We start from the raw sequence: 111,011 nt of genomic DNA on the forward strand, positions 1-111,011 counted from the left end.
CGGCGCGCCGACGACGCGTTTCGGCGCCCGGACGGGCGGCTGGCGCTGGCGGGCGGACCGGGAGGAGGCGCGGGCGCCCGCGGCGGGGCAGGTGGTCTTCGCCGGCCCCCTGTCGGGCTGGGGCGAGGTGGTCATCGTCGATCTGGGGCCGGGATGGCAGGCGGTGATCGCCGGCATGGAGACGCTTTCCGTGGCGACCGGCGCCCGGGTGACGGACGGCCAGGCCCTCGGCCGGACGGGGCAGGACGGCGAGGTCTGGTTCCAGTTGCGACGCGACGAGCGCGCCATCGACCCGGCGCCCTGGCTGGACTGAGCGCGCCTGCGCCGCGAATCCGCTTCCCAAGGGGCGATGACGCTGATTTTATCGGCGGTTCCCGGAGCGGCCACGATTTGGTCGCGCGCCGGATTCCAAACTGCCGCCCACCCGGCCGCCTCCCCGGCCTGCTGAAGAAGAAGACGAATGCGCAAGCTGCTGATGATCGGCGCCGCCGCCGCCACCGTGATCGGCCTGGGGGCCGCCACCGCCGCCGGACAGACGCCGCGCAACGAGGCCTTCCGCATGATCGGGCTCTTCGGCGACGTGCTGGGCATCGTCGAGCAGGCCTATGTGGTGCCGGTCGACGACAAGAAGCTGATCGAGGCGGCGCTGCAGGGCATGATGGGGGCGCTTGATCCGCACTCGAACTATCTGCCGCCGGACGGCTACGGCGAGCTGCGCGAGCGCACCGAGGGGCAATATTCGGGCGTGGGCCTGACCATCTCGTCCGAGGGCGGACTGGTGAAGATCATCTCGCCCATGGACGGCGGTCCGGCCGCCCGCGCAGGCGTCAACGCCGGGGACGTCATCTCGGCCATCGACGGCCAGAGCGCCTCCGGCCTGACGGTCAGCCAGGTCTCCGACAAGCTGCGTGGCGCGGTGGGCACCTCGGTGAAGGTCACCTTCCTGCGCGACGGCGAGGAGCCGCGTGAAGTCACCCTGACCCGCGAGGTGATCCGCATCGAGTCCGTCACGGGCCGGATCGAGGGCGAATTCGGCTATCTGCGCATCTCGACCTTCAACGAGAACACCGGCCGTGAGCTGACCGACACCATCAACCGGCTGAAGCGCGAGAACCCGGCCATCAAGGGCTATGTCCTCGACCTGCGCAATAACGGCGGCGGGCTGCTCGACGCCGCCATCGCGGTCTCCGACACCTTCCTGGAACGCGGCGAGATCGTCAGCCAGCGGGGGCGCAAGCCGGACCAGATCCAGCGCTACACCGCCCGTCCGGGCGACCTGACCGGCGGCCTGCCGCTGGTGGTTCTGGTCAACTACGGTTCGGCCTCGGCCTCGGAGATCGTCGCCGGCGCCCTGAAGGATCACCAGCGCGCGACGATCGTGGGCCTGACCAGCTTCGGCAAGGGATCGGTGCAAACCGTGATCCCGCTCCGCGGCGGCGCCGACGGCGCCCTGTCGATCACGACGGCGCGCTACTACACCCCGTCCGGCGCCTCGATCCAGAAGATCGGCATCGAGCCGGATCTCGAAGTGGCCCGCTCGGAAGCCGAGGCGCGGATCGTGTCCCGCTCCAGCTTCATCTATTCCGAAGCCGCCTACGCCACGGCGCTGGACGCCTCCATCGGCGCCGAGCGCAAGGGCGCTCACGTGCCGCACGAGGCGCCGGGCGAGTCCTACGACAAGGACAAGGACTATCAGCTTGAGCGCGCCTTCGACGTCCTGCGCGCCGGCGGCGTGCTGTCCCGGCTCGCCGCCGCCCCGGAGGGCATCGTGATCAGCCGTCCCGGCACGGTCCTGGCGGACAATGGATCGACGGAAACCCCTGCCGAATAAGCGTTTGCATGGCTAACGCGCCGTTAGGATTTCTTAACCGCCGCCCGGCAATGTGAGCCTCGAAGGGGTCCGTTCGGATCCCACCCTCGAGCGCGCTCATCGTCCATGTTCGCCAAGCGTCAGTCCGCCCTCGCCGCCGCCGCCGGAGCCCCGCCGGTGAAGGCGCCCCTGCGTGATCGCCTTGCCCCTGTCGGGCGGTTCCTGAAGAAGCCGCCGGTCGCCGTGGCGGGCGCCGGCCTGTTGCTCCTGGGCGCAGCCGCCCTGTTCGTCACCGTCCTGGGCGATCCCCGCGCGGGCGCCCCGTCGGCGCGCGCCGACCTGCATCGTCAGCCGGAGGCCCCCGCCCGGGCCCCGTCAGGCATGGAGGCCTTCTCCATGGGGGCCTATCAGGACCTGACCGGTGACGGGACCGGAGACCCCGCCCTGATGGGCCAGGCCTTGATCACCCTGCCGGACGGCGCCACCGTCTCGGGCGACGGCGCGCCGGTCACCGCGCCGGTGATCCCCGCCCAGCCCCTGATCGCCGCCCCGATCGCCGCCCTGCACCAGCCCGGCCCGGACGGCCAGCTGCCGCGCATCGCGCCGGACGGCCGCGTTCCGGCCCAGGCCTACGCCCGCCCCTTCCGCTCGAACGGCAAGCCGCGCGTGTCGGTGATCGTCGGCGGCCTCGGCCTGAACGCCGTGACCACCCGCGCCGCCATCGAACGCCTTCCCCCGGACGTGACGCTGAGCTTCGTCCCCTACGCCGAGGGCCTGCAGGGCTGGATCGACGCCGCCCGGGCCCAGGGCCATGAGGTGATGATCGAGATGCCGATGGAGCCCACCGGCTATCCGGCCAACGATCCCGGCCCCTACACCCTGCTGGCCTCCGCCGACGCGTCCGAGATCACCGCGCGGATGAACTGGCTGCTCAGCCGGGCCACCGGCTACTTCGCCGTGACCAACTACCTCGGCGACCGCTTCCAGACCTCGGACGAGGGCATGAACGCCTTTATGGGCATGCTGCGGTCGCGTGGCGTGGCCTTCATCGATGACGGCTCCATGAGCCGCAGGCCGGGCGCCTGGGCGCGCGCCAGCGCCAACCGCGTCATCGACGAGGAACAGTCTCCCGCCGCCATCGTCGGCCAGTTGAACGCACTGGAAGCCCTCGCCAAGGCCCGCGGTTCGGCCATGGGCGCCGGGTTCAGCTACCCGGTCACCGTCGAGGCCGTCGCCCGCTGGACCGCTGGTCTGGACGCCCGCGGGCTGCAACTGGCGCCGGCGAGCGCGATGGCGGCAAGGCCGGGGCGGTAGCTGGCGAAGTGATTAGTGGCTAGTGGCTGGCCACCGTCTGCGGAGCCGCACGGGCCGCGCCGCCCTTCCGCCGCCGACGAAGTCGCCTCACTAGCCACTAACCACTAGCCACCAGTCACCCCTCCCATGACCGACCTCTCCCGCTACCGTCCCAACGTCGGCGTCGTGCTGTTCCATCCGGACGGGCGCGTCTGGTACGGGCGGCGCGCCGGAACCCCGGGACCGCATAACTGGCAGTTCCCGCAGGGCGGCATCGACGACGGCGAGGACGCGCTGGCCGCCGCCCGCCGCGAACTGGCCGAGGAGACCGGCGTCACCTCCGCCGAGTTGATCGGCGAGATCAGCCAGTGGGTGGCCTATGACTTCCCCGAGGGCTACGGCGGGTCGAAACAGGCGCGGGGCTGGGCCGGGCAGAAGCAGAAATGGTTCGCCTTCCGCTTCACCGGGGCGGAGTCCGAGATCGACCTCGAACAGCATGAGGAGATCGAGTTCGACGCCTGGCGCTGGGGCCGTCTGGACGAGGCCCCCGACCTGATCGTGCCCTTCAAGCGCGAGTCGTATCAGGCCGTGGTGTCGACGTTCAGCGCGTTGCTGATCTGACGGACGCCCCGGTGGCTCAAGCGGCTGCGCAGTCCTGCCGGACGACCCGCTTCGTTGAGGCCGGGAACTTGCCCAGCTTGTTCGCCGGGCGGATCGGGCGGGGCATGAAGCCGCCGCCGCAGTTGGGACAGACGTCCTTCAGCACCGTGTCCACGCAGTCGGCGCAGAAGGTGCATTCGAAGGTGCAGATGCGGGCGTCGGGGCTGTCCGGCGGCAGGTCGCGGTCACAGCATTCGCAGCCGGGGCGGAGTTCGAGCATGGGAGCCTCCTTTTCGGCCCTCTTGCACCCGGCTCCGCCCGGCCGCAACGTCAGTGCGCCTCGCCGCCCGGAGCCAGGCGGAACAGCACCAGACCCGACACCACCAGCACCGCCGCCAGAATTCGCAGCGGGTTGATCTGCTCGCCCAGCAGGACGACGCCGACGATGAAGGCGCCGACCGCGCCGATGCCGGTCCACATGACGTAGGCCGTGCCCATGGGCAGGGTCTTCATCGAGAAGGACAGCAGGGCGAAGCTGACGCCCATGAAACCGAGCGTGGCGATACTGGGCCACAGACGGGTGAAGCCGTGCGACTGCTTCATGAAGTAGGCCCAGACGATCTCGAGAACGCCGGCGATGAGAAGTGAAATCCAGGCCATCGGAATACGGCCCTCCTTGCAAAGGGCCGGGCCGTCCCGGACTTGGTCCACGCCCGAAGGGCGCGGAGCGAGGACGTGGCCTCGTCTTGCAGGGGCTATCTAGGGCGCCCGGCCCGGGGGTCAAGGGTGGCGATCAGCCGCCGGGTGCTCGCAGAGTGACAATGACGATCTCCGGCGGGGCCCGGAACCGCACCGGCAGGATCGAGACACCGACCCCTCCGGTCACGAACAGCTTGCGCCCGCCCTCATCATACAGGCCGCAAGGCCAACGCTCTGACCCGGGAGACGCGTGCACCAGACGACCAAAGACCGGCAGGTTGACCTGACCGCAATGGGTATGACCCGCCAACGTCAGGGCCACACTGGATGGCGTATCGGCAAAGGGATCGGGCCAGTGGGTGATGAGCACCGTGGGCGCACCATCCGTCACCTGTCGCAACGTCCCCCCGACGAGCGGCGGCTCGCGGCTGGAATACATGTCCGCCAACCCGCCGATCCAGAAGGCGCCGCCGGGCCGCTCCACACGGACCGCATCGTTCTCCAGAAGCCGAACCCGACCTCGAGCCATGGCATCGGCGACGGCCGCATCGTCGTACCAGCTGTCGTGGTTGCCCAGCACACCCCAGCTTCCCAACGGGCTGCGCAGATCGCGGAACGCCTCAACGCCGTGCAGAATTTCGGACCGTTCAGCCAGCGGTCGCGTGGCTGCCGGTTCATGTCCGCCGACATAGTCCCCCAGCAGGAAGACGACGTCGGGATGCTCGGCGTTCATCCGCTCGACGAGACGGTGGATACGCTTCACGTCGGTATGCGGCGCGGCCACATGGGTGTCTGAGATGATCCCGATCCGGAGCGGCTCTCCCCGCCAGGCCGGGCTTTCGACGGTGACATGGCGGACCGTCAGGGTGGCGGGCTCGATCAGAAAGCCCCACACCCCGCACGCCCACCCGAGGGCGGCGACGGCGGCGAGGCTCCAGCCAAGAAAAATCCGGCGGCTGCGCAGCAACCGCCGGATCAGAAGAAGGCAGACGATCGGACCGAGGATCACCCCGATCCACACCAGAACCAGAACACCGTCCGGTCCGGTCATCGTCAGATCAGGCCGAGGCCACTTCCGCGGCCTGTTCAGCCAGGATGGTGAGGCCGGCCGGGGTCACGTCGGCGAAACCGCCGTGAACCTCGAACTGACGACGCGACGAACCGTCGATGATGGTCACCACGCCTTCGCGCAGGGCCGTCATGAAGGGCGCGTGGTGGGCCAGGACGCCGAAGTCGCCCTCGACGCCCGGCGCGTCCACCTGGTCCACGAGGCCCGAGAAGACCTCGCGTTCCGGCGAGACGAGAGAGAAGTTCAGCTTGTCGGCCATGTCGATCAGGCTTCCGCGGCCATCTTCTCGGCCTTGGCGACGGCCTCCTCGATCGGGCCGACCATGTAGAAGGCGGCTTCCGGGAGGTGGTCGTATTCACCGGCCACGATGCCCTTGAACGAGCGGATGGTGTCTTCCAGCGAGACGAACTTGCCCGGCGAGTTGGTGAACTGCTCGGCGACGAAGAACGGCTGCGACAGGAAGCGGCTGATCTTGCGGGCGCGGGCCACGATCAGCTTGTCCTCTTCGGACAGCTCATCCATGCCCAGGATGGCGATGATGTCCTTCAGCGCCTTGTATTGCTGCAGGACTTCCTGGACCGAACGGGCGACGTTGTAGTGCTCTTCGCCGATGACCAGCGGGTCCATGATCCGCGAGGTCGAGTCCAGCGGGTCCACGGCCGGGAAGATGGCCTGGGCGGCGATGTCACGCGACAGAACGGTCTTGGCGTCCAGGTGGGCGAACGAAGCGGCCGGGGCCGGGTCGGTCAGGTCGTCCGCCGGAACGTAGATGGCCTGGATCGAGGTGATCGAGCCCTTCTTGGTCGAGGTGATGCGCTCCTGCAGGTTGCCCATCTCGGTGGCCAGGGTCGGCTGATAGCCCACCGCCGACGGGATGCGGCCCAGCAGGGCGGACATTTCCGAACCGGCCTGGGTGAAGCGGAAGATGTTGTCGACGAACAGCAGCACGTCCTTGCCTTCCTCGTCGCGGAAGTACTCGGCCTGGGCCAGGCCGGTCAGGGCGACGCGGGCGCGGGCGCCGGGCGGCTCGTTCATCTGGCCGTAAACCAGGGCGCACTTGGAGCCTTCGGTCGAGCCGTTGTTCTTGGTCGGGTCCACGTTCACGTTGGACTCGATCATCTCGTGGTACAGGTCGTTGCCCTCGCGGGTGCGTTCACCCACGCCGGCCAGAACCGAGTAACCGCCGTACGCCTTGGCGATGTTGTTGATCAGTTCCTGCATGGTCACGGTCTTGCCGACGCCGGCGCCGCCGAACAGGCCGGTCTTGCCGCCCTTGGTGTAGGGGCACATCAGGTCGATGACCTTGATGCCCGTGACCAGGATTTCCGACGACGTCGACTGCTCTTCGAACGAGGGCGCGTCGCGGTGGATCGGACGGTACATGTCGGTCTTGATCGGACCCTGCTCGTCGATCGGCTGGCCGACCACGTTCATGATGCGGCCGAGGGTGCCCGGGCCGACCGGCGCGAGGATCGAGGTGCCGGTGTCGGTGACGGGCTGACCGCGGGTCAGGCCCTCGGTGGTGTCCATGGCGATGGTGCGGACCATGTTCTCGCCGAGGTGCTGGGCGACTTCCAGAACCAGGGTGAAGGGCTCGCCCGTCTTCTGGTCGGTGTTCCGGGTTTCCAGAGCCGACAGGATGGCCGGCAGGTGGCCGTCGAACTCAACGTCGACGACGGCGCCGATGACCTGGGCGATGCGGCCGGCGCCGGCGGCTGCGACAGCCTTCGGAGCAACGGTTTTCTTCGCGGCGGCGGGAGCCTTGGGGGCGGCCGGCTTCTTGGCGGCGGGTTTCTTCGGGGCGGCGGTGTCGGTCATCGGTTCGTTCCGTTCGGAAGGTCTTGTCTGGGCGTGGATCGGATCAGAGCGCTTCAGCGCCGGCGATGATCTCGATCAGTTCGGTGGTGATCTGGGCCTGGCGCTTGCGGTTGTACTGCAGGGTCAGGCTGTTGATCAGGTCACCGGCGTTGCGGGTGGCGTTGTCCATGGCGCCCATCTGGGCCCCGAAGAAGCTGGCCTGGTTCTCGTACAGGGCGGCCAGCACCTGGGTCGTGATGTTGCGCGGCAGGAGCGTCTCGAGGATTTCCTCCTCGGAGGGCTCGTACTCGTACACGGCGCCGTTCAGGTCGATCGGGGCGGCGTCGCCGTCCACCACGGCCGGGATCAGCTGACGCGGGGTCGGGACCTGCGAGATCACCGACTGGAAGCGGCTGTAGAACAGCGTCACCACGTCGGCGTTGCCGCTTTCGAACTCCTCGGCGATCAGGGCGGCGATCGGTTCGGCCGCGGCCATGCCGATGACCTTGTGCTCGCTCAGTTCGAAGGTGCGGATCAGCTTGTCGCCGTACAGGCGGGTCAGGCCGTCACGAACCTTGCGGCCAACGGCGATGATCCGGACATCCTTGCCGTTGGCGATCAGGCTGTTGATCCGCTCGCGCGCGGCGCGGATGACGTTCGAGTTGAAGCCGCCCGCCAGGCCCTTGTCGCCGGTGGCGACGACGACCAGGTGCTTCTGGTCGGCGCCGGTGCCGGCCAGCAGCTTCGGAGCGCTGTCGCCCGAGACGCCGGCCGCCAGGTTGGCGATGACCGCGGCCATCTTCTTCGCATAGGGACGGGCGCTTTCGGCCTGATCCTGGGCGCGCTTCAGCTTGGCCGCGGCGACCATGTTCAGGGCTTTCGTGATCTTCTGCGTGGACTTCACGCTGTCGATCCGATTGCGCATTTCCTTGAGGCTGGCCATCGGGCGCTACTCTTTCAGCTTCCGGGGGTCAGACTTAGGCGAAGGTCTTGGTGAAGGCTTCCAGAACGCCCTTCAGCTCGGCTTCGAGCTCGGCGGTCAGATCCTTCTTGGTGCGGATGCCTTCCAGCAGGCCCGGGTTCGACGACTTGATGCGGGCCAGCAGCTCGCTCTCGAAGCGGCCGATGTCCGACACGGCGACACCGTCGAGGTAGCCGCGGGTGCCGGCGTAGATCGACACGACCTGCTCTTCCATGGTCAGCGGCGAGTACTGCGGCTGCTTCAGCAGCTCGGTCAGACGGGCGCCGCGGGCCAGCAGCTTCTGGGTCGAGGCGTCCAGGTCCGAGCCGAACTTCGCGAAGGCGGCCATTTCACGGTACTGGGCCAGCTCGCCCTTGATGGTGCCGGCGACCTTCTTCATCGCCTTGGTCTGGGCCGACGAACCCACGCGCGACACCGAGATGCCGACGTTCACGGCCGGACGGATGCCCTGGTAGAACAGGTCCGATTCCAGGAAGATCTGGCCGTCGGTGATCGAGATCACGTTGGTCGGGATGTAGGCCGACACGTCGTTGGCCTGGGTTTCGATCAGCGGCAGGGCGGTCAGCGAGCCCGAGCCGTAGTCGCCGTTCAGCTTGGCCGAACGCTCCAGCAGGCGCGAGTGCAGGTAGAAGACGTCGCCCGGGTAGGCTTCACGGCCCGGCGGACGGCGCAGCAGCAGCGACATCTGGCGGTAGGCCACAGCCTGCTTCGACAGGTCGTCATAGACGATCAGGCCGTGCATGCCGTTGTCGCGGAAATACTCGCCCATGGCGGTGCCGGCGAACGGGGCCAGGAACTGCAGCGGGGCCGGCTCCGACGCGGTCGAGGCGACCACGATGGTGTATTCCAGAGCGCCCGACTCCTCGAGGGTCTTCACGATCTGGGCGACGGTCGAACGCTTCTGACCGATGGCGACGTAGATGCAGTACAGCTTGGCGGACTCGTCGTCCGTGGCGTTGACCGACTTCTGGTTCAGAATGGTATCGATGGCGACGGCGGTCTTGCCGACCTGACGGTCACCGATGATCAGCTCGCGCTGGCCGCGGCCGACGGGGATCAGGGTGTCGATCGCCTTCAGGCCGGTCTGCATCGGCTCGTGCACCGACTTGCGCGGGATGATGCCCGGAGCCTTCACGTCCACGCGGCGGCGCTCGGTGGCGACGATCGGGCCCTTGCCGTCGATCGGCTCGCCCAGCGGGTTCACGACGCGGCCCAGCAGACCCTTGCCGACCGGCACGTCCACGATTTCGCCCAGACGGCGGACTTCATCGCCTTCCGCGATGGCGGTGTCCGCGCCGAAGATCACGGCGCCGACGTTGTCGCGCTCGAGGTTCAGGGCCATGCCCTTCACGCCGGCCTTCGGGAACTCCAGCATTTCGCCGGCCTGAACGTTGTCCAGGCCGTGGATGCGGGCCACGCCGTCGCCGATCGACAGCACCTGGCCGACGTCGGAAACGTCGGCTTCAACGCCGAAGTTGGCGATCTGCGACTTGAGGATGGCCGAGATTTCGGCGGCGCGGATGTCCATTTGGATCTCTCTGTCTTCGTCTCTTTGTGCGCTGGTTGAGGGCGCCGTCGTTGGTCAGGCGCGCTTGAGCGCGAATTTCATCTGGTCGAGCTTGGTCTTCAGCGAGGCGTCGAAGAGCTTCGAGCCCACCTTGACCTTCAGGCCGCCCAGGATCGCCGGGTCGACACGGGTCGTCAGTTCCGGATCCTTGCCCAGCGTGGTGCGGAGCGTGGTCTGGATGGTCTTGAGCTGGGCGGCCGTCAGCGCCTGGGCCGACACCACCTCGGCGGCGACCAGGCCGGTCTTCTTCGCGTACAGCGCCTCGAAGGCGGCGATCACGGAGGTCAGGTCGCGGGCGCGGCCGTTCTGGGCCAGCAGACCCAGGAAGTTCTGCGTCACCGCGCTGAATTTCGCCTTGGCGGCGACGGCGACCAGGCCCTTGACCTGATCATCGGCGGCCAGCAGCGGCGAGGTCGCCAGACGGCGCAGGTCCGCGCTTTCCAGCCAGGCGGCGCGCAGGGACTTCAGGTCCGCGCGAACAGCGTCCAGGACGCCTTTTTCCTCTGCCAGGTCGAACAGCGCTTGTGCATAGCGCTCGCCGACTTCCGTCGTTCTGAAATCGTCAGCCACTTATAAGGTCCACGCGGGTTAGCGTTCGGGTCGTGGCCGACAGCGCGCCCGCGCCGACCAAAGGCTTGAAATGCTTCGAGAAAGCACTTTGGGGACGCGTTCAGTAACGCGCCCTCCGGCTCAGCCGGGCGCCTGATAGCACCCCTGCCCTTCCGTCGCAACCGGGACAGGCCGCCACATTGGGCCGCATTGCCGCACCCGCAACCGCGTCGGTACACAGGCATTTCACCGCCAAGCTCACAAGGATGATACACCCCCGATGTTCGACTTTTCCGTCTTCCTCACCGACCCGACCGTCTGGGCGGCGCTGATCACCCTGGTGGTGATGGAGGTGGTGCTGGGCATCGACAACCTCATCTTCATCTCCATCCTGTCGAACAAGCTGCCGCCCGAACATCGCCAGCGGACCCGCCGGATCGGCATCGGCCTGGCCCTGATCATGCGTCTCGGGCTTCTGGCGACCATCGGCTGGATCGTCGGCCTGACCGCGCCGGTTTTCGATCTCGGCATCCAGGGCGCGGTGAACAGCCACGGCGAGACCAGCTTCGACACCGCCTTCAGCTGGCGCGACCTGATCCTGATCGCCGGCGGCCTGTTCCTGATCTGGAAGGCCACCAAGGAAATCCACCACGCCACGGACACCACGCCCTCCCACGACCTTCTGGAGAAGGACAAGAAGGACGTCGTCATCAACAACGTCGGCGCGGCGATCTTCCAGATCATCCTTCTGGACATGGTCTTCTCGATCGACTCGATCCTGACCGCCGTCGGCATGACCGACCACGTCGTGGTCATGATGATCGCCGTCGTCGTGGCCGTCCTGACCATGCTTCTGGCCGCCGACCCCCTGGCCGACTTCATCGACAAGAACCCGACCGTGGTCATGCTGGCCCTCGGCTTCCTGCTCATGATCGGCGCCGTGCTGATCGCCGACGGCTTCGGGGTCCACGTGCCCAAAGGCTACATCTATGCAGCGATGGCGTTCTCGGCGATGGTGGAGGGACTGAACATGCTGTCCCGACGCTCGGCCGCGCGTAAGGCCGCCGCCGAACAGGCCCGTCAGGACCAGCTCAACAAGGCCGAGACGGCTGAACCCGGAGTGTGATCATGCGGCGGCTGCTTCTCTTCACAGCCGCCCTCATCCTCGCCTCCCCGGCGCTGGCGCAGACTTCAGCGCCGGCGCCGGCCGCCCGGGCCGCCTCCGGCGCGCCGGCCGTTCCTGTGTACGGCTTCGAGGTGGTGCGCACCTATCCGCATGACCCGCACGCCTTCACCCAGGGCCTCATCTGGCGCGACGGCATTCTCTACGAAAGCACCGGCCGGTCGCCTTCGACCGTCCGCAAGGTGCGCCTGGAGGACGGCGAGGTGCTGCGCCGCCGGGTGCTCGACCCGCAGATTTTCGGCGAAGGCCTGACGGCGCTCAATGGACAACTGTTCAGCCTGACCTGGACCGATGGCCGGGGTTACATCTGGAACCCTGAAGACCTGCGACTGACCGGGGAGTTCGCCTACGACGGCGAGGGCTGGGGCCTGACCACCGATGGCCGCCGCCTGATCCTGTCCGACGGCGCCCCCCACCTGCGATTTCTGGACGGCGCCGACCTGGCGGAAACGGGTCAGGTGCCTGTCACGCTGGACGGGCGACCCGTCGGTCAGCTGAACGAGCTGGAATGGATCGACGGCGAGGTCTGGGCCAACATCTGGCAGACCGACTTCATCGTCCGGATCGACCCGACCAACGGGCATGTGGTCGGCATCGTCGACCTGACCGGCGTGTTGCCGGACCGGACAGGCCTCAACCCGCTCGACGACGTCCTGAACGGCATCGCCTGGGACCCCGAGGGTCGACGGCTGTTCGTCACCGGCAAGAACTGGCCGAGCCTGTTCGAGATCCGGCTGACGGGGCCACGCTGATCCCGCTGCGCAGGCCCGGCGCATTCTTGTTGGGCCGCGGTCAAAAGGCTCCGCCTTTTCGACCCGACGCGGCCCGGCGCTTCGCGCGCCGCCAATCCACAAAGGCGCTCAAGCAGCGGGCGACCGCGTCGCGGGCGTTAGCGCTCTACAAGAAAGAATACGGGTCCACGTCCACGTTCAGCCGAACCGAACCCGGCACCTTCACCCGACTGAGCCAGACCCGCAGGAAGCCCTGCAGGTCCACATCCCGATCCGCCCGGACCAGCAGACGTTTGCGGCGGCGGCCGCGCACCAGCGCAAGGGGGGCGTCGGCCGGGCCGTAGACCTCCAGCCGCTCCGCGTTGGGGATGGCTTCCGCGAGGTCGCGAGCGACCTTCTCGACCGCCTGCGGGTTCTCGCTGGACAGGATGAGGGCCGCCAGTCGCCCGTAGGGCGGCAGGGCGGCCGCCTCCCGCTCGGCCATCTCGGCGTCGACGAAGGCGTCGCGGTCGCCGGCCGCCAGCGCCGTCAGCACGGGATGCTCGGGCGTCCAGGTCTGCAGCAGGGCCCGCCCCGGCCTGTCGGCCCGTCCGGCGCGCCCTGTCGCCTGCATCAGCAGTTGGAAGGTCCGCTCGGCGGCCCGCAGGTCGCCCCCCCGCAGCCCGAGGTCGGCGTCCACCACCCCGACCAGCGTCAGCCGGGGGAAGTTGTGCCCCTTGGCCGCCGCCTGGGTCGCGACAAGGATATCGATCTCGCCGTCGGCCATCGACTGGATCAGCGCGCGGGCGGACTTGCCGTCCGGAACGGTGTCCGAGCTGAAGACGGCCGTCCGGGCCTGGGGGAAGAGCTGGCGCACCTCCTCCTCCACCCGCTCCACGCCGGGGCCGACCGCGACCAGGCTGTCCTCAGCCCCGCACGATGGACAGGCCTTGGGCTTGGCCATGGAGAAACCGGTCAAGTGGCAGACCAGCCGGCCGGTATAGCGATGCTCGACCAGCCAGCTGTCCGTGTCCGGCGCCGTCAGACGATGGCCGCAGGCCCGACACAGGACGACCGGCGCATAGCCCCGCCGGTTCAGGAACAGCAGGGTTTGCTCGCCCTTCGCCAGCGTCTCTCCGATGGCCTCCCGCAGCGGCAGGGACAGCCAGGTCTGGGGGTCGGGCGGTGCGGCGCGCAGGTCCAGCAGTTGCACGTCGGGCAGCACCGCCGCCCCGTGGCGGGCGCCCAGCTTCAGCCAGCGATACCGGCCCTGATGGGCGTTCCACAGGGTCTCCAGCGAGGGCGTGGCCGAGGCCAGCACCACGGTCGCCTTCTCGATGCGGGCGCGGGCCACGGCGAGGTCGCGGCCGTGATAGACCAGCCCCTCCTCCTGCTTGAACGAGCCGTCGTGCTCCTCGTCGACCACGATCAGGCGCAGGTTGACGTAGGGCAGGAACAGGGCCGAGCGGGCGCCGACGACGATGTTGCAGCGACCGGCCTGCACCGCCTCCCACACCTGACGACGACGAGGCGGGGCGACGCCGGAGTGCCATTCGGCGGGGGCGGCGCCGAAGCGGGCGGTGATCCGCTCGATCAGGGCCTGGGTCAGGGCGATTTCCGGCAACAGGATCAGGACCTGCGCTGTCGGATCCGCCCTCAGTGCGCGGGCGGCGGCCTCCAGATAGGCCTCGGTCTTGCCCGAACCGGTCACACCGTCCAGCAGCATCGGAACGAAGCCGCCTGAGCCGACTGCCCCGGCGACGGCCTCGGCGGCCGCGGCCTGGTCGGGATTGAGGTCGGCGGGAGCGAAGTCCGGGTCCGGCGGATCGAAGGCGGCGACGGCCTCGATCTCGACGCTCTCCAGCACCCCCTCGTCCAGCAGTCCCTTCACCACCCCGGACGACACCCCGGCGGCCCGGGCCAGATCGGGGCCCGGCATGGACTTGCCGCCCAGCGCCTCCAGCACCGCCGCGCGGGCGGCGGTCGGGCGGACGGGCCGACGGTCGTCGACCCGACGAACGCGGCGTTCCGGTCGGGGACGCGGCGCGCGCAGGCCCTTGAGGGCGGCCGAGGCCATCTCGCCCGGCGCGCTCAGCGTCCAGCGAGCGGCCCATTCGACAAAATCGACGGTGCGTTCCGGCAGACGGGGATCGTCCAGCACGTGATCCACCGCCTTCAGGCGGCGGTTCGAACCGGTCGTCTCCCGGGCCTCGGAGACGATACCCCGGATCAGCCGCGGCCCCAGCGGCACGGCGACCTGATCGCCACGCGCCACCTCAAGACCTTCGGGGACCTCGTAGTCGAAGGCCTCGGGCACAGGCAGGGGAATGAGGACGGAAGCCACCTTCATTGAAGGATCAAGTCTCGCAAATTTCGCACGACGCCGCTAAAGAGCCCGCCCATGAAACTCTTCCTCGACACCGCCGACGTCGCCGTCATCAAGGACCTGCTGCCGACCGGCATGGTCGACGGCGTGACCACCAATCCCACGCTGATCGCTAAGTCCGGGCGCAACATCGCCGAGGTCATCGCTGAAATCTGCGCCCTGGTCGAGGGCCCGATTTCCGCCGAGGCCGTCGCGACCGACTATGAGACCATGGTCAAGGAAGGCGACAAGCTCGCCGCCATCGCCCCGAACGTGGTGGTGAAGCTGCCCCTGACCTGGGACGGCCTGCGCGCCGCGCGCAATTTCTCGGACAAGGGGATCAGGACCAACGTCACCCTGTGCTTCTCGGCCGCCCAGGCCATGCTGGCCGCCAAGGCTGGCGCGACCTTCATCTCCCCGTTCGTCGGCCGTCTGGAAGACCACGGCGCGGATGGGATCGGCCTGCTGGAAGAGATCCGCACCCTGTACGACATCCATGGCTTCGAAACCGAGGTCCTGGCCGCCAGCCTGCGCAATCCGGGTCACGTCTCGGCCGCCGCCCTCGCCGGCGCCGACGCCGCCACCCTGCCGGCCGACACTTTCAAGGCGCTGGTCAAACACCCGTTAACCGACAAGGGGCTTGATGCCTTCCTGGCGGACTGGGGCAAGACCGGTCAGTCCATTCTGTAGTTTGACGCCTCGGGGAGAGGTTCGTGAGCGTTTCGCCTGACCTCTTTTCGAAGCAAGACGAGCTTCACTGGCCGGACGTCCGCGTCTGGCTTCAGGCGCATCCCGAGCTGTTGACGGACGACCGGGCCCTGCTGGAAGAGCTCGGCCTGAAAACGACCGGGCGCAATGTCGTGGAATTCGGCAAGGCGGCCCTGACCCGGCTGGAAGAGGCCGTCGAGCGTGAGGCCGACGCCCGCAAGCGGATCGAGGCCATCGCCCGCGCCAATTTCGCCGCGCAGACGCAGACCCATGTCGCGGCGCTGGACCTGATGGAGTCCCGTAACCCTTCGGATCTCGCGCGCCGCCTCGACGCCGTGGCCCAGGGGCGGTTCGGCCTGAGCGGAGCCGCCATCGCCCTGGAGAAACCGGGCGGCGTGCCGTTCGGCTGGAAGGCCCTGGACGCCGGCCGCGTCGACGGCCTGCTGGGCGAGCACGGCCTGACCTGGCTCGGACCGAATTTTGACGGCCTCAACCTGTTCGGCGCCGCCGATGACGAGGTGAGGTCTGTCGCCCTGATCCGCATGGCTCCGCACTTCCCCGGCGACGACACCCCTGGGCGCCACGCCATCTGCGCCTTCGGCTCACCGGATGAGGATGGCTTCACCCCCACCATGGGCTGCGAGCTGGTGGCCTTCATCGCCCGGGTGGTCGAGCGCACGGCCGAGCGATGGCCCATCCTGAACTGACGGCGGACGAGGCCCACGCCGCCTGGCTCGAGCATCTGGCGCATGAGCGGCGGCTGTCGCCCCGGACGCTGGAAGCCTATGGCCATATCGGCAGGCTCTACCTGGCCTTTCTCGAGCGCCATCGTGGCGAGACGCAGCGACTGGCGGACCTGGGCCGGATCACGGCGGCAGAGGTCCGCGCCCATCTGGCCGAGCGCCGCTCGGGTGATCATCCCCTGAACGCCCGCTCGATCAGCCAGACCCTTTCGGCCATCCGGGCCTTTCACAGCTTTCTCGACCGACGGCTGGACACGCCCGCACCGCAACTGGCCCTCGTGCGCGGACCGAAGGTGAAGCCCACCCTGCCCCGCCCGGTCAGCGAGGATCAGGCGCGGGGCCTGCTTGAAGAGACGGAAGCCGATCCGGATGTGGAGCCGTGGGAGGCCGCGCGGGACCGGGCCGTCCTGACCCTGCTGTACGGTTGCGGCCTGCGGATTTCCGAGGGCTTGTCCCTGACACGGGCGGACGCTCCCCTGCCCGAGGTCCTGCGGATCACCGGCAAGGGGGGCAAGACGCGGATGGCGCCGGTCCTGCCGATCGTGCGCGAGGCGGTGGACGCCTACCTCGCCCTGCTGCCCCATCCGCCGGGGTCGGACGACGCCCTGTTCCGCGCCAGGCGCGGCGGGCCGCTGGGACCGCGGCAGGTCCAGGCGGCCATGCAGCGTCTGCGAGGCCGGCTCGGCCTCCCGGCCAGCGCCACGCCTCACGCCCTGCGCCACAGCTTCGCCACCCATCTGCTGGGCGCGGGCGCCGATCTGCGCTCGATCCAGCAGTTGCTCGGCCACGCCAGCCTGTCGACGACCCAGAAATACACCGCCGTCGATGCCGCCCATCTGCTCGACGCCTATGCGGCGGCGCATCCGAGAGCCTGAGCGAACACCGACTCGTCAGAGCCGGAGATCGGCGTAGAGTGTTCCGAAAAGATGGGGGACACGCCTTGCCCTTATGTCGCTCGCCGGGTCCGGATCGCCGCCTGCTTCTCACCGGACTGGCCGCTGTCGCCTTGAGCAGGCCGGGCGAGGCCCCGGCCAGGACGACTGACGACCCACCCGCCATTTCCCTGCTGGCCAACCTCTTCACCCGGGTGGCCGCATCCATCGCCATCAACAACCAGGGCCCGTTCAACTTCATCATCGATACGGGCGCCGGGCGGACCTCGATCGCCGACACTCTGGCCCGACGGCTTGGCCTGCCCGTGATGGAGCCCGTCCTCGTTCACGGCATCACGACCGCCACCCGGACCGACAGCGTTCAGGTGAACCGCATGCTCCTCAGCGGCCTCGGCTTCCGCGACCTGCGTTGCCCGGTGCTGCCGGCGGATCAACTGGGCGCCGACGGCTTGCTGGGGCTGGACGTCCTCGGGCGCTACCGGCTGGGCTTCAACATCGAGACGCGTTCCGCGACCTTGAGCGATCGCAGCGCCCGCGTCCTCATGGGCGGCGCGGAGATGAATACCGGAACACGGCTGCAGCGCGGCGGCGTGCGGTCGGTTCGGGGGCGGTTCGGCCAACTGCTTCTGACGCGGACGCAGGTCGACGGCGTGGAGACCGCGGCCTTCATCGACAGCGGCGCGCAATATTCGATCGGCAATGAGGCGTTGCGGCGGGCCATCGCCGCGCGGCGTCCGGGCGGGCCGGGGCGCCGGGTCCTTCTCTACGGCGTCACCGGCCAGAGTTTGCCGGCGGATATCGCGCGTGTCGGCGACATCCTGCTGGGCCGGTCGCGGCTGGGATCGACCCCGCTGCTCTTCGCAGACCTGCATTGTTTCCGGACGCTGGACCTCGCCGACCAGCCCGCGCTTCTCGTGGGCGCGGACCTGCTCGGCCGGTTCCGGCGGGTGACGCTGGACTTCCCTGCAAGCACCATCGCCTTCGAGGGTCTGCGCCGTCAGACCACACGGACCCTCGAAGACGAGTTGGGCCCCTGATCAGGCCTGCATCGTCCAGCCATCAACCCCCATGGCCGCCTGTTTGACGGCCTCCGACCGGGTCGGGTGGGCATGGCAGGTGCGGGCGATGTCTTCCGACGACGCGCCGAAGGCCATGGCGATACAGGCCTCGCCGATCAGTTCACCGGCCTGCGGACCATAGATGTGGACGCCCAGGACCTTGTCGGTCTTCGTGTCGGCCAGAACCTTCACGAAGCCCTCGGTCTCGTGATTGATCTTGGCGCGGCTGTTGGCGGTGAAGGGGAATTTGCCCTTCCTGAAGTCGACGCCCGCGGCCTTGAGCTGCTCCTCGGTCTTGCCGACCCAGGCCACTTCCGGGCCGGTGTAGATGACGCTGGGGACCAGGTCATAGTCGACGTGACCCGCCTTGCCCGCGATATATTCGATCACGGCGACAGCCTCTTCCTCGGCCTTGTGCGCCAGCATCGGCCCGGTGGTGACGTCGCCGATCACCCAGATGCCGTCCTTGCCCGTCTTCAGATGGTCGTTGGCGAGGAAGCCGCGCTTGTCGGTTTCGATCCCGACGGTCTCCAGACCGAGGCCCGCCGTGTACGGACGGCGGCCGATGGCCACCAGCACGACGTCGCCCTTCAGGGTCTCGGCGGCGCCGCCGGCGGCCGGCTCCAGCGTCAGTTCGACGCCGTCCTTGCCGGTCTTCGCGGCGGTGACCTTGGTGCCCATCCTGAAGGTCATGCCCTGTTTGGTCAGGCCGCGCTGGAAGGCGGTCGCGACCTCGGCGTCCATGCCGGCGCCGACCTTGTCGAGGAACTCCACCACCGTGACCTGGGCGCCCAGACGGCGCCAGACCGAGCCCAGCTCAAGACCGATGACGCCCGCACCGACCACGATCAGGTGTTTCGGGATCGCCGGCAGCGACAGGGCGCCGGTCGAGTCGATCACCTTGCCTTCGACGAACTCCACGCCCGGCAGCGGGGTGGGCTCCGAACCCGTGGCGATGACGATGTCCCTGGCGGTCAGCTGGGTGACGGTTCCGTCGGCGGCGGTGACTTCCACGGCGCCCGGGCCGGTGATCCGGCCCTTGCCCTTGATCCAGTCCGCCTTGTTCTTCTTGAACAGGAACTCGATGCCCTTGGTCAGTTGACCGACGCTGTCGGCCTTCTGCTTCATCATCTGGGGCAGGTTCACCCTGGCCTCGCCGACCTCGATCCCGAGGGTGGCGAACTCCTTGCCGGCGACCTCGAACAGCTCCGAGGCGTGGAGCAGGGCCTTGGAAGGCATGCAGCCGACGTTCAGGCAGGTGCCGCCAAGGGTGTCCCGCATTTCGACACAGGCGACCTTCAGACCCAGCTGGCCGGCGCGGATCGCGGCGTTATAGCCGCCCGGCCCGCCCCCGATGATGACGACGTCATATGCGGTGCTGGGGGAAGCGGCTTCAGCCATGGGGTCTCTCTGTTGTTTTTCTGGCGCGGGGGAGGCGCGCGGAACCTAGCGGCAAGACCGCGAGGGTCAACCGTCCACAGCCATATGGTGACGATCCATGCGGATCAGAAGGACAGCTGTCCCGGGATCCGGTGCTTGCGCTGGCGTCTCGCCACGACGATCACGAGAACGCCGAGCAGGAAGAGGCCGCCGAGGATCAGCCACAGCGGCTCCACCGGCAGCCCTCCGGCGTCGGCGGCCATGGTGGTCGGAGCGGATGAACGCGCCGCCGCATCGGGGCCCGCATTACGATCCATCGCCAGACGCAGGACCGCATCGGCGATAAAACCGACGAAATAGGCGATCGAGGCCCGCGGATTGCCCGCACCGAGCATCAGGGCCGCGACCAGGTACAGCCCGACCGCCCCGGCCCACAGGACCCAGGCCGGGATGAAGCCGAACAGATCCCCCCCCGCGACGCTCTCGACCTCCATCCGCATGGCGCCCGGATCCGGCGCCCCTCCGTCGATCAGCGGCGACAGCAGGGGCCAGGCCAGCCAGCCGACATAGGCGAGGATGGCGAGGGCGACGAGAAAGCGCAGAACCTTCATGACCGATCTCCGGAAGCGGCGTTAACCACCCTACACCCGGGACATCGAACGTCGATAGTCGTCCCGACGCGGCCGGCCTGTCAGGCGCTCTGGCGTTCCGGCTCTGCGAGAGGCTGCGGAAGGGTGATGGACACCTCCGCCCCGCCGCCCGGAACATCGTCGATGGACAGGACGCCGCCGGATTGCCGGGCGAAGGCATAGGCCTGCGACAGGCCCAGTCCGGCCGCCCCCTCGCGGGTGGTGAAGAAGGGCTCGACCGCGCGGGCGGCCAGATCGCGATCCATCCCCGGCCCGGTGTCCCGGACGCTCAACCGCAGGCCGCCCTCCATCAGGGCCTCCAGCCGGACAGCGACCGAGCCCTTCGCGCCCACGGCCTCAACCGCATTCTGCGTGAGGGCGCGCACAGCGCCCTCAAAGGCGACGGGGTCGATCCGGGCCGGAGCCTCGGAGGACGGCCCCTCGATCATCAGGTCGACCTCCGGGCCGGCCAGGGCGCGCAGACGGGTCTCCAGGCCGCGCAACAGCACCCCGGCGTCCAGCGTCTGGAAGACCGGCGCATCGTCGCCCTGCGAGAATGCGGTCAGACGCCGGGTCAGCAACTCGCCCCGCTGGCCGGCGGCCAGGGCGGCCTGACCGAGACGGCGGACGCGGGCGGGATCGTCCGCCTGCCGCAGCATCATGTCGAGCGCGCCGGTCATGACGCCCAGCAGGGCGTTGAAGTCATGAGCCAGGCCACCGGTCAGTCGCCCGACGCTTTCCATGCGGCGACCGCCCTGCAGCTCGATCTCGGCGTCCTCCAGCGCCTTGCGGGCCTGGGCCCGGGCGACCTCGGCGTCCTCGCGGGCGGCGGCGGCGGCGGCGAGGGCGTCCTCGGCCTGACGACGGGCGCTCTCGGCCTCGTCGCGCAGGGCCGCGACCTCCTCATCCGAGATCGCCGGCTCGGCAGTTTCGACTTCGGCCTCGGCGACCGGCTCGAGCGTCGGCGCGAAGGCGAGAGCTTCGACCGGAGCTTCGATCACGGACTCCAGGACGATTTCCTCGAGCGTCGGTTCGGCGCGTTCACCGGCCAGAAGCAGGGCGTCGACCTGCCCGTCGGCGTCGGTCAGCGGCAGCATGGACCAGCGAATGCCCTCAGGCGCCCCGTTTCGGGACGTGAAGGCCTCGGCCTCCCCCGCAGGCGCGGACAGGGCCGAACGCAGGGCCTGACGCCCCTCGACCCGCTCGTCTTCCGCCAGGAAGAGATCGGCGAAATCCCCTTCAGCGCTGTCCCGCCCCAGGACCAGCAGGGCCGTGCGGTTCACTTCGCGAACCACCCCATTGGCCGCGACCACGACAAGGGCGCTGGAGGCGGCGTCGAAGACGCGGCGGGTCAGATCGCTTTCCAGCACCACCGTCTGCGGCTCCAGGGCCTCCGGCGTCTGCAGTCCCTCGGTCTCGACGATCGCCGCGGTCGAGCCGGTGATCTGGCCCAGTTCGTTCTCGATCGGCATGGCGGTGACCGAGACCAGCATCTTCTTGCGGGTCGCCGGATTGGCCATCAGATGATGGAATCCCTTCACCGTCTGGCCCCGCAGGGCGCGGGCGCTGGGCAGCAGGTCCGGCGGCACGGGCCGACCGTCAGGGAAGGTGATGCCCCAGGTGGCGGAGTGGAAACGCAAGCCGATCAGCTCGGCGTCGCGACGCCCGAGGAGCTGGTGCGCGGCACGGTTGGCGAAGACGAACTTGCCCTGCCGGTCCGTCTCGACCAGCGCGACCGGGATGGCGTTTAGCGTTTCAAAGAGGCGCTTCTGGGAATCCTCGGCCACCCGCTGGACGAGATCCAACTGCCCGGAGGCATCCACATGCTGGCCGCGATTCCGGATCGCGAACCAGACGGCGACCAGTCCGATCAGCCATCCGGCGACCGCAACCGCGCCAAGCACCCACATCCAGCTGATCTGGCCTTCGAGAAACATTCGACCCGACTGTCCCGTTCTGGCGCCCATGCGCCCGTTCGGGAGACACCTTGCAAACGGCGAACCGCATCGGCCGCCTTTCGCCCCCAAGGCGACCTAACCGGCCCGGCTCGAACGGTCCAGCTTGGCGGTTAACCTTTCCCCGGAAATGAAAGAGGCCGGGCGTCGCCGCCCGGCCTCCGGTTCATCCGTTCCGCCGGCTATCAGAGCTTGAAGCGCACGCCCACGAAAACGTTGTAGCCGAACTTCTCGTACTCGTAGGTCCGCTCGCGCGAGCCGTAGTAGCGGACGCCGGCCGAGTTGGTCAGGTTCTTGGCCTCGCCGAACAGCTCCACGCCGTTGCCGAAGTCGTAGCTGGCGGTGAAGTCCAGTTGCTCCCGACCTTCGACGTAGAGATCGAGGTCCGCCGTGTCGGCGTTGATCTCTTCCAGATAGTCGCTGCGCTTGGTGTAGGACAGGCGGGCCGAGAAGCCGTCCATCTCGTAGAAGAGCGCGGCGTTGTAGTTGGTGTCCGACTGGCCCGGCAGGGCGAAGGTGTCGCGACCGCCGTACGACTGGGCCGTCTTGATCTCGGCGTCCGTGACCGTGAAGTTCGCGAACACGCCGAAGCCCGACATCCAGCCCGGCAGGAAGCCGAACTTCTGCTGCCAGTTCAGCTCCAGGCCCATCAGGTGGCCGTCAGGCGCGTTGATCGGGGTCTCGAAGTCGGCGTCGAAGGTCGAACCGCCGATGGTGACCGTGTCCTCGTACTTGAGGATGTACCGGTAGTCGGTCAGGTCCTTGTAGAAGGCGTTGGCCGAGACCACGCCCAGCGAGGCGAAGTAGTATTCCAGGCCGACGTCGACATTGTTCGACAGGGTCGGCTCGAGGTCCGGGTTGCCGATTTCATACGAGATGTTCGTGCCGTCCGTCTCCTCGATGCGGCGCGGGACGATCTGGCTGAACTCCGGGCGGGAGATCGAGCGCGTCAGGGCGAAGCGGCCGATCAGATTGTCCGAGAAGCTGTGGCGAACGGTCAGGTTCGGGAAGAACTGGGTGTCGTCCCGGTTGACCGAAGCCGTCGAGATCGCGCTGTCGATCACGGTCGGAGCCGAACCGTCGAAGTCGCTCTGCTCGACACGCAGACCGACGATGACGTTGGTCGCGCCGATGTCGAAGCGGGCCTGGCCGTAGCCGGCGAGGATGTCCTCGCGGGCTTCGTAGTCGGCCGTCAGCGAGTCGGGCATGCGGCGCGGCGAAGCGGCGCGGGCGGCCGCCAGATAGGCGTCGACCAGGGCGTTGTCGTACTGGGTGCCCAGGATGTAGCCGAAGTTCCGGCCCTGCTGGTCGCCCCACAGCGAGGCCAGGGTTCCCGGATTGGCCGAGGCGTCGCGGTTCCGCTGGCGCTCTTCGTCCGCGGTCACATCGCGGGTGCTGAACTTCAGGCCGAACTTCCAGTCGACGGCGACGCCGCCGAACTGGCTCGGAATCTCCAGGTTGGTGCGGAAGGCGACGTCTTCCTGCTGGGTGGTGTTCGAGCGGAAGGTGTTTTCGCGGAACGAGAAGTTCGACGGGGTGGCGAAGAAGCCGGTCGCCGTGTCACCGAAGATCGGATTGCCCGGGGCGTAGAAATAGCTCGGGGCGTAGTGGTTGGCGGTGTCGTAGCTCAGCGTGGTCGAGCTCGAGCGGTACACCAGCTCGTTGCGGTTCGGGTAGGTCTGCTCGCTGTCCGCCCACGACAGGTCGGCGTCCCAGGTCATGCCGTTGTCGAACGTGTGTTCGGCGCCGGCGACCAGGGTGATGATCTCGTTGTTCTGGGTGCGGTGCCGCAGGCTGCGGTAGATGCGGGCGCCGGTCCAGGTCCCCGTGGTGTCGGTCGCGCCGGCCTGCAGCGTGCCGTCCGCATAGGCGAGGATCAGGGTGTTGCGGTACTCATCGTCCTCGAAGTCGGCGTAGGAGCCCCGGACGAACAGGCGGGTCTGGTCCGACGGGCGCCATTCCAGGGCGGTGGTCAGCGCCTGGCGGGTCCGTTGGGTTTCATACTGTTTGAACAGGGTCTCCTCGAGCGCGAAGACGTCACTGCCGCCCTGCTCCTCGATCACCCAGGCGTTCTCGACGTTCTCGGGGCGGCGGTTGGTTTCCGAGTAGCTCAGCGACACCAGGGCGCCGAAGGTTTCGTTCGGCCCGAACACGTTCGAGACGGTGAGGCCGGCGCGGGTGTCCGAGCCGCCGTAGTCGTTGTAGCTGCCGCCGGCGTATCCGTTCAGGACCAGACGACGACGGTCGAACGGCGAGCGGGTGCGGATGTTGACGGCGCCGGCGATCGAATCGGCGTCCTGGCTCGGCAGCAGGGTCTTGGAGACCTCGATGTTCGAGACGATGTCGCTCGGCAGGGTGTCCAGGTCGACCGCGCGGGTGCCCGGATCGACGGCCGGAACCGTCACGCCGTCCACCGACACCGCGGTGAAGGCCGACGGGGCGCCGCGCACGTTGATGTAGCGGCCCTCGCCCTGGTCGCGCTGGATCGCGATGCCGGCAACGCGTTGCAGCGACTCGGCGACGTTCGGGTCCGGGTAGCGGCCGATGGCGTCGGCCGAGAGGACGTTGATCGTGCCGTCGGCGTTGCGTTGCTGGTTCAGCGAACGGGCGACGCCGTCCGTGATCACGCCGGTGACGATGACGTCCTCCAGGTTGCTGGCGTCGACGACGCCGAGCGTGACGGACAGGCTGACCGCCTCGCCGCCCGTGGCGGAGACCGTCTGGGCGACGGTCGGGAAGCCGATGTAGCGCACGTCGAAGGTCGTCTGCCCTTCCGGCACGGTCAGGATGAACTGGCCGTTGGCGTCCGACACGGCCCGGGCGCCCGATCCGCGCACGATGATCTCGGCGCCGGCGAGGGGCGCGCCCTCTGCGTTGATGACGCGACCATAGACGGTCGGCGCGGCGGCCACGGCGGCGGCGACGTCGTCCGCGGCCAGGGCCGGGTTGGCGGCGGCGAACGTCAGGACGCTCGCGCTCATGAGCAGGTGCAGCTTCATTTCGATGATCCCCATCCCCGGCGACGTTTCGCCTTGGGCTTGGGAGCCGCGCATAGCGCCGTGCGACAACGGCAAAGCGACGAAACAGCGACGCTGGCTTTTCGATTTTGGGACGTGCGCGTGACGATCCGTCACCTCACTGATGGAGTGTCGCATCACTGACGCGACACCGTCACCCAACCTTGCTTGACGGTTCCCCGGAACGCGTGATCTGGCGCGCGCGGCCCGTCCCACCCTGGAGCGCAATATGACCGTCCGGACCCTGCTGCTGACCGTCGCGGCGACAGCCCTGCTGACCGCCTGCGCCACGCGCGAGGTCGACTACCAGGGCGAGGGCGAGGGCTTTGTCGGGCAGGGCGCGCCGGTTCATGCCGTGCTTGAGACGCCTTCCGTCGGCACCGCCGGAGAGGATGCGGCCGACGATCCCGCCGTCTGGGCTTCAACACGGGAGGTCACCGTCAACGGCCGGCAGGTCGAGGGGTGGGTCGCGGGCACGGACAAGAAGGCCGGCCTCTACATCTACGGCCTCGAGGGCCAAATCCTGCAGTTCCTGCCCGAAGGCCTCCTGAACAACGTCGACGTCGTTGAGGGTCTGGTCATCGGCGACCGGCCGATGGTGGTGCTCGGGGCCAGCGACCGGACACCCGGCAAGACCGGGATCGCCCTGTACGTTTTCGACCCCGCCGGAACCGGCGACAACGGCGTGCGTCCGTGGGGAACCATCGCCACCGACGTGGTCGAGCCCTACGGCTTCTGCTTCGCCCGCCGCGGCGGCGAGACCCACGCCATTCTGGTCGGCCACGAGGGCGAGCTGCGTCAGTTCGTGTTGTCCGTTGACGGCGCGGGACAGCCTTCGGCCCGTCTGGTGCGTCGCGCCGAAATCGGCTCGATCTCGGAAGGTTGCGCGTCCGACGAGGCGACCGACGCCCTCTATATCGCCGAGGAGAACGTCGGGCTCTGGCGCTACAGCCTCGACCCTTCGACGGGCGCAGCGCGGACTCTTGTCCAGCCTGTCGCTCCGGGGGTGCTGGTTGCGGATGCGGAAGGCCTGACGATCCTGGAGGATGGCGACGCCCGCTATCTGATCGGCTCCAGCCAGGGCGACTCGACCTTCCCGGTCTGGCGCATTGATGGTGCAGCGCCGGAGTACAAGGGCCGCTTTGTCGTCACGGATGGAAACGGCGTGGACGGCGTCACCGGCACCGACGGGCTGGACGCCCTGGGCGGTCGGATCAGCGGACGCTTCCCGGAAGGCGTGGTCGTCATTCAGGATGACGTGAACGACATCGGCACGCAGAACTTCAAATACGTGGACTGGCGCGATATCCGCGCGGCCTTGGGCCTCTGACCTCAGCCCGTCCGGCGCCGCCTCAGGGTCACCACAGCCACCCCGGCCGGGATCAGGTTGTAAGCCACGCCCGGCAGCCAGGGGGCAAACCCGAGCAGGGGCGTGGCGGCGATCAGGGCCGACAGCAGCCCCGTGCCCGTGGCGATCGCCCAGGTCGTGGTCCACTGCCGGGTCTTGCGACGCGCGACAGGGTCCCCGTCCCGCAGGGCGCGGGCGGCCTGGGCGTACAGGGCCGTATTGAGCCCCGCCAGACAGGCAAAGGCGATTCCGTAGATCACATAGGTCCAGCGCAGGTCGGAGAGGCTGGACATCAGCCGTCCCCCCGGAAGGGCCCCGGCCGAGATGTAGTGGGTCGCGGTCTCCGCCAGCAGGCGTAGCGGGAAGACGAAGACCAGCACCGCGAACACCACCGCCAGGCTCAGGGCGGTGGTCCAGCCGTTGCGGATCGGACTGATGCTGGACCAGGTCCGGTGCGCCAGCCAGAACAGGACGATAAGGCCGAACCCGAAGGCGAAGGCCGGGATCCGGGCCAGGGCGAAAGCCAGATCGTCAAAGGAGCGAAGGGGCTCGGCGCCGCCGATGATCAGCAGCGAGACGGCGAAGGCGAAGGCGGCGTCGACGAACGCGTCCAGTCGCTGGGACTCCGGAGCCCGAAACGATTTTCCGCCTGCCGATCCGTCCATCCCGCCCCCCGGGGTTCGTCTCAGCCGCCGCTGGGATAGGGGCTGGTGACGCCTGAGGAAATCATACCCGGCAGGGCTTCCGCCAGCCCCATCAGGATGAACTGGATGGCCAGGGCGCACAGGATCAGCCCCAGCACCCGCACCACGACCGCCAGCCCCACCTCGCCCAGCACCCGACTGATCGGTCCGGTCAGGGCGAAGCTGACGAAGGAGACGATGCAGGCGGCGGCGATGGCGACCATCGAGGCGATGGTCCCGGCCGGACCGATCTTCTCGGCTTCGCCCGCCTGGATGATGATGGCCGAGATCGCGCCCGGGCCGATCATCAGGGGAATGGCGAACGGCACCACCAGACGCTGGAAGCGCCGGCGGGCATAGCCCCGGACATCCGCCAGGTCGCTGGCCGCGTCCTTGTCGACGAAGCTGGAGATGAAATCACCCCGCGCCATCTCCAGGCCCAGCAACAGCAGCAGGATGCCGCCGGCGATCCGGAAGGCGGCCATCGAGATGCCGAAGAACTGCAGCACGGCCAGGCCGGTGAAGAAGATCGCCACCAGGAACAGGGCCGCGAACACGCACACCCACCACGACACCGCGATCCGCTGGCGCATGGACGCCCCGGCGGTGGCGGCGGCGAAGATGGGCAGGTTTCCGATCGGATCCAGCAGGGCGAACAGGATCACGAACAGGTTGACCCCCAGTTCCACCGCGTCCATGACCTGCCCTCGCCCCGCAATTCAGTTGACCGCCATAAGGGCCGAGGCGCGCGCGCGCGTCCACCCCCGGCGGACAGGAGATCGACGAATGACGCCCGTGCTCACCGACCCGCGCCTGATCGTCGGACTGGATTTGCCCTCGCTGGATGCGGCCCGCGCCATGGTTGAGCGACTGGGCGCGACGGTGACCGCCTACAAGATCGGCCTGACCCTGCTGGCCCGTCCCGGCGGGGTTGCCTTCGCCCACGACCTGAAGGCGGCCGGCAAGATGGTCTTCCAGGACTGGAAGCTGCACGACATCGGCGCCCAGGTCGAAGGCGCGGCCCGGGCGGTGGCGGAAGGCGGCTGCGACCTGCTGACGGTGCATGCCGAGCCGCAGGTGATGGCCGGCGCGGTCCGGGGCCGCGACGCGGCCGGATCGGGGACCAGACTGCTGGCCGTGACGGTGATGACCAGCCTGTCCGACGCCGACCTGACCGACATCGGCTACGGCTACACCGCCGCCCAGCTGGTCGAGCGACGGGTGCGGCAGGCGCTGGAGTGCGGCGTGGACGGCGTGGTCTCCAGCCCGCTGGAAGCCGCCCGGGTGCGAGAGATCGCGCGGGAAGCGGGTCGTCCGGACTTCCTGATCGTCACCCCCGGCGTCCGCCCCGAAGGCGCGGACAAGGGGGACCAGCAGCGCGTGGCCACCCCACGCGCGGCGCTGGAGGCGGGCGCGACCCATCTGGTCGTCGCCCGTCCGATCATTGGGGCGGAAAACCCGCTGCTGGCGGCCTCGGCGATCGTCGAATCGATCGACGGCGTCGCGCTCTAGGGATCAGCCCCGCTCGCCGGGCTCCTGGCGGTATTCCTGACGCGGCGGCGTGCGACGACGCGGCGGTTCGGGACGGCGGGCGCGCGGAGCCGGAGGCGCGACATGCCGCGGCGGTTCATAGCGCGGCGGTTCGGGCAGATAGACCGGCGGATAGGGCGCCGGCGGACGGTCATCATCGCAGCGGCAGTCGCGACGGCCCTCGTACCGATGGCCGTCCTCGCGGATGTAGCCCTCTTCCCGGGCGCTGTACGCGCTGTAGCTCTCGCGCACCTCATACCGGCTTTCGGCATAGCCCTCGTAGCGGTCGCGACGCTCGCTGTAGCCGTAGCGGCCGCCCCGGTCGTAGCCGGCGTCATCCTGGCGATAGCCGCACCGCGACGGCCGATAGTCGTCTCGTCCCATGCCGGTGACCACATAGCCGAAGGGCGCCGACGGGCAGGCCGGTTGCGACAACACCCGGTCGTCATAGACCGCCGGGCCTCCCGCGTAATAGGCGCCCGCGTCCCCGCCGTATCCGCCGCCCACATAGACGACGCCTCCGCCCGCATAGCCGCCACGGGAGCCCCCGACGTCATACGCGCGGGCGTTCAGATAGCCCCGCGCCGACGCGCCGGCGGACGCATGGGCCTGGGCCGACGCGTTGACGTTCACATTGATGTTGGTGTTTCCGCCGCCGTGGGGCGGCACGGGCGGACGGGGTCCATGGCCGCCTCCCTGACAGCAGGGCGCGGGCGGTGGCTGATGCCCCCCGCCACCGCGACGATCTCCGGCGTCGGCGGGCGAGGCGGCGAGGATCAGCAGGGCGGCGCCGGCCGCGGCGGTCAGGATACGCATCTCACGGACTCCGTTTCAGGAGCCGTTATGGCGCGCGCTTCACAGCCCTGGCCCCGCCTTGCACCGAACGGGGGAGCGGCCGTGGCCCGTTTCGCCTGACAGGGTGGAAATTAACCCTGACCGGTTTCAGCGGTCATACAGATAGACGTCGGGCCCGCGGTCATGCCGATAGCGGGGGGCGTCGACATAGCCCTGCCGCCCCGGCCGGGCGCGATCGTCATTGTAGCCCCACTCGTCACGGTAGCCCTGGTAGGGCCGGGTCGCGGAACCGTAGGCCGGGGCCCGATATCGACCGTAGTCGTAGCTCCGCCCGTAAACGTGCCCGTACCCATGGCCGTATCCCGCGCCCCGACCGGGGACGTAGACATGCGGCGGAGGACTGTAGCCGTCGGCCGAGCGCCCTGTTTCGACGTAGGACCGGGTCTCAACCTCGGAGAGGGGCGTCCCGCCGACCGGGCGTCCCCAGCTGTCGAGATAGAGCGGCTGCCCCCACGACGGCGCGTAGGTCTGGGCGGAGGCGGCGCCGGCAAGCGCAAGAAGGAACAGGCCCCCGAGGGGCGCGACAAGACGGATCATGGGCGGGTCTCCTGAACGTCAGGGTTAACGCCGTTGGCCCGTCGTCGTTGCGATCTCAGAAATCGACCGCGATGCCCTTTTTCTCCCAGTCGCCGAAGCGGGTCGGCTCCGGCCCGCGCGGCCCGCCGTGCTCGACCGCCATCTCGGCCGCCTCCGCCGCAGCGCGACGATCCGCCGCCTCCAGGAGGGCGCGACGGGCGATGTCGTTCAGCGGCCGGTCGGGGGTGGCGTGCGGCACGTCCGCATTGAACGCAGGGGCCGCGTCGGACGGCGCCCCCGGGGCGACTTCGGGTTGTGGGGTGGGATGATCGGTCACAGCATCCTCGCCTTGAGCCAATGCGTTGCAATTCGCAAATTGGGGACGCGGATTTGTCACCGCCACCTTGCCGCGCTGGATTTCAATGAACCACCTCAAGACCTTCGTTCTGCTGGCCGCCCTGACCGCCCTGTTCATGGGGATCGGCTACCTGATCGGCGGCGCGACCGGCATGCTGATCGCGCTGGTGTTCGCCGGCGGCATGAACCTGTTCAGCTACTGGAACGCCGACAAGATCGTTCTGAAGATGTACCGCGCCCAGCCGGTGGACGAGAGCCATCCGAATGCGGTGGTGCGCACCTATGTCGCCGACACCCTGCAGATGGCGCGCGATGCGGGCATGCCGCGACCGATGATCGCCATCATCCCCAACGATCAGCCCAACGCCTTCGCCACCGGCCGCAATCCGCAGAACGCCGCCGTCTGCGCTACCACCGGCCTGCTGGACATGCTGACCCGCGAGGAGATCCGGGGCGTGATGGCGCATGAACTGGCGCATGTGAAAAACCGCGACACCCTGACCATGACGGTCACGGCCACGATCGCCGGCGCGATCGCCGCCCTCGCCAATTTCGCGCTGTTCTTCGGCGGCGGGGACGACCGCGAGCGCCCGGGCGGCATCATCGGGACCTTGGCCCTGATGATTCTGGCTCCGATGGCCGCCGGTCTGGTGCAGATGGCCATCAGCCGCTCGCGCGAATACGAGGCCGACCGGGTCGGCGCCGAGATCGCCGGCGATCCCGACGCCCTGGCCTCGGCCCTGCAGAAGATCGAGGCCTACGCCCATCGCATCCACAATCCGACGGCCGAGCGCAATCCGGCCTCGGGCCAGCTGTTCATCATCAATCCGCTGGCGGGCAAGGGCGCCGACAACCTGTTCTCGACCCACCCGGCCACCGGCAACCGCGTCCGCGCCCTGATGGATCTGGCGGTGAAGATGGGGCGACGCCCGGCCCCGCGCCCGGTCGCGACGGATGTCTCGCCGCAGCGCCCCGCGACCACCTCCGTTCCCGTCTCCGGCGGCACGGTCCGCAAGGGCCCCTGGAGCTAGATCAACTCGCGGCGGCCAGGGCCCCGAGCACACCCTTGCCGTAGCGCTCCAGCTTGGACTGGCCGACGCCCGGGATGTGTTCCAGGGCGTGCAGGTCCCCCGGCTCCGCCAGGGCGATCTCCAGCAGGGTCTTGTCCTGGAAGATGACATAGGGCGGCACCCGCTGCTCGGCCGCCCGCTCACGCCGCCAATTGCGCAGCACCTCGAAGCGGGCGCGGACGTCGGCGTCCATGCTCTCCAGCGCGGCGTTGCGGCCATTTCTGACCCGCTCCCGCGGAGCCGACACCCGGGCCGGGGTCAGCCGGACCTCGATCACCCGCTCGCCCCGGTAAACGGCGCGCACCGCCTCCGGATCGCCCAGCCGGACCAGAGGCTTGCCCTCATTGGGGTCCTCGACCAGCAGCCCCTCGAACATCAGGTGATCAATCACGTCGCGCAGGGTGTGGGCGGCCATGTCCGCACCGATGCCCCAGGTGGACAGGGCGGTCTCCCAGGGCTGGACGTCCTTCGTCCTGCCCAGCAGGTGATCGACGATCCGGGTCTTGCCGAAGCGCTCGCCCAGTCGCTGCACCGCGGCCAGCGCCTTCTGGGCCGGGACCGTGGCGTCGAACAGGGCGGGCGGGTCGCCGCAGATGTCGCAGACGCCGCAGCGGTCGGCGGTGGTCTCCCCGAAATAGCGACGCACGGTCTGGGGGCGGCAGGTCGCGCCGTCCAGCATGGCGAACAGCTGGCGGACCTTGCGGGTCTGGACCTGCTTGACCTCCTCGGCCATCGAGCGGCCGTCGAGACGACGCAGGCTCCAGGTGATGTCGGACGGGCCGTAGAGGGTGATGCCCTCGGCCGGTTCGCCGTCGCGCCCGCCCCGGCCGATCTCCTGCCAGTAGGCCTCCAGCGAGCCGGGCGGATCGGCATGGATGACGAACCGGACGTCCGCCTTGTCGACCCCCATGCCGAAGGCGATGGTCGCCACCATCACCGCCCCGTCCTCGGCCAGAAAGCGCTCCAGCCGCCTGTCACGCTCCCGGGCGTCCATCCCGGCGTGATAGGCGATGGCGTTGGTCCCCGCGTCGCGAAGGGCCTGCGCCACCCGCTCGCAGCCGTCGCGGCTGCCGCAATAGACCACGCCCGACTTGCCTCGCCGTTCCCGCACCAGCGCGATTACCGCCGCGTCGGTCTTGGCGCGTGAGCCGTTCTCCTTGCGGATGGCCGACAGTTGCAGGTTCGGGCGGGCGAAGCTGTCGACCAGGACCCTGGCGCCCTCCAGCCTCAGGGAGCGGACGATGTCTTCCCGCGTCCGGGCGTCGGCCGTGGCGGTCACCGCGATCCGGGGCACGCCGGGGAAGAGCTCCGCCAGCCGGCCCAATGTCCGATAGTCCGGCCGGAAGTCATGTCCCCATTGCGAGACACAGTGAGCCTCATCAATGGCGATCAGGCTCAGGGGCAGCTCATGCAGCCGGTCGATCAGATGGGGCTGGGCCAGTCCCTCCGGCGAGACATAGAGCAGGTCCAGTTCGCCCGCCCGGGCTGCGCGCCAGATGGCCGAGCGGTCGTCCATCGACACGCCGGAATCCAGTCTCGCCGCCGAGACACCCTGCTGCTTCAAGGCTTCGACCTGATCCGTCATCAGGGCGATCAGGGGGGACACCACCAGCCCCAGCCCCGGCCGCAGGATCGCGGGCACCTGATAGCAGACCGACTTGCCGCCCCCGGTCGGCAGCACCGCCAGAACGTCGCGGCCCTCCAGCACCTCGGCGACGACCTCCGCCTGCAGGCCCCGGAAGTCCGCGTGGCCCCAGACGCGCTCCAGCGTGGCGCGCGCGTCGGCCAGGGTCGGAGCGGAAGCTGAGTCGGGGAGCATGGGCGGGTTGTGCCCCATCCGTTCCGGGGTGTCACCGGCAGACCGGGTCAGCCAGAGCCGGATCGGTTGAGATGGAATCGCTTCGCGATCCATCGATGCCGTAAATCAGGCTCCAGAGTTATGCCGGAACGAAATCCGGGTTCGGATGCAATCGCATCCGAAGCGATTTCGCTCTAGAGGAGCGGAATGACGACCCTCCTCCATGGCCGCCCTCCGGCGGTGTTCGATCCGCCCGGCGCCGCCACCCAGACCTCGCCCCTGATCCCGGGCGCGACAGCGCTTGAGAGCGTGGCCGAAGGCTCGGCCGACGACATCATGATCTACGCCCCGCCCGGCGTGCTGGAGCGGCGCTACACCCTGGCCCTCGCCCTGAAGGCGTTGAAGCCCGGCGGACGGCTGGACGTCATGGCCCCCAAGGACAAGGGCGGCTCGCGCCTGAAGAAGGAACTGGAGGCCTTCGGCGCCGAGGTCGGCGAGAGCGCCAAGGCCCACCACCGCCGCTGCGTGGTGATCAAGGGCGACGGTCTGACCGGTCTGGACGCCGCCATTGAGGCGGGCGCGCCGCGTCTTGTGCCCGGCCTTGAAGCCTGGTCCCAGCCCGGCGTTTTCGCCTGGGACCGCATCGACCCGGGCTCGGCCCTGCTGGCCCAGACCCTGCCGCCGCTGAAGGGCGCGGGCGCCGATCTGGGTTGTGGCTACGGCGCCCTGGCGACAGTGGCCCTGCGCTCGCCCGCCGTCACGAGCCTGCGCCTCTACGATCTCGACCGCCGCGCCGTGGAGATGGCCCGCAGGAACGTCGAGGACGCCCGCGTCAGCGTCGAACAGGCCGACGTCCGCACCCTGCCGACCGAGGGCGATCTGGACTTCATCGTCACCAATCCGCCCTTCCATGACGGCGGCGCCGAGGACAGGCGGTTGGGCCAGACCTTCATCCGTCAGGCCGCCGGAATGCTGAAGAAGGGCGGGACCCTGTGGCTGGTCGCCAACCGGCACCTGCCTTACGAGGCCGAGCTGAACGAGGCGTTCAAGCGCGTGCGGATGGTCGCCGACACCGGCGGCTACAAGGTGTTCGAGGCCGTGAAGTGAAACCCGCCAAGGTCCCGACCAGCCGCGTGGACAAGCTTCTGGGCTCGCTGGGCTACGGCTCGCGGGCCGAGATGGCGCGCATGGGCAAGGCGGGCGGCATCGTGCTGGACGGTGTGGACATCACCGATGTTTCAAAACGCATCCCTGTGACGCCCGACCTGCCGACCCGCATGGAAATCGACGGCGAACCGCTGGATCCGCCGCAGGGCGTCGTCATCCTCCTGCACAAGCCGCTGGGCATGACCTGCTCGCACAAGGAGGACGGCGCCCTGGTCTACGACGTCCTGCCCGACCGCTGGCGTCGCCGCGACCCGGCCATCTCGACCATCGGGCGGCTGGACAAGGACACCTCCGGCCTGCTGCTGATGACCGACGACGGCGACCTGCTGCACCGGGTCATCAGCCCGAAGAAACACGTCGCAAAGGTCTATCGGGCGCAGCTGGCCCGTCCGCTGAACGGCTCCGAGACCGCCCTGTTCGCCTCGGGCGAGCTGATGCTGGAAGGCGATGACAAGCCGCTGAAACCCGCCGGGCTGGAAATCCTGACGCCTACCGAGGCGCGGGTGTCGGTCACCGAAGGCCGCTACCACATGGTCCGGCGGATGTTCGCCGCCGTCGGCAACCACGTCGAGGCCCTGCACCGCGAGCGGTTGGGCGGCCTGGCCCTGCCCGACGATCTGCCCGCCGGAAAGTGGCGTCTGCTGACCCCGAGCGAGATCGACGCCATCTTCGCCTGACGAAAGCCCCGCCTTGACCCCGCCCCGCCGGAGGCGCACCTCGCCGTCATGACCCGGGCCAAGATTTGCGGACTGACGACGCCTGAGACCCTCGACGCGGCCCTGACCGGCGGCGCGGCCTTCGTCGGCGCCGTCGTGTTTCCGAAAAGCCCCCGCCACATTGAGCCCCTGCACGCCGCCACCCTGTTCGAGCGGGCGCGCGGCAGGGCAAGGATCGTGGCCGTCACCGTCGATGCCGACGACGCCCTTCTGACCGAAATCGCCCTGATCCTGAAGCCGGACCTGATCCAGCTGCACGGAACGGAGACGCCGGAGCGCGCGGCGCAGGTCCGCACCCTGACCGGGGCCGGGATCATTCGCGCCCTGTCGGTCCGCATCCCGGCCGACATCGACGCCGCCTCGGCGTGGCAACCGGTCGTGGACCACCTGATGTTCGACGCCAGACCGCCCGAGGGCTCCGCCCTGCCCGGCGGGGTGGGCGCATCCTTTGACTGGAGCCTGATGAGGGGACGCGCCTTCGACCGGCCGTGGTTCCTCGCCGGGGGACTGGATCCCGCCAACGTCGCCGAAGCGGTCCGCGTGACCGGCGCTCCCCTCGTGGACGTGTCCTCTGGCGTGGAAAGCGCGCCCGGTGTTAAGGACCCTGCCCTGATCGGCGCCTTCCTGACCGCCCTTCCGACCGATTGATCGCCGCCGAGACCTGCCGTGACCGCCATTCTGCCCAACAGCTACGCCTTTCCCGATGCGGAGGGCCGGTTCGGCCCCTACGGCGGACGGTTCGTGGCCGAAACCCTGATGCCGCTCATCCACGAGCTGAACGACGCCTATGACGCCGCCAAGGCCGATCCGGCGTTCCAGGCCGAGCTGGACGGCTTCCTGACCGACTATGTCGGCCGTCCCAGCCCGATGTATCTCGCCGAGCGCCTGACCGCCCATCACGGCGGCGCCGACATCTGGTTCAAGCGCGACGAGCTGAACCACACCGGCGCCCACAAGGTGAACAACTGCATGGGGCAGATCCTTCTGGCCATGCGCATGGGCAAGACCCGGATCATCGCCGAGACCGGCGCGGGCCAGCACGGCGTGGCCACCGCCACCGTCTGCGCCCGCTTCGGCCTGAAATGCATCGTCTACATGGGCGCCACCGACGTGGAGCGTCAGGCGCCGAACGTCTTCCGCATGAAGCTGCTGGGCGCCGAGGTGGTGCCGGTGACCTCGGGTCGCGGCACGCTGAAGGACGCCATGAACGAGGCGATGCGGGACTGGGTGACCAATGTGGAGGACACCTACTACCTGATCGGCACCGCCGCCGGCCCGCACCCCTACCCGGCCATGGTGCGGGACTTCCAGTCGGTGATCGGCCGCGAGGCGCGGGCCTCCATGCTCGCCCGCAAGGAAAAACTGCCGGACGCCTGCGTCGCGGCCATCGGCGGCGGTTCGAACGCCATCGGCCTGTTTTATCCCTTCATCGGCGACGCCGGCGTGCGTCTGATCGGCGTCGAGGCCGCCGGCCGCGGGCTGGACGGTCCGGATCACGCCGCCTCCATCCAGGGCGGCCGTCCCGGCGTGCTGCACGGCAACCGCACCTACCTGCTGCAGGACGAGGACGGCCAGATCCTGGAAGGCCACTCGATCTCGGCGGGCCTCGACTATCCCGGCATCGGCCCCGAGCACGCCTGGCTGAAGGACATCGGCCGCGCCGAATACCGCGCCGCCACCGACGCCGAGGCGCTGGAAGCCTTCCAGCTGTGCTCGAAGCTGGAGGGGATCATCCCGGCGCTGGAGCCCAGCCACGCCCTCGCCCGCGTCGGCGAGATCGCGAAAGAGGTGGGCAAGGGCGGCGATGTCGTGCTGAATATGTGCGGGCGGGGCGACAAGGACATCTTCGCCGTGGCGAAGTATCTGGGCGTGGAGCTCTAGGACACCATGAAGACCCTCATTCTGGCCGCTGCGGCGACCCTGATCGCGGCCCCGGCGCTGGCGCAGACCGCAACGCCCGCACCGCTGAACGTCGAGATTCCGGAAATCGCCTCCGTCAGCGCGGACCCGACCTGCGGCGGCAACGCCGCTCTGGCGCAGCAGGCCTTCTGCGTGACCACGACCCAGGCCGCCATCAACGGGGTCGTCGACAGCTTCACCGCCGATTTCACCCGCCAGGGCTGGATCGCGGCCGGCGGAGGCGACAATCGCGTGGTCTATGTGCGGCGTCGTGAAGGCGGCGGTTGCGACGGCTTCCAGATGCTCGCCTTCGCGGACGAGAGCCGCGTCGCGGCGCCGGGCGCCCCGGCCTGGCTGGCCTTCGCCAGCATTCCGGGCAATGTGTGCGCCGGCGCCGGAACACCCGATCAGGCCCAATGAGCCGACCGGCCCGGGCCCTCCTCCTGACCACGACAGTGCAATGACCACCTCCCGTATCGACGCCCGTTTCGCCGCCCTCAGGGCGGAGGGCCGGGCCGGCTTCGTCGCCTATGTCATGGCCGGCGACCCCTCGCGCGACGAGTCCCTGGAAATCCTGCGCGGCCTGCCGGCGGCAGGCGCGGACATCATCGAGCTGGGCTTCCCCTTCTCGGACCCCATGGCCGAGGGCCCGCCGATCCAGCGGGCCGCCCTGCGCGGCCTGAAGGCCGGCCTGACCCTCAGGGGCACGCTTGAGCTGGCGAAGGCCTTCCGGGACGGCGACGCCGACACCCCGGTGATCCTCATGGGCTATCTCAATCCGCTGGAGAGCTACGGCTACGAGGCCTTCGCCCGCGACGCGGCGGCCAGCGGCGTGGACGGGGTGATCATCGTCGATTGCCCGCCCGAAGAGGCCGACCCGCTCACGGACGCCCTCGACGCTCAGCAGGTGTCCCTGATCCGCCTCGCCACGCCGACCTCGGACGACGCCCGCCTCCGGATCATCGCCGAACGCACCTCAGGCTTCGTCTACTACGTCTCCGTCGCCGGCGTGACCGGGGTCAAGGAGGCCCAGGCCGGGTCGGTCGCGCCGGCCGTCGAGCGGGTGCGCAAGGCCTCCGGACTCCCCGTCGCGGTCGGCTTCGGCATCAAGACGCCCGAACGGGCCGCCGAGGTCGCCCGGGTGTCCGATGCCGTCGTCGCCGGTTCGGTTCTGGTGGACGAAGTCGCGGCCGCCCTCGCGGCGAACGAACCCGCCGCCCCGCGCGTTCTGGCGAAGGTGCGCAGCCTCGCCGACGCCGTGAAGGGTGCGCGCGTGAAAGAAACCGTCTAAAGCGCCCCGAATGGTCGACAAGAACAAACCTCAGCAGGAGAAGCGCGGCGGCTGGCTGTCCCGCTTCGCCCCCGGCGTCCGCAAGATCGTCAGCCGTCGGGACACGCCCGACAACCTCTGGGTCAAGGACCCGGACAGCGGCGAGATGCTCTACCGCTCGGACCTCGAGAACGCCCTTTGGGTGACGCCTTCCGGCCGTCACATGCGCATCGACGCGCCGACGCGCCTGCGCTTCACCTTCGACGGCGGGCAGTACGAGTCCATCGACACGCCGGACGTGCCCGAGGATCCGCTCAAATTCTCTGACGGCAAACCCTACAAGGATCGCCTGAACGCCGCGCGCAAGGCCGCCGGCCGCAAGGACACCATGGCGATCGGTTTTGGTGAGATCGACGGAACCGAAGCCGTCGCCATCGTCCAGGACTTCACCTTCATGGGCGGATCGCTGGGCATGGCCGCCGGCGAGGCCTTCATCGCCGCCGCCCGCGCCGCTGTCGCGCGCGGCGTTCCGCTGGTCTGCTTCACCGCCGCCGGCGGCGCCCGCATGCAGGAAGGCGCTCTCAGCCTGATGCAGATGGCCCGCACCACCCTGGCCATCCAGGAACTGAAGGCCGCCCAACTGCCCTTCGTCGTGGTCCTGACCGATCCGACCACCGGCGGCGTCACCGCCAGCTACGCCATGCTGGGCGACGTCCATCTGGCCGAGCCGGGCGCCCTGATCGGCTTCGCCGGTCCCCGCGTCATCGAGGCGACGATCCGCGAAAAGCTGCCGCCGGGCTTCCAGCGCGCCGAATACCTCCAGGAGAAGGGCATGGTCGACAAGGTCGTCGCCCGGGGGGACCTGCCCGAGGTCCTGGGTCAGATCCTGTCGATGCTGATGGGCGGGAAGCGCCGGGCCGCGTAAAAGGCGAAATCGGTCGATTTGGACGCGATCCAGCTTGGCCCGGATTGCGCTCAGGCATAGTTGGTCATGGACCCGATCTCCGAACGTCTTCGCGCCCGCCATCCGCAGCGCATCGACCTGTCGCTCGGCCGGATGAGGACCCTGTGCGCGGCGCTGGGCGATCCGCAGGATCGCCTGCCGCCGGTGATCCACGTCGCCGGCACAAACGGCAAGGGCTCGACCGTCGCCCTGCTGCGCGCCATCGCCGAGGCGGCCGGCCTGAAGGTCCACGTCTACACCTCGCCCCATCTGGTCCGCTTCAATGAGCGTATCCGGCTGGCGGGCGAACTGATCAGCGACGCGGCCCTGAGCGCCATCCTTGATCGGATCGAGGCCGTGTCCGGCGAGGCCACGGTGTTCGAAAGCACCACCGCCGCGGCCTTCCTGGCCATGAGCGAGACCCCGGCAGACCTGGCCATCATCGAGGTCGGGCTGGGCGGCGTACTGGACGCCACCAACGTCATCGAGCGCCCGCTCCTCAGCCTGATCACCCCGGTCGATCTGGATCATGCCGAGTTTCTCGGCACGTCCCTGCCCGGAATCGCCCGGGAGAAGGCCGGCATCCTCAAGCCCGGCGCACGCGGACTGATCGCCCGCCAGGCCCATGAGGCCATGGACGCCATAGAGCTCGCCGCCCGGACCGTCGGCGCGCCCCTGACGGTGATGGGCATCGACTTCGACGCCTGGGGAGAACGGGGCGGCCTCGCCTGGCAGGATCAGGAGCGCTTCCTCGACCTGCCCGCGCCGGCCCTGACGGGCGTGCACCAGATCGACAACGCCGGACTCGCCGTCGCCGCCGCCCTGGAACTGGACCTGCCCGAGACGGCGATCGCGGACGGGTTGCGCGCGGTGCGCTGGCCGGCGCGGATGCAACGTCTGACCGCCGGCCCCTTCGCCGAGGCGGCGAAGGCCGCCGATGCTGAAATCTGGCTGGACGGCGGGCACAACCCGCACGCCGCCCGTGCGCTCGCATCCACCCTCGCGTGCCGCCAAGCCGCCGCGCCCCGACCCACGGCCCTCATCGTCGGCATGCTGGGCAACAAGGACGCCGGCGGCTTCTTCGAGGCCCTCCGCGCCTCCGGGGCGACCGTCTTCACCGTCGGCTTCGAGGGGGCGGCCGCCGAACCGGAGGCGCTCGCGGCGGTGGCCAGGGGCCACGGACTCGCCGCGACGCCGTCCGGCACGGTTCAACAGGCCCTGTCGCAGGCGCTCAGGCTCGGCGCCGGCCGGGTGGTCATCTGCGGGTCGCTCTATCTGGCCGGCGAAGTCCTCGGCGCCAGTCCGGAAACCTGGCCGACCTGATCCAGACAGCACAACGCCCGCCCGGAGACCGGACGGGCGTCGGCATGTCAGGCGCCGGTGCGGCGAATCAGCCTTCGGCCTTCACCCCGGCTTCGGCCAGCCATTCGACGATCTTGCCCTTGGGCATGGCGCCGACCTTCATCGACGCCATCTGGCCGTCCTTGAACAGCATCAGGGTCGGGATGCCCTTCACCCCGAGCTTCGACGGGACCATCGGGCTGTCGTCGATATTGACCTTGGCGATGGTGACCTGACCGTTCAGTTCGTCGGCGATCTGCTCCAGCGCCGGACCGATCTGCTTGCAGGGCCCGCACCACTCGGCCCAGAAATCGACGAGGACCGGACGGGACGCCTTCAGGACGTCGGTTTCGAAGCTGTCGTCGGTGACCTTCACAGTGGCCATGGATTGTCTCCTGACGGCCCCGCGCGGGGCCGTGTGTGCAGATGTTCAGCCACTCACCCTAGGGTGATTCCGGCCCGTTGCAGCCGATGTGGGAAGCCCAGACCCGCAAATCAACGGATCAACGCCGTTGCGATCATGGCGTCCGGGACCGGCATCAGCGCCGGGCCGTCGGTCCACACCAGCGCCGCCTCGACCGGCCGCTCCGGATAGAGTTGCCTCAGGATCGAGACATAGACCGCCAGCTGCAGCACATAGGCCGGATCGGCCTCCTCGATCCGGGCGGGGGCCGGCCGGTTGGTCTTGTAGTCGATAACCAGGACCCGTTCCGGCGTCACCACCAGACGGTCCATCCGTCCCGAAACCGCGGTCAGCCCAACCTGTCCGGTCAGGGCGACTTCCGGCCGCGACCCGGGGCCGAACACCGGAGCGAAACGCGCGTCCTCCAGCACCCCAAGGGCCGAGGCGATCATCTCATCCCGTTGGGCGTCGGTGAGGTCCCGTTCACGGGACAGCAGGCGGCGGGCGACCTGTGGCCGGTCCGCCGGGGGCACGTCCGGCAGCCGTTCGAACAGACGGTGGATCAGGTCTCCCCGCCGGAACCGTCCCAGACCGCCGGTCCCGGCAGCCAGCGGCGACGGGGCCGGAATGCGGAGCACCTCATCCATCTTCGACGGGGACGATATCCGCGCCGCGGCGTCCGGCGGCGGCGACAGCCGGCTCCAGGACGGGGCGACGACCGGCGCGCCCGCCGAGGCCCCCAAGGGCGGCAGAATAGCGGGGTCCGCGCCGTAGCGACGAATCCCGTCCACCGTCCTGACCTCCGCCTCGAGCGTCTCGAAGGTCCGGTTCAGAACCTCCCACCAGCTTCCCTCCTCAAAGCCGGCCCTGGCCCTGGCGGAGCCCTTTCCGAGGATGACGATACGATCGCGCGCCCGGGTCAGGGCGACATAGAGCAGGCGGAGCGTCTCCGCGTCGGCGCGCGCCTGCCGGGCCTCCCGCGCCGCGCGCGACGCCTCGCAATCCTCTTTCGAACTGCCCGGACACATCAGCCAGGCCTCCGACCCGTCATCGAGCGCCACCGGCATCAGGGACGGGCCCTGTGCCTTCGCCCGGCTCGTGGTGTCCGGCAGGATGACCACCGGCGCCTCGAGCCCCTTGGCGCCGTGGACCGTCATCACCCGCACCTCGCCGCGCGGCCCTTCCAGTTCCCGCTTCACCTCGACATCGGCCGCCTCCAGCCGGGCCAGGCAGGTCTCCAGATCAATCGCCCCCCTCCCCTCGGCCGCCAACACCTGGTTGAGGGTCTCGTCGATCGCCTCCTCCGCCTCCCGACCGAGCCGGCGCAGGATCCGCGCCCGGCCGGACAGGCCGGTGTCGTCGACCCGGTTCAGGACCGAGGTGAAGAAGGCGAAGGGATCCAGATCGCGCACCGACAGGGCGAAGGCCAGCATGTCCCGCGCCCGGGACCATTCCGGACGTTCCCCTGCCCGGTCGTTCAGTTCCCGCCACAGCCGGCGCCGGTCCGGCCTGGCTCCGGCCAGGGCGAACAGCCCGTCCTCATCCACATCGCACAGCGGGCTGCGCAAAAGGCTGGCCAACGAGAGGTCGTCATCCGGATAGAGGGCGAAGCGGGCCAGGGCGATCAGGTCGTCGAACACGATGTGGGAAGACAGCTTCAGCCGGTCCGCCCCGGCCACCGGCGCGCCGATGGACTTCAGGGCGCGGATGATCTCCTCGAAGGTGGCGTCGCGACGCCGGACGAGGATCAGGAAGTCGCCATAGCCCGCCGGACGCAGCTCGCCGCTGCGGCGATCATGCACGGTCGCCCCCGTCTCGACCTGTCGCCGGATGTGCGCGGCCAGATCGGCCGCCAGCCGCTTCCGGGCCGAGGCGACCGGCTCCTGGTCCACCGGCGCGTCCCAGGCCTCACGTTCAGGCCCCTTGCGCTCCTCATGCAGGGGCCACAGATCGACGCCGCCCGCCTGCCCGGCGCGCATGGCGAGGTGTTCGGGAACGGCCGCAAGGCCCTCCCCGACCAGCGCCGCCGCCTTCTCGGGACCGGCGAAGACCGCGTCGACGAAGGCCAGCACCTCCGGCGTTGAGCGGAAGGATTTGGCCAGCTCCACCCCTTGGAACCGGCCGTTGGCGCCCCGGACCCGTTCATCGTAGCGCTGGGCCTCCTGACGGAGGCGTTCGGGCCGGGCTCCCTGGAAGGAGTAGATCGACTGCTTCTCGTCTCCGACCGCGAAGATGGTCCGGTCGAGACGCTCGCCGGACGCCGGTTCCGGCGTGAAGCGACGACCGCTGTCCCCGGAGAAGAAGTTCTCGGTCAGGGCCTTGAGAATGTCCCACTGCTGGGGCGCCGTGTCCTGGGCTTCATCGACCAGCACATGTTCGATGCCGCCATCCAGCTTGTAGAGCACCCAGGCCGCCGACGCGCGGCGGGTCAGAAGCTCCACCGTCCGGGCCACAAGGTCCCCGAAATCCAGCGCGCCCGTCGCGGCCTTCGCCCGGTCGTAAAGCGCCGCATGGGCCTGGGCCAGGGTCAGGACGTGGATCGTATCGCGCACGACCCTCAGACGGCGCACCTGGTCCAGCGTGGCGACATATTTCATCTGCAGATCGGCCAGCCAGCCCCCGGCGGCCGGCGGCGCCTTGGAGGTCGCCATGACCTTGCGCGGCTCGCCCCCGGTCAGAAACACATCGGCGATGCCGGCGAAGGTCCAGCCCGCCGCCCGCATCCGGTCGGCGCATTTCTGGTCGTTGGTCCCGCCCGTCGCCATGGCCGAGGCCGTCTCCAGCCACTCGGACCGGTCGAGGAACCGCATGAACTCGTCTTCAAGCGCATCCGTCGACTGGCCCGGAGCGGCCCCGACCACCGCATCGGGGCCGGGCGCCCGGCCCTCCGACACCCGCGCGATATAGTCGACCAGCTTGTCCCGATCCGCCTCGATCATCGCCAGAAGGGACTGGAAGGCGCCCCAGTCCAGTTCGACCGCGAAATGGCTGTAGGCCTGCCCGATCGGACCGTCAGCGTCGGCGAGGGCGGCGCGGGCCAGGTCCTCGCGGGCGGCGTGGGACAGGGCCAGGGCCGCCTGATCCTCCAGGACGGTGAAGCCCGGCGTCACCCCCGCCTCGATCGGGAAGCGGCGCAGCAGCTTCTCGCAGAAGGCATGAAGGGTCTGGATCTTCAGCCCGCCGGGCGTCTCCAGCGCCTTGGCGAACAACCTACGGGCTTCCGACAACTCCGGCCCCGACAGGGTCGCCGGGTCACGGCCATCCAGATCGGCCAGCGACTGGGCCAGACCCGCATCGTCCATCACCGCCCACTCGCCCAGCCGATCGAACAGCCGCGCCTGCATCTCGGCGGCGGCGGCCTTGGTGTAGGTGACGCACAGGATCTCCCCCGGCTGCACCTCGCGCAGCAGCAGCCGCGCCACCCGGTCGACGAGGGTCGAGGTCTTGCCGGAACCGGCGTTGGCGGTGACGAAGACCGACTGGCCGGGATCGGCCGCCCGGATCTGGGCCGGGTCCGGAAGAATACGGGCGCTCATTCCGCCTCTCCCCCGGCGTCATCCCCGCCGACGACGTGCCACTCCCACACCCGGGCGAGGTGATCGTAGTTGCCGCCGAAATTGCCCATGTACTGGGGCGCGACCCAGCTGAGATAGGGGGTCTCCTGCTCGTCGAAGCGGGCGATCCTCGCGGTCAGTCCCGCCAGCGCCGCCCCGGACAGGGCCAGGGCCTCCGCGCCCTCGCCACGCACCGCCTTGGCTCCCGCCTGCTTGCGGCCGACCACCCGCACATAGGTCAGTTCCTCGGGCTCGACCGGACCGGAGTCCTTCAGACCGGCCTCGGCCAGTATGGCGCCGGTCAGGGTGAGCTGGGGCGAGAAGCCGGTCTGTACCTGTTTGGGGCTCGGAACGGAGCCGGTCTTGAAGTCCAGCACCGCCGCGCCGGTGGCCGACAGTTCGATGCGGTCCGCCTTGGCGGTCAGGCGGAAGGGCCCGGCGGGGCCCGGGATCAGCATTTCGACCCGTTCCTCGACCCGGATTTCGACGCCCCGGGCGCGACGTTCCGCTTCGAACCCGGCCAGCCATACTGCGGCGTTTCGGGCCAGCGGCGCTTCCCGGGCCATGGCCGCATCCTCGAAGCCCGCGGCCGTCAGCTCCTCCAGCAACAGGGCTTCCAGCTGGTCGGCGCAGTCGTCCGGCAGGACATCCGGCCAGGAGAGGGTGAGCCGCTCGACCGCCTTGTGCACCGCGTTTCCGCGGGCAATGGCCTCCGCCGACTGCCCCGGCCGATCCATTTGTCTCAGGTTCAGGATATATCGGGCGTAGACCGCGTAGGGATCCCGCACCCACCGCTCGACGCCCGTAACGGGCAGCTCGCGCGGCCGCCGCTCCACCGGCGGGCGGGGCGCGGGTCGGGGCGCATAGGCCGGGCGCGGGCTGTCCGGCGCATCCAGCGCCCGGGCCTGCTCGAGCGCCTGCGAGGGACGGGCGATCGAGACCGGCGTCGCCTCCGCGTGCGCACCGCGGGTCAGCATCTCCAGCCGCCACAGCCAGCGTGACTTCACCGCCGGCTGGCCGCCCCGGCGTTCGCAATGGACGAGGATCGCCTCTTCGGCGCCCGCCGCCTGGATGAAGTCCTGCGCCGTCTGACCCAGACGTCGCTCCGGCGGCGGCAGGCCCAGGGTCGCCCGCATCGGCCGGGACAGGAAGGGATCGGTCGGCGCCGCATTGGGCCAGACGCCCTCTTCCAGACCCGCCAGAATCATCCGGTCGGCCCGGACCAGCCGGGCCTCGATGGCGCCCAGGATGCGCAGGCGCGGCTGGTTGGCCCCGCCCGTCCGCACCGTCTCATCGGCCAGCAGACTGTGCACCAGTTCGGCGAACTCCGGCCGCTTCACCGGCCCGAGCGACGGCCCGCCCTCGATCAGCCCCGCGATCAGGGCGGCGGCGGCCTCGCCGTCCGGCCCCGCCCAGGCGTCCTGCCCCGCCAAGGCCTCGATCAGCGCCGCCAGGGCCCTCGCCGCGAGATCCGGCGTCGCCGCCGCGGCGAACACGGTCGAGGCCCCGGCCGACAGGGCTTCCAATCGATCCAGCAGGGCGCGTGCGCCCGCAAGACGGGCCTGCACGGCCTCGGCGACCCTGCGGCCATCCTCCCGCGGCTCGCCTGCGGCGAGCAACGCCCGTCTGGCGCGTCCCCAGTCCCTGAGCCGTGGCCCGCGCAGGGCGTACCGCTCCAGGGCGTTGACCGCCTGACCGAAGTCCAGCGGATCCAGCGGCAGCCGCACCTGGGGATGTTTCAGCAGGCCCAGCAGGGTGTGGGGGTCCAGGGGATCCGCCATGAACCGCGCCGCCAGATCGACCAGCCGACCGGCCGGCATCCGGGCCAGCGGCTGGCCCGAGGAGACGTCAGCCGTCACGCCCCAGCGGCCCAGACGGGCGGCCACCCGCCTCGAGAGGTCCAGGTCCGGCGTCACCAGCGCACAGGTCCGGCCCGGCGTCTCCAGCGTCTCCCGCATCATCAGGGCGATGGCCGCCGCCGCGTCCTCCTCGGCCCGCGCGGTGACCACCGACAGTCCGCGCAGCCCCTCCGCGATCGGGTCGGCCGACTGCCGGCCGGCCGCCTCGGCCCGCAGGCCGCGGATCAGGTTGCGCCAGTCGTCGGTGGCGTCCGCAGGCCGCAGGGCCTCGTTCAGCAGGCGCTGCCGCGCCCGTCCCCTCGACTCGACCGCGCCGTCGACCGCCGGCCTGAACCAGGGCCGCACCGCCTCACGCGCAACCCGCCCGTCCAGCAGGCGCCACAGCGCGTTCTGCGGGTGCTGTTCGTTGTCCCGGAGCCGGGACCAAACGGCGGGGTCCAGATCCAGGTCAAGACCGGGCAGGACCACGCAGCCCCGGGGCGCGTGGGCGACCGCGTTCAGGACATCGGCCGCCGCGGGCGCCGATCCGGTCGAGCCGGCGGCGATCACGGGCTGTTCGGGCGGCCGCTCCCGCCATCGGGTCGCCAGCAAACGCAGCAGCTTCGCCCGCCGCCAGGCCGGATCCACCAGCCCGAGGGCCTCCAGTCGCCGCGGCCATGTCTCGATAGCGAGACCGAGGAATCGCGCCGACTCCTGCCAGTGCTCGGCCAGGTCGCCCTCTACGAGACCGGCGACGCGGCCGATGTCCTCCACCTCCTCCAGGTGGCAGGAATCGAGGAAGCCCCCGAGCGCATCGGCCATCTCCAGCGCCCGCAACGGGGACAGGTCCGGGCGGAACTGCTCGGTGATCATCCGCGCCATCTCGAAACGGCGGGTCAGGGGGGCGATCGCCGGAGGCAGGTCGAGACCGAGGTCGCCGGGCGCGAAGGGCGGCTCATCCTCCTCCAGATCCCCCAGCGGCCGGACCTGCGGCAACAGCACGGGGCGCCCGCCCGCCTGTTTCGTCAGCGCCGAGGTGAAGGCCCGCGCGGCCCGCCGGTTGGGCAGCAGGATGACGGCGTCGGACAGGGTTTCCGGGGGGCGATCGCCCAGCCAGTCCAGCACCCCTGCGGCCAGATCCTCAAGGAACGGCCGCCAGGCTTCCACCGCATACCAGCGCGGCTCCGCTCCGGTGAAGGGGTCGAAGCGCTCCATCAACGCGCGGGGTCCGCCCCGGCCAGCCTCGCCTCGGCCTCGGCCCGCGCCTGGGGGTCACCGACGTGCATCCAGTCGCCCTCCATCACCACCCCGTACAGCCGCCCCGCCGCGGCGGACCGTCGCCAGAACTGGCTCAACGAGAACGGACCGTCCGGTCCATCGGAGACATAGTCCGGCTTGCAGATGTGCACCCCCATATAGGCGAAGGGCGCCGACGGAGCCTCGCCGCGGAAGGTCAGTCGTCCGTCCTCACCGAGGAAGAAGTCACCGTCGCCCTCGAACCCGACGGAGCCTTCGCGCGTCGCGAGAAGAAGCGCGGCATCCATGATTGACGGATTCCACAGCCGGGCGAGTTGATTCAGGGCGTCGCCGCGATCAACCCAGACGCTGTCGATATTGGCCACGAACACGGCGTCGTCACCCAACAGGGGCGCAGCCTTCTTCAGCCCGCCGCCTGTCTCCAGCAGGGTTTCCCGCTCGTCCGAGATGACAATCGCCGGCCCCCGTCCCCGGGCGGCCAGATGGGATTCCAGCCGGTCGGCGAACCAGTGCACGTTGACGACGGCCGTCTCCACGCCCGTATCGGCCAGACGGTCCAGCACATGGTCGATCAGGGCCCGTCCGCCGACCTCGACCAGCGCCTTGGGCCGGTCATTGGTCAGGGGCCGCATCCGGGTGCCCAGCCCCGCGGCCAGCACCATCGCGGTCTTCGGCGCGTCGGTCATTTGCGGCTGGACTCCGGCACATGGGCGTCGAACCAGTCCGCGACCGTCTCGAGGCCCGGCGACTTCAGATTGGCGTTCAGGTGCGCCCACATGCGCGGCATGAAGGCGCGGTAGCGCGGCTTGCCGTCGCGCACGATCAACCGGGCGAAGACGCCCAGGATGCGCGCCTCGTTCAGCGCCGCCAGACCGGCGTAGTCGCGCATGAACTCGGACCGGTCCACCTGCGGGCGGAGGCTGAAATAGTGGTCCAGCGCCTTCGCTTCCAGCGCGGACGAAACATCCCGGCGGGCGTCCTGGAGCAGGGAGTGCAGATCCCAGGACGGGTGGGCTCGCACCGCGTCCTGGAAATCGATCATCCCGACCATGGCCGCGCCGGTCCTGCCCGGCAACCGGATGAGATTTTCGGCGTGATAGTCGCGGTGCGCCATGACGCTGGCCCCCGCCGCGCCCCGCTCGACCACCGGCCGCCACGCCTCGCGCCAGGCGGCGATCGCCGCGGCGTCGAAGGCCAGGGCCGGGTCCAGCTTCGGCATCCATTCGACGAACAGATCGGCCCCGCCCTGCAGCGCCGTCTCGTCGTAGACCAGCAGGGGCCAGTCGCCCGCCGCGCCCGTCAACTGCTCCGGGGTCCCCGCGTCATGCAGAACCGCCAGCGCCTCGACGGCGGCCAGATACAGCGGCTCCTCCGCCTCCCCGGCCTCGATCACCCGCGCGAACAGGGCGTCGCCGAAGTCCTCCAGCACCGCCAGACCGGCGGGCGCATCGACCGCGACGATATCCGGCGCGGACAGGCCCAGGCCCTTCAGATGCGCCGCCACGGCGGCGAAGGCTTCAATCCGGCCGGCCGACAGGCGCGCGGTCGCGTTCCAGCCGGACGCCAGCCGCTGCTCGGGCGTCCATGACGGTTCCGCCGGCGGGCTCTCGGCCGAGGCCGCCTGATCCATCAGCATCAGGGATCGGCCGTCCGGGGTGGTCAGCCGCTCGTAGCGACGCGTCGACGCGTCTCCGGGCAGGGGCGCGCGCCTGGCCTCCGCCAGACCCGCTGCCGCGAGGAACGCCAGACGCCGGGCTTCACGATCAGACATGCAGGTCCTTCAGCTTCCCGTTCCAGGCCCCGGCGCCGGACAGTTTCGCCTGCCGTCCTTCGCCCTGTTCGGACAAGGTCACAACCAGACGATCCGGCCCCAGCCAGGCGCCGGGATCATCCCCCAGCCGCTCCGGCCATTCGATGACCGCGCAGCCCTCGTCCAGCGCCTCGTCCAGCCCGATCTCCGCCGCCTCGTCGGGACGGGTCAGGCGATAGAGGTCGAAATGAGCCACCGGCGGTTCGCTGTCGTAGAACTGCACAAGGGTGAAGGTCGGCGACGGCACATCCTCGTCGGGCGTGGTCAGGGCGCGGATCAGGGCCCGCGCCAGGGTCGACTTGCCCATGCCCAGCGGCCCGTAAAGCAGCACGGACTCGCCGGCCGCAAGCCGCGGGGCGATCGCCGCTCCCAGCCGTCCGGTGGCGTCCGCGTCGGTGAGGATCAGGGTCAGCTCAGGCAAAATCGGCATCCGGCTGGCTCGGCAGGACCCGTTCGGTGAAGGCCTTGAGCGCATAGGTCGCCTTGGCCGCGTCGATGTCCAGCCGCGACGGGGGGATCGGCTTGCCCACCTTCATCTGGAAGGCCGTCCGCCGTTTGTTCAGCAGTTCATGGAACAGGGTGATGTCCCTCAACTCCCGGGAAAACCGGTCGAACCAGTGGAACAGGCGCGAATAGGGACCGGCGACATGGATCGGCACTACCGGCGCCTCATATTTTCGGGCCAGGGAGGCGGCGGTCGGCGCCCACTCCGGATCGGTGACCGAGCCGTCCTTCGCGATCCGCGCCAGACGGCCCGCCGGGAACATGACCACGCAGCGCTCGGCCTCGAACGCCTCCTTCGCCGCCTGCAGGGTCGCCCGGGTCTTCTCGCGGGTGCGCTTGTCGTGAACCCACTCCACGGGAATGACCACCTCGCCCAGCCGCGGCGACACCCTCAGGGCGTCGGCGTTGGCGAAGAAGACGGCGTCCGGTCGCCGCGCCTTGATCGCATCGAAGACGGCGATCCCGTCGGCGATCCCGGTCGGATGGTTGGCCACCACGATACACCGCCCCGTCGCCGGTATCCGGTCGCCGTTCAGCACCGAGATCTTCAGATCCAGCAGGTCGCTCATATAGGCCAGCGCCCCCGCGCCGGAGAGCGGCTTCACCGCATCCGCCATCCGCACAGCCTGCCGATAGTTGAGCAGCCGATACAGCAGGGGCCGGGCCAGCGGCCAGACAGGCGACCGGGTCAGACGCGGAGCGCGCTCGGCGATCAGCACGTCGCAGATGTGCGGCGGGCGTGAAACAGACGGGGTCTCGGCGGCGATCATGCGACGCCGGTTGTCGCCGCTCCCGCGCAGGACGGCAAGCGGCTTGGCGCGCCCATCGCACGCCTTTGTGAGTACAGGCGGCGGCGCTTTCGCCCGCCCGCCCCCGGTGCTACGCCAACCGGCGAAGACAAAGGAACCTGCCCATGCGTCACCGCTCCCTGCTTTCCTGCGCCGTCGCCGCCATCGCGCTGGCGACCGCCGTTCCCGCCCTGGCCGAGGCGCCCGCCGCCGCCCCGGCGCCGGCGGCGACCCAAAACCGGCAGGCCTTCGACTACACCGCCATGATTTCGGCCAACCGGCTGGGCGATCCCCAGGTGTCGCCGGACGGCCGCTGGGTCGTCTATTCGGTGACCACCACGGACGTGGCCGCCAACCGCCGCGCGGGGGCCCTGTTCATCCAGGACCTGCGGACCCCCGGGGAGGGCCGCCGTCTGGCCATCAATGAAGGCGGCGCCAACACCGCCCGCTGGGGCTCGGACGGCAAGCTGTACTTCCTGTCGGGTCGCTCGGGCTCCAGCCAGGTCTGGCGCGCCGAGGCCGACGGAACCGCCCCGGTTCAGGTGACCGCCCTGCCGCTGGACGTGAACGCCTACCGCCTCAGCCCCGACGCCTCGAAGGTCGCGGTGTCGCTGGCGGTCTTCCCGGACTGCGCCGATCTGGCCTGCACCGTGGATCGCAACAAGGCCGTGGCCGACGATCCCTCGACCGGCCAGGTCTATGACCGGATGTTCGTGCGGCACTGGGACACCTGGAACGACGGGACGCAGAACCATCTGTTCGTGCTGAACACCGACGGATCGGGCCAGCCGGTCCACGTGACCCGCGGCTTCGACGGCGACACCCCCTCCAAGCCGTTCGGCGACGAGAGCGAATTCACCTTCACCCCGGACAGCCAGGGCATCGTCTTCTCGGCCCGCGAAGCCGGCAGGTCCGAGCCGTGGAGCACCAATTTCGATCTCTATCAGGTCGCGATCTCGGCCCCCGGCGAATTGACCAACCTGACCGACGCCAATGACGCCTGGGACACTGGTCCGGTCTATTCGCCGGACGGCAGGACCCTCGCTTACCGCGCGATGGCCCGCCCGGGCTTCGAGGCCGACAAATACGCCATCTTCCTGCGTGATGTGGCCACCGGCCAAACCCGGCAGGTTGCGGCCGACTGGGATCGTTCGGCGGACTCCCTGCAGTGGTCGCGCGACGGCCGCACCCTCTATGTCACGGCCGGCGATGTCGGCCAGACCCGCCTGTTCGGCATCGACCTCCGCCGCGGCTCGGTCACGCCGATCACCGGCGACGGCCACGTCTCGGCCTTCCAGCAGACCCCCTCGGGCTTCGTCTTCGCCCAGGACAGCCTGACCCGTCCGAGCGAGCTGTTCGTGAAGACCTTCCGCGGCCGCGAAATGCCCGCGCGGATCACCAATGTGAACCCGCAACTGGACAACCTGGCCTTCGGCGAGGCCGAGCAGTTCACCTTCGCCGGCTGGAACAACGAGACGGTCCACGGCTACGTCATCAAGCCCGCCAACTACGTCGAGGGGCGGAAGTATCCGGTCGCCTTCCTGATCCACGGCGGTCCGCAGGGCTCGTTCGGCAACAGCTGGTCCTACCGCTGGAACCCCGGGACCTACGCCGGCGCCGGCTACGCCGTCGTCATGATCGATTTCCACGGCTCGACCGGTTACGGCCAGGCCTTCACCGACTCGATCAGCCAGCACTGGGGCGACCGCCCGTTCGAGGACCTGCAGAAGGGCTGGGCCGCCGCCCAGTCGAAATACAGCTTCCTGGACGGCGACAACGCCTGCGCCCTCGGCGCCTCCTACGGCGGCTATATGATCAACTGGATCGCGGGCAACTGGCCGGGCGAGTTCAAATGCCTGGTCAACCACGACGGCGTCTTCGACATCCGCGGCATGGGTTACGGCACCGAGGAGCTGTGGTTCACCGAATGGGAGTACGGCGGCACCCAGTACGAAAATCCGCAGGGCTACGAGCAGTTCAACCCGGTGAACCACGTCGCCAACTGGCGGGACCCGATGCTGGTCGTTCAGGGCGACCTCGACTACCGCATTCCCACCGCCCAGGGTCTGTCGACCTTCACGGCCCTGCAGCGTCGCGGCATCGACAGCCGCCTGCTGTTCTTCCCGAACGAGAACCACTGGGTGCTCAAGCCCGCCAACAGCGTGCAGTGGCACAACGAGGTGTTCGGCTGGCTGGACAAGTACCTGAAGCCGACGAACTGATCGCGGCCCCGGGCCAAAGAGAAAGGGCGCTCCCGCCGGGAGCGCCCTTTTTTCGTACCGCGCCCCTTTGGTCAGCGGGCGCGGGCGTTCGCCGATCGGCTCATCAGGCGGGCATGCTCCGTCGCCGTAATGCAGCGCGGGGTCGACCAGGTCGGGTCGGTCGGGCGCAGGGCCTGCACCTCCCGGGCCGTGATGAAGACCGGCGCGGCGCCATGCTCGCGAGTGAAGGCGCGGCGGGTGGCGGCGTCGGTGGCGCAGACCATGACCGGACGGGCCGGGGCGGCTTGCTGCTCGGTCTCCGCCGCGGCGACCGGAAGGGCCGACAGGGCGGAAGCGGCGACCGCGAGGGCCGCAAGGGCGCGAATTGCACGCATGGGATTTCCTCCAGAACGCCTGAAATGCTCAGGACTCGGAGCGATTAATGCGCGAACGGCGTCTTTTGTAAATGTTATATGACGTTTCAGAGTATGAAATTTTACATTCGCCGGCCGGCCGCCGTCTGAGCCTTTCGGGCCGTTCGCGCGTTCAGGAAGCTCCACGGAGCCCTGGTGCGTGCACAACCCGCTGAAAAACAACCCGATCTGGCAGAAGCTTCGCGATCTGGACCTGCGATCCGCCGGCCGTCGCCTTCGCCGCCAGGCCGAACACGCCCGGGTTGCGATCCTCAATTGGCGTCCGGGCCGCAGGACCCGGATCGCGGCCGGCGTGGCGGCGGGCGTGACGTTCGCCGTGGTGCTCTTCCTCGCCCTGTTCGACTGGAACCTGCTGCGCGGACCGATCGGCCGGTGGGCGTCCGCCCGCTACGATCGCCAGATCGAGCTGAACGGCGACCTGGACGTCAGGCTGATCAGCTGGACCCCCTCCGTGCACATCCGGGACCTGCGGATCGGCGGGCCGTCCTGGGCGCGGGACCGCGACACCCTGCGGGTGGCCGACTTCCAGGGCTCCGTCCGGCTCCTGCCCCTGCTGATCGGCCGGATCGAGGCGCCGCTGGTCTCGATCACTCGCCCCGAGGTCGTCCTGATCGCCACCGATGACGGCCGGCGCAGCTGGCAGCTCAATCCGGACAAACCCGACGACGGCAAGGGGATGAACCTGCCCCCGATCAACCGGTTGATCATCCGCGACGGGACCGTCTCCCTGGACGAGCGGCGCCGTGGAATCCGGATGGAGGCCACCGTGTCCGCCCGCGAAGGGTCGGACGGCGATGCGGGCTTCCGCCTCGACGGGCGTGGCACGATCAACGACACCCCCCTGACCCTGACCGTCGCCGGCGGCCCCTTCATCAATATCCGCCGGGATCGCCCCTACGGCTTCCGCGCGAGCCTTACGGGGGTCGGGTCCCGGCTCGAGGCGCGTGGTTCGATCACCCGTCCGTTCGATTTGGGACAGTTTCAGGCCACCCTGAGCCTGGAGGGCCGCGACCTGGCCGATCTCTATCTGTTGACCGGCATCGCCCTGCCGAACACGCCGCCGTACCGGCTTTCGGGCGCCCTGACGCGCGACGAGGCGAAATTCAGCTTCACCGGCTTCAACGGGCGGGTCGGCTCGTCCGACCTGTCGGGCGATCTGACGGTGGACAAGCCCGGCGACCGTCGCCGGGTGGATGCGGTGCTGCATTCCAATCTGCTGGACATCGACGACCTGGCGACGGTCCTCGGCGGCGCCCCCACCGTCACCCCGGCCGGGAACACCGTCGTGACGTCCGGCCGCCCCGGCCGTCTCCTGCCGGACGCGCCCCTGGCGGTCGACCGGCTCCGGTCCATGGACGGAACGCTGAAATACACCGCCGCCCGGGTGAAGCGGAACGAGCTCGACATCCGCAAGGTCGAGCTGGGCGCCGGTCTGAACGGCGCAGTCCTGGATCTCGACCCGGTCGCCTTCACCTTCAACCGGGGCGAACTGCGGGGGACCGCGCGGATCAATGCAACCCGCGATACGCCGTACAGCACGGTCGACTTCCGCCTGCGCGGTTATCCGCTGGAGTCGATCATTCCGGCGCGAGGCGGCGGCCCGACGGTGACCGGCAGCGCCCTGGGCCGCGCCCGTCTGGAAGGGCCCGGCGCCTCGATCCACGACTTCGCCGCCGCCTCGAAGGGGCAGATCACCGTCGTGGTGCCCCAGGGCCGCATGCGGTCCGCCTTCGCGGAGCTGCTCGGCATCAATGCGACGGCGGGGCTGTTCCGCCTTCTGGGCGGCGACGACTCCTCGGTCCCCATCCGCTGCGGAGTCGCGGACTTCCGGGTCGCGGGCGGGACGGCCACGGCCGAGACCTTCGTCATTGACACCGAGCCCGTGCTGGCCCGGGGCGCCGGCGTCATCGACCTGGACGCCGAGACGATGAACCTGCGCATCGACGGCGAGACCAAGGAGGCCCGGCTGGTCCGGTTGTGGTCGCCGATCGTGGTGCAGGGTCCGCTGACCGCCCCCCGGGTCGGGGTCGATACCGGTTCGGTCATCGGCCAGACCGGGCTGGCCGGCCTCCTGGGCGCCGTGGTCAATCCGCTCGTCGCCCTCCTGCCCTTCGTCGACCCGGGCCTGGCGGAGGACGCCAACTGCGGGGCCCTGATCGCTTCCGCCCGCTAGAAGGCCGGCCGACTGGTCCACGGCGGGCGATCGTGCGTATGTGGGATATGACCCGACGCGGCCTCCTCGCCCCCGCTCTCGGCGCCCTCGTCGCCGCCTGTTCCCCGCTGGGGCTGCTCAACAGCCTGGGCCCCCGGGACGGAGGCGTCCGGCGGGTGGCGCGAGACCTCGCCTATGGTTCGCTCCCCCGCCAGACGCTCGACATCTGGGCGCCGACCGGGGCGACCGATCGCCCCTGGCCGGTTCTGGTCTTCTTCTACGGAGGCGGCTGGTCGGACGGGGACAAGGCGCTTTACGGCTGGGCCGCCCAGGCCCTGGCGGCGCGCGGCTTCCTGGTGGTCGTCCCCGACTACCGACTGGTCCCCGATGTGCATTTCCCCGCCTTCATCCAGGACGGCGCCGAGGCGACGGCCTTCACCGGGCGGATCGCCGCGCAGTACGGCGGGGATCCGGCCCGGCTGGGTGTTCTGGGCCACTCCGCCGGCGCCCACCTCGCCCTGATGATCGCCCTGGACCGGCGCTACATGTCCGCCGCCGAGGCCCCGGGCCTGATCCGCGCCGCCGCGGGCCTCGCAGGTCCCTACGACTTCCTTCCACTCGACGTCCCGGCCTCGATCAACGCCTTCGGCCGCGCCCCGGACCTGACCCTGACACAGCCGGTCAGCTTCGTGCGACCCGACGCCCCGCCCCTGTGGCTGGGCCACGGGACCGCCGACACCGTGGTTCACGCCGAGGACACCACCATCCTGTGCGAGCGGATGCGCGCGGTCGGCGGGCGGTGCGAGGCGAAGCTCTATCCCGACCTTTCGCACGAGGACCTGATCGCGACCTTCTCCCCCCTGTTCCGCCGCAAGGCCCCGGTGCTGGACGACGTGGTCGCCTTCTTCCAGCGCACGCTCGGCTGACCGTCACACGCCGTAACCGGTGTTCAGCGGGGCCGTCTCGCCAACGTCACGGTCTTCCGTTAAGGGAGGCCATGACAAATACGATGACAGCACAGGCGGCGCTGGACCGCCTCGAAACCCTCTACGCACAATCCGTCGCCAATCTCCGCGACGCGGTGAAGACCTTCCTCGCCACCGGCGAACGTCCCGACATCGACGAACGGAACAACGGCCTCTTCGCCTATCCCGAACTCCGGGTCAGCTGGTTCGGCGACCGCCCCCAGGGCCTGCCGATCCGCGCCTGGGCCCGCCTGTCGCGCCCTGGCGTCTATTCGACCACCGTCACCCGGCCGGAACTCTACCGCTCCTATCTGCAGGAGCAGCTGACCCTGCTCGAGCAGGACTACGGCGCCACCTTCGACGTCGGCCCGTCCGAGCAGGAGATCCCCTTCCCCTACGTGCTGGACGGCTCGGACGTGGTGCTGGACGCCACCATGACGGCGGCCATCGCCCGCTACTTCCCGACCACCGACCTGGCCCACATCGGCGACGAAATCTCGGACGGTCTGTGGGACGCCGAGGACGAGTTCCCGCTGGCCCAGTTCGACGGTCTGCGCACCGACTTCTCGCTGGCCCGCCTGCGCCACTACACCGGCACCCCGGTCGAGGACGTCCAGAACTACATCCTCTTCACCAACTACAACCGCTACGTCGACGAGTTCGTCCGCTGGGCGCTGGAGCAGATCAAGGATCCGAACAGCATCTACGAGACCTTCTCGACCTCGGGCGGGGTGGTGGTCACGCGGGATACGCCGAATCCCGAGGCCGTCGTCGCCGACGCCGCGTGGAAGAAGCACCAGATGCCCGCCTACCACCTGACCGCGCCGGGCTGGAACGGGATCACCCTGGTCAACATCGGCGTCGGCCCGTCCAACGCCAAGACCATCTGCGACCACTTGGCGGTCACCCGCCCCCACGCCTGGATGATGATCGGCCACTGCGGCGGCCTGCGTCCGTCCCAGACCATCGGCGACTATGTCCTGGCCCACGCCTATCTGCGCGAGGACCACGTTCTGGACGCCGTCCTGCCGCCGGACATCCCCATCCCCTCGATCGCCGAGGTCCAGCGCGCCCTCTATGACGCCGCCAAGATCGTCTCGGGCGCGCCCGGCGAGGAAGTGAAGCGTCGCCTGCGCACCGGCACCGTCGTCACCACCGACGACCGGAACTGGGAGCTGCGCTATTCCAAATCGGCCCTGCGCTTCAACCAGAGCCGCGCCGTCGCCATCGACATGGAAAGCGCCACCATCGCCGCCCAGGGCTACCGCTTCCGCGTGCCCTACGGGACCCTGCTGTGTGTCTCGGACAAGCCGCTGCACGGCGAGATCAAGCTGCCGGGTCAGGCCAACCGCTTTTATGAGGGCTCCATCTCGGAACACCTCCAGATCGGCATCCAGGCCGTCGACCTGCTGCGCGCGGAGGGCAACCGCCTGCACTCCCGCAAGCTCCGCGCCTTCGACGAGCCGCCCTTCCGGTAAGGGCCGGCCGCTACTTCCTCAGCCGTTCCGCGTTGGCCACCGCCGCCGCGTGGATCGGCTGCAGGGCGTCGGTCTGAAGCTTCAGCATCGCCGCGCCCATGGCCCAGCCCTGCTCCAGGGTCCGGGTCCAGGCGTCGGCGGCCCAGGCGCTGTGGGCGGCCACCATCTCCGTCGGGGTCTGTGAGCGCAGCACCGCCTCCAGGGCCCGGCCCGCGGCCGCGGTTTCCCGCGCGGCGACCGACTGGGCCGTCTGGGCCAGCACCGCCGCGCCGTTCAGCCCGATCCGGGCCGATTTCGTCATGGCGTCCAGCTTTTCGGACCCCATCAGGGTCAGTTCGGCCAGATCCGCCTTCGCCGGATCGGCCACGGCCTCGGCCATGATGGTCAGCCGCCGGGCGATCACATCGCCCGAGGCTTCCAGAAGTTCCTGTCCGGCGCGGGCGGCCCGCGCGGCCTCGTCGATGGGGCTCATGCCGTGACGGTGCGCCCGGTCCCGCCTTACGGCAAGACCTCCGCCGAAAAGTCGGCGACGTCCTGTAGCAATCCCGGCACAGCCGCATCGATGATGGTCCGGCCGTGCTCGGGGCTGGCCAGGGCCGGGTCCGAGCCGATCCGGCCGTCCGGGAAGCGGGCGCGATAGTCCAGCGCATCACGGATCGGCCCGACCGGCGCGATCTTCGGCGCATAGTCCGCCGTCTTGATGCGGTCCGGATAGGCGGCCTGGGTCACCGCGATCTCCGACGGGGTGGCGTGCATCCCGTGCCCGACCGGGAACAGGCGGTTGCACAGGGGGGTCACCCCGGGCAGGTCCCACCAGTTGCGCAGCTTCAGCACGAAGGGCGGACGCTCCTCGACAAACGACCACTCGGCGTAGATTTCGGCGAAGGTCGCCTCGATGGTCGCGACATTCCCGCCGTGGCCGTTCAGGAAATAGATGCGCTCGAAGCCGTGGCGGCTCAGCGAGTTCACCCAGTCGGTGATCGCCGCCATGAAGGTCGACGGGCGCAGGGAGATGGTCCCGGCGAAGGCCAGATGGTGCTGGGCCATGCCGATGTTGAAGGTCGGGGCGACCACCAGCTGCTCATCCGTCGCCTCGGCGGCGTGGGCGATGATCTCGGGGCAAAGCCAGTCGGTGCCCAGCAGACCCGTCGGCCCATGCTGCTCGTTCGAGCCGATCGGCACGACCACCGTCTTCACGGACTTCAGCCGGGCGTCGATCTCGGGCCAGGACGACAGGTGCATCAACATGGGGCGGTACTCGCAATCGGGAACCCGGCCGGTCTACACCCTTATCGTCCGTGCGGGGAAGGTCAGGGGGCGAAAGCCCGGATGAACCGCCGCGCCGTCTCCCGCGCCCGCGCCTGGATGTCGAACGCCGGATGGGGCACGCCCAGGACCCCGCGCAGATGACCATGTCCCAGCGTCATGCCGGCGAACATCTCGGCCGCCGCGTGGGGATCGGGAACCGACAGGGTCTTCGCGGCGTCCTGCTCCGCCAGCCAGACGGCCAGACGCCTCAGCCCCTCGGCCGGCCCCGCGTCATAGATGGCCCGGGCGATGTCAGGAGTATGCGGGGACATCAGGGCGACTCCCCGCATCGAGGCCCGGCCGTCGCCGCCGCAAATCTTTTCCAGCAGGCCGGCGGCCATGGCCGTCAGGACCGTCTCCGGATCGCCTCCGGACCGCAGGGGCGCGCTGATCGCGTCCGACCGCCGGGCCGCCAGCGCCCGTCCGATCTCGGTCTTGGACGGGAAGCGGTTGTACAGCGTCTGGCGCGAGACCCCCGCCTGCCGGGCGATCGCCTCCATCGACACGGCCGCGCCCTTCTCGGAGAAAAGCGCCAGCGCCGCCTCCAGGATGGCCTCGGTCTTGGCCGCATCCACCTGTCCGGGAACGCGGGGCATCAGTGGGCGTCCGAGGCCACGGGCGGCGCGCCCGGCTGCGGCTTCACCGGCTTGGCCAGCAGGGTGACGAAGGCGGCGAAGGCGCAGCCGATCGCCAGCATGGCGAAGGCGTCGCCGAAGGCCAGGGTGGTCGCCTGCCGCTGCAGCATGCCAAACACCGCCTTCATCGCCGACCCCGCCGGATCGATCGAGCCGGCGAACCGCTCCTGCATGCCCGCCAGCAGCCCCTGCATGGCGCCGTTGGTGTTCTGGATGTTCTGCGTCAGCTCGCTCATGTGCAGGGCGGTGTTGCTGGTCAGGGAGGTGTTCAGCAGGGCCAGGCCCACCGCGCCGCCCACGTTACGGAACAGGTTCACCAGCCCCGAGGCGTTCTTCACCATGTGCGGCGGAAGGGTCGACATGGTCACCTGCTGCGAGGCGATCATGGCGATCATCACACCGACGCCGCGCAGGGCCTGGACGCCCGCGAACTCCCAGAAGCCCCACTCGCTGGTCACCGCATGGGCGTCCCACATGCCCCAGGCGCACATCATGAACCCGCCGAACATCAGGATGCGCGGATCAACCAGCCGCACCAGTCGCCCGGCGAAGGGACCGGTGGCGAACATCGCCAGACCCGAGACGACCATGGTCGTGCCCACCTCGGCCGCCGAATAGCCCCGCACCCGGCCCAGGAAGAGCGGCAGCAGGAACGTCCCGCCGAACAGGGCCAGGCCGACGGTGAAGGTCATCACCACGCCGACGAAGAAGTTGCGATTGGCGAAGGCCCGCAGCTCCACGATGGGATTGTAGTAGGTCAGGGTGCGCCAGACGAAGGCGGGCCCGGTCACGGCGGTGACCACGGTCAGCAGCAGGATCTCCTCGTCCGCGAACCAGTCGTTCTTGGCGCCCTCCTCCAGCACGAACTGCAGGCTCATCAGGAAGGTCGCCATCAGGGCCAGACCCAGCCAGTCGAACCCCTTCGCCAGCGACGGGTCGCCCTTGTCGAAATTGGCGTAGCGGCTGACCAGGAACAGCACCAGCAGACCCGGCGGCACATTGATGAAGAACAGCCAGCGCCAGCTGAGCTGCTCGGTGAGGTGCCCGCCCAGGGTCGGGCCGATGGTCGGCGCCAGGGTCACGATCAGGCCCATGATCACGCTGGCGGTCACGCGCTGCGCCGGCGGGAAGGCGGTGAAGGCCACGGCGAAGACGGTCGGGATCATCGCCCCGCCGACAAAACCCTGGATGGCCCGGAAGAAGATCATCTGCTCGACCGAGGCGGACAGGCCGACGGCGACGCTCATGACCAGAAAGCCGGCGCAGGACAGCAGGAAGACCTTCTGCGTCCCCCACAGCCGCGACAGATAGCCCGACAGGGGAATCATCACGACCTCGGGGATCAGATAGGCGGTCTGGATCCAGCTGATCTCGTCCGCGGAGGCGCCCACCCCCGCCTGGATCTGCGGCAGGGAGGAGGCAACGATCTGGATGTCGAGAATGGCCATGAACTGGCCGATCACCATCCCGGCGAAACCGAGCAGGAGGATCGTCCAGTTGACCTGGGGCTCGGCGGGCGCGGAGGCCGCATCCTGCGCGACGGACTGGGACGTCATGGTTCAACCTTCCCCGTTCGGGGCGAAGTTCAGCGCGCGGCGGTCTGGACCGGGGCGGCGGCGGATTCGGCGAAGGTCTGTCCGCCCTCGCTCTTCAGATCGACCTTCACCTCGACCGACAGGCCGGGACGCAGGACCGCGCCCTCGCGGCGATCCACACGGATGCGGACCGGGACGCGCTGGGTGATCTTGGTGAAGTTGCCGGTGGCGTTCTCAACGGGGATCAGGGCGAACTCCGAACCGGTGGCCGGAGCGAAGCTGTCGATGTGGCCGACCAGGGGCTCGCCTTTGAAGGCGTCCGCCTTGATCTCGACCGCCTGTCCCAGCCGCATCCGGTCCAGCTGGGTCTCCTTGAAATTGGCCACCACATAGGTGTCGCCCAGCGGCACGATCGACAGGATCACCCCGCCCGGCCGCACATACTGGCCCACGCGCACGCCGCGGGCGCCGACCACGCCCGACACCGGCGCGCGGATGACGGTGCGGTCCAGCGCGATCCGGGCCTGATCGACAAGGGCGCGGGCCTGGGCGACCGAGGCGACCGACTGCTCCCGGCTCGAGCCGAGAACGCCGGCGGTGCGCTGCTCGGCGGCCAGGGCGGCCTGGGCCTCGGCGACCGAGGCCTGGGCCGTGCGGGCGCTGGCGCGCTCCGTCTCGATCCGCTGCTGGGAAACCCACCCCTGCTCGGCCAACTGGCTGTAGCGGCTGACCTGCTGACGGGCCAGGTCCGCCTGGGCCTGCGCCTGCGCCACCGAGGCGGCGCGGCTGGCGATCATCGCCTGTTCCTGCAGGGCGCGGGCGTCGACATTGCCCACCGCCGCTTCAAGGGCCGCCAGATTGGCCTCGGCCTGGGCCAGCCGGGCCTTGGCGTCGGCGTCGTCCAGACGGATCAGGACCTGCCCGGCCTCGACACGCTGGTTGTCGGCCACCAGCACCTCGACCACATAGCCCTCGACCTGGGGGCTGAGCGAGGTCGTGTCGGCCTGGACGAAGGCGTTGTCGGTGGCTTCCCACCGCTGCTTGCCCTGCCACCAGACGACCCCGCCGACGACGAGGCCAAGGGCGACGACGCCCGCGATGATCAGGGGAAGTCGTTTCTTGACGGCGGGATTGACGGCCATGTCGGAACTCATGCGGGGGGGAGGGTGCGTTAAAGCGTCGCGCATAAATGGACAGTCATGTCCAGAAATCAACTCCCTTGTTTCGGCGCCGCAACACGTCATGTTTCGCGACGTAAGGACTGAGGTTTCCGTGTCACTCCCCGCCTCCGCAGACATCGTGATCATCGGCGCCGGCGCCGCGGGTCTGGCCGCCGCCCGGACCCTTGCAGGCCGCCCCCTGACTGTGGTCGTGCCGGAGGCCCGGGACCGGATCGGCGGACGCGCCTGGACGCTGCCGTTCGAGGGCCAGGGTCTCGACATGGGCTGCGGCTGGCTGCATTCGGCGGACGAGAACCCGCTGGCCGCGAGGGTCGAGCCTGCGGGCCTGACCCTCGACCGCACCCCGCCGCCCTGGCAGAGCCAGGCCTTCAATCACGAGACCAGCGACGCCGAGATCGCCGGATTCCGCGCCGCCTTCGACGCCTTCGACCAGCGCATCGCCGAGGCCGCCGCGCACGGGCAAGAGGGCCCGGCCTCGACCCTGATGGAGCCCGGCGGCCGCTGGAACGGACGCATGGACGCCATCTCCGGGGCCCTGAACGGCGCGCGCTTCGCCGAGGTCTCCATCCTCGACTACGACGCCTATCGCGACACGGGGGTGAACTGGCGCGTGCGCGAGGGATACGGACGGCTGATCGAGACCCTGGGACGTCCCGTCCCGGTCGTCACCGACTGTCCGGTGCGCAGGATTGATCACACCGGCCCGGCGCTGAAGCTGACGACGGATCGGGGCGGCATCGAGGCCCGGACAGTGATCGTCACCGTCCCCACCGACCTGATCGCGCGGGAAACGCTGACGTTCGACCCGCCCCTGCCCGCCCTTGTGGAGGCCGCCGCTCATGTGCCGCTCGGTCTGGCCTCCAAGCTGCACATGAGCGTGACGGGGGCCGATGACTTCCCCCCCGACAGCCAGCTCTGGGGCCGTACCGACACGGCCGACACCGGCGGCTACCACCTTCGACCGTTCGGGCGTTCGATGATCGAGGGCTACTACGGCGGCGACCTGGCCCGGGGGCTGGAGGCCGAGGGCCAGGAGGGCTTCCACGCCTTCGCCGTCGATGAACTGGTCCATCTGCTGGGATCGGACATGCGCAAGCGGCTGTCGCCCGTGGTCGCGACCCTGTGGGGCGCCGATCCCTGGTCCCGGGGCGCCTATTCCCACGCCCTGCCCGGCCATGCGGGCGACCGGAAAACGCTCAAGGTCCCGGTCGAGAACCGCATCTTCCTGGCGGGCGAGGCCACGGCCGAGGCCTTCTACGGCACCGCCCACGGCGCCTGGATGGAGGGCGAACGCGCGGCGCGGGAGGCGCTGGCGGCGCTGGGACTTGATCCCGGCCCCGCGCCCGGCGACGTAGAGGAATGAAGCCGCCCGCGCGCAAGCGTCCGAAGACCCCCGCCCCCAAACGTCCCGCCGTCATGACCGGCGCGGCCATCCCGGTGCTGCGCTGGCCCCCGGACGAGGATCGGGTCGAGACCATCTTCGAGCGCTTGGCGGCCTTCATGCCGGACCCGAAGACCGAGCTGAACTACACCAACCCCTTCACCTTCGTGGTCGCCGTCGCCCTCTCGGCCCAGGCCACCGACGTCGGCGTCAACAAGGCCACCGACACGCTGTTCAAGGTCGCCGACACGCCGGAGAAGATGCTGGCCCTGGGCGAAGAGGGGCTGATCCCCTTCATCAACTCCATCGGCCTGTATCGCGGCAAGGCGAAGAACGTCATCGCGCTGAGCCGCATCGTGCTGGAGAAACACGGCGGCGAGATCCCGCTGAACCGCGAGGACCTGCAGGCCCTGCCCGGCGTGGGCCGCAAGACCGCCAGCGTCGTCCTGAATGAGATGGGTGTCGAACCCGCCATCGCGGTCGACACCCACGTCTTCCGCGTCTCCCACCGGCTGGGGCTGGCCAATGCGGGAACGCCCGACAAGGTCGAGGCCCAGCTTCACCGGATCGTCCCGGAAGACTGGCTGCCCAAGGCGCACCATTGGCTGATCCTGCACGGCCGCTACACCTGCACGGCGCGGCGGCCCAAATGCAGCGCCTGCGTGATCAGTGACCTTTGCCCGTCCCGGGCCGGCCTGCTGGCGCTCGGCGAGGCCGCCTGAGGGCGTGATCAGGCGTCCGCCGTCTCGTCCCCGGCGCCGCCCTCTTCCGACCGCAGGCCCGGGTCGGTCATCAGCCGGGCCGCCAGGGTGTCCAGGACCTTCAGGGCCGTGACCAGTTCGTCGTCCGGAACCCCGTCGAAGACCCGGTTGCGCATCGCCGCCGCCAGACCGTCGAACGCGGCCAGCGCCGTCACTCCCTTCTCCTGCATCACCACCAGACGCGACCGGCCGTCCCCGATCAGGCGACGACGGCAGACCAGTCCCGCATCCTCAAGCCAGTCCACCAGACGGGTCACGCTGGCGCCGGTGATCTTCATCCGGTCGGCGATCTCGGTCAGCGTGAGCCCCCGCCGGGCGTCCGCCAGCACATAGAGCAGGCTCATGGGCGCGCCCGCATGCCCCGCGCCCCGATAGGCCTCGGCCGACCGTTGCTGCCAGCGCCGCGCAGCCTGCGAGACGCTGTTAACAACTTTCAATTGCAGGGAATATCTTGAGGTCGGCACGGCTCTCCTGGGGGGCGGGAAGCGTAACAATAGAGTGGAACGCCGCCGCCGTAGCACAGGTCGGATTCCGACGTTACCGGATGCCCGTGTTGGGAGAAAAATGCAGGTTTCGCCATAATATATAGCGCGCTAAGCAAACGGGCGCCTGCCGTAAAGCATTTGTTGTCACGGTCAGTGCAGTTCGCGTCTCCCAGTCCTTCACATATCGAGAACCGCCATGAAGACCCTTCTTCGCGGGCGTTCGGTCGACAACTCGGCCGAACTCTCGGAACTGCGCGCCATGCTGGCCGCCGTTCACAGATCGCAGGCCGTCATCGAATTCGAGCTCGACGGCACGGTCCGTACAGCCAACCCCAACTTCCTTGCCGTGGTCGGCTATGAGCTGGACGAAATCCGCGGGCGCCACCACAGCCTGTTCATGGATCCGGCCGAGGCCGCCGGCCCGGAATACAAGGCCTTCTGGCGGCGGCTGAACGCCGGGGAGTTCATCGCCGACAAATTCACCCGTTACGGCAAGGGCGGCGCCCGGGCCGTGATCGAGGCGTCCTACAACCCGATTCTCGACGCCTCCGGAAAGCCCTACAAGGTGGTCAAATTCGCCACCGACGTGACCGCCGCCGAGCTGGAGAGGGAACGTCGCGCCGAGGCGGACCGCCATGAAGCCGAGGTTCAGGCCCGCGTGGTCGAGGACACGGGCCGCGGCCTGGCCGCCGTGGCCGCCGGCGACCTGTCCTATCGCATCACCAGCGACTTCCCGGGCCGCTACGGCCCCCTGCGCGAGAATTTCAACGGCGCGATGACCGCCATGGACGAGGCGATGGGAGTCATCCGCAGCAACGCCGGCTCCATGCAGTCCGGCGCCGGCGAGATCAGCAGCGCGGCCGAGGAGCTCTCGCGCCGCACCGAACGTCAGGCCGCCTCGCTGGAGGAGACCGCCGCCGCCCTGGACGAAATCACGGCGACCGTGAAAAAGACCGCCGAGAACGCCCAGTCGGCCGACACCGTCGTCGGCCATGCCCGGGACCAGGCCCGCAACGGCGGCGACGTCGTCCAGCGCGCCGTCACGGCCATGGGCGAGATCGAACGGTCGTCGGACCAGATCGGCCAGATCATCGGCGTCATCGACGAGATCGCCTTCCAGACCAACCTGCTGGCCCTGAACGCCGGGGTCGAGGCGGCCCGCGCCGGCGAAGCGGGACGCGGCTTCGCGGTCGTCGCCTCCGAGGTGCGCGCCCTGGCCCAGCGGTCGGCGGACTCGGCCAAGGAGATCAAGACCCTCATCTCGGCCTCCGGCGCCCAGGTGAAGGACGGCGTGGTCCTGGTCCGCCAGTCCGGCGAGGCCCTGACCGGCATCGTCAGCCGCATCGGCGAGATCAGCGAACTGATGAGCGAGATCCGCGCCTCCACCCAGGAACAGGCCTCCGGCCTGGCCCAGGTCAACACCGCGGTGAACGATATGGACCAGGTCACCCAGCAGAACGCCGCCATGGTGGAGGAATCGACCGCCGCCAGCCTGAACCTCAACCGCGAATCCGCGACCCTGGCCGAACTGGTCGGACGCTTCCGGGTCAGCGAGGCCGGCCGCCGGCCCAGTCCCGTGCGCGCCGTCGAGGCCCGGATCGAGACCTATGCCGCCCCCTCCGCGCCTCCGGCTCGCCAGCGCATGGTCGCCGGGGGCGGGGCCCGCGCCGCCGTGGTCACGGACGGATGGGAGGAGTTCTGATGACGGCGGACCTCGCCAACGGCGCGACGCGGGAGCTGGTCGGCTTCCGCGTCGGCGACCAGGCCTTCTGCATCGACATTATTTCGGTGCTGGAGATCCGGGGCTGGACGCCGGTCACCCCCCTGCCCGAGGCGCCCTCGTGGATGACCGGCGTGGTCAATCTGCGCGGCACCGTCCTGCCGATCATCGACCTGGCGGCCCGGCTCGGCCTGCCGACCTCCGAGCCGTCGGCCCGGCACGCCATCATGGTGGCGCGCTGCGGCGGGCGCACCGTCGGCCTGCTGGTCGAGGCGGTGTCGGAGATCATGCAGATGAACGACGCCGTTCTTCAGCAAACCCCCGAGATGGGCCAGGGCGACGCCGCCGGCCTGATCGCCGGCATCTTCGCCGTCGACGGCGGCATGATCAGCCTGCTGGAGCTGGACAACCTGCTCCCGCCCCTGCGCGAAGCCGCCTGATCAGCGGTCCAGCAAGGCCCGGACGGCGTCGGCGAAATTCCGCCCGCCGTCCGGCGCCGATCCCAGATAGAAGTCCGGCTCGATCAGTTCGGCCTCCATCAGACGCCAGCCGCCGTCCGGCGCCCGCGCCATGTCGATCCGCGCATAGAGCAGGTCCTCCCCGATCGCCTCCAGCGTCGCCCCGGCGAGCGCCAGCGCCCCCTCCGGCGGCTCAGGCAGGGCCGTATACCGGCCGCCGAACTGCACCTGGATGCGGAAGTCGCCGTCCACCGGCCGCTTGTTGACCACGTGGCTCAGCCGGCCGCCGAAGAACAGCAGGCTGGTCTCCCCCTCGGTCTCGATCGACGGCAGATAGGGCTGGATCATCGCCGGTCCTTCGGGCGCACCGTCCAGGACCTCGCCCCGCGCCAGCCGCAGCGTCTTCCACGCCCCGCCCGAGACGCGCGGCTTGACCACCACCACCTCCGCGCCGAAGCGATCAAAGGCGGCGTCGACGTCAGCCTGGCTCACCCCGTCGACCCAGATCGTGTCCGGAACGGCCACGCCCCTGTCGGCCAGGCGGCCCAGATAGCGCTTGTCCGAGTTCCAGCCGATCACCGACGCCGGATTCTGCATCCGGACCCCCGCCGCCTCCCAGGTCCGGCAGGCCTGGATCCACCGTTGATGGTCGCGGTGATAGCCCCAGACGATCACCGGCAGGACCAGCGGATAATCGGTCAGGCGCGACGCGTCCGCGACATGGTCGGTCCACGGCGTCGGCTCGACGGTGATGTCCGCCGCCGCCAGCGCCGTCGACAGGCGTTCCAGCACGCCCGGCCACTGACCGGCGTAGGAGGGATCGGCGGGATCGGGGGTGAGGACGGCGATACGGGTCATGCACTGGTGATAGCCGGGCCGTCGAAAGGGGTGAAGAGTGCTGGTGCGTCGGGAGTGGTGAAGGCCTCAGCGGGGCTGTGAGCAGGCCTCAGCGCCGACAGGTGTCATGCGTCATCCACTCACGAGTCACTAGCACTCTTCACCCTCAACCGATATTGCCCCGCCCATGACCCAGACCGCTCCCCAATACGACGTCATCGCCGTCGGCAACGCCATCGTCGATGTCCTGGCCCCCTGCGAGCCCGCCTTCCTCGAGGCCCAGGGCCTGATCGCCGGTTCGATGCAGCTGGTCGACGCCGGCCAGAGCGCCGCCCTCTACGCCGCCATGGCTCCCGGCGTCGAAGCCTCGGGCGGTTCGGCGGGCAACACCGTCGCGGGCGTCGGCGGGTTCGGCGGCCGCGCGGCCTATATCGGCAAGGTGGCCGACGATCAGCTCGGCGGCGTCTTCGCCCACGACATCCGCGCCGTCGGCGTTCACTTCGACACCCCGGTCCTGACGGACGGCGCCGCCTCGGGCCACGCCACCGGCGTCTGCATGATCAACGTCACCCCGGACGGCCAGCGCACCATGTGCACCTTCCTGGGCGCCGCCAACCAGCTGACCGTCGCCGACATCGACGCCGACCTGATCGGCGCCTCGGCCATCGTCTATCTGGAAGGCTATCTGTTCGACCCGGCCCCGGCCCGCGCCGCCTTCGAGGCCGCCGCCGCCGCCGCCCACGCGGCCGGTCGCAAGGTCGCCATCACCCTGTCGGACAGCTTCGTCGTCCACCGCTGGCGCGCCGAGCTCCTGGCCTTCATCGAGGCCTCGGCCGACATCGTCCTGGCCAATGAGGCCGAACTGGCCGCCCTGTTCGAAACCGAAGACTTCGACGCCGCCGCCGCGCGTCTGGCGGAAAGGGTTGAGGTCGCCGCCGTCACCCGCGGCGCCGAAGGCTCGGTCGTCATCTCGGGCGACCAGCGCGTCGCGGTCGCCGCCTTCCCGGTCGACAAGGTCATCGACACCACCGGCGCCGGCGACCAGTACGCCGCCGGCCTGCTGCTGGGCCTGGCCCGCGGCCTGTCGCTGGAGGACGCCGGCAAGCTCGGCTCCCTGGCCGCCTCCGAAGTCATCGCCCACTGGGGCCCGCGCCCGATGGTGTCGCTGAAGACTCTGGCGGAAGAGGCGGGACTGGTTCTGGGCTGACGGGGGCTGGTTCGTGACTGGTGGTTGGTGATTGGTGGTTCGATGCGTCCTCGTTCAGAGGTCGTCCTGGAGCCGCTCGTTCAACGGCCATCCACCAACCACTAATCACCAATCACTTCCCGGCACGCCGCCGGCCGCCTCTAGCTCCGGCGAATGGTCACATACAGCGCCCCGTCCCCGCCGTGATGGCGGGCGGCGGGCGCAAACCCGGACACCACCGTCCGCAGTCCCGGCGCGGCCAGCCATTCGTGCACCGAGGCGCGGATGATGCCCGTGCCGCCGCGACGGCCCTGCCCGGTCACCACCAGCACCGAGCGATAGCCCCGCGCCTGCGCGCCGAGCAGGAAGGCCGTCAGGGCGTCCTGGGCCTGGAAGCGACCGTACCCGTGCAGATCGATCTTCGCCTCGATCGGATCGCGCTCGCGCGACAGGCGGCGCTTGCGGCGCGGCTCCAGCTCTTCCGGCGCGCCTCGACTGCGGGATGACGGCGGGGGCGAGGGCTCTGCGAAAACGGGGACGCCGGCCGGACGCGGCCGGGCGGGCTTCGGCGGGGTCCTGCCCGTCCCTCTGGGCGGGAGGACGGCGCTTGCGTCACCCTCGGCCACGCCCGGCGTGACGCGGAGCGCCTTCTTCGCGACCTTCTCCTTCACCGAGCTCGTGACGCGGGCCCAGATGCGGCGGTCGTCGGGACTGAGATCGTCCCCCCGGCTCATGAGGCGCCGTCGAGGTCCTCGTCCGGAGCCGTCTCCTGCGGACCGGGGGTCCAGGCGAGAAGGTCGCCGGGCTGGCAATTCAGCTCGCGGCACAGGGCGTCCAGGGTCGAAAACCGCACCGCCCGCGCCTTGCCGGTCTTCAGGATCGACAGATTGGCCAGGGTCACGCCCACGCGGTCGGCCAGCTCGGTCAGCGACATGCGCCGTTCGACGAGAATACGATCAAGCTGGACGCGAATGGCCATGGAAACTCTCTACCCGGCGCGCGCCGGGTCGAAAAGGCGGAGCCTTTTGGACGCGCGCCAACATTAAATGGTCAGCTCGGATTCACGGCGCAGGCGCGCGCCCTCGCGGAACACTTCCGCCAGGACGAAGACGACCAGAACCGAAAAGGCCGGGGTCACCAGATCGAACAGGCTCGGCGGCTCCAGTTCCCCGCGCACCAGCCGCGACACCAGATACTGGCCGGCCCAGGCGCCGCCGGTGACCACGGTCAGGGTCACGCCGATCTGCTTCAGGCGGCTCACATTGGCGGGCTGGAAGGGGTCGCCGATCTGCAGGGCGCGCACCATCGCGCGCAGGTGATGCAGGATCAGGGAGAAACCGCCCAGATAGGCGGTGATCGCGCCGACGGCGAACAGGATGTAGACGCGCGGGACCGGCACGCTGATTCCGCCGGAATCGGTGGCCACGGTCACGCCGTTGACGCCCAGCGGCACGAAAATCATGAAGATGAACAGGCAGACCGCCGCGGCGGTGGCCAGGGTCAGGGCCCAGAAGGCGACCCGAAGGACCGCGCCGAGCAGTCGGCTCATCCGGCCGGGGGCCAGACGCGGAAGGCGGATCCCGAGAGCAGACAGGTTCGGGATACGCATGACGGCGGCGCCTTTCAGGCCGGACGTCGGGGCGCGATCGCCGCGCGGGGTCCGGCGAACCCGCGCGCGGTCTTATTAATCGCGGTTGTCATGCGGATCGTCAAAGCTCCGTGACCGGTCAGGTCAGAAGAACTGGACGAGGGTCGCGATGAAGGCGGTCGGCATGGCGGCCAGGAGGAAGGTGTTCAGCACGCCGTGGCCGATCTTTTCGACGAAGTAGGAAGCGTTCATGGTGTTCATAGTCGTTCTCCGTTGATCTCTGAGCGAGGGATGTTTTCACCCCTCTTTCGTTATCCCGCTGCATCGATTTTGCCCTTGGGGCTCAAATCGGAGAACGTCGCGGCGTCCGTTCTTGAGATAATAGATAGGACGTGCACCGGTGGAAGTCATGTTACATATCGTTTAACGATATTAAACTTGTGCAATGAAACGTAACAGCGTCGCTTGAGGTCAAAATGCTGAAACTTGTCAAAGGGATGCGCATCGTCGCCGCGACCCACAACCCGGGCAAGGTTCCGGAGATCACGGCCCTTCTCGGCGGACATTACGAGGTGGTCACCGCCGGAAGCCTGAACATCCCCGAACCCGAGGAAACGGAGGGTAGCTTCGTCGGCAACGCCCTGCTGAAAGCCCGCCACGCGGCCGACCTGTCGGGCGAGGTGGCCCTGGCCGACGACTCCGGCCTGTCGGTCGCGGCCCTGGACGGCGCGCCGGGCATCTTTTCCGCTCGCTGGGCCGGTCCGGAGAAGGATTTCGCCTTCGCCATGCGGCGGGTGGAGGAACGCCTCGAGGAAATCCGGTCCGACGACCGGCGCGCCTGGTTCACCTCGGCGCTCGCGGTCGCCTGGCCGCACGGCCCCGCCGTGGTGGTCGAGGGCCAGGTCCACGGCCTGCTGACCTTCCCTCCGCGCGGCGATCGCGGCTTCGGCTATGACCCCATCTTCATCCCGGAGGGCCAGACGCAGACCTTCGGCCAGCTGGATCCGGCGGTGAAGGACTCGCTCAGCCACCGGGCGCGGGCGTTGGAAAAGCTGAAGGCGGCGCTGATGGACTGAGTGAAGAGTGAGCAGTGAGTCGTGAATGGCGATTGAGTGCGCGCTGGCGCTCGAGTCCGAAAGCGATCAAGACCCTCGGGCGTCAGCGCCGGCACGCTGCGTCTACTCACGACTCACCATTCACTTTTCACCCCAACCACCCGTCACCCCCTTCATGCCCCCCCACCCCGGCAGCGACGTCGCGCTCTACATCCACTGGCCCTACTGCGCCCGGATCTGCCCCTATTGCGACTTCAACGTCGTGCGCGACCGGGGCCGGACGGAGGAGCAGGCCCGGCTGGTCGACGCCATCCTCGCCGATCTCGCGGCGCAGGCGGCCCTGACCGACCCGCGGCGGCTCGCCTCGATCTTCTTCGGCGGCGGCACCCCTTCGCTGATGGACCCCGCCGCCGTCGCCCGGGTGGTTGAGCGGGCGCAGGCCCTGTTCGCCCCGCGCGGCCCCATCGAGATCACGCTGGAGGCCAATCCCACCGACGCCGAGGCCGACCGCTTCACAGCCTTGGCCGCCGCCGGGATCAACCGCCTGTCCATGGGGGTGCAGGCGCTGGACGACGCCGCGCTGAAGGCGCTCGGCCGCAACCATTCCGCCGACGAGGCGCGTCGCGCCGTGGCCGTAGCCGCCCGCGCCTTCCCCCGCCTGTCCATCGACCTGATCTACGCCCGCCCGGGCCAGACCGTCGCCGACTGGCGCGCCGAGCTGTCCGAGGCGCTGGGCCTCGGCTTCGAGCACGTCTCGCCCTACCAGCTGACCATCGAACCCACGACCGCCTTCGGCCGCGCCTTCGCGCGCGGCACGCTGGTTCCGCCCGACGAGGACCTGGCCGCCGAACTCTACGAGACCACCCAGACTGTGCTCGAGGGAGCGGGCTTCGACGCCTATGAGGTCTCCAACCACGCGCGAGGCGTCGCGGCCCGCTCCAGCCACAACCTGCATGTCTGGCGCGGCGGCGACTACATCGGCGTCGGCCCCGGCGCCCACGGCCGCCTGACCCTGGAAGGGGTCCGCACCGCCACCGTCGCGCACCGGGGCATCGCCGACTACATCACCGGCGTCGCCTCCGACACCCCATGGATCGAGCGCGAGGGCCAGTCCCCGCTCGAGGCCGCCGAGGAACGCCTCCTGCTCGGCCTGCGCACGGTCGAGGGCGTCTCTCTCGCCGATCTCGCCGCACTCGACTTCTCGCCCGACCGGGGCCGTCTCGCCGACCTGCTGGCCGACGGCTTCCTCGGCCTTCAGGACGACCGCATCGCCGCCACCGCTGCGGGCCGCCCCCTGCTCGACGCGGTGCTGAAGGCCCTGCTGACCTGAGACTCCCGACACCGTCCAACCCTGCCAATCCGTGGCGCCGGACCCTGTCTTCCCTGACCTTCCCTTCTCCCCTCGGGGGAGAAGGTGGCCCGGAGGGCCGGATGAGGGGGATTTCCGAATGCGAGCCGGGACGAAGGGCGGAAGCTGTGACAGTCCCCCTCATCCGAGCGGCTCCGCCGCCCACCTTCTCCCCCGAGGGGAGAAGGAAGCGGACCCGTCCATTCCTGACGCACCCCCGCGCTACGCTGCCTCCTCAGCAGGACAGGGAGTCTCGACATGGCAGGGTTTCGGCATTTTTCCCCTGACAGGGCCGACCCTGTCAGGCACGGTCCCGCTGATGCCTGATCCGTCCCTCTTCCCCCCGACCGCCCCGCCCGCCCGCACCGTTGCGCCGGGCCTCTATCTGGTGGCGACGCCGATCGGGAATTTGCGCGACATGACCCTGCGCGCGCTCGACGTGCTGGCCGCCGCCGATCTGGTGCTGGCCGAGGACACCCGGGTGACCGCCAGGCTGCTGTCGGCCTATGGGCTGAAGGCGAAGCTGGAGCGCTGCGACGACCACGCCTCGGCCCGGGCCGCCGAACAGGCCGTCGAACTGCTCAAGGACGGCGCCGTCGTCGCCCTGGTGTCCGACGCGGGCACGCCGATGATCTCGGACCCGGGCTTCGTCGTCGCCCGCGCCGTGCTGGCCGAGGGCCTGCCGGTGCATCCCATCCCCGGCGCCTCCAGCCTGCTGGCCGCCCTGTGCATCGCCGGCCTGCCCGCCGACCGGGTCACCTTCGCCGGCTTCCTGCCGGCCAGGTCCGGCGCCCGCCGCACCGCGCTGGAAGAGCTGCGCACCGCCCGCCAGACGCTCGTCTTCTTTGAGAGCGGCCCCCGCCTGGCCGACAGCCTCGCCGACATGGCCGCCGTCCTCGGCCCCCGCCCCGCCGCGGTGGCCCGCGAACTGACCAAGCTCTACGAGGAGTGCGTGCGCGGCGCGCTGCCGGAGCTGGCCGTCGATCCCCGCTGCCAGTCGCCCAAGGGCGAGATCGTCATCGTCGTCGGCCCCGGCGAGACGGAAGTCGCCTCCGAGGCCGACGCGGACGCCGCCCTGACCGAAGCCCTGACCCGCCTGCCGCCCGGCGAGGCGGCGGCGGAGGTGTCGAGGGCGCTGAACCTGCCCCGCAAGCCGCTCTACAAGCGGGCGCTGGAGCTGCAGGGCCGGTGACCCGGAAACGACCCTCGGACCGCCTCCAGGCGCCGAAGGTCGCGAAGACGCCGTCGCGCGGCTGGCGCGTTCGCCTCGGCAAGACGGCCCACCGGGCCGGACATCGTTCCGAATGGCTGGCCGCCGCCCTGTTGATGCTCAAGGGCTACCAGATCCTCGGCTTCCGTCTGAAGACCCGGGCGGGCGAGATCGACATCCTCGCCCGCCGCGGCCGCACCCTCGCCGTGGTCGAGGTCAAGCGCCGGGCGACACTGGATCAGGCCCTCGCCGCCCTGGGGGCGGAACAGTACGAACGGCTGCTCTCGGCCGGCCGGGCGGTGTTGCGTCAAAGACCCAGCTTGGCCGGACATCTGCTCCGGATCGATACCGTGGCGCTGGCTCCCGGGCGCTTTCCGCGCCATCGTCCGGGTGTGAACCGGGGGCGGGGATGACACGCGAAGACGCCGAGTTCTGTCTGCAGGCGGCCGGTCAGGCCGATGATGACGCCTTCCCGCTGCTGGAGGCGGCCATCGCCTGCGCCATCCACGACTACCCCTTCCGCGATCCGGAACCGGTCCGCCTGCTGGCCGCAGCCGCCGCCGAACGCCTGGCCGAGCGGATGGCCGGCGAGAGCCCCGACGACGCCCTGGCCGAGACCATGGCCGGGGATCTGCGGCTCAATGGCGACCTCATCCATTTCGACCACGTCGGCAACACCGACATCATCGACGTCACAGAGCGTCGGCGCGGCCTGTCCGCGGCCCTGGCCATCCTCTATCTCGACGCCGCCCGCCGGACCGGGGTGAAGGCCCAGGGCGTCGACTTCCCCGGCCACTTCCTGCTCAGGGTGGAAACCGCCGAAGGACCGGTGGCGCTGGACCCGTTCAGCCAGGGGCGGCTGGTCCTGCCGTCCGAGCTGACCCGCCGGGCCCTGCGCGCCGGGCTGACGCCGCACGTGGCCGACCGGCTGGACGTGCTGATGGCCCCGGTCAGCGACCGCCAGGCCCTGATCCGGCTGCAGAACCTGCTCTTCATCCGGGCCATCAAGGCCCGGGACTATGAAAGCGCCGAGCGCTCGGCCCTGCGCCGCGCCCTGCTCGACCCCGAGGACCATCGCCCCTGGCTCGACGTCGCCGCCGCCCGCGAGAAGCAGGGCGCCCTTGCCGGCGCGCTGGAGGCCCTGTCCCGCGCCCGCAGCCTGGACGATCCGGGCGAGGTCCGCCGCCGGATGTCGGTCGATCGGGTCCGACTGCAGCTGAACTGACCGGGGCGCGTCCGGTGGGAGCGGCGCCGGGAAAGGGTTGCGCTCCCGCCCCCGGCCACCCATTAGCCAAGCTGCTTCAAACGGAAGGACAGCCGATGCTGAAGGTCGCGATCCAGATGGACCCCATTGAAGGGGTCAATATCGAGTCCGACACCACCTGGCTGCAGGCCATGGAGGCCCAGAACCGGGGCTATCCGATCTGGGTCTATGACTTCCGCACCCTCGCCCTCGAGGACGGCGTCCTCTTCTGCCGCGCCCGCCCGGTGACGCTGCAACAGGTCGTCGGCGACCATGTGGCCTTCGGTGAGGAAGTGAAGCTGGACCTGTCCAGGGACGTGGACGTCATCCTGATGCGTCAGGACCCGCCCTTCGACATGGCCTATGTCACCGCCACCTATCTGCTGGAGACGGTGCATCCGAAGACCCTGGTCGTGAACGATCCGGCCGAGGTGCGCTCGGCGCCCGAGAAGCTGCTGGTGACGCACTTCCCCGGCCTGACGCCGCCGACCCTGATCAGCTCCGACCCGGTCGCCCTGAACGACTTCCACCGCCGCCACGGCGAGGTGGTGCTCAAGCCCCTGCACGGCGCGGCGGGCTCGGGCGTGGTTCGGCTGAAGGCCGACGACCCCAACCTGGACGCCCTGGTCGAAATCCACGCCATGGGCTCACGCGATCCGCTGGTGATCCAGAAATTCATCCCGGCGGTCTCGAAGGGCGACAAGCGCATCATCTTGATCGACGGCGAGCCGGTCGGCGCCATCAACCGCGTTCCGGCCAAGGATCAGGTCCGCTCCAACCTGCGCGTCGGCGGCACGGCCCAGCCGGTCGAGCTGACCGAGCGGGACCTTGAAATCTGCAAGGCCATCGGCCCGACGCTGAAGGAACGGGGTCTGATCTTCGTCGGCATCGACGTGATCGGCGACTATCTGACCGAGATCAATGTCACCTCCCCCACCGGCGCCCAGCAGTTGCTCGCCTTTACCGGCGTCAACGCCGCCGCCCTGATGTGGGACGCCATCGAGGCGAAGCGCGCCGGATAACAGCGCTCTTGTAAAAGCTGTCCGTTCGTGTTTCGTTCTTTCCCTGATAGCGGGAGGATCGGATGCACGCCAGCGTCGTCACCGTCGCGTTTGAAGGCGTCGACGCCCGGCGGGTGGACGTCGAGGTCCAGCAGCTGTCGGCCGACCAGCCGTCCTTCACCATCGTGGGCCTGGCCGACAAGGCCGTCGCGGAAAGCCGCGAGCGCGTAAGGGGCGCCTTCGCCGGCATCGGCCTGGCCCTGCCGTCCAAGCGGATCATCGCCAACCTGGCCCCGGCGGACCTGCGCAAGGAGGGCAACCATTTCGACCTGCCCGTCGCCCTGGCCCTGCTGGCCTCGATGGGGGTCATTCCGCCGGACGCGCTGAGCGGCTGGGCGGCGGTGGGCGAGCTGGGGCTGGACGGACGCATCGCGCCCGTCGGCGGAACCCTGCCCGCGGCGGTCGCCGCCGACTCGCTGGGGCTGGGCCTGATCTGCCCCGAGGCCAATGGACCCGAAGCCGCTTGGGCCGGCGACGTCGCCGTGCTGGCGCCCCGCTCCCTGATCGCGCTGGTGAACCATTTCAAGGGAACCCAGGTCCTGCGTCGACCCGAGCCCGGCGCGATGCGCGACGGCGAGCGCGTCCCCGACCTGCGCGAGGTCAAGGGACAGGAAGGCGCCAAGCGGGCGCTGGAGATCGCCGCGGCGGGCGGCCACAACCTGCTCTTCGTCGGTCCACCGGGATCCGGAAAGTCGATGATGGCGGCGCGCCTGCCGGGCCTGCTCCCGCCCCTGACGCCACGGGAGCTGCTGGAGACCTCCATGGTCTGGTCGGTGGCCGGTCTGATCGAACGCGGCGCCCTGACGCGCGACCGCCCCTTCCGCGCGCCGCACCACTCCGCCTCGATGGCCGCCCTGACCGGCGGCGGCCTGCGCGCCAAACCGGGCGAGGCCTCCCTCGCCCACAACGGCGTCCTCTTCCTGGACGAACTGCCGGAATACAGCGCCCAGGCGCTCGACTCCCTCCGGCAGCCGCTGGAAACCGGCGAGATCATCGTCGCCCGCGCCAACGCCCACGTCCGTTACCCGGCGCGGTTCCAGCTGGTCGCCGCGATGAACCCCTGCCGATGCGGCCTCGGTGGCGGCGGCAAGGGCGCCTGCGGCAAGGCTCCGAAATGCCAGCGCGACTACCGCAACCGCATCTCCGGCCCGATGTTCGACCGCATCGACCTGACGGTGGAGGCCCCGCCGGTCACCGCCGCCGACATGGCCCTGCCTCCGCCGGCCGAGGGCACGGCCGAGGCCGCCGCCCGGGTCCTGACGGCTCGCGAGATGCAGAATGACCGGCTGCGCGCCGCCGGGATCGAGCCGGAGACCGCGCAGGACCAGGCCGTCAACGCCCGCGTCTCCGGGGAATTTCTGGACCGCTTCGCCACACCGGACGCGCCGGGCAAAGCCCTGCTGATGAAGGCGGGCGAGATGGGCGGCCTCACCGCCCGGGGCTGGACCCGCACCCTGCGCCTGGCCCGCACCATCGCCGATCTGGACGGCTGCGACGGGGTCCTGCGCCGTCACATCGCCGAGGCCCTGATCTATCGCCGCTCCACCGCCGAGGCGAACGACGCCTTCGAGGGCCGGACGGACTCCTCAGCGCCTCACGGGACCGTCACGCCCGCGTGGTGATCTCTTAACGTCTTGAGTCCACGGTGTGATCGAGGAGATCCGACATGCCCCGGCGACGGAAAGACCAGCCAGCCCCCGACAGGACCCCGACCGGGTCCGCCGAGCAGCAGTTCCTTCGCCTGATGAGTCATGAGATGCGGACGCCCCTGAACGGGGTGATCGGCATGCTGGGCCTCCTGTCCCGCACGAAGCTGGACGGCGCCCAGCGCGCCTATGCCGAGGCGGCGCGGTCGTCGGCGGAACACCTTCTGGGTCTGGTCAACGACCTGCTGGATTATGCGCGACTGGAAGCCGGCAAGCTGGAGTTCGACGCGGCTCCGGTCGATCTGGAGGCGCTGGTGCGCGGCGTGGCCGAGCTGCTCAGCCCGCGGGCGCATGAACGGAATCTGGAGATCGCCTGGTCGGTCGCGGCCGATGCCCCCGACATCCTGGCTGACGAGGGCCGCCTGCGACAGGTGCTGTTCAATCTCGCGGGCAACGCCGTGAAGTTCACGGCTGAAGGCGGCGTGCGGATTGCGGTCGAACGGGCGGGCGGGACCGACAGGACGCCGCGCCTCGCCTTTGTCATCGACGACACCGGACCGGGCGTGCCGGTCGAGGCGCGCGAGCGCATCTTCGAGGAGTTCGGTCACGTCGACTCGACGGACGCCGGCCGCTTCGGCGGCGCCGGTCTGGGTCTGGCCGTCGTGCGCAAACTGGCCGCCGCCATGGACGGAACCGTCAGCGTCACCGACCGCCCCGACGGCCCGGGCGCCCGCTTCCGGTTCGAGGCCCCGTTCGAGGCGGTCGAGGACGCGGCCCGGGCGCAGCCGCTGGCGGGACAGGTCGTCGCCGTTTTGACACCCGACCCGCTGGTCCGGCAGGCAGCCGAGGCCCAGATCATCGCCTCCGGCGGCGCGGTATCGGCGAAGGGCGACGTCGTCCTGGTCGACCATGCCGGTCGACAGAGCCCCCACGGCCTGGCGCCCCGGCCGGCCGACAGCCGGGCGGTGGTGCTGCTGAGACCCTCCGAGCGTGACCTCATCGCCCGCTATCGCTCGGCCGGCTTCCACGGCTACCTGATCAAGCCCCTGCGCCGCGCCTCCCTCGCCGAAAGGGTCCTGGCCGCCGCCGGCGCCCGGACAGCCGAACGCGCCGGCCTGCGCGCCGCCCCGGCTGATGACGATCGCGTCCTGCCCGGCCGCTTCGCCGGCACCCGGGTGCTTCTGGTCGAGGACAATCCGGTCGGCGCCCTGCTGGCCGCCACCCTTCTCAAGCGGGAGGGCTGCGCGGTGGAGACCGCCGCCAGCGGCGACGAGGCGCTCGCCGCCCTGAAACGCGCCCGCTACGACCTGGTCTTCATGGACATGCGGATGCCGGGCATGGACGGCCCCACCGCCGCCCGTCAGCTGCGCGCCCGCGGCGACCGGACGCCCATCGTGGCCCTGACCGCCAACGCCTTCGCCGAGGACCGCAAGGCCTGTCTCGAAGCCGGGATGGACGACCATCTGGTCAAGCCGCTGGAGCTGGAAGCCATGCGGGCCGCCCTGTCCCGCTGGACGAACCGCGAAGTCCGCGCCAAGGTCGCCGTCTGATTTGAGGCGCCCCGTTCATTGAGTCCGGGTGGCGTCCGGAGACGCGCCCATGACCGACAGCCAGACGCCCGCGACCGAAGCCTCCGCGCCTCGTTCCGTCCCCAAGGGGCTGGGCGTGCTGAAGGCCGCCTTCCGCGAGCGCCGGACCCTGGCCATGCTTCTGCTCGGCTTCTCGGCCGGGCTGCCGTTCGCCATGCTGATCGGCACGTTGAACGCCTGGCTGACCGAGGAGGACATTCCGGTCGCGACCATCGGCATTCTGAGCTGGATCGGCCTGTTCGGCGCCTTCCGCTTCCTCTGGTCCCCGGCGGTCAGCTGGACCCCGCCGGTGATCGGCAAGCGGTTCGGACGGCGGCGAAGCTGGCTGCTGATCCTGCAGATCATCATCGCCGTCGCCCTGGCCCTGGTCGCCCTGTCCCACCCGGGAACGGGCGTTCTGGGACCGCTGGCCATGGGCGCGGCCCTCGGCGCCTTCGCCTTTGCGACACAGGACATCGTCATCGACGCCTGGCGGATCGAGGTGGCGGACGAAAAGACCCCCATCGATCTGCTGTCGACCATCTACCAGCTCGGTTACCGCACCGCCGCCCTGACCGGCGGGGCGGGCGCCCTGCTTCTGGCCGCGGCCATCGGGTGGTCCGGCGTCTTCGTCGTGGCCGCCCTGCTGATGGGCGTCGGGATCATCGGCACCCTGATCGCGCCGGAGCCCGAGCCGTCGTCACAGGCGGCGGTGGCGCGCGAGCGGCGCGGTTCGCCGCGCCTGCGCCTGATCGTGCTGGTCGCCACCCTCGCCGCCTGGGCCTGGGCCGCCTTCATGCTGGTCAACTTCCTGATCACCGCCCTGACCACCTCGCCGGCGCCCAGCGCGGGCGAGTTCACGACCGAGTGGGGCCCGTGGATCGTCGGCGCGACCGTCATCCTGCCCGCCACCCTGGCCGGTCTGATCGTCTGGAAGGGTCGCGCTCCGGGCGCCGCCGAGGCCGCCGCCCCGCCCCGCTTCGCCGACACCCTGTACGACGCCATCCTGGCCCCGCTGGTGGAGCTGATGGGGCGCCTGGGCTGGGGCGCGCTGATCGTGCTGGGCCTGATCCTGACCTACCGCATCACCGACGGCGTCTGGGGCCCCTTCGCCTTCCCCTTCTACATGGGCGACACGGGCGGGGCGCTGGGTCACACCAAGGCCGAGGTGGCGCTGGCCTCCAAGACCTTCGGCGTGGTCATGACGATTGTCGGCATCGCGCTGGGCGGCTGGGCCCTGCTGATCATCGGCCGGATGTGGAGCCTGCTGATCGGCGCCATCCTGTCCGCCGCCACCAACCTGCTGATGATGGACCTGGCGCTGGGCGCCCCGGTCATCGGCGGCTTCATGCGGGCGACGCACCTGTACGACCTGTTCGCGATCTTCCATGTCGGCGAGCCGCTGGCCCGTCTGATGCTGGCGATCGCGGGGGAGAACATCGCGGGCGGCTTCGCGGGCGCGGCCTTCGTCGCCTATCTGTCAGCGCTGTCGAACAAGACCTTCGGCGCGGTCCAGTTCGCCGTCTTCATCTCGCTGGCCCTGCTGATCGGCACCCTGGGCCGGGGCGCGCTGGGCGAGCTCATCGACGCCCGGGGCTATGCGCCGATGTTCGCCATCGCCGCCTGGCTGGGCCTGCTGGCGGTCGTGTTCTGCATCCTGGAATGGGTGCGCGGCGCCGTCGTCGACCGCCGCAAGGTCGAGGCCGGAACCTGATCGGCATCAGAGGAATCGCTTCGCGATTCCTCTGATGCCGTGAATCAGGTTCCAGAATTATGCCGGAGCGAAATCTGAGCCGGATTGGACCTTGTCCAACCCGGCCGATTTCGCTCCGGGCCTGATCGGCCCGGGCCGCCGATCCTATTCCCCGCCCTCGGCGCCTTCCTCGTAGGCTGCGAAGGTCGCGGCGGTGATGATCTCGCTGACCGAGGCGCCCAGCGAAACGATCTGCACGGACTTCTCCAGGCCCACCAGAAGCGGGCCGATCACGGTCGCGCCGCCCAGGGCCTGCACCAGTCGGGTCGAGATCGAGGCCGAGTGGATGGCCGGCATGACCAGGACGTTGGCGTGCCCGGTCAGACGCATGAAGGGGTAGGCGCCGCGCAGTTCTGGCTCCAGCGCCAGTTCCGGCGGCATCTCGCCCTCGTACTCGAAATCGACGCCCTTGCTGTCCAGGATCCGGATGGCCTCGCGCACCTTCTCGCCGCGTTCGCCCGGCGGGTTGCCGAAGGTCGAATAGCTGAGGAAGGCCACGCGCGGGGTCTTGCCCAGCTTGCGCACGGCGGCCGCGGCCTGGATGGCGATCTCGGCCAGTTCCTCCGCGTCGGGCAGCTCATGGATGGAGGTGTCGGCGACGAAGAGGGTGCGCCCCTTGGCCAGCAGGACCGACAGGCCGATCATCCGCTCCTTCACGTCAAGGACGCGGCGGACCTCCTTCAGCACCATGTTGAAGTTACGGGTCACGCCGGTGACCATGCAGTCCGCCTGGCCCCGGGCGATCATGGTGGCGCCGAAATAGTTCCGGTCCTGGTTGATCATCCGCTGGACGTCACGGCGCAGATAGCCGCGGCGCTGGAGCTTGGCGTAGAGCCAGTCGGTGTACTCGGCGTTGTGGTCGCTGATGCGGGCGTTGACGATCTCGATGCCCATCTCGTCGAAATTCAACCCCGCGTCGGCGGCGTTCTTGCGGATCAGCTCCTCGCGGCCGAGCAGGATCGGCGTACCGAGCTCGGCCTGCTTGAAGCCCCAGGCGGCGCGGATGACGGCGGTTTCCTCGCCCTCGGCGAAGACGACCCGCTTGTTCGGCGCCGCGCGGACGGCGCCCGAGATGTTCTGCATCAGGGCGGCCGAGGGATCGAGACGCTGGCGCAGCGACGCGCGATAGGCGTCCATATCCTCGATCGGCTTGCGGGCCACGCCGGTGTCCATCGCGGCCTGGGCCACGAACGGCGGGATGAACCAGATCAGGCGTGGGTCAAACGGGGTCGGGATGATGTAGTCCCGGCCGAACTTCAGCTTGCGGCCCCGATAGGCGGCGGCGACCTCGTCCGGCACATCCTCGCGGGCCAGCGCCGCCAGGGCCTGGGCGCAGGCGACCTTCATCTCGTGATTGATCTGCCGGGCGCGCACATCCAGCGCGCCGCGGAACAGGTAGGGGAAGGCCAGAACATTGTTGACCTGGTTGGCGTAGTCCGACCGGCCGGTGGCGATGATGGCGTCCGACCGCACGGACTGCACATCCTCGGGCGTGATCTCCGGGTCGGGATTGGCCATGGCGAAGATGATCGGATTGGGGGCCATGGTCGCCACCATCTCCCGGGTGATCGCGCCCTTGGCCGACAGGCCGATGACCACATCGGCCCCGACCATCGCCTCGGCCAGCGTACGGTGCGGCGTGTCGGTCGCATGGGCCGCCTTCCACTGGTCCATGCCGTGCTCGCGGCCGCGATAGACCACGCCCTCGCGATCGACGATGACGGTGTTCTCGGCCCGCACGCCCGCCGCCTTCATCAGGGCGATGGACGACAGGCCGGCCGCGCCGGCGCCGGACAGGACGACCTTCAGATCCTCCAGCTTCTTGCCGGCCACATGGGCGGCGTTGATCAGGCCGGCGGTCGAGATGATCGCGGTGCCGTGCTGGTCATCGTGGAAGACCGGAATGTCGAGCAGGTCCTGCAGTTCGCTCTCGATGACGAAGCACTCGGGGGACTTGATGTCCTCCAGATTGATCCCGCCCCAGGTGTCGCCGATGTTCTTGACGACGGTGACGAACTCCTCGGGATCGGTCGTCTTCACCTCGACGTCGAAGCTGTCGACGTCGGCGAAGCGTTTGAACAGGACCGACTTGCCCTCCATCACCGGCTTGGACGCCATGTGACCGAGGTTGCCGAGGCCGAGAATGGCCGTGCCGTTCGAGATGACGGCGACCATATTGCCCTTGGAGGTGTAGTCGTACGCCTTGTCCGCATCCTCGGCGATCGCCAGCACCGGCAGGGCCACGCCCGGCGAATAGGCCAGGGACAGGTCGCGCTGGGTCGCCATCGGCTTGATCGGCGCCATCGAGATCTTTCCCGGAGCGGGAAGGCGGTGGAAGTCCAGCGCGTCCTCGTCGGAGAAGGTCTGTTTGTCTGTCAGGTCAGGCATGGCTCTGGGCGTTTCCGATCGCGGGTTCGCAGGTCTTCAGTCGCCCCGTTCCTAGTGCCAGCGGCGAGGCGGGACAACCGCTGACGCGAGGGAAGGCTCAAGTCCGCCACGCCGGGCTTTGACCACCGCCCGCCGCGGAGGCTGTCCGGAAAAGGTGACGCGGGACGGGCGCATTGTGCGGCTTTCCGCCCGCGCGACGACACGTCGCCCCGCTGCGGCGGTCCGGACGGTTGCGGCCGGGCCATGCGACTGATAGTGCGACCCGTTCTCAATATAAGCCCTCCCCCAAGGCGACCTCGTGACCCTCCGTTCCCTGCTGCTTCTCTCCACCGCCGCCGGCCTGACCCTAGCCTCCACCCCCGCGCTCGCGCAGACCGCGACCCCGACCGAGCTGGACGAGGTGATCGTCACCGGATCCCAGGTCCGCCAGGCGCCCGCCTATGCCGGCGGCCAGGTGGCCACCGGCGGCCGGGTGGGCCTGTTCGGCTCGATGGACGTGATGGACACGCCGTTCTCGAACACCGCCTATACCGAAGCGCTGGTCCGCAGCCAGCAGGCGGTCAGCATCGGCGACGTGTTGCAGAACGACCCGACCGTCCGCGTCTCGAAGGGCTTCGGCAACTTCCAGGAACTGTACGTTATCCGCGGCTTCCCCGTGTATTCGGACGACATGACCTGGAACGGTCTGTACGGCGTTCTGCCTCGCCAGTTCGTTGCGGCCGAACTGGTGGAGCGGGTCGAGGTGTTCCGGGGGGCTTCGGCCTTCCTGAACGGCGCCGCGCCCGGCGGATCGGGCGTCGGCGGGGCCTTCAACCTGACGCCGAAGCGCGCCGGCGACGCGCCGCTGAACCGTCTGACCCTCGGCCTGGAGGGCGGCGAGGCCCTGTACGCCGCCGGCGACTTCTCGCGTCGCTTCGGCGCGAACAACGCGTGGGGCGGCCGCCTGAATGTGGTCGCCCGCGACGGCGAGGGCGAGATCGACGCCCAGAACAGCGAACTGCAGGTCATCGGCCTGGGCCTCGACCACCGTGGTGAGCGCGCCCGCTTCTCGGCCGATTTCGGCTGGCAAAATCACCGCATCGACGCCCCTCGCCCGGCGGTGACGCCGGGAACCGCCATCCCGGACGCCCCCTCCGCCGACAGCAATTTCGCCCAGCCGTGGACCTATACGGATGAGGAGCAACGGTTCGGCGCCGTGCGCGGCGAGTTCGACCTGACCGGCGCCATCACCGCCTGGGCGGCCTTCGGCGGTCGCAGCGGCAAGGAAGAGAACGTCCTGGCCAACCCGAACGCCTCGGCGACCGGCGCCCTGACGGCCAACCGGTTCGACAACGTGCGTGAGGACACCGTCTGGTCCGGCGACGTCGGCATCCGCATGGACCTGACCACCGGCCCGGTCGATCACCGGCTGGTCGCCTCGGCCTCGCAGGTCCAGCTGAAGTCCAGGAACGCCTGGGCCGGCAATTTCGGCGGCTTCGCCATCGGCACGCTGACCGATCCGGCCGTCATCGCCCCGCCGGCGAACGTCAGCGCCTCCGGCGACTTCGACGACCCGCAGATCACCGAGCGCTCGCGGACGTCCAGCGTCGCGGTGGCGGACATGATGTCCCTTCTCGACGACCGCCTGCTGATCACGGTCGGCGCCCGCTATCAGGAGATCAAGACCGGCTCCTACAGCTACGCCGACGGCGCATTCGCCTCCGGCTACGCCAGCGATGCGATCACCCCCGTCTTCGCCGCAGTCTACAAGCCGAGCGAACAGATCTCGCTGTACGCCAACTATGCGGAAGCCCTCGTGCCCGGCACGACGGCGCCGACCCTCGCCAATGCGCTGGTGCCCGGCTGGGGCGCGGTGGCCGTCCCGGTCGAGGTCACCAACGCGGGCGAGGTGCTGGAGCCGTTCCGCGCCGAACAGGCCGAGGTCGGGATCAAGTATGACGCCGGTTCATTCGGCGGCACGCTCAGCGTTTTCCGGATGACCCTGCCCAGCGCCTTCCTGTCGGTCACCTCGAACGGGACCCCCGGATCGGCGACCGACCTGCCCCAGGGCGTCTATTCCGACGGCGGCGAACAGGAGAGCCGAGGGGTCGAGCTGACCGTCTACGGTGAACCGCTCGAGGGCCTGCGCCTGATCGGCGGCGCGACCTGGCTCGACACCGAGATCAAGCGCGCCCTGAATCCCGCCCTGGAAGGCAAGTCCGCCATCGGCGTGCCGGAATTCCAGATCAACGCCAACGTCGAGTGGGACGTCCCGGCCGTCGCCGGCCTGACGCTGGAAGGCCGCGCCGTCTACACCGGGTCGCAGGCGGCCAGCGCCGACAACACCCTCGAACTGGGCAGCTGGACCCGGTTCGACGCCGGCGTGCGCTATGACTTCACCGCGGGCGACCGTCCCCTGACGGTTCGCGCGAGGGTCGAGAACATCGCGGATGAGGACCAGTGGGTCGCCGTCGGCGGCTATCCGGGCTCGGATTATCTGACGCTCGGCGCCCCGCGCACCGTCCGCGTCTCGATCTCGACGGACTTCTGAACCGGATGAAGCCCGACACGATCCGGGCCTGGAGCTGGGTGCATAAATGGTCGAGCCTCGTCTCGACCGTTTTCCTGCTGATGCTCTGTCTTACCGGACTGCCGCTCGTCTTCACCCATGAACTGGACCACGTCCTTCTGGGCCACGACGAGGCCGCGCCGGTCGCCGCCGGCGCGCGGAAGCTGAACCTCGACCAGGTCCTGGACCTCGCCCTCGCCCGAAAGCCGGGCGAGGTTCCGGCCTTCATGAGCTTCGACGTCGAACGGCCGGTGGTGAATGTCACCAGCATCGACCCGACCGGCCCGGACGGGAAGTACAGCTTCCAGCCGATCGACCAGTACACCGGCGAGGCCGCGCCGCTGGTGGCCGGTCATCCGGTGATGGAGTTCATCCTCCAGCTGCATACAGACATGTTCCTGGGTCTGGCGGGAATGCTGTTCCTCGGCGCCATGGGTCTGCTGCTGGTGGCGGCGCTGGTGTCAGGGGTGGTGCTCTACGCCCCCTTCATGCGTCGCCTGCCGTTCGGAACGGTGCGGGCGGCGAAGGCCGCGCGGACGCGCTGGCTGGACTATCACAACCTTCTGGGCGTGGTGACCGTGGCCTGGGTGCTGGTGGTCGGGGTGACGGGCGTGGTCAACACCCTGGCCGTGCCGATCATCGCCTACTGGAAGGACAACGCCCTCAGGGAGCTGACCGCCGCCTATGACGCCCCGGTCAGCCTGACGGAGCGCAGCTCCCTCAACGCCGCTGTCGAACGGGCGAAAGAAGCCCTGCCCGGCATGACCCTGCAGTTCGTCGCCTTCCCCGGCTCGGACTATTCGACCGACAACCACTATGCCGTCTTCTTCCATGGCGACACGCCGCTGACCGAGCATCTGACCACGCCCGCCCTGATCGACGCCCGCACCGGCGCCCTGGCGGCGGTCGCCCCCGCGCCCTGGTATGTGAAGACCCTGTCCCTGTCGCAGCCCCTGCATTTCGGCGACTACGGCGGCCTGCCGCTGAAGATCCTCTGGGCCCTGCTCGACCTGGCGACGATCATCATTCTGGGCAGCGGGCTTTACCTGTGGTGGGGCAAGCACCGGTCGGCCAGGCGGGGCGCGGCATGAAGACCGGTCCCTTCGGCCTGAAGACCATTTTCGCCATTCCCGCGGGGGTCGCCGTCCTGTCCCTGACCGGTCTGGTCGGCGCCCTGCTGGGCGATGGCGTCTGGGACTGGATCGGATGGATCGGTCTGGGCGCCTGTGTCGCGGTGACGATCTGGGCCCTCATCGCCCGGCGCCAGAGCTAGACGGACAACAGCCCCGTCCGCTCCACCTCGACCGGCCCGGTCATGAAGACGTGGTCCGAGGCTTCGTCCCAGTCGATCAGCAGGCGGCCGCCGTCGACGTCCACCGTGGCGTGGCGACCGGTCACCCCGCGCCGGGCCGAGGCCACAAGCGCCGCGCAGGCGCCCGTGCCGCAGGCCCTGGTCAGGCCCGCGCCACGCTCCCACACCCGCAGGCGGATGTGATCCGGCGACAGGGCGTGGACGAAGCCGACATTGACCCCTTCGGGGAACAGCGGGTGGTGCTCGACCAGCGATCCCGAACCGCGCACGAAGCCGTCGTCCGGCGTCTCGCCGACGAAGAAGACCACATGCGGATTGCCCATCGAGACCGCGCCCGGCGTATGCAGCAGGGGGGCGTCGATGGGGCCGACCTGCAGCTCGATCCCGCGCGTGTCCATGTCCTCGGCCAGCGGCACCTGATCCCAGTCCAGCCGAGGCGCGCCCATGTCGACCGTCACCTGTCCGCCCGCCGCGCGCGTCGCCACGGTCGGGCCGCCGGCGGTGTCGATCACCACACGGTCCTTGCCCGTGGACTCCATCAGCACCCAGCCGACGCAGCGCAGGGCGTTGCCGCAGGTCTCGACCATGGTCCCGTCATTGTTCCAGACGCGCATGAAGGCGTCGGCGCTCCCGCTCGGCTCGATGGCGATCAGCTGGTCGCAACCCTCGCCCGTCTCGCGATCGGCGATGGCGCGCACCTGCTCCACCGTCGGCGAAAACGGGGCCTCCAGCGCGTTGACGACCACGAAGTCGTTGCCGGCGCCGTTCATCTTGAGAAAGGGACGGGTCATCAGGCCCATATAGGCCGCAAAGGTTTCGTGTGCGAGCGACCCGCGCTATCGCTGGACCATGAGCGCCAGCCAGACCGATCTTCCCGATCCGACCCCGCGCCGGGACTGGCGCATCCGGGCGCGCATGCGCGCCCTGTATCACGGCTCCTCGCCGGCGGCGGTGCGCTTCCGGCTGACGGTCATCGTGATCGATTTCGCCATCATCGGCTTCTTCCTGGCCGCCCCGATCCTGCATGAGGCGGGGATCGTCTTCTATGTGATCGACTATCTGATCGCCGCCATCCTGCTGGCCGACCTGACCGGCCGGGCCCTGGCCTATACGGACCTCAGGGACTGGCTGAAGAAGCCGGCCACCTGGGTCGATCTGTTCGTCCTGGCGACCCTGCTGTTCCCCTACTGGCTGTTCAACCTGGGTTTCCTGCGCCTGCTGCGCCTGTGGACCCTGCTCCATTCGGACTTCTTCTGGCGGACGGTCGGGCGGCGTTACGACGACACCCGCGTCGAAGAGGTGACCAAGGCCCTGGCCTCCCTGGTGACCTTCATCTTCGTGGTCACGGGTTTCGTCTACGCCACCTTCCGCGGCGCCCACCCGGGGATCACCGGCTATCTGGACGCCCTGTATTTCACCGTCGCCACCCTGACGACGACCGGCTTCGGGGACATCACCCTGCCCGGCAACTGGGGCCGGGTGCTGTCGATCACCGTCATGCTGACCGGCATCACCCTCTTCCTGAGACTGGCCCAGACCATCGTGCGCCCGCACAAGGTCCGCTGGCCCTGCGATCGCTGCGGGCTGCAGAAGCACGACCCGGACGCGGTGCACTGCAAGGCCTGCGGCAACCCGCTCTGCATTCCGGATGAGGGCGTCTGACCGCCCGGATCCACCGTTCGGCCCGCGCATGACAAATCGGTAAGGTGACGGATCGTCGCCTTGCCGACCTTCCGCCCCCGGATAAGGTGCCGCCCGACATTCTCCGGGGGAGTACCCATATGTTCCGTTCCGCCGCGCTCGCCGCGCTCCTCGCCACCACTGCCCTTTCGAGCGCCGCCATGGCCCAGACCGCCTCTCCCGCCCCCGCCGGCTTCGCCACCTCGGACGCCGCCGATCCCTATCTGTGGCTGGAAGAGGTCGAGGGCGAGCGCGCCATGGAATGGGTCCGCGCCCACAACGCCCATTCGCTCGGCGTCCTGCAGGGCGACCCCCGCTACGCCCAGCTGCACGCCCAGGCGCTGGAGATCGTCCAGTCGCGTGACCGCATCCCCGGCGTCGGCTTCAACCACGACGGCACGCTGGATAATTTCTGGCAGGACGCCACCCACGTGCGCGGCGTCTGGCGCACGACGACCCTGGACAGCTACCGCACCGCCGAGCCGCGCTGGGAGACCATCCTCGACATCGACGCCCTCGCCGCCTCCGAGGGCAAGAACTGGGTCTACAAGGGCGTGACCTGCCTGCCGCCGGAAGAGACCCGCTGCCTGGTCAGCCTGTCGGACGGCGGCAAGGACGCCGTCACCGTGCGTGAGTTCGACCGCGCCACCCGCACCTTCGTCGCCGACGGCTTCGTCCTGCCGGAGTCCAAGGGCGGCGCGTCGTGGATCGATGAAAACACCCTCCTGATCTCGCGCGATTTCGGCGAGGGCACCCTGACGGACTCCGGCTATCCGCGCACCGTCCGCCTGATGCGTCGCGGCCAGACCATCGACCAGGCCACGACCATCTTCGAGGGCCAGCAGGCCGACGTCTCGGTCAGCGGCTACACCCTGCGCGACGCCGACGGCGTGGTGAAGGCGACCCTGATCAACCGGGGGATCAACTTCTACGAGGGCGAAACCTGGCGTCTGAACGCCGACGGCACGACGACCCAGCTGCAGCTGCCGGCCAAGTCCAGCATCAACGCCCTCGTCCAGGGCCAGCTGGTCATCACCACCGATCAGGACTGGACCGCGCCCTCGGGGCAGGAATTCAGGACCGGCGACGTCATCGCCTGGAACCTGGACCAGTGGCTGGCCGATCCGGCGACCCCGGCGCAGCTGGTCATCCGCCCGACCGAGCGCGAGGCCATCGAGGGCATCACCGCCACCCGCAACACGCTGGTCGTGGCCCTGTACGAGAACGTGCGCGGCTCGGTTTACGTCTATCAGCCCAATCCGTCGGGCGAGTGGGCGCGCACCCGTCTGGGCCTGCCGCAGAACGTCACCGTCGGCGTCGGCTCGGCCTCGGAGCAGAACGATCAGGTCTTCGTCAGCGTCGCCGGCTACCTGAACCCGTCCAGCCTCTATCTGGCCGACGCCGCCACCGGTCAGGCCGATGTGGTGAAGTCCCTGCCGGCCAAGTTCGACGCCACCGGCATGGTGGTCGAGCAGTTCGAGGCCCGCAGCGCCGACGGCACCATGATCCCCTACTTCGTCGTCCATAAGGGCGATATGCCGATGGACGGCTCGAACCCGACCCTGCTGTACGGCTACGGCGGTTTCCAGAGCTCGCTGCTGCCGGGCTATTCGGCCACGGTCGGCAAGCTGTGGCTCGAGCGCGGCGGCGTCTATGTGATCGCCAACACCCGCGGCGGCGGCGAGTTCGGTCCGCGCTGGCACCAGGCGGCCTTGCAGGAGAACCGCCAGCGCGCCCACGAGGACTTCCAGGCCGTCGCTCTGGACCTTGAGGCCCGCAACATCACCTCGCAGCCCCGCCTCGGCATCATGGGCGGCTCGCAGGGCGGCCTGTTCATGGGCGCCATGCTGACCCAGCGCCCGGACCTCATCAACGGCGCGGTCATCCAGGTGCCCCTGTTCGACATGCTGCGCTTCCACAAGCTGCTGGCCGGCGCCTCCTGGATCGCCGAGTACGGCAACCCGGACATCCCGGAGCAGCGCGCCTGGATCGAGCAGTACTCGCCCTACCAGAACCTGCGCGCGGGCCAGCCCTATCCGGAGGTCTTCATCCACACCTCGACCAAGGACGACCGCGTCCACCCGGGCCACGCCCGCAAGGCGGCGGCGCGTCTGGAAGAGCTGGGCTATCCGGTCCTGTTCTATGAGAACACCGACGGCGGCCACGCGGCCGGCGCCAACCTGCAGGAGACGGCCCGCCGTCTGGCGCTGGAGTACACCTATCTGACCCGCCGCCTGATGGACTCTCCGGCGCAGCAGTAGGCCGACCGGTTCGGGACCACGAAGCGGTGGAGGGGGGTTCCGCTCCACCGTTTCCGGTCCTTGACCACCCCGACCATCCTGCGGATGGTCCCGCTCCCCCTTCCGGGGAGGAATAACGCGGAGTTTCGCTGATGATGAAGTCCCTGATGATGGGTGTGGCCGTGGTCGCAATCGCCGCGCCCGCCTATGCGCAGAGCCAGACCCCGCCCCACTTCCCCGCCGACCTGACCCCCGCCGGGGTCCGCGCCGCCGACGATCATCTGGCGCTGGAGGAGGTCAACGGGACCGAGGCCATGGCCTTCGTTGCGGCGTCGAACGAGCGCGCGCTGGCCAGCCTGACCAATGACCCGCGCTACGAGACTTTCCGGGCCGAGGCCGAGGCCATCCTCACGGCCACCGACCGTATCCCGACGCCCAGCTTCCTTGGCGACGGCATCGGGAACTTCTGGCAGGACGCGACCAATCCCAAGGGCGTCTGGCGCCGCACCACGCTGGAAAGCTATCGCTCCGCGGATACCCAGTGGGAGACGCTGCTCGACATCGACGCCCTGTCCCGCGCCGAGGGCAAGGACTGGGTCTTCAAGGGGGCCAGCTGCCTGGCTCCGGACGAGACCCGCTGCCTGATCAACCTGTCGGACGGCGGCAAGGACGCCGTGGTCGTGCGCGAGTTCGACACCACCACAAAGACCTTCGTGGACGGCGGCTTCGTCCTGCCGGAAGGCAAGCACCGCATCAGTTGGCTGGACCGCGACACCCTTCTGGTCGCCACCGACTTCGGCCCCGGCACCCTGACCGAGAGCGGCTACCCCTTCATCGTCAAATCCCTGAAGCGCGGCCAGACGCTGGCGCAGGCGACCGAAATCTATCGCGGCGAACAAGGCGACGGCGGGTATGGAGTGTCGGCCTCGGTGTTCCGGAATGGCGCGGGCGCCATGCAGGCTGTGGTCTTCAACCGCCCGCTGGACACCTTCCGTTCGGAGACCTGGCTGTGGAAGGACGGCGCCCCGCTGAAACTGCGGCTTCCCGAGCGGGTCTCTCTTTACGGCGTGCAGGGAGATCGGCTGATCTTCTCGAACGACGAGGCCTTCCGGTGGCAAGATGAAACCGTCGCCCCGGGGGCCCTCTTCTCGATCCCGTTGCGATCACTTGAAGACCGACCGAGCGGCCCAGCAGCCGTCTCAGCGGATCATCTCCAGAATGTCGTTTTCCGTCCCACCGAGCGTCAGTCGCTTCAGGACGTCGCCGTCTTCGAAGATCAGCTGGTCGTGGGGATCACCGACAACGTCGTCGGCAAACTGTTGCGCCTGACCCATCGCACCTATGCCTGGGACGCGACCGAGATCACCGTACCGGCCAATCAGGCAGTGTCGCTGGGCGATACATCCCGGGGATCGGGTCGTGTCTTCGTCTCGAGCCAGGGCTTCCTCGCCCCGCCGACGCTGAGCCTCCTGTCGCCCGGCAACACCGTCCTGACTGAGCTGCGTCAGGCCCCGGCCAAGTTCGACGCCTCGACCCATGTCACCGAACAGTTCGAGGCCACGTCCTCGGACGGCACCAAGATCCCCTATTTCGTCACCCGCCCGCGCAACCAGAACGGCCCGGCGCCGACCATCCTGTTCGGCTACGGCGGTTTCCAGGTCTCGTTCCCGCCCGCCTACAAGCCCGAGATGGGCAAGCTGTGGCTCGAGAACGGCGGCGTCTTCGTGCAGGCCAACATCCGGGGCGGCGGCGAGTTCGGGCCGCAATGGCACCAGGCGGTACTGAATGAGAACCGCCAGCTGGCCTTCGACGACTTCGCGGCGGTCGCCCGTGATCTGGAGGCGCGCGGCATCACCACCCCGCGCCGTCTGGGCATCTACGGCCGGTCGAACGGCGGCGTCCTGACCTCAGTCTCGATCACCCAGCATCCGGAGCTGTTCAACGCGGCGGTCATCGAAAGCCCGCTGATCGACATGCTCCGCTATCACGAGCTTCCCGCCGGGGCCTCGTGGATCGGCGAATACGGTGACCCGCGCATCCCCGAGGAGGCCGCCTGGATCGCCCGCTATTCGGCCTATCAGCAGCTTCGTCCGGGCGCGCACTATCCCCGCGTCTACATCACCACCAACACCCGCGACGACCGCGTCCACCCAGGCCATGCCCGCAAGTTCGCGGCCCGTCTGGGCGATCTGGGCTACGACCACCTCTATTATGAGGAAACGGCGGGCGGTCACTCCAACGACGCCGACCCGGTCGCCAACGCCCGCCGCTGGGCCCGCCACTACGTCTATCTGGCGCAGCAGCTGATGGACTGATGAGGCCGGGCTCCATCGGCGATGGAGCCCACTGCCCCTCTTCCGCGCCGGGGAAGTGATTAGTGGCCGGGCTCCGTCGCCGGCAGCCCCAGGCGCCGAGCTCGCGGCTTACGCCGGCTCCGCCACCTTGTCCTTCTTCACCTTGGCCGGCTTTTCAGCCTTCGGGGCCTTGGCGGGTTTGTCCGCCTTCTCGGCCTTGCGGGCGGCCTTTTCAGCCTTCTTGACCTCGCGGGCGGCCTTCTTGGCGGCCTTGGCTTCCGCCTTGGCCTTCAGCGGGGCGGCGTCGGCCTCGCCGGCCAGCTCGCCCAGCAGGTCCAGGAAGACGTCGCGCTTGCCCTTGGGCAGCAGGCCCATGATCCGCTTGTCGGCGGCCTCGACCCGCGGCCGCGCCGCCTCCAGCGCGGCCTCGCCGGCGGGCGACAGCCGCACCGCCTTGGCCCGGGCGTCCAGGGTCGATTTCTCGCGATCCAGCAGGCCCTTGGTGGTCATGCGGGCGACCAGATCCGCCAGGGTCGAGCGGTCGATGCCGGTGGCGCGCACCAGATCGGTCTGGGTCAGGCCCGCCTTGTGGCTGACCGCCTCCAGAACGGCGAACTGCCGCTGGGTCAGACCGTCCGGACCCATCTCTTCCGAATAGACATCCAGCGCCAGCTGCAGGGCGCGATGAATCAGATGGCTGGGCGAGCCCGCAAGGGCGCCGCCACGCTTCGGCTTGTTTCCGGACTTGACCATGAACCGTATCCCCTCGGCTGCTTCGGTAGAGCTAGCAGCCGCATTTTACGGTTTGACGACGGACGATCCCCAAGGCGTCAGAGACCGGTGTCCGGAGACACCGGCTCAGCAGTCTGGCCCTCGTCCTTGATCAGGTGCTTCATGATGAAGAAGACCTGCCAGATGCCGAACGCCGCCGAAGCCATCCAGAGCCCCCCGCGGAAGGCCATCCAGACGTCATAGGGATCCGCCGGCGGACGGTTCAGCGCCTGCAGGGCCGCCTCGACCACCGCCGGATTACGGACCAGCTCGTTCACCACCGCCACCGCTGCGAAATACAGGCCGTAGCGCAGGGTCAGGCCGCGCCAGCCCGCGTCGGTGATCTTCAGCGCCGAGCCCAGCAGATATTTGAACGGATACTTGCCCAGCGGCAGCGAGCCCAGCAGCACGGCGGCCAGCAGGGCGTTCTGCACGGTGATCTTGATCTGCAGCAGCTTGGGATCGTGGAAGACCAGGGTCAGCACGCCGAACAGAAGAGCGAAGCCGCCGGTCAGCAGCGGCAGGGGCGCCAGCCGCTTCTCGACGATCCAGCCGACCGCGAGGGCGATGGCCGAGGCGCCGACCAGCACCCAGGTCGAGTGCAGCATGGCCGCGGTGCTGTCCTGCTTCAGAACAAATCGCATGAAGGCGTAGGCTGCCAGGAAGGCGATCAGCGCCCCGAAATCCACGGCCTGACGGATGTTGGAGCCCCGACGCTCGACAGCTTCGCTCATCTCAGTTCTCCAGTCCGACCAGCGAGCGTGAAAACGCCCGGGCGTCGAAGGGTTGCAGATCCTCGACGCCCTCGCCGACGCCGATCAGCTTGATCGGCGCGTCCGAGGCCTGGGCGACCGGCACCAGCACCCCGCCGCGCGCGGTGCCGTCCAGCTTGGTCATCACCACGCCCGACACATAGGCCGTCCGACCGAAGATCTTTTCCTGTTCCAGCGCATTGCGACCGACGGTCGCGTCCAGCACCAGCAGGGTCTCGTGCGGGGCCTCCGGATCGACCTTCTTCAGCACGCGCACGATCTTGAGCAGTTCGTCCATCAGCTGGCTCTTGTTCTGCAGACGCCCGGCGGTGTCGATCAGGACGACGTCGAAGCCCTCGGCCTTGGCCCGGGTGTAGGCGTCGAAGGCCAGACCGGCGGCGTCGGCGCCGTCGCGACGGCTCTCGAAGGTCGCGCCCGCGCGCTCGGCCCAGACCTTCAGCTGTTCGCGGGCGGCGGCGCGGAAGGTGTCGCAGGCCACGATCATGACCTTGGCGCCCTGCGCCGTCAGGTCCGACGCGATCTTGCCCAGGGTCGTGGTCTTGCCCGAGCCGTTGACCCCGACGAACAGGGTCACGAACGGCTTGTCGCCACCCAGCGGCTCGTAACGGGCCTCGTGATTGATCAGTTCGGCGGCCACGGCCTCGGCCAGGGCCTCCTTGACCTCCTGCTCATTGGCGCCCGCGGAGAAGCGCAGCTCGCGGAAGCGTTCGACGATCCGGTCGGTCGCCGCCGGGCCCAGATCGCTCTCCAGCAGGTGCTCTTCCAGCTGCTCCAGCGCCTTGTCGCTGAGCGGCTCCTTCACGAAGGTGGCGACGACCTGGTCGGTCATCTGTTTCGAGGAGCGGCTCAGGCCTTCGGTGAGGCGCGAGAACCAGCCTTTTTTCGGCGTATCGGTCATGATCCCCGTTTAGCGGTCGGCGTTCGTCAGGTCACGGGCTAACGTAGCCGCAGCCGCCCTTTGGCTCTATATGAGCAAAAGACCCCTGAAGGATCGCGCCTTGACCCGGACCGAACCGTTCCACGCCCCCCGCAACCAGGGCTTCGTGCGCGTCGCCGCCGCGACCCCGGTCGTGCACACCGCCGACCCCGCCGCCAACGCCCGCGAGCATGTCGCCCTGATCGAGCAGGCGGGCGCCCAGGGCGTGGACCTGATCGTCTTCCCGGAGCTGTCGGTCACCGGCTACGCCGTCGACGATCTGTTGATGCAGGACGCCCTGCTGAACGGGGTTGAGGCGGCAGTCGACATGATCGCCGCCGCCGCCCGTGAGGCCGGCGTCATCGCCGTCGTCGGCGCGCCGGTCCGCCAGACCGACGCCCTCTACAACTGCGCCGTGGTGCTGGCCGGAGGCCGCCCGCGCGCCGTCATCCCCAAGACCTATCTGCCCAACTATCGCGAATACTATGAAAAGCGCTGGTTCAGCCCCGGCGGGGAGGTGCGCGGCTCGGCGAAGATCGGCGCGAACTGGGCATGGTTCGGCCCTCGGGTGGTGATTGAGGTCGAGGACCGCCCTGGCTTCACCTTCGCGGTCGAAATCTGCGAGGACTACTGGGCGCCCCTTCCCCCCTCGACCCGCGCCGCCCTGGCCGGCGCGCGCATCCTGCTGAACCTGTCGGCGTCCAACATCGTCATCGGCAAGTCCGAGGAGCGCGGCCTGCTGTCGGCCGGCCAGTCGGCGCGGGCGCAGGCGGCCTATGTCTTCACCGCCTCCGGCTGGGGGGAATCGACCACCGACCTGGCCTGGGACGGCCAGGCGACGATCCACGAGCTGGGCGCGAAACTGGCCGAGGGCCCGCGCTTCTCGACCGAGTCCCACCTCACCATCGCCGATATCGACGTCGAGCGGATCGGGCTGGAGCGGCTACGCACCGGCACCTTCGCCGACTGCGCCCGCGACGAGGACCGCCGCACCGGCGAGGACGATCGCTTCGGCCGCCTGATCATCGAAGCCGAAGACGCCCCGGCCGGCCCTTCCCCGGGCCTGATCCGCCCGCTCGACCGCTTCCCCTTCGTGCCGGACGATCCCGCGCGGCTGGATCAGGACTGCTACGAAGCCTTCAACATCCAGGTCCAGGGCCTGATGCGGCGGCTCAGGGCCACGGGTTCAAAGACGCTGGTGATCGGGGTTTCGGGCGGGCTGGATTCGACCCAGGCCCTGCTGGTCGCCTGCCGCGCCTTCGACCGGCTGGGCCTGCCGCGCACGGGTATCCTCGCCTATACAATGCCCGGCTTCGCCACCTCCGAGGGGACGAAGTCGAACGCCTGGGCGCTGATGAAGACGCTGGGCGTCACGGGCGACGAGATCGACATCCGTCCCGCCGCCGAGCGCATGCTGGCCGACATCAAGCATCCCTATGCGAACGGCGAGCCGGTCCACGACATCACCTTCGAGAATGTGCAGGCGGGCCTGCGCACCGACTACCTGTTCCGCCTCGCCAACCAGAACGGCGGCCTCGTGCTGGGCACCGGCGACCTGTCGGAGCTGGCGCTGGGCTGGGCCACCTACGGCGTCGGCGACCATATGAGCCACTACAACGTCAACGGCGGGGTGGCGAAGACCCTGATCCGGCACCTGATCCGCTGGGTCGCGGCGCGCGAGCATGACGGCGACACCGTGCGCGTCCTGCACGCCATCCTCGACACCGAAATCTCGCCCGAGCTGGTCCCGGCGAAGGATGGCCAGATCCAGTCGACCGAGGCCACCGTGGGCCCCTACGCGCTGAACGACTTCTTCCTGTTCTACATCACCCGCTTCGGCCTGAGCCCGTCCAAAGTGGCCTTCCTCGCCCACAACGCCTGGAAGGACGCCTCGACCGGCCACTGGCCCGAAGGCACGCCGGAGGATGAAAAGGTCGAATACGACCTGCCGACCATCAAGGGATGGCTGCGGAAATTCCTCTACCGTTTCTTCCAGACCAGCCAATTCAAGCGCTCGGCCGTGCCGAACGGGCCCAAGGTGGTCACCGGCGGCTCTCTGTCGCCCCGTGGGGATTGGCGGGCTCCGTCCGACGCGACGGCCAAGGTCTGGATCGACGAGCTGGAAACGAACGTGCCCTAGCGGTTCGCGAGAAACACCAGGACAAGGAGAGCCGGCGCCAGCGGCAGCAGGACCCGGATGATCGGCACGACGCGTCAGGTGTGGCCGTCCACCTCCCGATATCGCCGCGAATAGAGCTCCAGGATGTTGATCGACATCCCGCCGCCCCATGGACGAAATCCGAGGGTGAATATCTCGGGGGTCGATGGCGGCAGGTTTCCGCTACGCTTCAGGGCGTCGACCCGCAGACAGATGCGCTGACCGCGAGAACCGGGGCCAGCCAGCCGATCACGGCACCTCGTTCAGGAACGGGAAGATCGCGGCTTTGGCTTCCGGCTCGTCCAGCATCGGCGCGTGGCCCACGCCGGGCACCTCGACGAAGTCCATCTTGGGGGCGCGCTTGCGCATCCTGGTCGCGATCGCTTCGCTCAGCAGATCCGACGTCTGGCCTCGCACCAGCAGCACCTGACGCCCGCGGGTCAGCCGGCCGAACATCGGCCACAGGTTCGGGACCAGCGCCTTGGGCCCCGCCGCCTTGATCGGCACCGAGATATCCGGGTCGTAGTTCAGCACCGGCGCCCCTTCAGTCCCCTCGCGGAAGATGCGGCGGGCGAAGGCGTCCCAGTCGGCATCCGTATAGTGGGGGAAGGCGACCTCGTTGATCCGCCTGGCGTAGGCGGCGGCGTCGGCCCAGGTCGGGGTGTCCACCGGCTGACCGGAATAGGCGGCGATCCGCGCCAAGCCTTCCCTGGCCACCTCCGGCCCCACGTCGTTGATGATGGCGGCGGCAATGACCTTCGAGCGGATCGCCGCCAGGGCCATGGTGATCAGCCCGCCCATAGAGGTCCCGACGAAGACCGCGCGCTCGATGCCGGTCTGCTGCAGCAGGGCCAGCACGTCCTGGGCATAGGTCGCCGGCAGGTAGGTCATGGGGTCCGGGGCGACATCGGACAGGCCGCGTCCCCGCACATCGATCGCCAGCACCCGACGGCCGCTCTGGGCGATCAGGGGGGCGATGACCTCGAAATCCTTCGAATTGCGGGTCAGGCCGTGGATGCAGACGACCGGCAGCTTGGCCGGTCCGCCCGCCGGCGCATAGTCGCGCGCATACAGGCTCAGTCCGTCCGCACTGGTCCAGCGGCGATCAACGAAGGTCTGGCTCATGCGGTCTCCGGGTGAAGGCGGGTGGATCGTAATTCATCGCGGAGGGAAAACCCACCGGTCGAACCCTGACGATCCTGTCAGAAGCGGTTCAGTGGCCGAGGAGTTCGCGCACGAAATCGTCGAGATCGCCGCCCTCGAACCGGAAGCCGGGGATGCCCGCCCGTCGGGCCGCCTCCATATCGGAGGGCTGGTCGCCGATCATGAAGCTCTTCGCCGGGTCGATGTGATGTTCGGCGACGGCCCGCAGGATCATGCCCGGGTTGGGTTTCCGGTCGGGGTGGTCGGGATGGATATAGGCCTCCACCCGGCCTTCGGAGTGATAGGGGCAGGCATAGACCGCGCCGATCCGCCCGCCGGCCAGGGCCAGCTTGCGAACGATCAGGTCATTGAAGGCGTGCATCTGCTGTTCGGAGAACAGGCCGCGCGCCACACCGGACTGGTTGGTGACGATGACGCAGAGATACCCCAGCCGGTTCAGCCGCCGCACGGCCTCGCCGGCGCCGGGCATCATGCGCAGCTGTGATTCGAGATGGGGATAGCCCGTGTCCTCGATCAGAACGCCGTCGCGGTCGAGAAACACAGCGGGATGGCCGGTCGACATGGCCCCGGGATAGGCGCCATCACGTTTCGTTGCAATCCCTCACCCGAAGTGACCCGCCGGGATTTGGCGAGAACCCGGGGGATTTGTTAGGGAGCGCCCATCCAGACCGGCGCGTTCACCCCGCGCCGCCATGCCCGCGTGTCCGCGACCGGAGAGTTCCGACATGACCATCGCCTTCATCGACCTTCAGGCCCAACGCCTCCGCCTCGCCGGAAAGATCGAGGCCGCCGTTCAGGAAGCGGTCGTCGGCGGCGCCTGGGTCATGGGCCCGCAGGTGCGTCAGTTCGAGGCCGATCTGGCCGCCTTCGGTCAGGCGAAGCACGCGCTGGGCTGCGCCAACGGCACGGACGCCCTCGTCCTGCCGCTGATGGCCTGGGGCGTGGGGGCGGGCGACGCCGTTTTCGTACCCAGCTTCACCTTCACCGCCACCGCCGAGATCGTACCGTGGACCAATGCCGAGCCGGTGTTCGTCGACGTCAATCCGGTCACCTACAACATGGACCCCGCTGCGCTGGAGCGCGCCATCGAGGGCATCAAGGCCGAGGGGCGCCTGACCCCGCGCGTGGTCATCGCCGTCGACCTGTTCGGCCAGCCCGCCGACTATCCGGCCATCAAGGCCATCTGCGACAAACACGGCCTGAAGCTGATCTCGGACTCGGCCCAGGGCTTCGGCTGCACCATCAACGGCGAGCACCCGATCAAATGGGCCGACGTCACCACCACCAGCTTCTTCCCGGCCAAGCCGCTGGGCTGCTACGGCGACGGCGGCGCGGTGCTGACCAATGACGACGACCTGGCCCAGGAGATGGACTCCTACCGTGTCCACGGGAAGGTGGTCGCCAAGGACCTGACCGCCGGGGCCGACGCCTTCGAGCACGACCCGAAGTATCTGGCCATGCGCATCGGCATGAACAGCCGTCTGGACACCATCCAGGCCGCCGTCCTGATCGAGAAGCTGAAGGTCTTCGGCGAGGAGATCGGGTGGCGCAACCGCATCGCCGCCCGCTACAACGAAGGCCTGCGCCCCCACGTCGCCGCCGTGCCGGACGTGCCCGCGGGGAACATCTCCAACTGGGCCCAGTACACGATCGAGCACGAGAACCGCGATGGCCTGATCGCCCACCTGAAGGAACAGGGTGTGCCGACCGCCGTCTACTATCCGGTGCCGATGCACCTGCAGCCGGCCTACAATCACTTCCCGCGCGGCGCGGGCGGCCTGCCGGTCACCGAGCGGCTGAAGGACCGGGTCCTCAGCCTGCCGATGCATTCGGATCTGGACGAAGCGACCCAGGATCGCATCATCGCCGCCGTGGCCTCGTTCAAGGGATAAGCGGATGCCGAACACCACCCCCCTCAAGATCGGCGTCGCCGGCGTCGGCGTCATGGGCCGCAACCACGCCCGCGTTCTGTCGGACATCCGCGACTTCAGCCTGTCGGCCGTGTTCGATCCCGACGCCGCCACCGCCGAGGGCGTGGCCGGCCTGTACGACGCCGCCGCCTTCACCGCCGCCGAGGATTTCGTCGCCGCCGGTCTGGACGCCGCCGTGGTCGCGACGCCCAACCGCTATCACGCCGACCTGTCGGTGGCCCTGCTCGAAAAGGGCGTCCACGTCCTGGTCGAAAAGCCCATCGCCGCCACCGTCGCCGACGCCCAGCGCATGATCGACGCGGCGAAGGCCAACGGCCGGGTGCTGATGGTCGGCCAGGTCGAACGCTTCAACCCGGCGGTGGACGCCGTGAAGCGCGCCATCGCGGGTGAGGAGGTCATCTCCATCCAGATCACCCGCGTCGGCCCCTTCCCGCCGCGCATGGGCGAGGTCGGCGTCGTAATCGATCTGGCGGTCCACGACATCGACATCATCCGCCACCTGACCGACAGCGAGATCGTCGAGGTCCAGCCGCAGCTGGCCCGCACCAAGGCCGAGCGCGAGGACACCGCCCTGCTCCAGTTCCGGCTGGAGAACGGGGTCATCGCCCACATCACCACCAACTGGGTCACGCCCTACAAGACCCGCACCCTGCAGGTCGCCACCAAGGGCAAGTTCGTGGTCGCCGACCTGATGACCCGCCAGGTCACCGAATATTTCGGCCAGCAGCCGGACGGCAGCTACTCGACGCGCGGCGTCATGAGCTGGCCGAACGAGCCGCTCAAGAAGGAGCTGGAAGCCTTCGCCCACGCCATCCGCACCGGCGAAACCCCGGCCGTTACCGGCGAGGACGGGCTGCGCAACCTCGAGGTCGCCCTGCGGTGCCTGGGCGAGGGATAAGCCCATGAGCGCTCCGGCTGGCTCGTTCTGGACGACCGTCGGAGCTTTTGTGCTTATCGGTCCGCCTGTCGGCGGAACTGTTGTGGCCGTCTGGAGTGCATTTGAGCAAACCTCGCCGATGTCTCTCGGGGACTGGCTTCAGCTTCCGTTGGGAGGAGCCCTGATCGGCTATCTCGGAGGCGCCATACCGGCTTTCATAACCGGCGTTCTCGCGTCGGCCGCAGCTCCGGTTGTCCCCCGGCGAGAAATCTGGGTCGCAGGCGCCACGCTTCTGGGCGGCGGTGTCTCCTTCGTGACCTACAGCACCATCGGAATGCCGCCGGCCATCTTCGCCGCCGGAGCAGCCGCCTCCCTTGTCGCGAGCCTTGTCGGGCTGCAGGTCCGCCCGCGCCGGGCGAACTAGCCGCCCACCATCTGCATGCCCAGCCATTCGGCGATCAGGGCGGGCTTGTCGCCGCCTTCGATCTCGACGGTCAGTTCGTGCTTGATCAGCCAGCGGCCGCCGCCCTTGTCCTCTGCGGACAGCAGCTTGAACCGGCCGCGGATCTTCGATCCGGCGGGCACCGGGGCGAGGAAGCGCAGCTTGTCGAAGCCGTAGTTGACGCCCATCACCACCCCGTCCAGCGGCGGCACGCAGTCATAGGACATGGCCGAAGCGAGACTGAGGGTCAGGAACCCGTGCGCGATGGTCCCGCCGAACGGCGTCTGCTTCGCCATCTCGGGGTTCACGTGAATGAACTGCCAGTCCTCGGTAGTGTCGGCGAAGGCGTCGATCTTCGCCTGATCGACCAGGAACCAGCGCGAGACGCCGATCTCGGTCCCGATGAGCGACTGCAGTTCTGACGGTTTGGGCATGGTTTCCTCCGGTTTTGCCGTCACGCTAGCCGGGCGGGTCTTCTCTCGAAACCCTTATTTGCCCACGAACCGCCCCTCGATGATCTCGGCGAACAGGGTGGGGTCGACGTTGCCGCCGGACAGGACCACCGCCGTGGTCCGCCCCTTCGCCTCGACCTTGCCCGCCAGCAGGGCCGCCAGCGACACCGCGCCGCCCGGCTCGACCACCAGCTTGAGCGCGCGGAAGGCGTAGCGGACCGCCTCGGCCACCTCGGCGTCCGAGACGGTCTCGACCCGGGCCAGTCGACGGTTGATCGGGAAGGTCAGCTCGCCCGGGCGGTCGGTCATCAGGGCGTCGCAGATGGTGCCGTGGGCCGGGGCGTGGGTCAGGCGTTCGCCCGCCGCCATCGACAGCTGGGTGTCGTTGTAGTCGCGCGGCTCGATGCCGATGACCGGGACGTCGGGCAGGAGCGCGCCCATGGACAGGTTGATGCCGGCGATCAGGCCGCCGCCCGAGGCCCCGCACAGCAGCTGGTCGATCGTCGCCCCGACGGCGTCCGCCTGCTCCACGATCTCCAGCCCGGTCGTGCCCTGGCCCTCAATCACGAAGGGATCGTCGAACGGGCGGACCAGAACGCTGCCGCGCGTGCGGGCGATCTCCTCGCCGATGGCCTCGCGGCTTTCGGTGTAGCGGTCATAGAGGCGGACCTCGCCGCCGAAGGCGATGACCCCCTCGACCTTCACCTTCGGACTGTCGGCCGGCATGACGATGATGGCGCTGGTCCCCATCATCTTCGCCGCGCAGGCCACCGCCTGGGCATGGTTGCCCGACGAATAGGCCACCACCCCGCGCGTCAGTTCCTCCGGGGTCAGCCGACTGATCCGGTTCCAGGCGCCGCGGAATTTGAAGGCCCCCGCCTGCTGCAGGTTTTCGGCCTTCAGCAGCACCCGCCCGCCGAGCCGATCGTTCAGCATCGGGCTTTCGATCAGGGGGGTGCGGACGGCATGGCCGAGAAGCTGACGGGCGGCGTCGCGGACGCCTTCAAAGGAGGCTGTGTGGGTCATGGTGGACGGGTTTAGCGTTTCCTCCCCCCTTGGGGGAGGGGGACCGTCCTGAGCCCGAAGGGCGAGGGAGGGTGGAGGGGCGCCGGCTCCGGGCTGGACCGGGTTGTCGGCGGCCGAACGGGACCCAGCCTGGGGCAGGCGCCCCTCCACCATGCTTCGCATGGTCCCCCTCCCCCTGCGGGGGAGGAATGTCTAACCTCCCCGCATGAAGAGCCTCATCCTCGCTATCGATCAGGGCACCACCTCGACCCGGGCCATCGCCTTCGAGCGGACAGAGACCGGCGCCCTGCGCCCCCTGGCGGTCAGCCAGATCGAGCTGGAACAGCATTTCCCGCACCCGGGCTGGGTCGAGCATGACGCCGCCGAGATCTGGGCCGCGACCCTGCAGACCTGCCGGGAGGTTGTGCGCAAGGCGGGCGGGGTCGGGCGGTTCGCCGCCATCGGCATCACCAACCAACGCGAAACCTCGGTCCTGTGGGACGCCTCAACGGGCGAGCCCCTGCATCGCGCCATCGTCTGGCAGGATCGCCGCACTGCCGCCGCCACCGCGAAACTGGCCTTTGCCGGGCACGAGCCGGAGGTGCAGGCCGCGACAGGTCTGATCCTCGATCCGTATTTTTCGGCCTCGAAATTCGCCTGGCTGCTGGACCAGGTTCCGGGCTCGCGCGAACGGGCGCGGAAGGGCGAGGTCAGGCTGGGCACCATCGAGAGCTGGCTGATCTGGAAACTGACAGGCGGGGAAAGCCACGTCACAGACGCCACAAACGCCTCGCGCACCTCCCTGATGGACCTGCGCACCCGACAATGGCGACCTGACCTGGCGGCGTTGTTCAATGTCCCTATGGAGGGACTTCCTGACATCCGGGGCTGCGCCGATCTTCTCGGCGAGAGCGAGCCGTCCCTGCTCGGCGCCGCCCTGCCGATCCACGGCGCGGCGGGCGATCAGCAGGCCGCGCTTGTGGGACATGGCGCACTCAAGGCCGGGGACGCCAAGATCACCTACGGCACCGGGGCGTTTCTGGTCGCCAACGTCGGGGCCGAGCCGGTGCCGTCCTCCACCCGCCTGCTGGGCACGCTGGGGTACGAGACTCAGGGCAGGGCGGCCTATGCGCTGGAGGGCTCCATCTTCTCGGCCGGATCGGCGATCCAGTGGCTGCGCGACGGGCTGAAGGTGATTTCGGAATCACGCCAGTCGGAGGCCATGGCGCAGGGGCTGAAGGACAACGGCGGGGTCTATCTGGTCCCGGGCTTCACCGGTCTGGGCGCGCCCTGGTGGGAGCCGGAGGCGCGGGGAACCATTGTCGGCCTGACCCGGGACAGCGGCCCGGCCCACATGGTGCGGGCGGCGCTGGAATCCCTCGCCTACCAGACCCGCGACCTGCTCGACGCCCTCGAGAAGGACGGGGCGCCGAGGCTGTCGGTGCTGAAGGTCGACGGCGGCGTCACCGCCAACGCCTTCGCCATGCAGTTCGTCGCCGATATCTGCGATGTCACGGTGGAGAGACCGGCGTTTCAGGAAATGACCGCGCTGGGCGCGGCCAAACTGGCGGCGCTCGGGTGCGGCCTGATCGACACGCTTGACGCAGCGTCCGCCGAGGCTCCGGCCGTCTGGCGGCCCCGGATGACGGACGAAGAACGCGAGCGGCTGCTGAAAGGCTGGCGCGGCGCCGTGAAGGCCGCCATCATCGCTGCGCAATGACCCAGACGCCCCCTGAAGACGCCCAATCGACCTTCTCCGGCACCCGCGAGGTCGACCCCCGCTACGCCCTTGATGAGGCGTCCCTCGGCGCCTGGCTGGCGGCGAATGTCGAGGGTTACGCGGGTCCCCTGACGGTTCGTCAGTTCAAGGGCGGCCAGTCCAACCCGACCTATGAGCTGTCGACGCCCGGCCGGACCTATGTTCTGCGTCGCAAGCCGCCCGGGACCCTGCTGCCCAGCGCCCACGCCGTGGACCGGGAGTTCACCGTCATTTCGGCCCTGCATGCGCAGGGCTATCCGGTGGCCAAGCCTTACGCCCTGTGCACCGACGACGCCGTCATCGGCTCGATGTTCTATGTGATGGACAAGGTCGAGGGCCGGGTCCTGTGGGACCTGAAACTGCCGGGTATGGAGCCCGCCGAGCGGCGCGCCGTCTATGACGCGCAGGTCGATACGCTGGCGGCCCTGCACCGGTTCGATCCCGCCGCCATCGGCCTGGGCGACTACGGCAAGCCGGGCAACTATTTCGAACGGCAGGTCGGCCGCTGGACCAAGCAGTACCGGGCGTCCGAGATCGACCCCATCCCGGCCATGGACCGGCTGATCGACTTCCTGCCCGCCACCCTGCCGCCCGAGGGGCCGACCCGGATCGTCCACGGCGACTTCCGCCTCGACAACATGATCCTCGCCCCCGACCGGGCCGAGGTGCGGGCCGTGCTGGACTGGGAGTTGTCCACCCTCGGCGATCCGCTGGCGGACTTCTCCTACCTGCTGATCGCCTGGGCCATTCCGGCGACGATGCGCAACGGCCTCGCCGGGGCGGACCTGCAGGCCCTGGGCATTCCGTCGGTGGAAGAAGTCGTGGTCCGTTATTCGGAGAAGACCGGAGCCCCGCCGCCGCCGAACCTCGACTGGCTGTTCGCCTACAACCTGTTCCGGCTGGCGGCCATCTGTCAGGGCATCGCGGGGCGGGTCCGCGACGGCACCGCCGCCTCGCCCCAGGCCCGGTCCATGGCCGCCCAGGTCCCGGCGCTGGCCGACGGCGCCTGGAGCTTCGCGAAGAAGGCGGGGGCGTAAGAAGGGTGTGAGGTATGGGGTGTCGGGTGTTTCGGGCGCCGACACCCCACACCCTACTCCCCACACCCTCGCCTACCCCGGCTCCCCCACCAGGGTGAATGCGGCCCAATAGGCCGGATGGGCCCAGCGACGCTCGGCCCGGACCGCGCGCTGCCCGGCCTGCAGGGCCCGGGCGCGGACCCCGGGATCGCTGACCGCATGACCGTCCAGATCGGCGAAGGCGGCGGTGATCAGGGTCGTCGTCGCGGCGTCCGACACCTCCCAGTGGGACACCAGAACCGACCGCGCCCCGGCGTAGAAGAAGGCCCGCGCCAGCCCCGACAGCCCTTCCCCGCCCGGCCGCCCGTCCGACGCCGCGGTGTTGCAGGCCGACAGGACGACGAACTCGGCGTTCAGCTTCAGCTGCGCGGCCTCCGAAGCGCTCAGATAGCCGTCATCGGCTTCGGTGGCCTCCTCGGGCGGCGTCATGACCAGTCCCGGCTCGGCCGCCGCGGATCCGGCCGTCAGGCCATGGGTCGAGAAGACCACGAAGCGCGCCCGGGACAGGGCGTCCGCATCCGCCGTCCGCACCGCCCGTTCGGTGGCCTCGGCGCCGATCCTCACCACAGCGTCCGGGTAGCGGGCCTTCAGCGTCTCCAGCTCCAGACGCGAACCCCGCAGATAGGGCAGGGCCTTCAGCTTGCGGACGTCCGCCAGTTGACCGGCCATGACCGACTCCGCCGTCGCCGCGCCGCGGGTCGGATCGCCGGGCGCGCCCGCCAGCAGGGGCGCGCCGAAGGCCGCCAGCTGAAGCGGGCGCGCCGGGCCGGGCTCTCGCGGCCCGCCGGCCGGCATGGGCGGACAACCCTCACTGCGCGCCGCCGGGTCGGCGACCAGATAGCAGCGCAGCGACCTCAGGCTGGATACGGCCGGCAGCGCGGCCATGGCATACCGATCCGCCAGCCAGGACGTCGCCGCCAGCGCGTCCGGGTCCGCATCCCGTCCCTGCGGCGGAGCGGTGACCAGGACCGACAGGGGCAGGGTCGCCAGGGCGCCCGTCGTGACGGTGATCAGGGTGGTCTTGTCCTTGAAGGTCTCCTCCACCGGCAGGATGAGTTCCGAATAGAGCCGCCAGCTCTCGCCCCGATCAAAGGGAACCGGCTGCCGGCCGGCGAAGACAAGGGGATCGACGTCATCGCCGCGGGGCGCGGCCGTGGCGCCCAGGGACGCGCGGAGCCGTTCGACGACCGTCGCAAGCCGCGCTTCGGTCAGGGCCTCGGATCGCACCCATGCGGTCCGCTCCCGGGTCACCGCCCAGACATAGGTCGCCTCGGGATTGACCAGCACCAGCAACAGCCCCTCGTCCGGACGCAACATGCGCCGGGTCTCCTCGATGGACAGGGCGCGGGGACTGGTGAGATCCGAATAGGCCGGGAACCGGGCCTCGATCTCCGCATCCAGCGCCGCCAGCCGGGTCGTCGCCGCCTCCCAGTCGGCCTGGGCCCGGGTGCGGGCCGTCAGATCCGCGGGGTCGGTCGAGGCGTAGTGGCGCTCGAGCGCCCGTTCCAGCCGGTCGCGGCGAACGATCAGGGCCTCGCGCTCCTCGGCGAGCCGGCCGAGGGCGTCGTCGCCCTGGGCGAAACGGGCGGACACCTTGGCCAGGGCGTCGGCGGCGTCCGAGGCCATGGCCCACTGCGCCGCCTCGAAAGCCTCCGCCCGCAGGGTCTCGGGCGTATCCGTCCGGACGGGAGCCGCGCGGGCGCCGGTCAGCAGGCCGAGGACGGCCAGGGCCACGACCCACAGCCCCCGCCCGCCCCTCATCAGTTGCTCAGAAGCTGGATGCTGGTGCGGACGTCGCCCCGGTTCGAGACCGCCACCCGCATCTTGCCGCCCGCCCGGGAGGAGACGGTGCACACGGGGTAGTGGTCACCGAACCCGTCCCGGCACATGGTCGCGCCGTTCTGGTCCCGGATGCTCAGGCCGATGTCGGTGTCGCCGTCGCCGATGGCGGCGACCCTCAGGACCTCACCGGCCCGTGCATCGACATCGAAGGTCCAGCTTTCCCGCGCCCTCAGCTGTTTGACGGTGAACACCGGGCCGGCGCCGAAGGGGGACGAGCGAACGCCCCGGGTCATCGGCTCCCGCAACCTGTCGATGGCGTCGATGATCGGCTGGTTGCCCGCCGACAGGGCCGCCGCCTCATCCAGCAAGCGCCCGGGCGTCAGGATCGGCTCGGGCCCCTCGCCCTGCCGCACCGGCACTTCCGACAGAAGGCGGGCCGCCATGATCAGCGCGCCGGCGTCCCCGCGTTCGCGCCCCCAGGCGGCGAGTTCCGCCGCCGTGACCGCCTGGGCCACGCCTCGCGCTTCCGGCGTCACGCCGGCATCCGGGTCCGGCGCGAAAGCCGCCATGCCGGGCGCGACGACAAGAAGGGCGGCGAGCGCCATCCCCCTGATCCCGGATCCCGAACCGATCATGCGCGCCTCCACAGGCGACGACGCCCCGACGCGCCGGAGCCGATCATGCACTGTGAAAGTTTGCCGGAGAACAGGGATACTGACCAAAACTGACGGCGCGGTCGCCGGGCTCAGCGCGCGTCCAGCACCGCCGCGCCCAAGATGCGACGGTCATCCCGTGACTGAAGCAGAACGGCCACGGCCTGGTCGGGCTCGGCCTGGTCGGGAAGGGCATAGAGCACCGGGCGCCCGCTCCACGGCCCCAGCACCCGGACCGATCGCACCACATTCATGTGGCGGACCTTCTGGCCGCGATTGTCGCCGCCGCCGATCTCCACCGTCTGGGGCCCCGGGGTATAGAACACGGCCACCACGTCCGCCCCGCCGGTCGGGGCCCGTCCGGAACCGACGCCGACCCGATCGCCCGTCTCGCGGAACTCGATTTCCGGCGGAAAGACCCGGCGGGCGGCCTCCTCGTCGATGGCGACCTGGATCGCTTCGGCGTTGGCGGCGGCCTGCCGACGGCCGTCGATGACCACCTGGGGCGTGGACACGTTGCGGATGCGCAGGGCGCGTCGGTAGTCGCGTTGACGCTGGGCGAACTCCGGACGGGCGAAGGTGTCCGCCCAGCCCAGATAGTCCCAGTAATCCACGGCGTAGGTCAGGGCGATGACGCCGGGCTCCGCCGCGACCGTCTCGAGCCTGGCGTTGGCCTCCGGGCAGCCGGCGCAGCCCTGGGCCGTGAACAGCTCGACCACCACCGGCTCCACCGGCGCCGACCGGTGCCGCGCGCGCGTCGCCGACGGCTGGGCCGTCGAGGCCGCCGCAAGCAGCGCGGTCAGGCCGACCGCGACCGAAAATATCCACCCCCGGGTGCGCATGGGGCCATCTTAATCACGCAGAACCGGCGCGCGCCGGTCATTTTCGCGTGAGGCGGGCGTGTTCGCCCGGTTCAGACCCGGATGTCGAGCAGGCTGCCCGGCCGC

General features: G+C 69.5%; 99 protein-coding genes. 50 read left to right on the plus strand and 49 right to left on the minus strand.

Going from position 1 to position 111,011, the window contains the following annotated elements; all coding sequences use genetic code 11:
• The 4 genes from ACLQ7T_RS04515 to ACLQ7T_RS04530 form a co-directional block, all read left to right on the plus strand.
• Positions 1–313 (plus strand): murein hydrolase activator EnvC family protein (locus ACLQ7T_RS04515; protein ID WP_420478342.1); only part of this gene is annotated, 313 nt, incomplete at its 5' end.
• Positions 314–460: 147 nt separating this feature from the next.
• Entirely contained in the window at positions 461–1,831 is a 1,371-nt protein-coding gene (locus ACLQ7T_RS04520; RefSeq protein ID WP_420478343.1) for a S41 family peptidase, read from the plus strand.
• A gap of 105 nt (positions 1,832–1,936) precedes the next feature.
• The gene (locus tag ACLQ7T_RS04525; RefSeq protein ID WP_420478344.1) at positions 1,937–3,124 is read left to right on the plus strand and encodes a divergent polysaccharide deacetylase family protein; all 1,188 of its coding nucleotides are present in this window, start codon (positions 1,937–1,939) and stop codon (positions 3,122–3,124) included.
• A 126-nt stretch (positions 3,125–3,250) separates the two neighbouring features.
• Complete coding sequence (locus ACLQ7T_RS04530) at positions 3,251–3,724, plus strand: RNA pyrophosphohydrolase (RefSeq protein WP_420478345.1); 474 nt, start codon at positions 3,251–3,253, stop codon at positions 3,722–3,724.
• A gap of 16 nt (positions 3,725–3,740) precedes the next feature.
• Here ACLQ7T_RS04530 and ACLQ7T_RS04535 read toward each other — a convergent pair whose 3' ends face one another.
• From ACLQ7T_RS04535 to ACLQ7T_RS04570, 8 genes are all read right to left on the minus strand, one after another.
• Positions 3,741–3,983, minus strand: a complete 243-nt coding sequence (locus tag ACLQ7T_RS04535; RefSeq protein WP_376859502.1) for a DUF1272 domain-containing protein — start codon at positions 3,981–3,983, stop codon at positions 3,741–3,743.
• Between the two features lie 50 nt (positions 3,984–4,033).
• The gene (locus ACLQ7T_RS04540) at positions 4,034–4,414 is read right to left on the minus strand and encodes a DMT family transporter (RefSeq protein WP_420478346.1); all 381 of its coding nucleotides are present in this window, start codon (positions 4,412–4,414) and stop codon (positions 4,034–4,036) included.
• Between the two features lie 82 nt (positions 4,415–4,496).
• Complete coding sequence (locus ACLQ7T_RS04545) at positions 4,497–5,453, minus strand: metallophosphoesterase (protein WP_420478347.1); 957 nt, start codon at positions 5,451–5,453, stop codon at positions 4,497–4,499.
• 7 nt (positions 5,454–5,460) lie between these two features.
• On the minus strand, positions 5,461–5,730 hold the full coding sequence (locus tag ACLQ7T_RS04550; RefSeq protein ID WP_420478348.1) for an ATP synthase F1 subunit epsilon: 270 nt from the start codon (positions 5,728–5,730) through the stop codon (positions 5,461–5,463).
• A 5-nt stretch (positions 5,731–5,735) separates the two neighbouring features.
• Positions 5,736–7,289, minus strand: coding sequence for a F0F1 ATP synthase subunit beta (gene atpD / locus ACLQ7T_RS04555; protein WP_420470270.1), 1,554 nt, complete (start codon positions 7,287–7,289; stop codon positions 5,736–5,738).
• A gap of 43 nt (positions 7,290–7,332) precedes the next feature.
• On the minus strand, positions 7,333–8,211 hold the full coding sequence (locus ACLQ7T_RS04560; RefSeq protein ID WP_420470269.1) for a F0F1 ATP synthase subunit gamma: 879 nt from the start codon (positions 8,209–8,211) through the stop codon (positions 7,333–7,335).
• A gap of 34 nt (positions 8,212–8,245) precedes the next feature.
• Positions 8,246–9,778: a F0F1 ATP synthase subunit alpha gene (gene atpA, locus ACLQ7T_RS04565; RefSeq protein WP_420470268.1), complete on the minus strand. Its 1,533-nt coding sequence runs from the start codon at positions 9,776–9,778 to the stop codon at positions 8,246–8,248.
• Positions 9,779–9,832: 54 nt separating this feature from the next.
• Complete coding sequence (locus ACLQ7T_RS04570; protein ID WP_420478349.1) at positions 9,833–10,387, minus strand: F0F1 ATP synthase subunit delta; 555 nt, start codon at positions 10,385–10,387, stop codon at positions 9,833–9,835.
• Positions 10,388–10,646: 259 nt separating this feature from the next.
• Between ACLQ7T_RS04570 and ACLQ7T_RS04575 the strand changes: the two genes are divergently transcribed.
• Both ACLQ7T_RS04575 and ACLQ7T_RS04580 read left to right on the plus strand, forming a co-directional pair.
• Entirely contained in the window at positions 10,647–11,492 is an 846-nt protein-coding gene (locus ACLQ7T_RS04575; RefSeq protein WP_420478350.1) for a TerC family protein, read from the plus strand.
• Positions 11,493–11,494: 2 nt separating this feature from the next.
• On the plus strand, positions 11,495–12,301 hold the full coding sequence (locus ACLQ7T_RS04580) for a glutaminyl-peptide cyclotransferase (RefSeq protein ID WP_420478351.1): 807 nt from the start codon (positions 11,495–11,497) through the stop codon (positions 12,299–12,301).
• Positions 12,302–12,446: 145 nt separating this feature from the next.
• Here the strand turns inward: ACLQ7T_RS04580 and ACLQ7T_RS04585 are convergent, their stop codons facing one another.
• Complete coding sequence (locus ACLQ7T_RS04585) at positions 12,447–14,609, minus strand: primosomal protein N' (RefSeq protein WP_420478352.1); 2,163 nt, start codon at positions 14,607–14,609, stop codon at positions 12,447–12,449.
• A 51-nt stretch (positions 14,610–14,660) separates the two neighbouring features.
• Between ACLQ7T_RS04585 and fsa the strand changes: the two genes are divergently transcribed.
• From fsa to ACLQ7T_RS04605, 4 genes are all read left to right on the plus strand, one after another.
• Positions 14,661–15,314 (plus strand): fructose-6-phosphate aldolase, encoded by a 654-nt coding sequence (fsa, locus tag ACLQ7T_RS04590; RefSeq protein ID WP_420478353.1) that lies wholly within the window; start codon positions 14,661–14,663, stop codon positions 15,312–15,314.
• A 23-nt stretch (positions 15,315–15,337) separates the two neighbouring features.
• Complete coding sequence (locus tag ACLQ7T_RS04595) at positions 15,338–16,039, plus strand: DUF484 family protein (RefSeq protein WP_420478354.1); 702 nt, start codon at positions 15,338–15,340, stop codon at positions 16,037–16,039.
• Positions 16,021–16,950: a tyrosine recombinase XerC gene (locus ACLQ7T_RS04600; RefSeq protein ID WP_420478355.1), complete on the plus strand. Its 930-nt coding sequence runs from the start codon at positions 16,021–16,023 to the stop codon at positions 16,948–16,950. The genes ACLQ7T_RS04595 and ACLQ7T_RS04600 overlap by 19 nt, the downstream gene beginning before the upstream one ends.
• A 131-nt stretch (positions 16,951–17,081) precedes the next feature.
• Positions 17,082–18,005, plus strand: a complete 924-nt coding sequence (locus tag ACLQ7T_RS04605; RefSeq protein WP_420478356.1) for a retropepsin-like aspartic protease — start codon at positions 17,082–17,084, stop codon at positions 18,003–18,005.
• On the opposite strand, the gene lpdA is transcribed toward ACLQ7T_RS04605, so the two are convergent.
• The 4 genes from lpdA to ACLQ7T_RS04625 all read right to left on the minus strand — a co-directional run bounded on the left by lpdA (position 18,006) and on the right by ACLQ7T_RS04625 (position 24,989).
• Positions 18,006–19,427, minus strand: coding sequence for a dihydrolipoyl dehydrogenase (gene lpdA / locus ACLQ7T_RS04610; protein ID WP_420478357.1), 1,422 nt, complete (start codon positions 19,425–19,427; stop codon positions 18,006–18,008).
• 104 nt (positions 19,428–19,531) lie between these two features.
• Entirely contained in the window at positions 19,532–20,017 is a 486-nt protein-coding gene (locus tag ACLQ7T_RS04615; protein WP_420478358.1) for a hypothetical protein, read from the minus strand.
• Positions 20,018–20,097: 80 nt separating this feature from the next.
• Complete coding sequence (locus tag ACLQ7T_RS04620; RefSeq protein ID WP_420478359.1) at positions 20,098–21,972, minus strand: PAS domain-containing sensor histidine kinase; 1,875 nt, start codon at positions 21,970–21,972, stop codon at positions 20,098–20,100.
• 203 nt (positions 21,973–22,175) lie between these two features.
• Positions 22,176–24,989 carry a TonB-dependent receptor gene (locus ACLQ7T_RS04625; protein WP_420478360.1) on the minus strand — a complete coding sequence of 938 codons (2,814 nt, stop codon included), beginning with the start codon at positions 24,987–24,989 and terminating at the stop codon, positions 22,176–22,178.
• Positions 24,990–25,236: 247 nt separating this feature from the next.
• Here ACLQ7T_RS04625 and ACLQ7T_RS04630 point away from each other — a divergent pair, with 247 nt between their 5' ends.
• The gene (locus ACLQ7T_RS04630) at positions 25,237–26,337 is read left to right on the plus strand and encodes a phytase (protein ID WP_420478361.1); all 1,101 of its coding nucleotides are present in this window, start codon (positions 25,237–25,239) and stop codon (positions 26,335–26,337) included.
• Positions 26,338–26,339: 2 nt separating this feature from the next.
• Here ACLQ7T_RS04630 and ACLQ7T_RS04635 read toward each other — a convergent pair whose 3' ends face one another.
• Positions 26,340–27,020, minus strand: coding sequence for a TMEM175 family protein (locus ACLQ7T_RS04635; protein ID WP_420478362.1), 681 nt, complete (start codon positions 27,018–27,020; stop codon positions 26,340–26,342).
• A gap of 20 nt (positions 27,021–27,040) precedes the next feature.
• Entirely contained in the window at positions 27,041–27,736 is a 696-nt protein-coding gene (locus tag ACLQ7T_RS04640) for a MarC family protein (protein ID WP_420470254.1), read from the minus strand.
• A 97-nt stretch (positions 27,737–27,833) separates the two neighbouring features.
• Between ACLQ7T_RS04640 and pyrF the strand changes: the two genes are divergently transcribed.
• On the plus strand, positions 27,834–28,550 hold the full coding sequence (gene pyrF / locus ACLQ7T_RS04645; RefSeq protein ID WP_420478446.1) for an orotidine-5'-phosphate decarboxylase: 717 nt from the start codon (positions 27,834–27,836) through the stop codon (positions 28,548–28,550).
• A gap of 3 nt (positions 28,551–28,553) precedes the next feature.
• Here the strand turns inward: pyrF and ACLQ7T_RS04650 are convergent, their stop codons facing one another.
• From ACLQ7T_RS04650 to ACLQ7T_RS04660, 3 genes are all read right to left on the minus strand, one after another.
• Entirely contained in the window at positions 28,554–29,384 is an 831-nt protein-coding gene (locus ACLQ7T_RS04650; RefSeq protein WP_420478363.1) for a hypothetical protein, read from the minus strand.
• Positions 29,385–29,510: 126 nt separating this feature from the next.
• Positions 29,511–29,960 carry a hypothetical protein gene (locus ACLQ7T_RS04655; RefSeq protein WP_420478364.1) on the minus strand — a complete coding sequence of 150 codons (450 nt, stop codon included), beginning with the start codon at positions 29,958–29,960 and terminating at the stop codon, positions 29,511–29,513.
• Between the two features lie 55 nt (positions 29,961–30,015).
• On the minus strand, positions 30,016–30,276 hold the full coding sequence (locus ACLQ7T_RS04660; protein WP_420478365.1) for a DUF1674 domain-containing protein: 261 nt from the start codon (positions 30,274–30,276) through the stop codon (positions 30,016–30,018).
• Between the two features lie 85 nt (positions 30,277–30,361).
• Here ACLQ7T_RS04660 and htpX point away from each other — a divergent pair, with 85 nt between their 5' ends.
• Positions 30,362–31,327 carry a zinc metalloprotease HtpX gene (gene htpX, locus ACLQ7T_RS04665; protein WP_420478366.1) on the plus strand — a complete coding sequence of 322 codons (966 nt, stop codon included), beginning with the start codon at positions 30,362–30,364 and terminating at the stop codon, positions 31,325–31,327.
• Between the two features lies 1 nt (position 31,328).
• Here htpX and recQ read toward each other — a convergent pair whose 3' ends face one another.
• The gene (gene recQ, locus ACLQ7T_RS04670; protein ID WP_420478367.1) at positions 31,329–33,185 is read right to left on the minus strand and encodes a DNA helicase RecQ; all 1,857 of its coding nucleotides are present in this window, start codon (positions 33,183–33,185) and stop codon (positions 31,329–31,331) included.
• A gap of 186 nt (positions 33,186–33,371) precedes the next feature.
• Here recQ and ACLQ7T_RS04675 point away from each other — a divergent pair, with 186 nt between their 5' ends.
• The 8 genes from ACLQ7T_RS04675 to ACLQ7T_RS04710 all read left to right on the plus strand — a co-directional run bounded on the left by ACLQ7T_RS04675 (position 33,372) and on the right by ACLQ7T_RS04710 (position 40,482).
• Positions 33,372–34,271 carry a class I SAM-dependent methyltransferase gene (locus ACLQ7T_RS04675; protein WP_420478368.1) on the plus strand — a complete coding sequence of 300 codons (900 nt, stop codon included), beginning with the start codon at positions 33,372–33,374 and terminating at the stop codon, positions 34,269–34,271.
• Positions 34,268–35,008: a 16S rRNA pseudouridine(516) synthase gene (locus ACLQ7T_RS04680; RefSeq protein WP_420478369.1), complete on the plus strand. Its 741-nt coding sequence runs from the start codon at positions 34,268–34,270 to the stop codon at positions 35,006–35,008. The genes ACLQ7T_RS04675 and ACLQ7T_RS04680 overlap by 4 nt, the downstream gene beginning before the upstream one ends.
• 48 nt (positions 35,009–35,056) lie before the next feature.
• On the plus strand, positions 35,057–35,695 hold the full coding sequence (locus ACLQ7T_RS04685; RefSeq protein ID WP_420478370.1) for a phosphoribosylanthranilate isomerase: 639 nt from the start codon (positions 35,057–35,059) through the stop codon (positions 35,693–35,695).
• An 18-nt stretch (positions 35,696–35,713) separates the two neighbouring features.
• Positions 35,714–36,928, plus strand: coding sequence for a tryptophan synthase subunit beta (gene trpB, locus ACLQ7T_RS04690; RefSeq protein WP_420478371.1), 1,215 nt, complete (start codon positions 35,714–35,716; stop codon positions 36,926–36,928).
• Positions 36,929–36,934: 6 nt separating this feature from the next.
• On the plus strand, positions 36,935–37,366 hold the full coding sequence (locus ACLQ7T_RS04695) for a hypothetical protein (protein WP_420478372.1): 432 nt from the start codon (positions 36,935–36,937) through the stop codon (positions 37,364–37,366).
• Between the two features lie 40 nt (positions 37,367–37,406).
• On the plus strand, positions 37,407–38,237 hold the full coding sequence (gene trpA / locus ACLQ7T_RS04700) for a tryptophan synthase subunit alpha (RefSeq protein ID WP_420478373.1): 831 nt from the start codon (positions 37,407–37,409) through the stop codon (positions 38,235–38,237).
• A 10-nt stretch (positions 38,238–38,247) separates the two neighbouring features.
• Positions 38,248–39,141, plus strand: coding sequence for an acetyl-CoA carboxylase carboxyltransferase subunit beta (locus ACLQ7T_RS04705; RefSeq protein ID WP_420478374.1), 894 nt, complete (start codon positions 38,248–38,250; stop codon positions 39,139–39,141).
• 66 nt (positions 39,142–39,207) lie between these two features.
• On the plus strand, positions 39,208–40,482 hold the full coding sequence (locus ACLQ7T_RS04710) for a bifunctional folylpolyglutamate synthase/dihydrofolate synthase (RefSeq protein WP_420478375.1): 1,275 nt from the start codon (positions 39,208–39,210) through the stop codon (positions 40,480–40,482).
• Positions 40,483–40,549: 67 nt separating this feature from the next.
• On the opposite strand, the gene trxA is transcribed toward ACLQ7T_RS04710, so the two are convergent.
• The 7 genes from trxA to ACLQ7T_RS04745 form a co-directional block, all read right to left on the minus strand.
• Positions 40,550–40,885 (minus strand): thioredoxin, encoded by a 336-nt coding sequence (gene trxA / locus ACLQ7T_RS04715; RefSeq protein ID WP_420470240.1) that lies wholly within the window; start codon positions 40,883–40,885, stop codon positions 40,550–40,552.
• A gap of 110 nt (positions 40,886–40,995) precedes the next feature.
• Positions 40,996–44,439, minus strand: a complete 3,444-nt coding sequence (gene addA / locus ACLQ7T_RS04720) for a double-strand break repair helicase AddA (protein WP_420478376.1) — start codon at positions 44,437–44,439, stop codon at positions 40,996–40,998.
• Positions 44,436–47,510, minus strand: a complete 3,075-nt coding sequence (gene addB, locus ACLQ7T_RS04725; protein ID WP_420478377.1) for a double-strand break repair protein AddB — start codon at positions 47,508–47,510, stop codon at positions 44,436–44,438. The genes addA and addB overlap by 4 nt, the downstream gene beginning before the upstream one ends.
• On the minus strand, positions 47,510–48,238 hold the full coding sequence (gene murU / locus ACLQ7T_RS04730) for an N-acetylmuramate alpha-1-phosphate uridylyltransferase MurU (RefSeq protein WP_420478378.1): 729 nt from the start codon (positions 48,236–48,238) through the stop codon (positions 47,510–47,512). Before murU ends, addB begins: the two co-directional genes overlap by 1 nt.
• Positions 48,235–49,323, minus strand: a complete 1,089-nt coding sequence (gene amgK / locus ACLQ7T_RS04735; protein WP_420478379.1) for an N-acetylmuramate/N-acetylglucosamine kinase AmgK — start codon at positions 49,321–49,323, stop codon at positions 48,235–48,237. Before amgK ends, murU begins: the two co-directional genes overlap by 4 nt.
• Positions 49,316–49,792 (minus strand): tRNA (adenosine(37)-N6)-threonylcarbamoyltransferase complex ATPase subunit type 1 TsaE, encoded by a 477-nt coding sequence (gene tsaE, locus ACLQ7T_RS04740; protein WP_420478380.1) that lies wholly within the window; start codon positions 49,790–49,792, stop codon positions 49,316–49,318. Before tsaE ends, amgK begins: the two co-directional genes overlap by 8 nt.
• Entirely contained in the window at positions 49,776–50,636 is an 861-nt protein-coding gene (locus ACLQ7T_RS04745) for a GNAT family N-acetyltransferase (RefSeq protein ID WP_420478381.1), read from the minus strand. The genes tsaE and ACLQ7T_RS04745 overlap by 17 nt, the downstream gene beginning before the upstream one ends.
• A gap of 143 nt (positions 50,637–50,779) precedes the next feature.
• Between ACLQ7T_RS04745 and ACLQ7T_RS04750 the strand changes: the two genes are divergently transcribed.
• A complete protein-coding gene (locus ACLQ7T_RS04750) occupies positions 50,780–52,876 on the plus strand; it encodes a prolyl oligopeptidase family serine peptidase (protein WP_420478382.1) in 2,097 nt (698 codons plus the stop codon).
• A gap of 71 nt (positions 52,877–52,947) precedes the next feature.
• Here ACLQ7T_RS04750 and ACLQ7T_RS04755 read toward each other — a convergent pair whose 3' ends face one another.
• Positions 52,948–53,250, minus strand: a complete 303-nt coding sequence (locus tag ACLQ7T_RS04755) for a hypothetical protein (protein WP_420478383.1) — start codon at positions 53,248–53,250, stop codon at positions 52,948–52,950.
• Between the two features lie 178 nt (positions 53,251–53,428).
• Between ACLQ7T_RS04755 and ACLQ7T_RS04760 the strand changes: the two genes are divergently transcribed.
• The 3 genes from ACLQ7T_RS04760 (at position 53,429) to ACLQ7T_RS04770 (ending at position 57,884) form a co-directional block, all read left to right on the plus strand.
• The gene (locus tag ACLQ7T_RS04760) at positions 53,429–55,462 is read left to right on the plus strand and encodes an AsmA family protein (RefSeq protein ID WP_420478384.1); all 2,034 of its coding nucleotides are present in this window, start codon (positions 53,429–53,431) and stop codon (positions 55,460–55,462) included.
• A gap of 38 nt (positions 55,463–55,500) precedes the next feature.
• Positions 55,501–56,367 carry an alpha/beta hydrolase gene (locus ACLQ7T_RS04765; protein ID WP_420478447.1) on the plus strand — a complete coding sequence of 289 codons (867 nt, stop codon included), beginning with the start codon at positions 55,501–55,503 and terminating at the stop codon, positions 56,365–56,367.
• Between the two features lie 71 nt (positions 56,368–56,438).
• On the plus strand, positions 56,439–57,884 hold the full coding sequence (locus ACLQ7T_RS04770; RefSeq protein ID WP_420478385.1) for an AMP nucleosidase: 1,446 nt from the start codon (positions 56,439–56,441) through the stop codon (positions 57,882–57,884).
• Between the two features lie 10 nt (positions 57,885–57,894).
• On the opposite strand, the gene ACLQ7T_RS04775 is transcribed toward ACLQ7T_RS04770, so the two are convergent.
• The 5 genes from ACLQ7T_RS04775 to ACLQ7T_RS04795 all read right to left on the minus strand — a co-directional run bounded on the left by ACLQ7T_RS04775 (position 57,895) and on the right by ACLQ7T_RS04795 (position 62,516).
• On the minus strand, positions 57,895–58,356 hold the full coding sequence (locus ACLQ7T_RS04775; protein WP_420470229.1) for a phasin family protein: 462 nt from the start codon (positions 58,354–58,356) through the stop codon (positions 57,895–57,897).
• Between the two features lie 26 nt (positions 58,357–58,382).
• Positions 58,383–59,132: a creatininase family protein gene (locus ACLQ7T_RS04780; protein ID WP_420470228.1), complete on the minus strand. Its 750-nt coding sequence runs from the start codon at positions 59,130–59,132 to the stop codon at positions 58,383–58,385.
• 62 nt (positions 59,133–59,194) lie between these two features.
• Positions 59,195–59,788, minus strand: coding sequence for a TetR/AcrR family transcriptional regulator (locus tag ACLQ7T_RS04785; protein ID WP_420470227.1), 594 nt, complete (start codon positions 59,786–59,788; stop codon positions 59,195–59,197).
• The gene (locus tag ACLQ7T_RS04790; RefSeq protein ID WP_420470226.1) at positions 59,788–61,383 is read right to left on the minus strand and encodes a DHA2 family efflux MFS transporter permease subunit; all 1,596 of its coding nucleotides are present in this window, start codon (positions 61,381–61,383) and stop codon (positions 59,788–59,790) included. Before ACLQ7T_RS04790 ends, ACLQ7T_RS04785 begins: the two co-directional genes overlap by 1 nt.
• Positions 61,384–61,412: 29 nt before the next feature.
• Positions 61,413–62,516 carry an HlyD family secretion protein gene (locus ACLQ7T_RS04795; protein WP_420478386.1) on the minus strand — a complete coding sequence of 368 codons (1,104 nt, stop codon included), beginning with the start codon at positions 62,514–62,516 and terminating at the stop codon, positions 61,413–61,415.
• 118 nt (positions 62,517–62,634) lie between these two features.
• On the opposite strand from ACLQ7T_RS04795, the gene ACLQ7T_RS04800 reads away from it, so the two are divergent.
• Complete coding sequence (locus tag ACLQ7T_RS04800) at positions 62,635–63,906, plus strand: flavin monoamine oxidase family protein (protein ID WP_420478387.1); 1,272 nt, start codon at positions 62,635–62,637, stop codon at positions 63,904–63,906.
• A complete protein-coding gene (gene nth, locus ACLQ7T_RS04805; RefSeq protein ID WP_420478388.1) occupies positions 63,903–64,646 on the plus strand; it encodes an endonuclease III in 744 nt (247 codons plus the stop codon). Before ACLQ7T_RS04800 ends, nth begins: the two co-directional genes overlap by 4 nt.
• 8 nt (positions 64,647–64,654) lie before the next feature.
• Here the strand turns inward: nth and ACLQ7T_RS04810 are convergent, their stop codons facing one another.
• Positions 64,655–65,122, minus strand: coding sequence for a MarR family winged helix-turn-helix transcriptional regulator (locus ACLQ7T_RS04810; protein WP_420478389.1), 468 nt, complete (start codon positions 65,120–65,122; stop codon positions 64,655–64,657).
• A 244-nt stretch (positions 65,123–65,366) separates the two neighbouring features.
• Here ACLQ7T_RS04810 and ACLQ7T_RS04815 point away from each other — a divergent pair, with 244 nt between their 5' ends.
• A complete protein-coding gene (locus tag ACLQ7T_RS04815; RefSeq protein ID WP_420478390.1) occupies positions 65,367–66,872 on the plus strand; it encodes a methyl-accepting chemotaxis protein in 1,506 nt (501 codons plus the stop codon).
• On the plus strand, positions 66,872–67,330 hold the full coding sequence (locus tag ACLQ7T_RS04820) for a chemotaxis protein CheW (protein WP_420478391.1): 459 nt from the start codon (positions 66,872–66,874) through the stop codon (positions 67,328–67,330). The genes ACLQ7T_RS04815 and ACLQ7T_RS04820 overlap by 1 nt, the downstream gene beginning before the upstream one ends.
• Here ACLQ7T_RS04820 and ACLQ7T_RS04825 read toward each other — a convergent pair whose 3' ends face one another.
• Positions 67,331–68,206, minus strand: a complete 876-nt coding sequence (locus ACLQ7T_RS04825) for an ATP-grasp domain-containing protein (protein ID WP_420478392.1) — start codon at positions 68,204–68,206, stop codon at positions 67,331–67,333.
• A 166-nt stretch (positions 68,207–68,372) separates the two neighbouring features.
• On the opposite strand from ACLQ7T_RS04825, the gene ACLQ7T_RS04830 reads away from it, so the two are divergent.
• Positions 68,373–69,392, plus strand: coding sequence for an adenosine kinase (locus tag ACLQ7T_RS04830; protein WP_420478393.1), 1,020 nt, complete (start codon positions 68,373–68,375; stop codon positions 69,390–69,392).
• A 140-nt stretch (positions 69,393–69,532) separates the two neighbouring features.
• Here the strand turns inward: ACLQ7T_RS04830 and ACLQ7T_RS04835 are convergent, their stop codons facing one another.
• The 3 genes from ACLQ7T_RS04835 to ACLQ7T_RS04845 all read right to left on the minus strand — a co-directional run bounded on the left by ACLQ7T_RS04835 (position 69,533) and on the right by ACLQ7T_RS04845 (position 70,980).
• The gene (locus tag ACLQ7T_RS04835; RefSeq protein ID WP_420478394.1) at positions 69,533–70,105 is read right to left on the minus strand and encodes a Smr/MutS family protein; all 573 of its coding nucleotides are present in this window, start codon (positions 70,103–70,105) and stop codon (positions 69,533–69,535) included.
• Entirely contained in the window at positions 70,102–70,350 is a 249-nt protein-coding gene (locus ACLQ7T_RS04840) for a helix-turn-helix domain-containing protein (RefSeq protein ID WP_420470216.1), read from the minus strand. Before ACLQ7T_RS04840 ends, ACLQ7T_RS04835 begins: the two co-directional genes overlap by 4 nt.
• Positions 70,351–70,413: 63 nt before the next feature.
• Positions 70,414–70,980, minus strand: a complete 567-nt coding sequence (locus ACLQ7T_RS04845) for a DUF2975 domain-containing protein (RefSeq protein WP_420478395.1) — start codon at positions 70,978–70,980, stop codon at positions 70,414–70,416.
• Positions 70,981–71,435: 455 nt separating this feature from the next.
• Between ACLQ7T_RS04845 and rdgB the strand changes: the two genes are divergently transcribed.
• The 9 genes from rdgB (at position 71,436) to ACLQ7T_RS04890 (ending at position 81,804) form a co-directional block, all read left to right on the plus strand.
• On the plus strand, positions 71,436–72,035 hold the full coding sequence (gene rdgB / locus ACLQ7T_RS04850) for an RdgB/HAM1 family non-canonical purine NTP pyrophosphatase (RefSeq protein WP_420478396.1): 600 nt from the start codon (positions 71,436–71,438) through the stop codon (positions 72,033–72,035).
• Between the two features lie 154 nt (positions 72,036–72,189).
• The gene (hemW, locus tag ACLQ7T_RS04855; RefSeq protein WP_420478397.1) at positions 72,190–73,344 is read left to right on the plus strand and encodes a radical SAM family heme chaperone HemW; all 1,155 of its coding nucleotides are present in this window, start codon (positions 72,190–72,192) and stop codon (positions 73,342–73,344) included.
• 337 nt (positions 73,345–73,681) lie between these two features.
• Entirely contained in the window at positions 73,682–74,554 is an 873-nt protein-coding gene (gene rsmI, locus ACLQ7T_RS04860; protein ID WP_420478398.1) for a 16S rRNA (cytidine(1402)-2'-O)-methyltransferase, read from the plus strand.
• Entirely contained in the window at positions 74,551–74,985 is a 435-nt protein-coding gene (locus tag ACLQ7T_RS04865; protein ID WP_420478399.1) for a YraN family protein, read from the plus strand. Before rsmI ends, ACLQ7T_RS04865 begins: the two co-directional genes overlap by 4 nt.
• Positions 74,982–75,797 carry a SirB1 family protein gene (locus tag ACLQ7T_RS04870; RefSeq protein WP_420478400.1) on the plus strand — a complete coding sequence of 272 codons (816 nt, stop codon included), beginning with the start codon at positions 74,982–74,984 and terminating at the stop codon, positions 75,795–75,797. The genes ACLQ7T_RS04865 and ACLQ7T_RS04870 overlap by 4 nt, the downstream gene beginning before the upstream one ends.
• Positions 75,798–75,892: 95 nt before the next feature.
• Positions 75,893–76,837 (plus strand): glutathione synthase, encoded by a 945-nt coding sequence (gshB, locus tag ACLQ7T_RS04875; RefSeq protein ID WP_420478402.1) that lies wholly within the window; start codon positions 75,893–75,895, stop codon positions 76,835–76,837.
• 62 nt (positions 76,838–76,899) lie between these two features.
• Complete coding sequence (locus ACLQ7T_RS04880) at positions 76,900–78,498, plus strand: YifB family Mg chelatase-like AAA ATPase (protein WP_420478403.1); 1,599 nt, start codon at positions 76,900–76,902, stop codon at positions 78,496–78,498.
• A 44-nt stretch (positions 78,499–78,542) separates the two neighbouring features.
• Entirely contained in the window at positions 78,543–80,072 is a 1,530-nt protein-coding gene (locus tag ACLQ7T_RS04885; RefSeq protein ID WP_420478404.1) for a response regulator, read from the plus strand.
• Positions 80,073–80,121: 49 nt separating this feature from the next.
• The gene (locus ACLQ7T_RS04890; RefSeq protein ID WP_420478405.1) at positions 80,122–81,804 is read left to right on the plus strand and encodes an AmpG family muropeptide MFS transporter; all 1,683 of its coding nucleotides are present in this window, start codon (positions 80,122–80,124) and stop codon (positions 81,802–81,804) included.
• A gap of 144 nt (positions 81,805–81,948) precedes the next feature.
• Here ACLQ7T_RS04890 and ACLQ7T_RS04895 read toward each other — a convergent pair whose 3' ends face one another.
• The gene (locus ACLQ7T_RS04895; protein ID WP_420478406.1) at positions 81,949–84,231 is read right to left on the minus strand and encodes an NADP-dependent malic enzyme; all 2,283 of its coding nucleotides are present in this window, start codon (positions 84,229–84,231) and stop codon (positions 81,949–81,951) included.
• A 298-nt stretch (positions 84,232–84,529) separates the two neighbouring features.
• Between ACLQ7T_RS04895 and ACLQ7T_RS04900 the strand changes: the two genes are divergently transcribed.
• The 3 genes from ACLQ7T_RS04900 to ACLQ7T_RS04910 are packed head-to-tail and all read left to right on the plus strand — an operon-like array spanning position 84,530 to position 88,052.
• Entirely contained in the window at positions 84,530–86,761 is a 2,232-nt protein-coding gene (locus ACLQ7T_RS04900; RefSeq protein WP_420478407.1) for a TonB-dependent receptor, read from the plus strand.
• Complete coding sequence (locus ACLQ7T_RS04905) at positions 86,671–87,870, plus strand: PepSY-associated TM helix domain-containing protein (RefSeq protein ID WP_420478408.1); 1,200 nt, start codon at positions 86,671–86,673, stop codon at positions 87,868–87,870. The genes ACLQ7T_RS04900 and ACLQ7T_RS04905 overlap by 91 nt, the downstream gene beginning before the upstream one ends.
• Positions 87,867–88,052: a hypothetical protein gene (locus tag ACLQ7T_RS04910; RefSeq protein ID WP_420478409.1), complete on the plus strand. Its 186-nt coding sequence runs from the start codon at positions 87,867–87,869 to the stop codon at positions 88,050–88,052. Before ACLQ7T_RS04905 ends, ACLQ7T_RS04910 begins: the two co-directional genes overlap by 4 nt.
• Here the strand turns inward: ACLQ7T_RS04910 and dapF are convergent.
• Positions 88,049–88,882, minus strand: coding sequence for a diaminopimelate epimerase (gene dapF, locus ACLQ7T_RS04915; protein ID WP_420478410.1), 834 nt, complete (start codon positions 88,880–88,882; stop codon positions 88,049–88,051). The two genes, ACLQ7T_RS04910 and dapF, sit on opposite strands and share 4 nt — an antisense overlap.
• Before the next feature lie 58 nt (positions 88,883–88,940).
• Between dapF and ACLQ7T_RS04920 the strand changes: the two genes are divergently transcribed.
• The 3 genes from ACLQ7T_RS04920 (at position 88,941) to ACLQ7T_RS04930 (ending at position 94,326) form a co-directional block, all read left to right on the plus strand.
• Complete coding sequence (locus ACLQ7T_RS04920; RefSeq protein WP_420478411.1) at positions 88,941–89,753, plus strand: potassium channel family protein; 813 nt, start codon at positions 88,941–88,943, stop codon at positions 89,751–89,753.
• 119 nt (positions 89,754–89,872) lie between these two features.
• Positions 89,873–92,032: a prolyl oligopeptidase family serine peptidase gene (locus ACLQ7T_RS04925; RefSeq protein ID WP_420478412.1), complete on the plus strand. Its 2,160-nt coding sequence runs from the start codon at positions 89,873–89,875 to the stop codon at positions 92,030–92,032.
• A 131-nt stretch (positions 92,033–92,163) separates the two neighbouring features.
• Positions 92,164–94,326 (plus strand): prolyl oligopeptidase family serine peptidase, encoded by a 2,163-nt coding sequence (locus ACLQ7T_RS04930; protein WP_420478413.1) that lies wholly within the window; start codon positions 92,164–92,166, stop codon positions 94,324–94,326.
• 108 nt (positions 94,327–94,434) lie between these two features.
• On the opposite strand, the gene ACLQ7T_RS04935 is transcribed toward ACLQ7T_RS04930, so the two are convergent.
• The 3 genes from ACLQ7T_RS04935 to ftsY form a co-directional block, all read right to left on the minus strand.
• Positions 94,435–95,058 carry a MarR family winged helix-turn-helix transcriptional regulator gene (locus ACLQ7T_RS04935; RefSeq protein ID WP_420470197.1) on the minus strand — a complete coding sequence of 208 codons (624 nt, stop codon included), beginning with the start codon at positions 95,056–95,058 and terminating at the stop codon, positions 94,435–94,437.
• A gap of 77 nt (positions 95,059–95,135) precedes the next feature.
• Positions 95,136–95,810, minus strand: coding sequence for an inner membrane-spanning protein YciB (locus tag ACLQ7T_RS04940; protein WP_420478414.1), 675 nt, complete (start codon positions 95,808–95,810; stop codon positions 95,136–95,138).
• 1 nt (position 95,811) lies between these two features.
• Positions 95,812–96,747 carry a signal recognition particle-docking protein FtsY gene (gene ftsY / locus ACLQ7T_RS04945; RefSeq protein WP_420478415.1) on the minus strand — a complete coding sequence of 312 codons (936 nt, stop codon included), beginning with the start codon at positions 96,745–96,747 and terminating at the stop codon, positions 95,812–95,814.
• Between the two features lie 70 nt (positions 96,748–96,817).
• Here ftsY and ACLQ7T_RS04950 point away from each other — a divergent pair, with 70 nt between their 5' ends.
• Positions 96,818–98,905 (plus strand): NAD(+) synthase, encoded by a 2,088-nt coding sequence (locus ACLQ7T_RS04950; RefSeq protein ID WP_420478416.1) that lies wholly within the window; start codon positions 96,818–96,820, stop codon positions 98,903–98,905.
• A gap of 267 nt (positions 98,906–99,172) precedes the next feature.
• Here ACLQ7T_RS04950 and ACLQ7T_RS04955 read toward each other — a convergent pair whose 3' ends face one another.
• Together ACLQ7T_RS04955 and ACLQ7T_RS04960 are read right to left on the minus strand one after the other, a co-directional pair.
• Positions 99,173–100,048 carry an alpha/beta fold hydrolase gene (locus ACLQ7T_RS04955; protein WP_420478417.1) on the minus strand — a complete coding sequence of 292 codons (876 nt, stop codon included), beginning with the start codon at positions 100,046–100,048 and terminating at the stop codon, positions 99,173–99,175.
• Positions 100,049–100,136: 88 nt separating this feature from the next.
• Positions 100,137–100,649 carry a D-glycero-alpha-D-manno-heptose-1,7-bisphosphate 7-phosphatase gene (locus tag ACLQ7T_RS04960; protein ID WP_420470191.1) on the minus strand — a complete coding sequence of 171 codons (513 nt, stop codon included), beginning with the start codon at positions 100,647–100,649 and terminating at the stop codon, positions 100,137–100,139.
• A 163-nt stretch (positions 100,650–100,812) separates the two neighbouring features.
• On the opposite strand from ACLQ7T_RS04960, the gene ACLQ7T_RS04965 reads away from it, so the two are divergent.
• Positions 100,813–101,979, plus strand: coding sequence for a DegT/DnrJ/EryC1/StrS family aminotransferase (locus ACLQ7T_RS04965; protein WP_420478418.1), 1,167 nt, complete (start codon positions 100,813–100,815; stop codon positions 101,977–101,979).
• Between the two features lie 4 nt (positions 101,980–101,983).
• Complete coding sequence (locus ACLQ7T_RS04970) at positions 101,984–102,916, plus strand: Gfo/Idh/MocA family protein (RefSeq protein ID WP_420470189.1); 933 nt, start codon at positions 101,984–101,986, stop codon at positions 102,914–102,916.
• Between the two features lie 399 nt (positions 102,917–103,315).
• On the opposite strand, the gene ACLQ7T_RS04975 is transcribed toward ACLQ7T_RS04970, so the two are convergent.
• Together ACLQ7T_RS04975 and ACLQ7T_RS04980 are read right to left on the minus strand one after the other, a co-directional pair.
• Entirely contained in the window at positions 103,316–103,771 is a 456-nt protein-coding gene (locus ACLQ7T_RS04975; protein ID WP_420478419.1) for a MaoC family dehydratase, read from the minus strand.
• Positions 103,772–103,825: 54 nt separating this feature from the next.
• Entirely contained in the window at positions 103,826–104,815 is a 990-nt protein-coding gene (locus ACLQ7T_RS04980; RefSeq protein ID WP_420478420.1) for a threonine ammonia-lyase, read from the minus strand.
• Positions 104,816–105,020: 205 nt separating this feature from the next.
• Between ACLQ7T_RS04980 and glpK the strand changes: the two genes are divergently transcribed.
• Positions 105,021–106,514, plus strand: coding sequence for a glycerol kinase GlpK (glpK, locus tag ACLQ7T_RS04985; protein WP_420478421.1), 1,494 nt, complete (start codon positions 105,021–105,023; stop codon positions 106,512–106,514).
• Positions 106,511–107,590, plus strand: a complete 1,080-nt coding sequence (locus tag ACLQ7T_RS04990) for a phosphotransferase family protein (protein WP_420478422.1) — start codon at positions 106,511–106,513, stop codon at positions 107,588–107,590. Before glpK ends, ACLQ7T_RS04990 begins: the two co-directional genes overlap by 4 nt.
• Positions 107,591–107,662: 72 nt before the next feature.
• On the opposite strand, the gene ACLQ7T_RS04995 is transcribed toward ACLQ7T_RS04990, so the two are convergent.
• From ACLQ7T_RS04995 to ACLQ7T_RS05005, 3 genes are all read right to left on the minus strand, one after another.
• Complete coding sequence (locus tag ACLQ7T_RS04995) at positions 107,663–109,390, minus strand: CHAT domain-containing protein (RefSeq protein WP_420478423.1); 1,728 nt, start codon at positions 109,388–109,390, stop codon at positions 107,663–107,665.
• Positions 109,390–110,016 carry a hypothetical protein gene (locus ACLQ7T_RS05000; RefSeq protein WP_420478424.1) on the minus strand — a complete coding sequence of 209 codons (627 nt, stop codon included), beginning with the start codon at positions 110,014–110,016 and terminating at the stop codon, positions 109,390–109,392. The genes ACLQ7T_RS04995 and ACLQ7T_RS05000 overlap by 1 nt, the downstream gene beginning before the upstream one ends.
• 140 nt (positions 110,017–110,156) lie before the next feature.
• On the minus strand, positions 110,157–110,906 hold the full coding sequence (locus tag ACLQ7T_RS05005; RefSeq protein ID WP_420478425.1) for a DUF1223 domain-containing protein: 750 nt from the start codon (positions 110,904–110,906) through the stop codon (positions 110,157–110,159).
• Between the last annotated feature and the right edge of the window lie 105 nt (positions 110,907–111,011).

The organism is Brevundimonas sediminis, from assembly GCF_048799765.1.
Classification (GTDB): Bacteria; Pseudomonadota; Alphaproteobacteria; order Caulobacterales; family Caulobacteraceae; genus Brevundimonas.

What these genes read in the sequence shown, in the direction of transcription:
- ACLQ7T_RS04520 (WP_420478343.1), top strand. Translation starts at nt 461, where the DNA reads ATGCGCAAGCTGCTGATGATCGGCGCCGCCGCCGCCACCGTGATCGGC.
- ACLQ7T_RS04525 (WP_420478344.1), top strand. Translation starts at nt 1,937, where the DNA reads ATGTTCGCCAAGCGTCAGTCCGCCCTCGCCGCCGCCGCCGGAGCCCCG.
- ACLQ7T_RS04530 (WP_420478345.1), top strand. Translation starts at nt 3,251, where the DNA reads ATGACCGACCTCTCCCGCTACCGTCCCAACGTCGGCGTCGTGCTGTTC.
- ACLQ7T_RS04535 (WP_376859502.1), bottom strand. Translation starts at nt 3,983, where the DNA reads ATGCTCGAACTCCGCCCCGGCTGCGAATGCTGTGACCGCGACCTGCCG.
- ACLQ7T_RS04545 (WP_420478347.1), bottom strand. Translation starts at nt 5,453, where the DNA reads ATGACCGGACCGGACGGTGTTCTGGTTCTGGTGTGGATCGGGGTGATC.
- ACLQ7T_RS04550 (WP_420478348.1), bottom strand. Translation starts at nt 5,730, where the DNA reads ATGGCCGACAAGCTGAACTTCTCTCTCGTCTCGCCGGAACGCGAGGTC.
- atpD (WP_420470270.1), bottom strand. Translation starts at nt 7,289, where the DNA reads ATGACCGACACCGCCGCCCCGAAGAAACCCGCCGCCAAGAAGCCGGCC.
- ACLQ7T_RS04560 (WP_420470269.1), bottom strand. Translation starts at nt 8,211, where the DNA reads ATGGCCAGCCTCAAGGAAATGCGCAATCGGATCGACAGCGTGAAGTCC.
- atpA (WP_420470268.1), bottom strand. Translation starts at nt 9,778, where the DNA reads ATGGACATCCGCGCCGCCGAAATCTCGGCCATCCTCAAGTCGCAGATC.
- ACLQ7T_RS04575 (WP_420478350.1), top strand. Translation starts at nt 10,647, where the DNA reads ATGTTCGACTTTTCCGTCTTCCTCACCGACCCGACCGTCTGGGCGGCG.
- ACLQ7T_RS04580 (WP_420478351.1), top strand. Translation starts at nt 11,495, where the DNA reads ATGCGGCGGCTGCTTCTCTTCACAGCCGCCCTCATCCTCGCCTCCCCG.
- ACLQ7T_RS04585 (WP_420478352.1), bottom strand. Translation starts at nt 14,609, where the DNA reads ATGAAGGTGGCTTCCGTCCTCATTCCCCTGCCTGTGCCCGAGGCCTTC.
- fsa (WP_420478353.1), top strand. Translation starts at nt 14,661, where the DNA reads ATGAAACTCTTCCTCGACACCGCCGACGTCGCCGTCATCAAGGACCTG.
- ACLQ7T_RS04600 (WP_420478355.1), top strand. Translation starts at nt 16,021, where the DNA reads ATGGCCCATCCTGAACTGACGGCGGACGAGGCCCACGCCGCCTGGCTC.
- lpdA (WP_420478357.1), bottom strand. Translation starts at nt 19,427, where the DNA reads ATGGCTGAAGCCGCTTCCCCCAGCACCGCATATGACGTCGTCATCATC.
- ACLQ7T_RS04615 (WP_420478358.1), bottom strand. Translation starts at nt 20,017, where the DNA reads ATGAAGGTTCTGCGCTTTCTCGTCGCCCTCGCCATCCTCGCCTATGTC.
- ACLQ7T_RS04620 (WP_420478359.1), bottom strand. Translation starts at nt 21,972, where the DNA reads ATGTTTCTCGAAGGCCAGATCAGCTGGATGTGGGTGCTTGGCGCGGTT.
- ACLQ7T_RS04625 (WP_420478360.1), bottom strand. Translation starts at nt 24,989, where the DNA reads ATGAAGCTGCACCTGCTCATGAGCGCGAGCGTCCTGACGTTCGCCGCC.
- ACLQ7T_RS04630 (WP_420478361.1), top strand. Translation starts at nt 25,237, where the DNA reads ATGACCGTCCGGACCCTGCTGCTGACCGTCGCGGCGACAGCCCTGCTG.
- ACLQ7T_RS04635 (WP_420478362.1), bottom strand. Translation starts at nt 27,020, where the DNA reads ATGGACGGATCGGCAGGCGGAAAATCGTTTCGGGCTCCGGAGTCCCAG.
- ACLQ7T_RS04640 (WP_420470254.1), bottom strand. Translation starts at nt 27,736, where the DNA reads ATGGACGCGGTGGAACTGGGGGTCAACCTGTTCGTGATCCTGTTCGCC.
- ACLQ7T_RS04650 (WP_420478363.1), bottom strand. Translation starts at nt 29,384, where the DNA reads ATGCGTATCCTGACCGCCGCGGCCGGCGCCGCCCTGCTGATCCTCGCC.
- ACLQ7T_RS04655 (WP_420478364.1), bottom strand. Translation starts at nt 29,960, where the DNA reads ATGATCCGTCTTGTCGCGCCCCTCGGGGGCCTGTTCCTTCTTGCGCTT.
- htpX (WP_420478366.1), top strand. Translation starts at nt 30,362, where the DNA reads ATGAACCACCTCAAGACCTTCGTTCTGCTGGCCGCCCTGACCGCCCTG.
- recQ (WP_420478367.1), bottom strand. Translation starts at nt 33,185, where the DNA reads ATGCTCCCCGACTCAGCTTCCGCTCCGACCCTGGCCGACGCGCGCGCC.
- ACLQ7T_RS04675 (WP_420478368.1), top strand. Translation starts at nt 33,372, where the DNA reads ATGACGACCCTCCTCCATGGCCGCCCTCCGGCGGTGTTCGATCCGCCC.
- ACLQ7T_RS04685 (WP_420478370.1), top strand. Translation starts at nt 35,057, where the DNA reads ATGACCCGGGCCAAGATTTGCGGACTGACGACGCCTGAGACCCTCGAC.
- ACLQ7T_RS04695 (WP_420478372.1), top strand. Translation starts at nt 36,935, where the DNA reads ATGAAGACCCTCATTCTGGCCGCTGCGGCGACCCTGATCGCGGCCCCG.
- trpA (WP_420478373.1), top strand. Translation starts at nt 37,407, where the DNA reads ATGACCACCTCCCGTATCGACGCCCGTTTCGCCGCCCTCAGGGCGGAG.
- ACLQ7T_RS04705 (WP_420478374.1), top strand. Translation starts at nt 38,248, where the DNA reads ATGGTCGACAAGAACAAACCTCAGCAGGAGAAGCGCGGCGGCTGGCTG.
- ACLQ7T_RS04710 (WP_420478375.1), top strand. Translation starts at nt 39,208, where the DNA reads ATGGACCCGATCTCCGAACGTCTTCGCGCCCGCCATCCGCAGCGCATC.
- trxA (WP_420470240.1), bottom strand. Translation starts at nt 40,885, where the DNA reads ATGGCCACTGTGAAGGTCACCGACGACAGCTTCGAAACCGACGTCCTG.
- addA (WP_420478376.1), bottom strand. Translation starts at nt 44,439, where the DNA reads ATGAGCGCCCGTATTCTTCCGGACCCGGCCCAGATCCGGGCGGCCGAT.
- addB (WP_420478377.1), bottom strand. Translation starts at nt 47,510, where the DNA reads ATGGAGCGCTTCGACCCCTTCACCGGAGCGGAGCCGCGCTGGTATGCG.
- murU (WP_420478378.1), bottom strand. Translation starts at nt 48,238, where the DNA reads ATGACCGACGCGCCGAAGACCGCGATGGTGCTGGCCGCGGGGCTGGGC.
- amgK (WP_420478379.1), bottom strand. Translation starts at nt 49,323, where the DNA reads ATGTCTGATCGTGAAGCCCGGCGTCTGGCGTTCCTCGCGGCAGCGGGT.
- tsaE (WP_420478380.1), bottom strand. Translation starts at nt 49,792, where the DNA reads ATGCCGATTTTGCCTGAGCTGACCCTGATCCTCACCGACGCGGACGCC.
- ACLQ7T_RS04745 (WP_420478381.1), bottom strand. Translation starts at nt 50,636, where the DNA reads ATGATCGCCGCCGAGACCCCGTCTGTTTCACGCCCGCCGCACATCTGC.
- ACLQ7T_RS04750 (WP_420478382.1), top strand. Translation starts at nt 50,780, where the DNA reads ATGCGTCACCGCTCCCTGCTTTCCTGCGCCGTCGCCGCCATCGCGCTG.
- ACLQ7T_RS04755 (WP_420478383.1), bottom strand. Translation starts at nt 53,250, where the DNA reads ATGCGTGCAATTCGCGCCCTTGCGGCCCTCGCGGTCGCCGCTTCCGCC.
- ACLQ7T_RS04765 (WP_420478447.1), top strand. Translation starts at nt 55,501, where the DNA reads ATGTGGGATATGACCCGACGCGGCCTCCTCGCCCCCGCTCTCGGCGCC.
- ACLQ7T_RS04770 (WP_420478385.1), top strand. Translation starts at nt 56,439, where the DNA reads ATGACAAATACGATGACAGCACAGGCGGCGCTGGACCGCCTCGAAACC.
- ACLQ7T_RS04775 (WP_420470229.1), bottom strand. Translation starts at nt 58,356, where the DNA reads ATGAGCCCCATCGACGAGGCCGCGCGGGCCGCCCGCGCCGGACAGGAA.
- ACLQ7T_RS04780 (WP_420470228.1), bottom strand. Translation starts at nt 59,132, where the DNA reads ATGTTGATGCACCTGTCGTCCTGGCCCGAGATCGACGCCCGGCTGAAG.
- ACLQ7T_RS04785 (WP_420470227.1), bottom strand. Translation starts at nt 59,788, where the DNA reads ATGCCCCGCGTTCCCGGACAGGTGGATGCGGCCAAGACCGAGGCCATC.
- ACLQ7T_RS04790 (WP_420470226.1), bottom strand. Translation starts at nt 61,383, where the DNA reads ATGACGTCCCAGTCCGTCGCGCAGGATGCGGCCTCCGCGCCCGCCGAG.
- ACLQ7T_RS04795 (WP_420478386.1), bottom strand. Translation starts at nt 62,516, where the DNA reads ATGAGTTCCGACATGGCCGTCAATCCCGCCGTCAAGAAACGACTTCCC.
- nth (WP_420478388.1), top strand. Translation starts at nt 63,903, where the DNA reads ATGAAGCCGCCCGCGCGCAAGCGTCCGAAGACCCCCGCCCCCAAACGT.
- ACLQ7T_RS04815 (WP_420478390.1), top strand. Translation starts at nt 65,367, where the DNA reads ATGAAGACCCTTCTTCGCGGGCGTTCGGTCGACAACTCGGCCGAACTC.
- ACLQ7T_RS04820 (WP_420478391.1), top strand. Translation starts at nt 66,872, where the DNA reads ATGACGGCGGACCTCGCCAACGGCGCGACGCGGGAGCTGGTCGGCTTC.
- ACLQ7T_RS04825 (WP_420478392.1), bottom strand. Translation starts at nt 68,206, where the DNA reads ATGACCCGTATCGCCGTCCTCACCCCCGATCCCGCCGATCCCTCCTAC.
- ACLQ7T_RS04830 (WP_420478393.1), top strand. Translation starts at nt 68,373, where the DNA reads ATGACCCAGACCGCTCCCCAATACGACGTCATCGCCGTCGGCAACGCC.
- ACLQ7T_RS04835 (WP_420478394.1), bottom strand. Translation starts at nt 70,105, where the DNA reads ATGAGCCGGGGGGACGATCTCAGTCCCGACGACCGCCGCATCTGGGCC.
- ACLQ7T_RS04840 (WP_420470216.1), bottom strand. Translation starts at nt 70,350, where the DNA reads ATGGCCATTCGCGTCCAGCTTGATCGTATTCTCGTCGAACGGCGCATG.
- ACLQ7T_RS04845 (WP_420478395.1), bottom strand. Translation starts at nt 70,980, where the DNA reads ATGCGTATCCCGAACCTGTCTGCTCTCGGGATCCGCCTTCCGCGTCTG.
- rdgB (WP_420478396.1), top strand. Translation starts at nt 71,436, where the DNA reads ATGCTGAAACTTGTCAAAGGGATGCGCATCGTCGCCGCGACCCACAAC.
- hemW (WP_420478397.1), top strand. Translation starts at nt 72,190, where the DNA reads ATGCCCCCCCACCCCGGCAGCGACGTCGCGCTCTACATCCACTGGCCC.
- rsmI (WP_420478398.1), top strand. Translation starts at nt 73,682, where the DNA reads ATGCCTGATCCGTCCCTCTTCCCCCCGACCGCCCCGCCCGCCCGCACC.
- ACLQ7T_RS04870 (WP_420478400.1), top strand. Translation starts at nt 74,982, where the DNA reads ATGACACGCGAAGACGCCGAGTTCTGTCTGCAGGCGGCCGGTCAGGCC.
- gshB (WP_420478402.1), top strand. Translation starts at nt 75,893, where the DNA reads ATGCTGAAGGTCGCGATCCAGATGGACCCCATTGAAGGGGTCAATATC.
- ACLQ7T_RS04880 (WP_420478403.1), top strand. Translation starts at nt 76,900, where the DNA reads ATGCACGCCAGCGTCGTCACCGTCGCGTTTGAAGGCGTCGACGCCCGG.
- ACLQ7T_RS04885 (WP_420478404.1), top strand. Translation starts at nt 78,543, where the DNA reads ATGCCCCGGCGACGGAAAGACCAGCCAGCCCCCGACAGGACCCCGACC.
- ACLQ7T_RS04890 (WP_420478405.1), top strand. Translation starts at nt 80,122, where the DNA reads ATGACCGACAGCCAGACGCCCGCGACCGAAGCCTCCGCGCCTCGTTCC.
- ACLQ7T_RS04895 (WP_420478406.1), bottom strand. Translation starts at nt 84,231, where the DNA reads ATGCCTGACCTGACAGACAAACAGACCTTCTCCGACGAGGACGCGCTG.
- ACLQ7T_RS04910 (WP_420478409.1), top strand. Translation starts at nt 87,867, where the DNA reads ATGAAGACCGGTCCCTTCGGCCTGAAGACCATTTTCGCCATTCCCGCG.
- dapF (WP_420478410.1), bottom strand. Translation starts at nt 88,882, where the DNA reads ATGACCCGTCCCTTTCTCAAGATGAACGGCGCCGGCAACGACTTCGTG.
- ACLQ7T_RS04920 (WP_420478411.1), top strand. Translation starts at nt 88,941, where the DNA reads ATGAGCGCCAGCCAGACCGATCTTCCCGATCCGACCCCGCGCCGGGAC.
- ACLQ7T_RS04925 (WP_420478412.1), top strand. Translation starts at nt 89,873, where the DNA reads ATGTTCCGTTCCGCCGCGCTCGCCGCGCTCCTCGCCACCACTGCCCTT.
- ACLQ7T_RS04930 (WP_420478413.1), top strand. Translation starts at nt 92,164, where the DNA reads ATGATGAAGTCCCTGATGATGGGTGTGGCCGTGGTCGCAATCGCCGCG.
- ACLQ7T_RS04935 (WP_420470197.1), bottom strand. Translation starts at nt 95,058, where the DNA reads ATGGTCAAGTCCGGAAACAAGCCGAAGCGTGGCGGCGCCCTTGCGGGC.
- ACLQ7T_RS04940 (WP_420478414.1), bottom strand. Translation starts at nt 95,810, where the DNA reads ATGAGCGAAGCTGTCGAGCGTCGGGGCTCCAACATCCGTCAGGCCGTG.
- ftsY (WP_420478415.1), bottom strand. Translation starts at nt 96,747, where the DNA reads ATGACCGATACGCCGAAAAAAGGCTGGTTCTCGCGCCTCACCGAAGGC.
- ACLQ7T_RS04950 (WP_420478416.1), top strand. Translation starts at nt 96,818, where the DNA reads ATGAGCAAAAGACCCCTGAAGGATCGCGCCTTGACCCGGACCGAACCG.
- ACLQ7T_RS04955 (WP_420478417.1), bottom strand. Translation starts at nt 100,048, where the DNA reads ATGAGCCAGACCTTCGTTGATCGCCGCTGGACCAGTGCGGACGGACTG.
- ACLQ7T_RS04960 (WP_420470191.1), bottom strand. Translation starts at nt 100,649, where the DNA reads ATGTCGACCGGCCATCCCGCTGTGTTTCTCGACCGCGACGGCGTTCTG.
- ACLQ7T_RS04965 (WP_420478418.1), top strand. Translation starts at nt 100,813, where the DNA reads ATGACCATCGCCTTCATCGACCTTCAGGCCCAACGCCTCCGCCTCGCC.
- ACLQ7T_RS04970 (WP_420470189.1), top strand. Translation starts at nt 101,984, where the DNA reads ATGCCGAACACCACCCCCCTCAAGATCGGCGTCGCCGGCGTCGGCGTC.
- ACLQ7T_RS04975 (WP_420478419.1), bottom strand. Translation starts at nt 103,771, where the DNA reads ATGCCCAAACCGTCAGAACTGCAGTCGCTCATCGGGACCGAGATCGGC.
- ACLQ7T_RS04980 (WP_420478420.1), bottom strand. Translation starts at nt 104,815, where the DNA reads ATGACCCACACAGCCTCCTTTGAAGGCGTCCGCGACGCCGCCCGTCAG.
- glpK (WP_420478421.1), top strand. Translation starts at nt 105,021, where the DNA reads ATGAAGAGCCTCATCCTCGCTATCGATCAGGGCACCACCTCGACCCGG.
- ACLQ7T_RS04990 (WP_420478422.1), top strand. Translation starts at nt 106,511, where the DNA reads ATGACCCAGACGCCCCCTGAAGACGCCCAATCGACCTTCTCCGGCACC.
- ACLQ7T_RS04995 (WP_420478423.1), bottom strand. Translation starts at nt 109,390, where the DNA reads ATGAGGGGCGGGCGGGGGCTGTGGGTCGTGGCCCTGGCCGTCCTCGGC.
- ACLQ7T_RS05000 (WP_420478424.1), bottom strand. Translation starts at nt 110,016, where the DNA reads ATGGCGCTCGCCGCCCTTCTTGTCGTCGCGCCCGGCATGGCGGCTTTC.
- ACLQ7T_RS05005 (WP_420478425.1), bottom strand. Translation starts at nt 110,906, where the DNA reads ATGCGCACCCGGGGGTGGATATTTTCGGTCGCGGTCGGCCTGACCGCG.